The sequence below is a fragment of the Ruminococcus sp. MCC718 genome (genome assembly GCF_018783905.1).
GTDB lineage: Bacteria > Bacillota > Clostridia > Lachnospirales > Lachnospiraceae > Hominisplanchenecus > Hominisplanchenecus faecis.
The window spans coordinates 1-86,741 of sequence record NZ_WQNP01000021.1 but is presented as its reverse complement, the minus strand read 5'-3'; the positions used below and the strand labels follow the sequence as shown (position 1 = coordinate 86,741).

Annotated in this window: 82 protein-coding genes, 2 pseudogenes and 2 riboswitches; of the genes and pseudogenes, 10 read left to right on the top strand and 74 right to left on the bottom strand. The window is 41.0% G+C overall.

What is annotated here, in order from left to right; translation table 11 throughout:
- The first annotated feature begins 460 nt into the window (after positions 1 to 460).
- Together GPK60_RS15605 and GPK60_RS15600 are read left to right on the top strand one after the other, a co-directional pair.
- Positions 461 to 793 carry a hypothetical protein gene (locus GPK60_RS15605; protein ID WP_346727703.1) on the top strand — a complete coding sequence of 111 codons (333 nt, stop codon included), beginning with the start codon at positions 461 to 463 and terminating at the stop codon, positions 791 to 793.
- Between the two features lie 165 nt (positions 794 to 958).
- Entirely contained in the window at positions 959 to 1,351 is a 393-nt protein-coding gene (locus tag GPK60_RS15600) for a helix-turn-helix domain-containing protein (protein ID WP_346727702.1), read from the top strand.
- Between the two features lie 70 nt (positions 1,352 to 1,421).
- On the opposite strand, the gene GPK60_RS02810 is transcribed toward GPK60_RS15600, so the two are convergent.
- The gene (locus GPK60_RS02810; protein WP_215658804.1) at positions 1,422 to 1,805 is read right to left on the bottom strand and encodes a VOC family protein; all 384 of its coding nucleotides are present in this window, start codon (positions 1,803 to 1,805) and stop codon (positions 1,422 to 1,424) included.
- Positions 1,802 to 3,313, bottom strand: coding sequence for a class I SAM-dependent DNA methyltransferase (locus GPK60_RS02805; RefSeq protein ID WP_215658803.1), 1,512 nt, complete (start codon positions 3,311 to 3,313; stop codon positions 1,802 to 1,804). Before GPK60_RS02805 ends, GPK60_RS02810 begins: the two co-directional genes overlap by 4 nt.
- A 344-nt stretch (positions 3,314 to 3,657) precedes the next feature.
- Between GPK60_RS02805 and GPK60_RS02800 the strand changes: the two genes are divergently transcribed.
- Together GPK60_RS02800 and putP are read left to right on the top strand one after the other, a co-directional pair.
- Entirely contained in the window at positions 3,658 to 4,893 is a 1,236-nt protein-coding gene (locus GPK60_RS02800; protein ID WP_173896646.1) for an Nramp family divalent metal transporter, read from the top strand.
- Positions 4,894 to 5,117: 224 nt separating this feature from the next.
- Complete coding sequence (gene putP / locus GPK60_RS02795; protein ID WP_147632791.1) at positions 5,118 to 6,647, top strand: sodium/proline symporter PutP; 1,530 nt, start codon at positions 5,118 to 5,120, stop codon at positions 6,645 to 6,647.
- Positions 6,648 to 6,812: 165 nt separating this feature from the next.
- On the opposite strand, the gene asnB is transcribed toward putP, so the two are convergent.
- The 60 genes from asnB to GPK60_RS02495 form a co-directional block, all read right to left on the bottom strand.
- A complete protein-coding gene (asnB, locus tag GPK60_RS02790; RefSeq protein WP_147632790.1) occupies positions 6,813 to 8,351 on the bottom strand; it encodes an asparagine synthase (glutamine-hydrolyzing) in 1,539 nt (512 codons plus the stop codon).
- A 332-nt stretch (positions 8,352 to 8,683) separates the two neighbouring features.
- On the bottom strand, positions 8,684 to 12,379 hold the full coding sequence (locus tag GPK60_RS02785; protein WP_215658802.1) for a glycoside hydrolase family 3 N-terminal domain-containing protein: 3,696 nt from the start codon (positions 12,377 to 12,379) through the stop codon (positions 8,684 to 8,686).
- Positions 12,380 to 12,488: 109 nt separating this feature from the next.
- The gene (locus GPK60_RS02780) at positions 12,489 to 13,973 is read right to left on the bottom strand and encodes an ABC transporter substrate-binding protein (protein ID WP_215658801.1); all 1,485 of its coding nucleotides are present in this window, start codon (positions 13,971 to 13,973) and stop codon (positions 12,489 to 12,491) included.
- Positions 13,963 to 15,681 carry a histidine kinase gene (locus GPK60_RS02775; RefSeq protein WP_215658800.1) on the bottom strand — a complete coding sequence of 573 codons (1,719 nt, stop codon included), beginning with the start codon at positions 15,679 to 15,681 and terminating at the stop codon, positions 13,963 to 13,965. The genes GPK60_RS02780 and GPK60_RS02775 overlap by 11 nt, the downstream gene beginning before the upstream one ends.
- Positions 15,678 to 16,472: a helix-turn-helix domain-containing protein gene (locus GPK60_RS02770; RefSeq protein ID WP_215658799.1), complete on the bottom strand. Its 795-nt coding sequence runs from the start codon at positions 16,470 to 16,472 to the stop codon at positions 15,678 to 15,680. The genes GPK60_RS02775 and GPK60_RS02770 overlap by 4 nt, the downstream gene beginning before the upstream one ends.
- 157 nt (positions 16,473 to 16,629) lie before the next feature.
- Positions 16,630 to 16,923, bottom strand: coding sequence for a hypothetical protein (locus GPK60_RS02765; protein WP_215658798.1), 294 nt, complete (start codon positions 16,921 to 16,923; stop codon positions 16,630 to 16,632).
- 13 nt (positions 16,924 to 16,936) lie between these two features.
- Positions 16,937 to 18,313, bottom strand: a complete 1,377-nt coding sequence (locus GPK60_RS02760) for a putative sulfate exporter family transporter (RefSeq protein WP_215658797.1) — start codon at positions 18,311 to 18,313, stop codon at positions 16,937 to 16,939.
- Between the two features lie 165 nt (positions 18,314 to 18,478).
- Positions 18,479 to 19,618, bottom strand: coding sequence for a hypothetical protein (locus GPK60_RS02755; RefSeq protein WP_022118420.1), 1,140 nt, complete (start codon positions 19,616 to 19,618; stop codon positions 18,479 to 18,481).
- Positions 19,619 to 19,682: 64 nt separating this feature from the next.
- Entirely contained in the window at positions 19,683 to 21,209 is a 1,527-nt protein-coding gene (locus GPK60_RS02750) for a hypothetical protein (protein ID WP_215658796.1), read from the bottom strand.
- Between the two features lie 38 nt (positions 21,210 to 21,247).
- Positions 21,248 to 21,982: a hypothetical protein gene (locus tag GPK60_RS02745; protein ID WP_022118422.1), complete on the bottom strand. Its 735-nt coding sequence runs from the start codon at positions 21,980 to 21,982 to the stop codon at positions 21,248 to 21,250.
- A 17-nt stretch (positions 21,983 to 21,999) separates the two neighbouring features.
- Positions 22,000 to 22,683, bottom strand: a complete 684-nt coding sequence (locus tag GPK60_RS02740) for a TIGR00266 family protein (protein WP_022118423.1) — start codon at positions 22,681 to 22,683, stop codon at positions 22,000 to 22,002.
- Positions 22,684 to 22,957: 274 nt separating this feature from the next.
- Positions 22,958 to 24,496, bottom strand: a complete 1,539-nt coding sequence (locus GPK60_RS02735) for a helix-turn-helix transcriptional regulator (protein ID WP_215658795.1) — start codon at positions 24,494 to 24,496, stop codon at positions 22,958 to 22,960.
- A 99-nt stretch (positions 24,497 to 24,595) separates the two neighbouring features.
- Positions 24,596 to 25,960, bottom strand: a complete 1,365-nt coding sequence (locus GPK60_RS02730) for an extracellular solute-binding protein (RefSeq protein ID WP_022118425.1) — start codon at positions 25,958 to 25,960, stop codon at positions 24,596 to 24,598.
- Between the two features lie 30 nt (positions 25,961 to 25,990).
- Entirely contained in the window at positions 25,991 to 26,374 is a 384-nt protein-coding gene (locus GPK60_RS02725; protein ID WP_022118426.1) for a hypothetical protein, read from the bottom strand.
- Between the two features lie 161 nt (positions 26,375 to 26,535).
- Positions 26,536 to 27,159 (bottom strand): response regulator transcription factor, encoded by a 624-nt coding sequence (locus GPK60_RS02720; protein WP_022118427.1) that lies wholly within the window; start codon positions 27,157 to 27,159, stop codon positions 26,536 to 26,538.
- Positions 27,156 to 28,433 (bottom strand): hypothetical protein, encoded by a 1,278-nt coding sequence (locus tag GPK60_RS02715; RefSeq protein WP_215658794.1) that lies wholly within the window; start codon positions 28,431 to 28,433, stop codon positions 27,156 to 27,158. Before GPK60_RS02715 ends, GPK60_RS02720 begins: the two co-directional genes overlap by 4 nt.
- Entirely contained in the window at positions 28,430 to 30,097 is a 1,668-nt protein-coding gene (locus tag GPK60_RS02710; RefSeq protein ID WP_215658793.1) for a histidine kinase N-terminal 7TM domain-containing protein, read from the bottom strand. Before GPK60_RS02710 ends, GPK60_RS02715 begins: the two co-directional genes overlap by 4 nt.
- A gap of 62 nt (positions 30,098 to 30,159) precedes the next feature.
- On the bottom strand, positions 30,160 to 33,075 hold the full coding sequence (locus tag GPK60_RS02705) for a response regulator (RefSeq protein ID WP_215658792.1): 2,916 nt from the start codon (positions 33,073 to 33,075) through the stop codon (positions 30,160 to 30,162).
- Positions 33,065 to 33,934, bottom strand: coding sequence for a transporter substrate-binding domain-containing protein (locus GPK60_RS02700; protein ID WP_252191269.1), 870 nt, complete (start codon positions 33,932 to 33,934; stop codon positions 33,065 to 33,067). The genes GPK60_RS02705 and GPK60_RS02700 overlap by 11 nt, the downstream gene beginning before the upstream one ends.
- Positions 33,935 to 34,166: 232 nt before the next feature.
- Positions 34,167 to 34,820 (bottom strand): HAD family hydrolase, encoded by a 654-nt coding sequence (locus GPK60_RS02695; protein WP_215658791.1) that lies wholly within the window; start codon positions 34,818 to 34,820, stop codon positions 34,167 to 34,169.
- A 17-nt stretch (positions 34,821 to 34,837) separates the two neighbouring features.
- Positions 34,838 to 35,311, bottom strand: coding sequence for a 6,7-dimethyl-8-ribityllumazine synthase (ribE, locus tag GPK60_RS02690; RefSeq protein ID WP_147632772.1), 474 nt, complete (start codon positions 35,309 to 35,311; stop codon positions 34,838 to 34,840).
- 288 nt (positions 35,312 to 35,599) lie between these two features.
- Complete coding sequence (locus tag GPK60_RS02685; RefSeq protein ID WP_022118108.1) at positions 35,600 to 36,817, bottom strand: bifunctional 3,4-dihydroxy-2-butanone-4-phosphate synthase/GTP cyclohydrolase II; 1,218 nt, start codon at positions 36,815 to 36,817, stop codon at positions 35,600 to 35,602.
- 16 nt (positions 36,818 to 36,833) lie between these two features.
- The gene (ribE, locus tag GPK60_RS02680) at positions 36,834 to 37,487 is read right to left on the bottom strand and encodes a riboflavin synthase (protein ID WP_215658790.1); all 654 of its coding nucleotides are present in this window, start codon (positions 37,485 to 37,487) and stop codon (positions 36,834 to 36,836) included.
- Positions 37,469 to 38,596, bottom strand: coding sequence for a bifunctional diaminohydroxyphosphoribosylaminopyrimidine deaminase/5-amino-6-(5-phosphoribosylamino)uracil reductase RibD (ribD, locus tag GPK60_RS02675; protein WP_173865473.1), 1,128 nt, complete (start codon positions 38,594 to 38,596; stop codon positions 37,469 to 37,471). The genes ribE (GPK60_RS02680) and ribD overlap by 19 nt, the downstream gene beginning before the upstream one ends.
- Positions 38,597 to 39,021: 425 nt before the next feature.
- Positions 39,022 to 39,136, bottom strand: a riboswitch (FMN riboswitch).
- 64 nt (positions 39,137 to 39,200) lie between these two features.
- Positions 39,201 to 42,500, bottom strand: a complete 3,300-nt coding sequence (locus tag GPK60_RS02670) for a response regulator (protein WP_346727701.1) — start codon at positions 42,498 to 42,500, stop codon at positions 39,201 to 39,203.
- Positions 42,493 to 42,584: riboswitch (cyclic di-GMP riboswitch) on the bottom strand. It overlaps the preceding gene by 8 nt.
- Positions 42,585 to 42,776: 192 nt before the next feature.
- On the bottom strand, positions 42,777 to 43,967 hold the full coding sequence (locus tag GPK60_RS02665) for a site-specific integrase (protein ID WP_215651902.1): 1,191 nt from the start codon (positions 43,965 to 43,967) through the stop codon (positions 42,777 to 42,779).
- A gap of 78 nt (positions 43,968 to 44,045) precedes the next feature.
- The gene (locus GPK60_RS02660; protein ID WP_004613735.1) at positions 44,046 to 44,249 is read right to left on the bottom strand and encodes an excisionase; all 204 of its coding nucleotides are present in this window, start codon (positions 44,247 to 44,249) and stop codon (positions 44,046 to 44,048) included.
- 374 nt (positions 44,250 to 44,623) lie between these two features.
- Positions 44,624 to 44,872 (bottom strand): helix-turn-helix domain-containing protein, encoded by a 249-nt coding sequence (locus GPK60_RS02655; RefSeq protein WP_002323370.1) that lies wholly within the window; start codon positions 44,870 to 44,872, stop codon positions 44,624 to 44,626.
- Between the two features lie 6 nt (positions 44,873 to 44,878).
- Positions 44,879 to 45,295, bottom strand: coding sequence for a sigma-70 family RNA polymerase sigma factor (locus GPK60_RS02650; protein ID WP_015530205.1), 417 nt, complete (start codon positions 45,293 to 45,295; stop codon positions 44,879 to 44,881).
- Between the two features lie 399 nt (positions 45,296 to 45,694).
- Positions 45,695 to 46,465, bottom strand: coding sequence for an ABC transporter permease (locus GPK60_RS02645; RefSeq protein WP_008393110.1), 771 nt, complete (start codon positions 46,463 to 46,465; stop codon positions 45,695 to 45,697).
- The gene (locus tag GPK60_RS02640) at positions 46,462 to 47,361 is read right to left on the bottom strand and encodes an ABC transporter ATP-binding protein (RefSeq protein ID WP_044929915.1); all 900 of its coding nucleotides are present in this window, start codon (positions 47,359 to 47,361) and stop codon (positions 46,462 to 46,464) included. The genes GPK60_RS02645 and GPK60_RS02640 overlap by 4 nt, the downstream gene beginning before the upstream one ends.
- 1 nt (position 47,362) lies before the next feature.
- Positions 47,363 to 47,566 (bottom strand): PLD nuclease N-terminal domain-containing protein, encoded by a 204-nt coding sequence (locus GPK60_RS02635; protein WP_008393108.1) that lies wholly within the window; start codon positions 47,564 to 47,566, stop codon positions 47,363 to 47,365.
- Positions 47,559 to 48,293, bottom strand: a complete 735-nt coding sequence (locus GPK60_RS02630; protein WP_008393107.1) for a MerR family transcriptional regulator — start codon at positions 48,291 to 48,293, stop codon at positions 47,559 to 47,561. The genes GPK60_RS02635 and GPK60_RS02630 overlap by 8 nt, the downstream gene beginning before the upstream one ends.
- A 142-nt stretch (positions 48,294 to 48,435) precedes the next feature.
- The gene (locus GPK60_RS02625) at positions 48,436 to 48,660 is read right to left on the bottom strand and encodes a hypothetical protein (RefSeq protein WP_008393106.1); all 225 of its coding nucleotides are present in this window, start codon (positions 48,658 to 48,660) and stop codon (positions 48,436 to 48,438) included.
- Between the two features lie 144 nt (positions 48,661 to 48,804).
- Complete coding sequence (locus GPK60_RS02620) at positions 48,805 to 49,809, bottom strand: sensor histidine kinase (protein WP_055223653.1); 1,005 nt, start codon at positions 49,807 to 49,809, stop codon at positions 48,805 to 48,807.
- A complete protein-coding gene (locus tag GPK60_RS02615; protein WP_015530206.1) occupies positions 49,806 to 50,465 on the bottom strand; it encodes a DNA-binding response regulator in 660 nt (219 codons plus the stop codon). The genes GPK60_RS02620 and GPK60_RS02615 overlap by 4 nt, the downstream gene beginning before the upstream one ends.
- A 58-nt stretch (positions 50,466 to 50,523) precedes the next feature.
- Positions 50,524 to 52,491, bottom strand: a complete 1,968-nt coding sequence (locus GPK60_RS02610) for an ABC transporter permease (protein ID WP_215658789.1) — start codon at positions 52,489 to 52,491, stop codon at positions 50,524 to 50,526.
- Complete coding sequence (locus GPK60_RS02605) at positions 52,481 to 53,251, bottom strand: ABC transporter ATP-binding protein (RefSeq protein WP_003061398.1); 771 nt, start codon at positions 53,249 to 53,251, stop codon at positions 52,481 to 52,483. The genes GPK60_RS02610 and GPK60_RS02605 overlap by 11 nt, the downstream gene beginning before the upstream one ends.
- A 166-nt stretch (positions 53,252 to 53,417) precedes the next feature.
- Positions 53,418 to 53,648 (bottom strand): hypothetical protein, encoded by a 231-nt coding sequence (locus GPK60_RS02600; protein WP_021739838.1) that lies wholly within the window; start codon positions 53,646 to 53,648, stop codon positions 53,418 to 53,420.
- A gap of 31 nt (positions 53,649 to 53,679) precedes the next feature.
- Positions 53,680 to 54,105: a hypothetical protein gene (locus tag GPK60_RS02595; protein ID WP_008393101.1), complete on the bottom strand. Its 426-nt coding sequence runs from the start codon at positions 54,103 to 54,105 to the stop codon at positions 53,680 to 53,682.
- Between the two features lie 23 nt (positions 54,106 to 54,128).
- Positions 54,129 to 54,542, bottom strand: a complete 414-nt coding sequence (locus GPK60_RS02590; protein WP_008393100.1) for a hypothetical protein — start codon at positions 54,540 to 54,542, stop codon at positions 54,129 to 54,131.
- A complete protein-coding gene (locus GPK60_RS02585; protein WP_039930565.1) occupies positions 54,539 to 54,742 on the bottom strand; it encodes a helix-turn-helix transcriptional regulator in 204 nt (67 codons plus the stop codon). The genes GPK60_RS02590 and GPK60_RS02585 overlap by 4 nt, the downstream gene beginning before the upstream one ends.
- 100 nt (positions 54,743 to 54,842) lie before the next feature.
- Positions 54,843 to 55,754: a conjugal transfer protein gene (locus GPK60_RS02580; RefSeq protein WP_055282486.1), complete on the bottom strand. Its 912-nt coding sequence runs from the start codon at positions 55,752 to 55,754 to the stop codon at positions 54,843 to 54,845.
- A 15-nt stretch (positions 55,755 to 55,769) separates the two neighbouring features.
- Positions 55,770 to 56,777 carry a C40 family peptidase gene (locus GPK60_RS02575; protein WP_215658788.1) on the bottom strand — a complete coding sequence of 336 codons (1,008 nt, stop codon included), beginning with the start codon at positions 56,775 to 56,777 and terminating at the stop codon, positions 55,770 to 55,772.
- Positions 56,774 to 58,981 (bottom strand): MFS transporter, encoded by a 2,208-nt coding sequence (locus GPK60_RS02570; RefSeq protein ID WP_009321452.1) that lies wholly within the window; start codon positions 58,979 to 58,981, stop codon positions 56,774 to 56,776. Before GPK60_RS02570 ends, GPK60_RS02575 begins: the two co-directional genes overlap by 4 nt.
- Positions 58,981 to 61,431 (bottom strand): ATP-binding protein, encoded by a 2,451-nt coding sequence (locus tag GPK60_RS02565; RefSeq protein WP_055180185.1) that lies wholly within the window; start codon positions 61,429 to 61,431, stop codon positions 58,981 to 58,983. Before GPK60_RS02565 ends, GPK60_RS02570 begins: the two co-directional genes overlap by 1 nt.
- The gene (locus GPK60_RS02560) at positions 61,409 to 61,807 is read right to left on the bottom strand and encodes a conjugal transfer protein (protein ID WP_009243016.1); all 399 of its coding nucleotides are present in this window, start codon (positions 61,805 to 61,807) and stop codon (positions 61,409 to 61,411) included. The genes GPK60_RS02565 and GPK60_RS02560 overlap by 23 nt, the downstream gene beginning before the upstream one ends.
- 108 nt (positions 61,808 to 61,915) lie before the next feature.
- Entirely contained in the window at positions 61,916 to 62,419 is a 504-nt protein-coding gene (locus tag GPK60_RS02555) for an antirestriction protein ArdA (protein WP_009243015.1), read from the bottom strand.
- 16 nt (positions 62,420 to 62,435) lie between these two features.
- Positions 62,436 to 62,939, bottom strand: coding sequence for an antirestriction protein ArdA (locus tag GPK60_RS02550; protein WP_009321285.1), 504 nt, complete (start codon positions 62,937 to 62,939; stop codon positions 62,436 to 62,438).
- Positions 62,858 to 63,154, bottom strand: a complete 297-nt coding sequence (locus GPK60_RS02545) for a conjugal transfer protein (RefSeq protein ID WP_009243013.1) — start codon at positions 63,152 to 63,154, stop codon at positions 62,858 to 62,860. The genes GPK60_RS02550 and GPK60_RS02545 overlap by 82 nt, the downstream gene beginning before the upstream one ends.
- A gap of 90 nt (positions 63,155 to 63,244) precedes the next feature.
- Complete coding sequence (locus tag GPK60_RS02540; RefSeq protein ID WP_009243012.1) at positions 63,245 to 63,664, bottom strand: nuclear transport factor 2 family protein; 420 nt, start codon at positions 63,662 to 63,664, stop codon at positions 63,245 to 63,247.
- 67 nt (positions 63,665 to 63,731) lie between these two features.
- Positions 63,732 to 63,953, bottom strand: coding sequence for a hypothetical protein (locus GPK60_RS02535; RefSeq protein WP_002323342.1), 222 nt, complete (start codon positions 63,951 to 63,953; stop codon positions 63,732 to 63,734).
- Positions 63,954 to 64,088: a DUF3789 domain-containing protein gene (locus GPK60_RS02530; protein ID WP_009243011.1), complete on the bottom strand. Its 135-nt coding sequence runs from the start codon at positions 64,086 to 64,088 to the stop codon at positions 63,954 to 63,956.
- 11 nt (positions 64,089 to 64,099) lie between these two features.
- The gene (gene mobT / locus GPK60_RS02525) at positions 64,100 to 65,296 is read right to left on the bottom strand and encodes a MobT family relaxase (protein ID WP_055180183.1); all 1,197 of its coding nucleotides are present in this window, start codon (positions 65,294 to 65,296) and stop codon (positions 64,100 to 64,102) included.
- A gap of 183 nt (positions 65,297 to 65,479) precedes the next feature.
- Positions 65,480 to 66,874: an FtsK/SpoIIIE domain-containing protein gene (locus GPK60_RS02520; RefSeq protein WP_215658787.1), complete on the bottom strand. Its 1,395-nt coding sequence runs from the start codon at positions 66,872 to 66,874 to the stop codon at positions 65,480 to 65,482.
- A 68-nt stretch (positions 66,875 to 66,942) separates the two neighbouring features.
- On the bottom strand, positions 66,943 to 67,146 hold the full coding sequence (locus tag GPK60_RS02515; RefSeq protein WP_008787613.1) for a helix-turn-helix transcriptional regulator: 204 nt from the start codon (positions 67,144 to 67,146) through the stop codon (positions 66,943 to 66,945).
- 3 nt (positions 67,147 to 67,149) lie between these two features.
- The gene (locus GPK60_RS02510) at positions 67,150 to 67,791 is read right to left on the bottom strand and encodes a DUF3796 domain-containing protein (RefSeq protein WP_055062546.1); all 642 of its coding nucleotides are present in this window, start codon (positions 67,789 to 67,791) and stop codon (positions 67,150 to 67,152) included.
- 102 nt (positions 67,792 to 67,893) lie between these two features.
- Positions 67,894 to 68,277 (bottom strand): YdcP family protein, encoded by a 384-nt coding sequence (locus GPK60_RS02505; RefSeq protein WP_008787611.1) that lies wholly within the window; start codon positions 68,275 to 68,277, stop codon positions 67,894 to 67,896.
- Between the two features lie 15 nt (positions 68,278 to 68,292).
- Positions 68,293 to 68,619, bottom strand: a complete 327-nt coding sequence (locus GPK60_RS02500; protein ID WP_055062545.1) for a YdcP family protein — start codon at positions 68,617 to 68,619, stop codon at positions 68,293 to 68,295.
- A gap of 238 nt (positions 68,620 to 68,857) precedes the next feature.
- Entirely contained in the window at positions 68,858 to 71,902 is a 3,045-nt protein-coding gene (locus GPK60_RS02495) for an SrtB-anchored collagen-binding adhesin (protein ID WP_215658786.1), read from the bottom strand.
- Between the two features lie 612 nt (positions 71,903 to 72,514).
- On the opposite strand from GPK60_RS02495, the gene guaA reads away from it, so the two are divergent.
- The 5 genes from guaA (at position 72,515) to GPK60_RS02470 (ending at position 77,855) form a co-directional block, all read left to right on the top strand.
- Positions 72,515 to 74,092 carry a glutamine-hydrolyzing GMP synthase gene (gene guaA, locus GPK60_RS02490; protein ID WP_173865474.1) on the top strand — a complete coding sequence of 526 codons (1,578 nt, stop codon included), beginning with the start codon at positions 72,515 to 72,517 and terminating at the stop codon, positions 74,090 to 74,092.
- Positions 74,093 to 74,380: 288 nt separating this feature from the next.
- Positions 74,381 to 75,100: a response regulator transcription factor gene (locus GPK60_RS02485; RefSeq protein ID WP_008399859.1), complete on the top strand. Its 720-nt coding sequence runs from the start codon at positions 74,381 to 74,383 to the stop codon at positions 75,098 to 75,100.
- A gap of 51 nt (positions 75,101 to 75,151) precedes the next feature.
- Positions 75,152 to 76,105: an ABC transporter ATP-binding protein gene (locus tag GPK60_RS02480; RefSeq protein ID WP_173865491.1), complete on the top strand. Its 954-nt coding sequence runs from the start codon at positions 75,152 to 75,154 to the stop codon at positions 76,103 to 76,105.
- Between the two features lie 136 nt (positions 76,106 to 76,241).
- Positions 76,242 to 76,943 carry an ABC transporter permease gene (locus tag GPK60_RS02475; protein ID WP_252191267.1) on the top strand — a complete coding sequence of 234 codons (702 nt, stop codon included), beginning with the start codon at positions 76,242 to 76,244 and terminating at the stop codon, positions 76,941 to 76,943.
- Between the two features lie 57 nt (positions 76,944 to 77,000).
- A complete protein-coding gene (locus tag GPK60_RS02470; protein ID WP_346727700.1) occupies positions 77,001 to 77,855 on the top strand; it encodes a HAMP domain-containing sensor histidine kinase in 855 nt (284 codons plus the stop codon).
- Between the two features lie 455 nt (positions 77,856 to 78,310).
- Here the strand turns inward: GPK60_RS02470 and GPK60_RS02465 are convergent, their stop codons facing one another.
- The 8 genes and pseudogenes from GPK60_RS02465 to GPK60_RS02430 form a co-directional block, all read right to left on the bottom strand.
- Positions 78,311 to 79,219 (bottom strand): radical SAM mobile pair protein B, encoded by a 909-nt coding sequence (locus GPK60_RS02465; RefSeq protein ID WP_215658783.1) that lies wholly within the window; start codon positions 79,217 to 79,219, stop codon positions 78,311 to 78,313.
- Entirely contained in the window at positions 79,207 to 79,896 is a 690-nt protein-coding gene (locus tag GPK60_RS02460) for a radical SAM mobile pair protein A (RefSeq protein WP_215658782.1), read from the bottom strand. The genes GPK60_RS02465 and GPK60_RS02460 overlap by 13 nt, the downstream gene beginning before the upstream one ends.
- Positions 79,893 to 80,330: a radical SAM mobile pair system MarR family transcriptional regulator gene (locus GPK60_RS02455; RefSeq protein WP_147632765.1), complete on the bottom strand. Its 438-nt coding sequence runs from the start codon at positions 80,328 to 80,330 to the stop codon at positions 79,893 to 79,895. Before GPK60_RS02455 ends, GPK60_RS02460 begins: the two co-directional genes overlap by 4 nt.
- A 119-nt stretch (positions 80,331 to 80,449) precedes the next feature.
- Positions 80,450 to 80,827 carry an MmcQ/YjbR family DNA-binding protein gene (locus GPK60_RS02450; RefSeq protein ID WP_008707693.1) on the bottom strand — a complete coding sequence of 126 codons (378 nt, stop codon included), beginning with the start codon at positions 80,825 to 80,827 and terminating at the stop codon, positions 80,450 to 80,452.
- Positions 80,824 to 81,718 (bottom strand): annotated as a pseudogene (locus GPK60_RS02445) (radical SAM protein). Before GPK60_RS02445 ends, GPK60_RS02450 begins: the two are co-directional and overlap by 4 nt.
- A 79-nt stretch (positions 81,719 to 81,797) precedes the next feature.
- Positions 81,798 to 82,268, bottom strand: a complete 471-nt coding sequence (locus tag GPK60_RS02440; protein ID WP_008707691.1) for a GNAT family N-acetyltransferase — start codon at positions 82,266 to 82,268, stop codon at positions 81,798 to 81,800.
- On the bottom strand, positions 82,268 to 83,743 hold the full coding sequence (locus tag GPK60_RS02435) for an amino acid adenylation domain-containing protein (protein WP_118069890.1): 1,476 nt from the start codon (positions 83,741 to 83,743) through the stop codon (positions 82,268 to 82,270). The genes GPK60_RS02440 and GPK60_RS02435 overlap by 1 nt, the downstream gene beginning before the upstream one ends.
- Positions 83,744 to 83,763: 20 nt before the next feature.
- Entirely contained in the window at positions 83,764 to 84,438 is a 675-nt protein-coding gene (locus tag GPK60_RS02430) for an alpha/beta hydrolase-fold protein (protein ID WP_055058584.1), read from the bottom strand.
- Positions 84,439 to 84,567: 129 nt separating this feature from the next.
- Here GPK60_RS02430 and GPK60_RS02425 point away from each other — a divergent pair, with 129 nt between their 5' ends.
- A complete protein-coding gene (locus GPK60_RS02425) occupies positions 84,568 to 84,750 on the top strand; it encodes a hypothetical protein (RefSeq protein WP_008707686.1) in 183 nt (60 codons plus the stop codon).
- Positions 84,751 to 85,044: 294 nt separating this feature from the next.
- Here the strand turns inward: GPK60_RS02425 and GPK60_RS02420 are convergent, their stop codons facing one another.
- The 4 genes and pseudogenes from GPK60_RS02420 to GPK60_RS02405 all read right to left on the bottom strand — a co-directional run.
- Complete coding sequence (locus GPK60_RS02420; protein ID WP_215658781.1) at positions 85,045 to 85,785, bottom strand: alpha/beta hydrolase; 741 nt, start codon at positions 85,783 to 85,785, stop codon at positions 85,045 to 85,047.
- Positions 85,786 to 85,853: 68 nt separating this feature from the next.
- Entirely contained in the window at positions 85,854 to 86,171 is a 318-nt protein-coding gene (locus tag GPK60_RS02415) for a hypothetical protein (protein WP_147632763.1), read from the bottom strand.
- Positions 86,172 to 86,194: 23 nt separating this feature from the next.
- Positions 86,195 to 86,398, bottom strand: a pseudogene (locus GPK60_RS02410) (PfkB family carbohydrate kinase); the annotation flags it as partial.
- A 148-nt stretch (positions 86,399 to 86,546) separates the two neighbouring features.
- Positions 86,547 to 86,741 (bottom strand): zinc ribbon domain-containing protein (locus GPK60_RS02405; protein ID WP_215658780.1); only part of this gene is annotated, 195 nt, incomplete at its 5' end.

Genomic DNA, 86,741 nt, shown 5'->3' with positions numbered 1-86,741 from the left:
ATTTCCATAATTTTTCCATCTATAATCATCCCCATAACCCCACATTTACCTTGCAGTTTCATCTGCACTGCAAATATGAATTTTCTCGTCTTTTACCTTAAACAAAGGTATCTCTGTTTTACTGTTTCTTGTTTCCATGTGCATACTTTATTCCAGAATAACATTTTTCAATGCCTTGTGCAAGTCGTTTCCTTTGATTTGTTGCAGTTGCTTATTATTTATGTTGTCTTTTTAATATTTTTCATTTTCTATTGATTTAAAAAGAGTTATATGTTAGTATAGTGGCAAAGCATATTTTCTTAACGTTCTTGGCATCATGCCGTCTATTAATCTATTTCACATTTCGAAAATTCATGCTTTTCTTTCAAATTAATAAAAAGCAGGAGTTTCAAATGTTGACCGATTAGCAGACTGCATATCCACCGCACTTTTGTACACTCCTGCCAAGGGAGGTATTTCTATGGTGCAAAATGAAACACTAAAAGCAAACCGGATGTACAAAGACACTGTATTCCGTATGCTGTTCTCTGACAGAAAAAATTTATTGTCACTTTATAACGCAATCAGCGGTTCGCATTATGATGATCCGGATAAACTTGAGATTGTGACACTGGAAAATGCCATTTATATGGGTATGAAAAATGACCTGGCTTTTATCGTTGATACCGACTTATTTCTGTATGAACATCAGTCTACTTACAATCCAAATATGCCGCTGCGTGATTTATTCTATATTTCCAGTGAATACCAGAAACTAGTGGATCACAAATCTCTCTATTCTTCCGTATTATAGAAAATACCGGCTCCGCAATTCATCGTATTTTACAATGGTCTGGAAAAGAAAAAGGACTACTGGGTAAATCATCTATCGGAAGCTTTCGAAAACCAATCCGGTGATCCAAAGCTGGAACTGGAAGTTCTGACACTGAATATCAATAAGGGACACAATAAAGAACTGATGGAACAATGTCAAACTTTAAAAGAATATGCACAATATGTAAATTATGTACGCAGATACGCGAAGGATTTTGAACTGAATGAAGCAGTCAAACTGGCTGTCAATGAATGTATACATGACAACATTCTTTCCGACTTTCTTCGTGTAAACAAAGCAGAGGTGATCTCCATGAGTATATTTGAATATGATAAAGAACTGGAAGAACGCAAACTCCGTAAGGCGGAATATGAGGCTGGGGTAGCTGATGGTATCAAAACAGCTACCGAAAATATTAAAAGGGAAGATGCTCTTTCCTTAGTTGATCTTGGCTTGTCTGTTGAGCAAATTGCTACTGCTTTAAAAATTGATTTAAAAACCATTCAAAAATGGATTGAGCAAAACCCACAAAGTTAATTTTACACTCGTGGGATTTGCTCTGTTGATATTCTATATTTTAGCTGTGTGGAGCGTGAAAATCACTTTGCTACACAGTAATCTCGATCTGGTTGCCTTCGATTCCCACTACGCAACTCTCGTAATATCCGTCTCCGGTTATCCGTGGACCGCTGATGATTTCATAGCCATCTTCTTTTAATTTTGCCGTCAACTCATCTACTTTTTCTTTGCTTCCGACGCTGAATGCAATGTGAATATATCCGGTCTGTGTCAGGGCTTTCGGAGAATCCTGCATCTGCGGCTTATTCATAATTTCCAGTCTTGCCCCATCGTCAAAGGAAAGGAAGTAAGAGCGAAAGTCTGTTTTCGGATTGTGATAACCAGCGTTTGCTCTGGCATTCAGATAGATTTCAAAAAATGTTTTTGTTTTTTCGAGATCTTTTACATACATTGCGATATGTTCTATTTTCATGCCATCTCATCTCCTAACATTTTTTCAAGTTCTGCCATGCTCTCCTGTACTTCTTTTTCCAGTGCCCGTAAATTTGCCATAATCTCAGATGTTGGCGGATATTCTACCGGAATGTATTCTATTTCTTTGTATTTGTTGATGGAAAGGTCATAGGCATTGTCTACGATTTCCTGTTTTTCTACAAAAAATGACTGGTCAGTTCGTTTACGGTCATTTTCTGCTTCCAGATTTTTAAATCTTGCGATGATATCCGGAATATCGTTTTCTTTGACTTCAGAACGTTTGTCATCCAGGCTGCGTCCATCTGCTTTCATATCATAGAACCACACTTTGTCTGTTCCGCCATGCCCGGTTTTCGTAAAGACCAGGATCGCTGTAGAAACTCCGGCATATGGTTTGAACACACCGGACGGCATGGAAATCACTGCTTCCAGTCGCTGTTCTTCCACGATTGCTTTCCGGATATCTTTATGGGCTTTGGACGAACCGAAAAGTACGCCATCCGGTACAATGCAGGCACATCTTCCGCCTGTTTTCAACATTCTTACAAACAGTGTCAGGAAAAGGAGTTCTGTCTTTTTGGTTTTGCAGACTTTCAGAAGATCTGCCGATACAATATCATAATCCAGGCTTCCTTTGAATGGTGGATTTGCCAGGATCAGGCTGTATTTTTCTTTATCTTCGTTCTGGTCGGAAAGACTGTCTCGATATTCGATATTCGGATTGCTGACACCGTGTGTCATCATGTTCATTGCTCCGATACGCAGCATCGTTCTGTCCATATCGTAGCCGTGGAACATATGATTCATATAGTGTTCCTTGTTTTTTGCATTAAACAGAACTTCTGCTTTTTTCTTTTTTCGCAGATATTCACTGGACTCTACCAGAAATCCAGAGGTACCGCAGGCCGGGTCGCAGATCAGGTCATCGGCTTTTGGATCCATCATTTCTACCATCATTTTTATGATATGACGCGGTGTACGGAACTGTCCGTTTACACCGGCAGTTGCCAGTTTTGAAAGCAGATACTCGTAAATATCTCCCCGGACATCTTCACTTCTTAACTGCTCCATTTTTTCGTAGATTTCATCCATGGCACTTACGATCTTATCCAGCATGACCGGTGTCGGCACTTTAAAGATCGCATCTCCCATATATTTTGCATAGGCACTCTCTTTATCTCCATGAAGATTTTTGATAAACGTGAACACATTTTCCTGCATATTTGCATACATTTTCTGAGCCGGAAAATCGTGAAATACGCTCCACTTGAGCTGATTCCCCGGAACTTTTCTGTCTCCGATTGTTACGTTTTCTTCAAATATGCTTTTATATGGCAGACCAAGCATAATGCTTTCTTTCATATGTACGTTATCTGAATCATCCAGATCGCGGATAAACATAAGATAAGTCATCTGTTCGATCACATCGAGCGGATTTGTCAGTCCGCCTGTCCAGAAAATTTCCCATAAACCGTCTACTTTATTTTTTAATTCCCCTGTAACCATATTTTTTGTTTTCCTTCCTTTTCATTCTATATATTGTCAAGCGGATATTCGCAATCCGCTTTGCTACTTGCTCATAACATTTAAGGCTCCGTCCGGAAAATTTCATTTAAATTATCTACCTGATAATTATACGGTTTTCGTCTATTTTTCGCAACAAGCGAATATTCTTTTGACAAGCTTCCGTTTCTCTGCATATAATAAATGCACAGAGTTAGTTATAACTAACTTCATAAAACTACAGGTACTGCTATATGATACCTGCAACAAGATTCTGAGGGAATCTGCTCACTGTTCTGCAAAAATGGGCATATTCTTTTAAAGAAGTGGAAAAGGGGAAGTATTTTATGATACAGAAACACAAAAAGCAGCCACTAAATTTTCTTAAGTACATTGGTCCGGGACTTCTGGTCACGGTCGGTTTTATCGATCCCGGGAACTGGGCTTCGAACATTGCCGCCGGTTCTGGGTATGGCTATCAGCTTCTGTGGATGGTCACGCTCTCCACGATCATGCTGATCCTTCTGCAACATAATGCCGCCCATCTCGGCATTGTTACCGGACTTTGTCTTTCGGAGGCTGCCAGCACATACATCAACCGAATTCTCAAGAACATCATTCTGTCTACGGCAATGCTTGCTTCGATTGCCACAGCTATGGCGGAAATCCTGGGCGGTGCAATCGCTCTGCAGATGCTTTTTTCAATCCCGATCAAACCAGGCAGTCTGCTGATTCTCGTGATTGTTTTGTTCTGTACGTTTACCAATGCCTACCGGCGGATTGAAAAATTGATCATTCTTTTTGTCTCGCTGATCGGATTTTCATTTTTATTTGAGATCTGCATCGCAGGAATCGACTGGAAACAGGCTGCCATCGGCTGGGTAAAGCCTTCGTTTCCTGCCCATTCCATGCCGGTCATCATGAGTGTGCTCGGTGCGGTTGTGATGCCGCACAATCTGTTTCTGCATTCTGAAATCATTCAGAGCCGCCAGTGGTCTCTTGCGGATGATGCTGTAATTCAAAAGCAGCTGAAATATGAATTCCGTGACACGCTATTTTCCATGATCATTGGCTGGGCGATCAACAGTGCCATGATCCTGATGGCGGCAGCAAGTTTTTATCAGAATGGAAATGGAACGACTGTTGACGATCTTGCAGTCACCGGTTCTATGCTCGCTCCTCTGCTTGGGAATATGGCATCACTGGTCTTTGCAGTCGCTCTGCTGCTCTCCGGGATTTCTTCAAGCATCACAGCCGGAATGGCAGGCGGTACGATTTTTTCCGGTATTTTTAACAAGCCTTATGATACTTCCGGTAAAGAAACAAAACTGGGGATTCTGGTGACAATGGTTCCGGCTGCCGTGATCATTTTGTTTATTTCTTCGCCGTTCCAAGGACTCATCTATTCACAGATGCTGCTTGCCGTTCAACTCCCGATTACGATCTTCACACAGATCTGTCTGACTTCTTCTAAAAGGGTAATGGGCAGATATGCAAACAGCAGACGCCTGAATATCGTTCTGTGGATTACCGCTCTGACCGTAACTTTTTTAAATATCGGGCTTTTTATAACAGGTTTTTAGTATTTTATTATTGTAGCCTCGCCTAAATTATGTTAATATTTGGTTTATAGTGTCATTTTGAGTCGCTGACACTGCACTGTGTTAAAGTCTCAACTGACAAACAATCCGTACAAAGACTGCTTCGACTGCTCTTCCGTACGGAACGTTAATCATAAACCGGATGTTTCATTTTCCGCATATGTGAATGACAACATCAAACTGCAGAAACTTAGGGAGGATTTAAAATGGATGTAACACAGATTCTAATGTTGATCACAATCCTGGTCTACCTGGCTGCGATGGTAGGTATCGGTGCGGTTCTGGCAAAACAGAATCAGACCACAGATGACTTCTATCTCGGCGGACGTACACTGGGACCGCTCGTCACCGCCATGAGTGCCGAGGCCTCTGACATGAGCAGCTGGCTGCTGATGGGACTGCCTGGCGTTGCTTACCTGTCCGGTACGGCTGATGCAGCGTGGACTGCAATCGGACTGGCAATCGGAACTTATGTAAACTGGCTTGTTGTTGCCAAGAGACTTCGTAATTATACGCATGTCTGCGGAAATTCTACGACACTGCCTCTGTTCTTTTCCAACCGTTACAGAGATAACAAACGTATTCTTTCCGTAATCGCAGCACTGCTGATCATCATTTTCTTTGTACCTTATACGGCTTCCGGATTTGCAGCCTGCGGCAAGCTGTTTGCAAACCTGTTCGGAATGGATTATCTGCCGGCAATGCTGATCAGTGCGATCGTTATCGTAGCTTACACCACACTGGGCGGATTCCTCGCAGCAAGTACGACAGACTTTGTCCAGAGTATTGTTATGACGATCGCGATCGTTGTTGTATTTGGTTTTGGTATCAGCAAAGTCGGCAGTTTCAGTGCCGTTATGGACAATGCAAAATCCATGGCCGGATACTTCAGCCTGACGCACACGCACGATGTCGCTACCGGAACAGCTTCTCCTTACAGTCTGCTGCAGATTTTCTCTACACTGGCATGGGGACTTGGATATTTCGGTATGCCTCACGTACTGCTTCGTTTTATGGCGATCGGTGATGCAAACAAACTGAAACTCTCCAGAAGAGTTGCAACCGTCTGGGTTGTGATCTCCATGGCTGTTTCCGTATTTATCGGTGTGATTGGAAATGCTATGACAAAAGCCGGTGTCCTGCCGACTTTAAAAGATCCGGAAACCATCATTCTGGTTGTTGCAGATCTGATCTCCAAACATGGTGTTCTGGCAACGATCATTGCCGGACTGATCCTCGCCGGTATCCTGGCAGCTACCATGTCAACTGCGGACTCTCAGCTGCTCGCTGCTTCTTCCAGTGCTTCTCAGAACATTCTGAAAGAAGTATTTATGAAAGACATGAGCGAAAAGACCGGTATGCTGATCGCACGTATCACCGTTCTTGTTATCGCACTGATCGGTGTATTTATCGCACGTAACCCGGACAGTTCTGTTTTCCAGATCGTATCCTTTGCATGGGCAGGCTTTGGTGCTTCCTTTGGACCGCTTGTTCTGCTGGCACTGTTCTGGAAACGCTCCACATTCCAGGGTGCTCTCTGCGGAATGGTCAGCGGCGGCGTTATGGTATTTGTATGGAAATTTCTGATCCGTCCGATGGGCGGTGCACTTGGTATTTACGAACTGCTTCCTGCATTCCTTCTTGGTCTTGCAGTAAACGTAATCGTAAGTCTCCTGACACCGGCTCCTTCCAGAGAAGTTCAGGATGAGTTCGATAAAGTAGCTTCTATGAAGTAAAAGAATGTAAAAAATAAAATCCTGAAAACACAATAGGATGCCAGAGTCAAAAGACCTGTATTTCATGGAGTTTTTCCATTTAATACAGGTCTTTCTTTTTCTGATAAAACCAGCTTATCATTTCTGCTTTTACCAGAAGACAGGGGGAAAAATGCTATTTAAGGATTATCTTTTTACAAAATATTCTTCATACCATACCAGGAAGGTATAGATCGTCCATACTTTTCTCCAGTTATCGGAATTGCCTCCTACATAGTCATCGAAAATCTCGTTGATCGCATCTACATCAAAGAATTTCTCTGCGATCTCACTGTGGAACAGACGCTGTACATCCTGATTGTATCTTGCATCGGCCATCCAGATACGAATCGGCACAATGAATCCCAGTTTCTTACGGAATGCGATCTCTTCCGGGAGTACTTTTGCTGCTGCGGTACGGAATGCCACTTTGTTCTGCTCTTCGTTGACTTTAAAACGGGACGGCATTCTTGATGCAATATCAAAGATCCGGCGGTCTGTAAGCGGCATACGGATTTCCAGCCCTGCTGCGGTACTCATCTTATCTACATTCAGATAGATATCGCCTTCCAGCCAGATCTGAATATCAACATCGGACATTTTTGTAAGCGGATCAAGACCTTCCGTCTCTTTGTAGATTTCATGCGTAAGATTGATCGGAAGAACTTCCGGATTGTAGTGTTTGAGGATTTTCTTCTTTTCATCTTCCTTCATGATGTTTGTATTGCCGACATAAAATGTCTTCAGATTTTCACCGTAACGTTCTGCATTGCGGTACATATTGTAACCACCGAAGAATTCATCCGCACCTTCTCCGGAATAGCAGATCTTCGTGTGTTCTGCGGTTGCATTGCAGGCAATGGTAAATACGATCGCAGATGCATCTCCAAGCGGCTGTTCCATATTGTACATAACATATGGTACGATATCAAAATACTGCTGTGGTGTGATCTTGCAGACAGAATGTTCTCTTCCGAGAAGTTCCGCTGTCTTTTTTGCAAGACGTGACTCATCAAATCGTTCTTCATCATAACCGCAGGAATCGGACATCTTTGCATCTGACATTGCCAGTACATAGGAAGAATCCACCCCACTTGACAGGAAAGATTCTACGGTTTCGTCCTCTGTCTTTACTTCCGGCATGATGGATTTCAGCGTAGAATGGATCTCATCTGCCCAGTCTTCCAGAGATTTGCTCTCGTCCGGCTGAAACTTTGGAGTCCAGTATCTGTGAATTTCCACTTTTCCATCCTTCCAGATCAGATAACGTCCCGGCAGAAGCTTTTTCAGACCTTTGAAAAAGGTATCCTCACCGGCACCATAGGTCAGGCTCATATAGATCTGGAGCATCTCTTCATTCAGCTCTTTTTTAAATCCCGGCTGTCCGATGATGTCACGGATCATGGTGCCGTACAGAAGTTCACCGTCTTCTGTCTGGTAATAATAGAACGGTTTTGTTCCAAACTGATCTCTTAAGCAGAACAGCTTTTTCTCCTCTTCATCCCACAGGGCAAAAGCAAACATACCATAGATATGGTCTGCCATCTCGCCTCCCCATTTCTGGTATGCTTTTACCAGAATTTCCTGCTCTTTTTCTTCTCTTGGCAGTGCCGGATCAATCTCCAGCTCTGCACAGAGTTCCTTCCAGTTGCGAATATGTCCTCGATAAGTTTTTACAGTGATCATTTGTACTTCCTCTCTTCTATGATTCATTGAAATTTTCCTGTTTTCGACATTTTTTATCATAATTCTTTCACATTTTATCACACTGGATGGGTGGTTGTAAATTTTTATTTAATCAAATCAAGTAAGTCCCCTGCTTCAATTGCGAAAAGTAATAAGCAGTGGGTGAGGAGCACGCTCATTTTACTATCCGTTCTGACACCGCAATATTACTGTTCCAGAGTCATATCTTCTGGTATCATTATAACACGGCAAAGACCGCACCTCACGGATTTTTCCGTGAGGTGCGGCCTGATTTCCTGAAAATCCACGTAGGAAAGTTTATGGTTTTGTATTTATTTGACTTTTACTTTTTTTACATTGCTGTAACCGGTTTTAACTGTTTTTCCTGCAATCGTCTTAAGTGCTCTTACTTTTACATAGTAAGTTTTTTTGCTCTTGAATTTTTTGACTGATGCACTTGCTTTTTTCACCGTTACTGTTTTTGCCTTCTTAAAGTTTGACTTTGTTGAATAAGTGATCTGATATTTTTCAGCACCGTCAACTTTTCGAACTGTTACTTTCGCTGTTTTCTTTGCATTGCTCTTTACTGACTTCAGTTTCACTTTTACAGACTGGAATTTCAGTGTTTCCATCTGTGTTTCCAGTGCCTTCAGTTTTGTTTCTGCTGCTGCTTTATCTTTCGCATCTGCCTGTGCTTTTTCCAGCTGAGCTTTGATATCTTTGAGCTGCTCTTCTGTTTTTGTTTTATCCTTGACATCTGCTTTTGCCTGTTCCAGTTCTTTTTTCAGTGCTTCGTAATCTTTGTTCAGTTTCTCCAGCTCATAATAAGAACCTGCTTTTTCATAGAAATCTGTCTGGAAAATCTTTGTCTGAAGAATCACATTCAGCATATTGATCGCACTTCTCTGAAGATCACCAAGACGCATCAGAGCATTTCCATTCTCATCAACAATATTGGCATTTAATCCCTTATAAACCAGCTCGGTATTCGGACTTGTCACACCATAATTCGCAGCACCCGGCATTTCTGAATCATTTCCTGCATACATCAACTGTGCTCTTGCACACACATCAAAATCGGTGTAATCCAGTTTTCCTTTTGGTTCTGCAACCTTTTTAAAGGTATCCACCATCTTGCCATATTTCAGGCCGCGTCTTCCGGTAAAGTTATCCATTGGATTCCAGTCTGTCATTACAAAACCTCTGAATCCCCATTCGTTTCGAAGGATTTCCGTCAGAAGTCCATAATGCAGGAATGTCTGAACGCCATTGATGCTGTTGTAAGAAGACATAATATAATCCGGCTGTGCTTTCTCTACTGCAATCTGAAATCCTTTCAGATAGATTTCTCTGGCTGCTCTCTCAGACATAACAGAGTTGTTGTTAAAACGCTCAGATTCCTGATTATTAAATGCAAAATGTTTTAAGGTGACACCTACACCTGTCTTTGTTCCGTCTTCATAAGTCTGAACACCTTTTGTCTCAGCTGCTGCTGTTGTTCCGGATAACAGCGGATCTTCTGAATAATATTCAAAGTTACGTCCGCAGAGTGGATTTCTGTGAATATTCATGCCTGGTGCAAGCCAGGATGTTACACCATACTCCACCATTTCCGTTCCGACTGCATGTCCGACTTTTTCTACCAGATCTGTATCCCAGGTCTGGGCAATCATTGTACCAACCGGGATTGCTGTACAATACTGATAATATTTGATTGCCGTCTCACCATCTGCAACTTTATATTTTCCGTTGAATTCTTCCGTAAAATCTGTTGAAATTGGCAGTGCATTTATAGAATAGTAGTCCCCCATTGCATGATAGCTGAAATAAGTTTCATTTGGATCGAAAACATCATCTTTGGTCACGGGTACGATTTTGCCAACATTTGCACTTGCACTGTAAGATTCCGTCGGAAGACGAAGCCCTGCCGGGCCATCGTTAAAAGAAATATTCGGAATCAGTCTGCTTCGGAACAGGTTTGATGTCGTCTCGGAAGAGGTTCCTGATACATGGATCGAATTTTTCGCTGTAAGAACCTTCCCATTTCCAATCGTAGATGCCACATCTTTTGTATAATCAACACCTTTGCTATAAGAACCGCCTGTTACCAGGTCTGAAAGCTCCAGCGGTGTCATGGAAGCAACCAGCTGCTCCGCTGTGATATTGCCGACTGCAACATCCATTAAAGTTGCATCTGTCAGATCCACTTTATTTCCATTTTCATCGATATCTACATTTTTTATCGTTTCCGTTCCTCTTGCGGTTTTGATCGTCACATCGCCTTTTTCCAGATCTGCTCCGGCTTTGGATGCTTTTTCTTTCGCATAGGCAAGCGATGTTTTTTCCGCATTTTCTGTTACATTCTGATTTGTATAGTATGTGGTAACATCACCGTTGCTGTAGGTATGTGTCTTTGGCTCTGCAAAGTCAGCTGCCTTTAAAGACGTTTCTGTTTTAATACTGCTTAATCCTTCTGATGTAGCTGTAATGCCTTTTCCATATCCTTCTGTGGATGCATCCAGAAAACCTTCGACTTTTTTATTTCCATAATTTGGTGTGTACACATCATTTCCATTTGCATCTTTTTCAACCTTCAGCCCATTCAGAACACTACCCTCTTCATAAGTGCCTTTTTTCAGTTGTTCTTTTGTTGCCCCAAGCTGATTTTCTGTTTTTTCTGTTATCACATCCTGATCCAGACTGATCGTTGCAGCTTCTACTGTATTTCTGGAACTGTTTCCTATACGAATCACATACTTTCCATCTTCCAGTACATAGCACTGTCTGCTTTCATCATAACTTGCCATATCTTCTGTTGCAAAAGACATGGTAACAGTTTTTGCAGCTCCTTTTGCTACTTCGACTTTTTTATAAGCAGCCAGTTCCTGATATGCCTTGTCAAGAGATCCTTCCGGAGCAGAGAAATAAACTTCTACTACTTCACGTCCATCTATATTTCCCGTATTTTTCACATCTGCTGTTACCGTTATATTTTCTGCATCTGCTGTTACACTCTTTACATGAATGTCAAAATCCGTATACGACTCACCATATCCAAACGGATAGGCTACATCAATGCCAAATGTATCAAAATAGCGATATCCGACAAAAATATCATCTGTATAATATTCTTCTTTATTGTCACCACCGGTGGTGACCAGATTGCCGTTTTCATCCACTCCATTATGCAGTGCAAAATATGGAGAAGAAGCATAATCGGTATACTCAACTGCCCAGGTATCGGTCAGTTTACCGGATGGGTTTGCAGTTCCGTTCAAAACTTTAACAAGTGCATTTCCACCTTCCTGACCGGCCTGAGACATCAGAAGCAATGCATCCAGTCCTTCAATTTTATTTCTGTTTAAGTTGTCTGCTGCTGTACGCCCTGCTTTTCCATGGTAAAAGTTTGTGTCAATTACACCACCCACGTTCATAACAACGACTACTTTCTGATATGCAGAAGCTACGATCGCAAGATTTTTGGCCTCAGAATCACTCAGATAATAATCCCCTTTTTCTGCTTTGCGGTCTGCATTTTCTGCTGAAGTTCTTGAAATCACAAAAACTGCCGTATCGGACTGTGCTGCCGCTATATTCACTTCTGCGACATCATAAATATCTTCCTGACCGCCATTCGCAGCTGCATATGCCTTTCTTTCTGCAAGAAAATTCTGATTTACAACCTCATAACCTGCCTTGTTAAATGCGGTCAGAACAGACCAGTCTGAACCGCTTTTCAGATAAACATCTCCTGATCCGGTTCCGCCTTTAACAGTGTTATAGACACCTGTTCCATAAAGTGCTATTTTTCCTGTCTTTGCGATTGGCAGTACATCTTTTGCATTGTCTAAAAGTACCATACCCTGCGTAGCTGCATCTTCTGCTACTGCTGCATTCCTTGCTTCACGCTCTGTGCTTGATGTCGGATCTGTGCTGGCTGCTTTTAACGTTGCCGGCGATACACAGGATAAAATCATAGCTGCTGAAAGCACAAGTGCTGCTGCTGGTTTCATTTTTTCTCTTCTCATGGGGTTCCTCCTTCGTTTTCTGATATCTGAATTATATCAAAGTATCCGTCGACTTTTTATAACACCCATGCTGTATTTTTTGTACTTATCTGCAAAATTATAACGATCTTTATTTTCCCTTCCATCGATCAAACTGGCGTTGTTTTTCTGCGATGACCTCATCGATATGACAGGCATCCAGCTCCTGATTCATCGCTTCCAGTCCTTCCTGCGGATCTACCATTCCATTTTCCAGGATCACCCGGTATTTACTGTAGATTTCAACAATTTCCATGTATTCATCATAAACCGGCATAATGTCAAAATAAAATCCATAATCATTCCCATGAATGGATTCTTCATTGTATTTTTTCATATTATCCCAGAAATCCAGATCGTTCCCTTCCCAGACATAAGTAATAAACTGATTTGGGAATCTCCATGCTTCTCCGATAAACGGATTTGTATTTTTCCCTTCCGGAAATGTAATATGTCCGTCTGCCATCTTTACATAATGCACGCCTTCTACACCGTAAGCCAGCAAATTCATAAGTTCCGGATCCGTATACAGAAGATTCAGAAGCTCCATGGACTTTTCCTGTGATGCGGTATGTTTGGTGATTCCCCATCCAAAGCGTGCCGGTGCATTGGCCGGAACACTGTTCTCTCCAAACTGAACATATACAACATCCTGCCCCGTTGTCATCTTTTCCTGCCATTCTACTCCTGGTTTCCCACGAAATGCATAGGCAAACAGATTTCCTTTCATCATTTTTATATCTCCGTTTTCCGTGTCAGAAAGAAGATCTTTTTTAATATAACCGAGTTTTCTCCATTTGTAGATACGTTCAAGCTGGCGTTTATATTCTTCGGTTTCAAATACATTAACAAATGTATCTTCCTGCCCGTAATTTTTCAGCACGCCAATCTGTTCAAACACTTCACTGCCCAGATATTGATTGGTCATAATACTCGTTCCGCTGCAGTCCAGAATGGTAAGCTGCGGTTCTTTTCTGTGCACAAGTGCAAAAATCTGTTCCAGTTTTTCCATTGAAGTAATATCTTCTTTTTTGATTCCATATTTATCCAGGATATCTTTTCTCAGAATATAGCCATCCCATCCAACCGCAAAATCATGATTATTTGGCAAGCCATAAAGTTCTCCGTCAATCCTGCAGGCATCGCTCACATCTTTTCCAACTGCATCTAAAATCCCCTGCCCATAGTTTTGAAGCAGACGGTTTAACGGCACCCAGTTATCATTCATCAATAACTCCCGAAACAGTCCGCTGTAATAAAGTACAATATCCAGCTGCTGATTACTCGCCATCATATCTCGGATTTCTTTGACATAATCGTTTGACCGCACAACAAACTCTACATCTACATTCAGTTTTTCACGGATTTTCTCTTTCAGGGCTTCTTCCACAAGTTTCTGGTCTTCCGGATAATCTGCCGCATTTGTTTTATAGGCAATCACCAGTTTCGTTCTTTCTTCGCTCTTGGATTCGCTTTCTTTTACTGTTCTACCCTCGCTTTTATGACAGCCTGTAAAGAACAGACTAAACAGCAGAAATCCCAGAAAGAAGCATACTTTTTTCTTTTTATTTTTCATCTGTCTGCACCTCCGGATCTTTTTCAGACCACCACATTGTCCGGATTGGAAGATAAAGATCAATTCTGGCTCCGCCTTCTGGTTTGTTGGAAAATGCAATGTCCGCACAGTCACTATACAAAATGGAAAGTCTCTGGCATACATTGTAAATACCAATGTGTTCTCCTTCCGGGCTGATCAGTTTTTCATGTTTCTGCAATTTTTCTAAAATTTCCGGTTCAAATCCATCCCCGGAATCGGTAATCATTATATGCAGTTTCTCCTGTTCTTTGTGCAGATACACCAGAATCTCCAGCTGACGATCCGGATCTAACTGATGTTTGATCGCATTGTTTACAAAATCCAAGATCACTGCAGTTGGCACAAAAATCTGTCCGCATCCTTCTTCCTGCTCCACACAATATAAAAAACAGTCTCCATAACGCATTTTCTGCAGTTCAACGTAGTTATTCACCTGTTCCAGTTCCCGCTCAAGAGCTACCATTGTACTGTTCGCCAAGGCATATCGCATATGGCTGCTGACAAGAAATGTGGCTTCCTGTGCCTTCTCGATTTCTCCGACCATCGTAAGATTACGAATCAGATTCATACAGTTCGTAAAAAAATGTGGATTGATCTGTTCCTGTAAATACAAAAGTTCTGCCTGCTGTTTGTTCAGTTTTTCTTCATAAACATCAATTTTCAGCTTTTTAATTTCTTTTGTCATATTATCAAATGTATCATTTAATATCTGAAATTCGCTGAAAACATTTTCTTCGCTTAAATGTACTTCCAGATTTCCGGATTTCAGTTCATTCATCGCCTGCGTAAGCCGACTGATCGGAGTTTTAAAAAGATGGATCTGCATTTTTTCCACAAAAATACAAAGCCCCAGAATAATAATTGCTGCCAGAAGAATCGGATACTCGATATTGATCAGTGTATTGTCTGTCCGATGCAGAATCACAAGCAAACATTTTTCTGTATCTAACCGGGAAGTCAGTTTGCGATAACGCTGATTTTCCAACATAATATACATTTCCTCATTTGTCAGGACATCTCCCGGATCTGAATCGGAAAGTACTTTTTTATTTCCGTCAAGCAGATAAACTTTATCCTGATCTTTTACTGTAAAAGGTTTTATTTTATCCAGAATGGTATCAACATGAATCCAGCTCCCTACGTACACATTCTGTATTTCATACATTTTTACCAGACAATATTCGTCGCCGATTTTCTCTGCAAACCAACTGTTCTGATTCTCTTTTGCAAGAACCAGAAAACGCAGAACATAATCTTTGACACTTTCTTTTACAAGTTCGGAATAATCCGAATTTCCGGATAATTTTGTATCGCCTATATAAATATCATTTTCCATATCATAAAAAAATAATCCATCCATCATATTGTAGCTGTTCATAGATGAGTGAAGAAGCTCCTGAATATCTGATATGGCAAGATAACGGTCAATTTCTTTTTCCGGATTTTGCAGCCGGTTGATCAGATTTCGATTCAGACATTTTGTCAGAAGAAATGATTCTGTATTTTCCAGATCGTACATCAGCTCTTCTGTATTCATGTCAAGTGCCTGCAAGATCGTCTGATCAAACTGTTCACTTCGGATTCTGCTGATCCAGACCGTATAATAGATAATAACTGCACTGAACACCAGAAGTGTGACTGCCATGATGATTGTGATTCGATGAATCAATGAATTTTTCCATTTCATCTCTTTTTTTCTTTCTGTACCTTTCTGTATTCTTTCGGAGACATCCCAATGATGCGTTTAAAAGTTTTTGTAAAATAAGCAAGACTTGCATAGCCGCACTTTGCTGCAATATCTGAAACACTGCGGTTTGTTTTTTCCAGAAGCATCATGGCGTAATCTATTCTTTTTCTTGTAATATATTCAGAAAGAGACATCCCTGTCTCATCTTTAAAAACATGAGACAGATAATCCGGATGCAGATAAATCATTGCCGCCAGATCGGTACGTTTCAGTTCCTCATCCAGATGATCTGCAATATAATCTTTTACCTGATCGATCAGCTCTGTCATTTTTCCTTTTTCATCCAGCAGATCTTCCGGATTTACGTTCGGGATACCAGCACTGCTTTTCTGCTGTTCATAAGATTGCTGCTGTATCATTTTTTGATAGCCTTCGCGTGCATCCTGAAGAGTCTTTATCAGTTCTTCCTTGCGGACTGGTTTTAATAAATACTGCTTGACTTCTAATTCAACTGCTTTCTTTGCATAATCAAACACTGCATGACTGGTCAGAAAAATTACAATCAGCGGTATATCCTGCTCTTTTACCCATTCTGCCAGACGAATCCCACTGCCCTTTGGCATCTCAATATCTGTCAGCAAAATTGCAACGTTTTCTTTTTCCAGCACTGTAATCGCCTGATTCACACTGTATGCCTTAAAAATCTGTTCAATTCCAAGTGCCTTTGTATCGATCATTTTTTCGATCACGGTAACTTCCAGCATTTCATCATCCACAATCAAAAGATTCACCGTATTCCTCCTGCATCAATCGGCAATCTGAAAAATTGCCGTTTTTTTTATGATAACGACAAAATACCTCCAAGGCAACCTTTTTCTCTCAATCAATATCTGCGAATTGAAAAAGCCCGCCGCATACTCTGCGACAGGCTTTTCTTTCACCTTATTTTTACTTATCTTTTCTTTCAATCCATCCCCAGAGTTTATACATGAAGAATCCCCAGATCAGGAACAGTGCAATGAGCACCCACATGGAAACCGGTGATGTGTAGCAGGATCCATCTACATATTTTGCAAACTGTGGAATGTCCGCATAATAATATGCCCCTGCTCCAAAGTCCAGGCTGTCGATCAGTCCCAGACCATTTGCCATGATATAAACGGCTGCAATGACCGTCAGCACCAGAACGGTATAATTTACGACAGAAAACAGATTTTTCTTTTTTCCTGTTTTTTTCTTCATAGTCTGCATCTCCTTATAATGCCAGATTTGGCAACGGGAAGAATTTTCCGCTCAGCAGCAGATATACTGCCGCAAAAGTCAGAACAATGTTAAACAACTGTCCAACTACATAAAGTGTCAGTGGTTTTCCGCCTTGGAACTGTTCTTTGATCTCACGGAAATTTGTTTCCAGCCCGATGCTTGTAAATGCCAGAACAAATGCCCAGTTTTTATACTGATCCAGTACGCTGTTGATGGATGAAACGCTCTCTTTTCCGAATGCCGGAACTGCTATAAAAGATGCGATTAAGGAAGCGGCAAAAAATCCAAGGATAAATTTCGGAAGTCTGTACCAGATTTCGGATACCCCGATTTTTCTGCTGCTTTCTCCGTTATTTTCAACTTTTGTTGCAAAAAATACTGCAACTGCAAATGCGATAAATCCGATCAGGATATTCTGGATGGATTTTACAAGGACTGCAGCCGTCTGTGCTGTTTCACCAAGTGCAGTACCTGCTACGGTTACTGCTCCGGTTGAATCGACAGTACCACCGATCAGGGCACCGCCTATCAGCTCTCCAAGACCAGTTACACGGATCAGCACCGGCTCAAATACCATCATCAGTACTGTAAAAATGATTGATATAGATACAGTAAGTGAAAGGTCATTTTTCTTTGCTTTACTTGCTGCTCCGACTGCGATCGCTGCGGACGTTCCGCACACAGAGGTTGCGGTTGCCAGGGTAATGACAAACGGTTTATTGTCAATTTTTAAAACCCTGGTTCCGAACCACCACATGAAAAGAATGACAATCGGTGTTACGATCCATGCAATCCCCAGTCCGTAAAGTCCAAAATTAACAATATTGGAAAACAGTACGGAAAATCCCATGATCACCAGTCCGACTTTGATATAAAATTCTGTCTGGATCGCCGGCTTCAGCCATGCCGGTACTCCGATGGTGTTGGATACCAGAATTCCGATCAGGATTGCAAAAAATGCCCATTCCAAGTATCGGTTCAAGGTATATTCGGCACTGATAAATCTTACCAGAACTGCCAGAAGAAACAGTCCCAGAAATGCCGGAAGGTATTTTTTAACGGATAATCCCTTCAGGTGGTTTCCAACAGTAAACAGTACTCCAAGTACAGCCACTGTCAGAATCAGTTTTCCGAAAAATCCTGCGTTTACCTGTTCAAAAAAACTTGTTCCATGACCCCAGGTGCTGAATTTTGCAGCGTTAAAATCAAATGCTCCTGTGATCACGGCCACAGCACCGACTGCGATGATGATAAATCCGATCCATACTGCCAGCCAATCCTCTTTTTTCCAAAGATCACTCAGACTGGATGTCTCTGTTGTTACGATATTCTCTGATGTCGCAGCTTCTGCCTTTCTTTGACTACTCATAATGATCTCCTCCTTCAAACAACTTGGGATCATTATATTCGTTCTCTTACTTTTCTTCTATGGAATATATGTTTTATTTTTTCCATAGGAATTTTTACTGACATTTTTCCATAACTGTGACTTTCACATCAGATGACATATTTCCGGTAGATCTGTATACTATGCCTATTTGATCTTTAACTTCTTAGGCTTTGAGTCATAGCTGTAAGCTTTGTACTTGGCATTGTTGTAAGTCTTAACCTTGAAGCTTGCTGTTCTGCCCTTTAAGCTTACCGGTGCATCCCAATTAAAATTCGCTGTGAAGGTGTTCTTTTTTCCTTTAATTGTCTTATATGAGGAAATTCCCTGAACAGTTGTTGTCAACTGAATACCCTTGGCACCTTTTGGCTTCTTGCCAAGAGTTACGGTAACTGTGAACTTTGTCTTATATTTATATCTCCACTCGCTGTAATTGAAATACTTTGTTACCTTTACATTTGAAACTTTTATGGACTTGATTACCGGTTTTACTGCAGGTCCCATTTCAACATTTTTGAATACCGCCGGATTTCCCTCAACAGTTATACCGTCAGGTGCATCAAGAGCAGGATTATCTACTTTTAGTTTTCCATAGAACTTGAAAGTGTATTTCTTTTTAGGTTTCATTCCTTTTGCTTTAATGCACTTGCCATCATTCCAGCCATTTATAATTGTTGCAAAATTTTTGTTTACTCCAACTACTTCCAGACGAGAAGTTCTTCCGCTGTCTGCAGCACTTACATTTATTGAGTTGATATTGAATTTGTTAGGATACGTAGTAATCTTCATATCAACTGGACGAGCTGCGAAATCGCTGAGAAATGCAACTTCTATCATTTCATCTTTATCTGGAGTTTCTACATAAACTTTCAGCTTAAAGGTTCCTAGGTACAGGCCGCCTCCTGCACTTAATCCAATCATTCCGTATGAAACGTTCCCATTGGTCACCCACTTCTGTTTGATTTCTACTGGATATCTGTCTCTTAGGTGCGTGTAATCTACGAAAGCTTTACCACTTTTAATGATTTCGTTAGAGACACTAAATTCTTTATAGTTTGCACCATCTGGCAGCTCTATTCTGCAAAAAACGCTGTCGTCAACAACCTTCTTGCCGAAAACATCTGTTGTAAAGGATATCTTCACACCGTTGTCGTATGTCTTGGAATACTTATAATCTGCATCATTTTTGTTAACTGTCGCTGCACTTGCAACCACTGCTGTTGCAGCGATCATAATAGTTGTCACTGCCAGAATAAACATCAGTCTCAATATTCTACCCTTTTTCATCTTCTTTTCCTCCTTTTGAAAATCAACTGCACTAAAAAGTATAATTATAATCTTTCTGCTTTTTTCAGAATCCTGTCAGTCTGAAAAACATCAGTTCATTTGCTGATCCGTCCTCTCGCTGCTGTGTCAGCAGGATCAAAAGAGAGCCATCATCTAAAAGCTGCATATCTTCCAGCCATGGATAACTGACGCCAAATATATCATCTGTAGAAATGGCACCCACATGGGTTCCGTCTTTTGCCCAGAATTGTATTTTCCGCATATTTCCGTCTGCCGCTACAAAACCATTTTCTGTTTCTGCCATGCCCGTGATGGAACCAAGCCTGTCTGGAGAACCAATGTCTGCTCCGCCTAATTCCAAAAGCTGATTGCCTTCATAATCATAGACAATAATTTTTGTGCCTCCGTCTTCCGCAGCCATGGAACCGGCAACCATAATATGGTCATTTGTGATCTGGACGTCATCTATCATAGAAAATGGTCCCTTGCGTTCATCATCTTTATTTAATCCGGTCAGTATCCACGGTTCAGCTGTCAGGTTACCGCCCTGATTCACAATCTTCTGCGTATCGCTGTTCACCCAGAAACTGATTCCCCATTCTCCGGACGGATGCATATTCAAATCGCCGTCTATCGTTGTCTGAAGCACCTTTTTGCCGTCTTTTACACCAATCACATCCTGGATTCCCGGTGAAAGATACAGCATTCCGCTGTTGTCCCCGGAGAGATATTCACAATCTCTTTCCAGTTCCATTGAGGAAACAAATTCGAGTCCACTTTCTGAATACTTGTAAGTATCCAGCTTATTCTCCAGCAAATGGTATACCTGATCGTCATGTTTTACAAACTGGTGATCCATAATCTGCATGACACCCTGTGCTTCTTTAAATGGTATATATTCCGGAACGATCGTATAAAAACCTACCATCTGTTCTGTCAATACAGGCTCAACAGGCTCTCCCTCCCATGGCCACGGTGCGTCTTCATTTCCTTCATCTTTTAATTCCATCACAATGCCTTCCAGCAATTCTTTGACAGAATCACTTGCTACCTCTCCTTCTACTCTGATATCATAAGACGTACCTGACTGCTCATGGCGATACATATACGTGCACCTTCCGGAATCATTTTCCGGCATTACCGCATACTCTGCATTCCCTATTGATACAGTCTCTGCTTTTCCTTCCGCATATTCCTTTAAATCCACACCGAAGGCAATCAGACCCTTCCGGTATTTATATGCATCTTCTTTTGTTGCTTCTATATAAATGCTGTTCCCGGAATCATCTGCTGTTTCTCCGTCAAAAAATCTGACGTAAGAGTAATCATCATCTTCCTGCATTCTTTCTTTGTCGTACTTCCATTCTTCCGGATAATACACAGTAAATAAACCAAGTTTCAGACTTTCCCTGCCCTGGAAGTCCTGATCAGATTCTGTTTCTGTCTGCACGGTTGTTTCTGTCTGCATAGCTGTTTCTGTCTGCATAGCTGTTTCTTTTTTTTCTTCTCCAGGTTCTTTTTTCTCTCCACAGGCAGTTGTCAGCAGGACACTTGTCATGATACACAGCACAAACCACATTTTCTTTTTCATGGGCTCTTCCCTCCTTTCACCATTTATGTCTTTTTCATTTATTTACTGTCACTTTTCACACAATGAAATGTATAGTAATCTTCGTCATCGCTGTAATCTACTTTCAAAGTATCATCGTCATTGATCGTTACGGAAAGAGACGGATTTTCTGATTCGATCATACAGTAGCCCATTGCAACTGACCACGGGAATGTCCCAATCTCCTCGCCTTTATAAACAACTGCTACATTGCGGTCATCTTTGAAGTTAAGACGCAGTGCATCACTGATATTCTCTACGCCTTCCATAGATGTCTGCGGTCCGTCTCCTAAAAGTTCTTCCACACTTTCAGCAGCCCACTCACCTATGACCACTTTCTCTTCCTTTGTCAGATAGCGAGCCGGATCCATGGCATCCGTTCCTTCCTTTGCGAAAATCACTTTTACTCCCATTCCGAGCATATCGTCAAAAGAAATGTTGTTTTCTCCGATGGTTCCGACCATTTCTTCTCCTTCGATAGTTAAGCTAAACTTGTCATCTTTTGCAGACCATTTTCCATTTCCGGTAACTTCTCCTACTGAAAAAGAAACTTTTCCGCCATTTTTTACCTCAAATTCGAAAGCTCCCCCAAAGGTTTCATCCACACTGACAGACATTCCTATCATCTGGGCGGACACTGCTATCCATTTTCCTTCATACGGACTTGCCTCTCCTGCTGTTTTTCCACAGCCGGCCAGTGTTATCATACTAACAATAAATGCAAACAAAAATAATAAATTCCATTTTTTCTTCATAACTCTCGCTCCTTCCCTTACTTATTTTTTGTAAAAAACGGAGTCAGTAATTCTGCCACCTTACTGATCGGCATTGTCTGTAAGATCACTTTACCCGGTCCTCTGACAACAGTATTAAAAACGCCCTCTCCGCCGACCAGCATATTTTTCACTCCTTTTACTGCTACAACATCCATTGTGCAGGTTTCTTCCATTGCTGCCAAATACCCTGTACTGATCAGGATTTCCTGTCCGGCATCCAACTCATACTCCACGGCATGCCCGTCAATTTCTACAAATGCAGTTCCATTTCCACTCAGTTTCTGCATAATGAAACCTTCCCCGCCAAACATACCTTTTCCTAATTTTTTCTGGAAATGCATGGACAGTTCCACTCCTTCTTCTGAAGCAAGGAATGCACTCTTCTGCACGATCATAGAATGACCGTCTCTGATATCCAGTGCTTTGATCGCTCCCGGAAAACTTGATGCAAATGCAATCGTTCCGTCTGCACCTTCTGCGGTATATCTGTTTTGAAACATAGAATCACCTGACATCAGCCTGCCGAACATTTTTTTCATTCCGCCTCCGGAGATTGTCTCCATTTTCATATTCGGACTCATCCAGCTCATGCTTCCGCTTTCTGTGATCATGGATTCTCCTGCTGATAATTCACATACAACAACCGGTAAATTTCCTCCTAATATTTCATACTTTTTCATAGTAAATTTCTCCTTCCTTTTTTTGTTTTGTTTGCTTTTCTGGTTTCGTCTGGTTTTGCTTTCCGTTTTCCTGTAATGAAAGCATAACAGATCCAGAAAATAAATGATATGGTCGCCATTCGTATTTTTGGCCTGATTTTCCAAAATACGAATGATTAGTATACTATATGTTGTTTTCTTTGTTTTGTGAAAACTATATATAGATACCTCTCATTTTTCTTCAGAAACCTGAAATATATCCGGAAATAAAAAAAGAGCCTGTACGACTCTTTTTTTACTCTACCTGATTGTATGTCAGCTTATCCAGCTGATTGCATTTACGAAACAGGTCTATGTAAAGCATTAATTCTTCCCTGGCTGTTATTCCCAGTTTTCGGTTCATGTTTGTATTATGCTTTCTCGCAGTTCCAATACTGATATAAAGCAGCGAAGCTATTTCCTGGATCGTATATCCTTCAATATAATACTGAAGAACTTTTCTTTCTGCCGGAGTCAGCGTTTCCACACGCAAGGCAAATGCTTCAAGCATTTCTTCTATATTCGGAGGAATTCCACCATTTTCCAGTTTTTCTGTATTTCTTTTTGTCTGCATAAAATCAACCAGTGCATCCACTTCTGAGATTCCCGACAGATTCCCGTCTGTCAGCGTATCATCCTGCAGTGCTTTTAAACTCCGCAAAATCGGTTTTACAAAACGGTTTGACATAGTGATGGAAAGAAGCAACAGGAGAAAAAGAAAGATCAACGTACCGGTAATCCAGGCTCTTCTGTTTTCTGCTGTTAATTTTTCATAATTCGCTTCGGACATCAATGTCAGTACCGCCAGCGGCATTCCATTGCAGCTTTTGAGGTTAAGCAGTTCATGCCTGCCTATATACTTTCTGAAAGCAGCGGAATAAGTGTTATAATGCTTTCCATTCTTCACGGTCATCGTTCCGGTTGGTGAAAGATGAGTTTCTTTTGTGTCCCCGAACATTGCTTTATCCAGATAAATTTTCCCTTTTTCGTCCATTGGAGCCACTACTGTCACCATATTTCCATAGGATCCTTCTACCATAGGATAGGAAAGTCTGAAATATAGATTGCTCATCTCCATACCACACAGACCCCGCACTTTTCCGGTGCTGTCTAAAACCGGCACATATAAAAGCTGTACATCTTCCCATGTATCCTTCAGTTTGAGCCGATCGGTCCACAGACAGCTCTCTGCCAGCCGGTTTCCTTTAAATTTCATGATCTGTTCATAGCCTGACAATGCAGATGTATCAAACTCTAAATTCCAACGGTTATGGAGCTGTACCTGCTCTGCCCTTGCAATATAAGCATTTCCCCTGAAAAAAACCACGTGCTGTTTGCTTGTATTTACTGCCTTTAAATCAGACAGCCGCAGGTAGATTCCCATGCGTGATGTGTCTGCGTACTCCGTTTCCGTATTTACCGTTGCATTTAATATAACAAAAACTCCGCTGCAATACTTCACATCCAGTGCTGATCTCAGTGAAGAATACAAAGTTGCCTCCAAATCCATAATTAACTGAGGATTGTCATTTAAATCGGAGAATGCTTTTCCATTGGCTGTCAAGTATTGACTTAACTCTTTTGTGATTTCTTCTGATAGAGAAATGCTTCTCGCCATCATAATGTCGGTCTGCTCTGTCATGGCAGACACCGTATTTTTCTGCTGGGCAGACAACATTTCCCCTACTTTCAAATCCATTCCCGGAATGACTCCCAAAATACTCATCAACAGAACTGCTGCCGAAAAAAGGGTCAGAATCACTACACACCAGTAAACAATCAGTCTTTGCTGCATACAGATGCTTTGTTTCCTTATTCCTTTTATGATTTTCCATAAATTTTTTCTCTTTTTCCTCATACGCCCGTCGCCTCTTCTGATTCATCCGGTCAGACATTATTGTGTGTATGCCACTTTGAAATCCGCTAATGTCTCTTTGACAAGTTTATCTATATTTTCCGGTTTGTTTATGCACTGCTGACGCTTTACTGACAATACTTTCCTGACAAGTTCTTCAAACCTTGTTTCCAGATCCAGATAGGAATCCAGCTGCGGAGCCGTATAAAATGTATAATTCTCCTGCGTATCCAGAAAAGCCTGATAAAGCGAGACATACATCGGATCACTCAGCTCCTTGATCGCTTCCGGAAGGCAGGCATCAAAAGCCTCCTGCTTTACCGGCATATATCCAAGACTGGTTACAAATTCCACATTTTTCCGGGTTTCTGTCAGCCATTTAAGAAAGGTGATGCAGGCTTTTTCTTTGTCCGGTGTGGATTTTACAGTACAGATACCGGCACCCCGCTGCATGACCATCTTTTCCCCTGTGGAAAATACAGGACATGGCATGGCGACAATCTCTATTTTTTCTGATGTGTTATCTTCATAGGTAACTTCATCAGAATAGTACAGAACACTGGCAGAGGAAGCCACTGACACGATGGAATCTCCCGTGCGTAAAGGTTCTGTCGCATAACCGCTGCGAAGCCATACACCTCCGGACAGTGCCGCTTTTGCATAAGGCTCCCATGCCGTTTCAAATTCCGGTCCAAAAGCCAGATTTTCTCCTTTAAAGAAATTTTCGCCTAATGACTCTACGCCTACCTGAAAATAGTTAAAATGATAATCATGAACAAAAAAATTCTTTCCGTCATGCGGGATCTTTGGTGTCTTGTTATCTGTCCATTCAGCATATTGTTCTGACATCGCAAAGAGCCCTTCCCATGTTCTTAAATCTTCGATATCCGCCCCTGTTTCTTTTGCAAAACGGTCAAATGCCGTTTTATTGACAAACATAACTTCCGTTGATTTTGCTACCGGCAAAATAGAAAGTCTGTCGTGAATGACACCTTCTTCCAGAAAAGCAGGAATAAACTCGTCCAGTTCTTCTTTCGTAAAATAATCGCAGTAATCTACAAGAACGGTGTCATCCGGCATAGCCAAAACAGTTTTCGGATAGGAAACAAACATATCCGGCAGTTCGGAAGCTCCCGGATCTCCAAATGCAGATGCCAGTACATTTTCATGTATTGTATTCGTGTTCGTAACACTGCCAACCTGTACCCATATATTTTCCTCTTTTCCAATCGTTTCGTTAAACTGATCAATCAGATCATTTAAGGGTGATTCTGTCTGTCCGCCATATACATGCCACAATGTGACAGTGATCGGATCTTTCGTTTTTTTCTGCCCGCACCCTGTAAAGATCAGGACTGCGATCACTGCCAGAGACAGGCAGATCCTTTTCATAACAGATCTCATGTTTATCTTTTCTCCTTCCGGGACTGCAGCTTACAGACTGTCCAGAACTGCAGTCATATAGCTGGATGAAATGGTATTGTAAATGAAACAGTCGATCAGACCCGTTTTTTTACATTCTACTACTTTTTTTGCGGTCTCTGCATTTGCTTTCTCATCTACTGTAAAAATAAATTTACAGTTTGGAGCATACCTACGCACTTCCCGGCAGATTGCCAGACGTTCTTTTAATGACCACAATGCTTGACCTGTAATTTCCATCATCAGAATATGCGGCTGAATGACTCTGCATAATTCTGCTGTTTTATCCGGTGTGTCTGACATCTCAATAAAAAAATCAGAATCATAGGATTTGAGCACCTTTGCTATGGCATCCGAAAATAAATAATTCTGCATATCGATAACGACCTTTCTCACACTCTGTTCCCTCCCTGTTTTTTACACTCGTTTCACTTTTACATACTACTATGATATCTGTTTTTTGAGACTTAAGCACTACCCAGATGGGTAGTAAAATGTACTTTTGCAAAAAAATCCCATTGCCTCACTATCAGGAAAGCAATGGGATTTTTCATTTTTTAAAATCCGTTTATAATCAGATTTTTCTTTGTAACAGCTACCGCCAGTTTTGTTTTGGAATCAAAATTTGTTTTCTGCAGCATATTTTTAATATGCCATTTTACTGTCTCCGGTGATATGCACAAACTTTCTGCGATTTTTTTGTAGGATTCTCCTTCCACCACTAATCGCAGGACAGCCAGTTCCCCCTGTGTAAAATCACAACTTTTCGCCGTTCCGATCATCACCGTCGGCGGAGCGTCCGGATAGACACTCTCTCCTTTCATCGTGCGGTCCATAACCTCCAGCAGCTCTTCTTTTCCGGCATCTTTATACCAAAAACTTTCTACTCCTGCTTTATGTGCCCTCTCAATAAAACTGCACTCTGCTAAAGAAGTCACGATAATTATCTTTATCTGAGGCATCGTTTTTTTAATCTGCTCTGCTGCCACAAGACCGCTCTCATCATCCTCTGTACAGACATCCATCAGGACAAGTTCACACCTGCTCTGTCTGCACACAGTTTCTGCCATAGCTGCATTTGTGATGGAAGCTTCCAGAGAGTATCTCCCACTGGACTGAATATAATTTTCCATATCTTCCCTTGCCATACGCTGATCTTCCACGATAAGTACCCGTATCATCTCCACACCTCCCTTAAAAGCTTAACGGTTATCGAAAACCGTGGGGCTGCAGTGATCCTCATGCTGCCTCCACATTGCTCCACCCTTTTTCGTATACCGGATAGCCCTCCGCCTTCTTTGATGTTTTTTTCCGGTTTCTGTCCATTATCCGTGAGCACCATGACCCACTCCTGCTCTTCAATACTGAATTTCACATACAGTTCGCTTGCTCCTGCATGGCGGACACAATTGGAAAGTGCCTCTAAAAGTATGATATCCATCAGTTCAGATATATGAGATTCCCAGACTTTTTCTCCTGTATAAATGATTTTTACTCCCAGAACTTTCGCCCTTTCCTGCACCTGCCTGTGCAGCTGTTCTCCTTCAACAGACTCATTATCCTTATTCAGCAGGTCTAATGTCTGCTTCCATTGCGAGAGAAACATATCACGATCTTCTTCGGATTCCCGCATCAACATTCGCTGTGTTGCCAGCACGCTGTATCCCAGATTATCATGCACTCTCATTTTCATAGATAATGTCTCTTCTTCTCTGGTCAGAGTTACGACATTTTTGGAAAGTGCTTTCATAGCCACCGACATTTCCTGAAGCTTCTGATTTTCTTTTTTTAACAATGCCTTGCTCTGACATAATTCTGATACTTCTGAAGCAAGGAACTGAGAAAATCGATCTCCATCTGCCGTAATGATCCCTTTCTCTGAAAATTTCCATACGCTTCCGTCTGAAAAGCAGTATACTTTCAGATCAAAATCATAAAATACATGATCTTTAAGAGGCCGTCTCAGTGCTTCCCGCAATTCTGTGATGTTCTGGATATCCCTGCCTGCCAGATTCCGGCAAAGCTGATACATTTTCCGGTTCATCAGTTTCGGCATTCCGTTCCTGTCAAAAAATCCGATTCCGCTCGGCAAATTGTCCAGACTTTCCTGAATCGCATTTTCCCTCAGACAGTTTGTGCGACGTTTATAAATTCCAAATGCCTGTATTCCCGCAAATAAAAATCCGCAGATCCCCATAGCGATCAGGATTCCATACGGCATTTTTAAGAATACCATGAAATCCTCTTCTCCATAAACTCCCCGCCGCACGCATAACCCGGACGTTATCAGGAAAGCAGCTATAAGCAACAGGCTGTCCTGCAGCATCGCCTTTTTTTTTCTTTCCCCTGTTCCCTCACAGATGAGCAGAATCATATACAGCAATGTCAGAAAAATGAAACTCCAGACTGCCATGATCCGATATTCCGGCGGACAGCTTCCAAATGCTTTCATCATTCATCATGACCTCCTTTCAGTACCAGGGAAAGCAGCCATGCACCGTCAAAATCCTGCTCTGCATAAGCCTGGTATCGTCCGGCAACTTTTTGCAGATTTGTTTTACATTCCACACTCAAAGACATAAGAATCTCTTCATCCCTGCGTTTGAGATTCAGGGTGAATGCCGACAGATCTTCGAGTGATTCTTCAATGACTGCCTCAAGAAAATCATAAATCTGCATGGCATCCTCACTTCGGATTTCATCCAGAGAAGTGACAAAAGCTGCTTCCACATGATTCCATTCCAGACTCCTTATCGTTTCCCTGAAGCATAATTCCAGTTCTCTTATCGGAAACACTTCACTCTGCTCTGCAATGAGGATAAGATTGCTGCGTCTTTTTATATAGGCTCCGATCACAACAATTTTCCCTAATATTTTTTTCCTTTCCTTCTCATTTTCTTCCATGGCATATGCTTCCATGAATTTCGCCAAAAGCGTACTCTGTCTTGCTGTTTGTTTCTGTATTTTATCATACAGCTGATTCTGGACGGAAAGTTTTTCTACTTGTTTTTTTGTTCTCAGATTTTCTTCTTCAATCAGATTTGCATCTTTTAATTCTTCTTTACGGTCTTCCAGCTCTTTTAAAATTTCCTGTAGTTCTGAGAGATTTTCTTTCCATAAGACATAGCCTCCCCAGATTGGTTTCCCTGACAGCCGAATTCCATTTTCCGACATGACAGGTCTTTGGATTACCTGTTTTGCGATCTTTGGTGCAATATATTCAGAACCCTGAGACTGATAAATGCATTTTCCATTCTGGTCTGTGATCTGTGCCGAAATGGTAGATGCTGCAAATAACTGTGCATATCCTGTATTGGAGGGGATCAGTCCGGACTGGATGCAGCTTTCAATGATCAAAGCAAACAGAAGGCACAATGTGGCTGTCATATCTTTTGAAACTATTTTCCAGAAAGGCAGATCAAGATAATAAGCAATGCTGTAAGCCGCCGCCACTCCATAAGCGGCAAAAGGCAACCAGCCCATTTTTTTATTTTTAATTTTCCTGCATCTTAACAGAATGATCAAAAGTGCCGCCAGTGCACATCCAAGCTCCCATGCGATTACAATATAATACCCTCTTCCATATCCATAAACTCCTGTTTTATAAGAAGACACTTCTCCAAGTTTTCCCTTCGGAAAGGTAAAAACCAACTGGTGCATATCATTTGTTAATACAATTCCGATCAGAAAAAGTGCAGGAAGAAACAGTAGCCATCGTCTTTTTGGTAATTTATAGCCCTCCGGCTGCCGTATATAAAAGGCCAGATAAAGACTGACCGTAGGGATCAGCAGCATAGGTATATAGTAAAAATACCAGGCGTATCGCCAGGCTGTCGGCATCTCGTCCGATATTTCAAATTTGCACATCCGGATAAACATCCAGAAAATCATCATTGCTGCGATTGCAGTCAGGCAACGACGGATTTCTTTCTGGATAATCCTTTTCCGGAAAGAGATCGCCCACACCACATAAAGTCCTATATAAATAAAAGGTCTTAAAAGACGGCAGGCGGATTCCAGATAAGGATCTGCAACCGACACATAATGAAGCAGAACTGCAGTGCACACGCACAGTGCCACACTTCCGGCATATAATGTAAACTTCTTTTTCTCTGACACTGCTCCTGCTCCTTCCTGTTATGATTTACCATTATGTTCTTCACTGTTTCATAACTTCCCCCTTATTTTCTTCTGTCAAAGATCTGATCCAGTACCTCCATAATAGCATCAATGCTGATCGGTTTTGCGATATGGGCATTCATTCCGGCTTCAAGAGCTTTCTTTTTATCTTCCTCAAACGCATTTGCCGTCATGGCAATGATCGGAATATTGGCTTTTTTATTATTGTCAAGTGTGCGGATTTCTCTTGTTGCCATATAACCATCCATCTTCGGCATCTGAATATCCATCAAGATCGCATCATATCTGGATTCTTCTGCAGATCCCATTCTTTCCACAGCATCTGTTCCGTCTTCTACGGAATCCACAATAAGCCCTGCTTCCTCCATGATTGCAGCTGCGATCTCTCGGTTCAGTTCATTGTCCTCAACTAAAAGCACTCTTTTTCCGGCATGGTTATAATGTTTCTTTTCAACTGCTGCATCTTTTTCCGTCCCGACTGCCTGCTGCATCAGTGCTGCTCTGAGTTCGGACATAAACAGCGGTTTGGATACAAACGCAGTAACTCCTGCTTCTTTTGCTTCCTCCGCAATATCCGCCCAGTCATACGCAGTAAGAATGATGATCGGTGTGTCATTTCCGATCACTTTTCGTATCCTTCTGACTGTTTCAATACCATTCATATCCGGCATTTGCCAGTCGATAATATATGCTTTGAATTCTTTTTTTATCTCGCAGGCTTCTTTTGCACGCAGTACAGCTTCTTTACCGGAAGTAGTCCAGTCTGCCAGCATTTCTATATCACGCAGCATCTTGCAGACACTCATACAGGTATTGGCATCGTCATCCACAACCAGTGCTCTGGCTCCCTGCAGTTCCGGAACCGATTTGTATTTTACCGTTTCGCCGGTAATCTTACATTCGATAGAAACAATAAACTCAGAACCTTTTCCGACTTCACTGTTTACCGTGATGGTTCCTCCCATCATATTGACAATGTTTTTGGAGATTGCCATTCCAAGACCGGTTCCCTGGATCCCGCTCTTTGTAACTGTCTGTTCTCTCGCAAATGCATCAAAGATATGCTCCTGAAATTCTTCTGACATCCCTATGCCATTGTCTTTCACACTGAACGAATAACTTGCATATCCTTCTTTGCTGCATGGATTTTCACTGACCCGGATATTGATCATACCGCCGACTGACGTAAATTTTACTGCATTTCCAACGATGTTGAGAAGCACCTGATTCAGCCGAAGCTTATCAATGACAACATCCTCATGTACCACATTCTGCGTGTCTATATATAACTCCTGCTGTTTTGCCGCAATACTACCCTGAATAATAACCCTCAGATCATGAAAGACATCCGGAAGATGCACTTTGACTTCTTCCAGTTTGACATTACCGCTCTCGATCCGGCTCATATCCAGCACATCATTGATCAGACTTAAGAGATGACGGCTCGATATACTTATTTTCTTCAGATACTCCATCACCAGATCTTTATTATCAATATGCGTTGTTGCCAGAGCTGTAAATCCGATCACAGCATTCATTGGCGTGCGGACATCGTGTGAAATACTGTTCAGGAAATTTGTCTTCGCTTTGTTGGCATGTTCTGCTGCTGCCAGTGCATTTCTCAGCTCTCTCTCCTGCTCCAGTTCTTTCTCTTTTTCTTTCGTGATATCCCGGTTTGCCAGCAACACTGCCCTGATATTCCCGTCACTGTCAAAACGCTGCGGTACGATCACGGAAAGAAGCCATGTGCCCTTTTCCATCTGGCTTGTATAAGTCAGTGACTGCTGTCCCTTCAGTCGCTGTGCCACGGTGTCCATGTCAATAAATTCCAGAAAACCTTCCCGATACTCAGATGTCAGCATCTCATTTATATGATTTTGCTGAATCTTTTTGGATAAGATCTGATCTCCGGAAAGCATAGAAGTATCCCCGGAAGTCTTTATCATCTCTACTTTATCCTTTTCCAGATCAAACAGGACGATAGATGCGTACGCTGTACCGAGTGCATTGATGATCCTCATACGTTTCTGACTCTGTTTCAGCGTAACCTTTTCCAGATTACTCTTGATCAGCAAAAACAGCAGATATACAAGAATTGCCACAGCCGTGTACAATCCACAGACAACCGTCCGTGCCATAAATATCTGTGATGCCGGAAAGAATATATAGATCGCATATTCTTTCATTTTATCTTTATGGCCGTACCAGATCTTATGATCTAGTTTTATGCGGATGATCCTGCTTTCATTTCCTTCCGGCCTGCTGTTGTAATATTTCCGCATTTCCTGCATGGTCTTTCCAAGCAGTGTTTCCTGATTGGTACTGACAACCGTATCATCGAGGCATACCATGATCACACCATGCATATTGACCAGAAAATCTGAAAAAACAGATTCCAGTGTCATATCATCCAGTGTATTGCTGTTTTTTTCTGCATAGGCGATCACCAGACCTTCGGCATCCTGACGCGGCACAACTGCAAGATCATACTCCTCACGGTTCACCGTAATGCGTTCTGTGTAGGTTGCTTCCGGATGTTCCAGAACTTCTTTTACATAACCTTTGCCGATAATTTCGTTCCACAGATTTTCCGAATCCAGATTCTGCTGTCCCTGAAGCACTACATTCAGATTTTTATCAGATACAAAGACACCGCTCAGTCTCTGTTCCGTAATGTATTCATCCAGATCCTGCTGTCCGTATTTATTAATTTTACTCAGATTTGTGCCCAGTTCCTTTGTTTTATCCAACAGCCGCACCAGACTTTTTACCCTGTCATTTGCCGTATAATTATCATAATCCTGCAGTTTATTTTTGGCAACTAAAGTTGTCTTATCCAGTGTCTCACTCAGCTCTCTTCGGTCTAATCCCGTAAAGATTCCCCATACGATCATCCCGACCAGAATCAACACGATCAAAAGGATTCCGGATATTCCCGGGCGTTTTTTACTTTTCATCGGAACCTCCTCTTATCACAACTTTCTCCGCATCAAGTCCATATTTTTCTGCAATACTGCCAATCGTACCATCTTCACTCATTTCTTTTATCAGCCCGTTTATCTTCTGGGTAAGCTCCTCATGCGTCCCCTTTTGAAATGCAATGCCTATTTTTGAAATATAAGGACTTTCATCCAATAATCGATATTTGCCCTTTCCATTTATAATAAGTTCATTCAGCAAAGCTTCATGTCCTGCAATCGCATCGACATATCCTTTGCGAAGTGCTGCAAACATATCTTCCGTTGTCGCAAAGCAGTTCACCTGCTTTACTTCCGGCAATGCAGAGTCGATCGTATGAAAAAAGAGTTCAGCTGCTCTTGTCGTATCCTGTACTCCAACATTCTTCCCGAGAAGATCATCGAATGTCTGAATATCACTGTCAGAAGCAACTGCGATCACCTGACGGCTGTACAGATAAGGTCCCGCCCACTGATAATCGTTTTCCCGGTCATTCATAGAATAGCAGCTCCAGATACAGTCTATCGTACCGTCCGCAAGGCAGGTGTGTTTTTCACTCCACGTAATAAACTTAAAATCTGGTTCATACCCAAGTTCATGAAATACTTTCGATGCGATCTCAATGTCAACGCCGGTATAATTTCCGTCCATGTCAAGATAAGAATACGGCTCAAATTTATCAATGCCCACTGTTATCTTCTGCAGACTGCCATCCGACTCCTGCTCCTTCTGGTTACTGCAGCCACATACGATGCTTATCACAAAGACGAAAACTCCAAGTAACATCAGATTTTGCTGACGGCTGTGCAAAAATTTCCGATATTTTCGATTTCTGGCTGTTCTTTTTTCAAAATTCATGTAGTTACTCCCTTTTATCTGCACGGTTATATGATTTTTCCTGTAAAACTGTAATATTCCTATTATATAATATCTCCTTGATACGGTCAATTTAAAATCCTCTGTTTTTCTGATAAAAGGAAAAGGAATACTTTTGTTAGTTTTATCTAACTTCCTTTTGAAAAAAACCGCATGAAAACGAAATTCGTATCACACGGTTTCAACAAATATTTCTGACATTACCCAATCACACTTACACCAAATGGCATAATTCTGGTATATCCCCTACATGCTCTGCAAAATAATCTGCTCCGTCCAATTCTCCCTGATCACCATATCCATACAGACATCCGGCAAACAGACTGCCACAGGATCTGGCACACTCCAGATCCTGTTTTCTGTCTCCGATCACCAGATAAGGGCCTGGATATTCCCGGATAATATCCTGCACAATCTCCGTTTTTGGATGAAATCCATAGGATTCGCAGTCATAAAATCGCTCGAACCATCGTTTCATACCAAATTCTTCCCAGTGTGCCTTTCGATATGCCGTTTTACAGTTACTCAGGACTAGAAGATAATATCCCTGATTTTTCAGCGTCGTAAGCATCTTTTCTGCTCCCGGATACCACACGGCCTTATGTTTTCTGACCTGTTCGATCATCCGCTCGCCCACCATTTTGCTTGCCTGATCTTTATATTTCTGATCCAGTTCCGGCATAAAAGTGTCCCACATTTCTTTGCTGTTCAGTCCAAGCCATCCGGCAATCTTTGAAGATGCTATCTTTTGTTCTTCTGCGACTTTCTGTTCTGTCAGCCACTGATAAGTTTCTCGAAATGCCGGTTCATAAATTCCAAGTGTCTGGTGAATCGTCCCGTCATAATCAAATATGATCGTTTTTATCATCCTTTATTTCCTCATTCTTAAAGCTGTTTCATCAGATTGACCATCTCAATCGCAGACAATGCACAGTCATATCCTTTATTTCCTGCCTTGCTTCCTGCACGTGCAATAGCCTGCTCAATATTCTCAGTTGTGATTACTCCGAATAATACCGGAACTCCGGATGCAAGTCCAACCTGTGCGATTCCTTTGGCAGCTTCGCTGCACACCAGATCATAGTGTGATGTATCGCCGCGGATGACTGCTCCCACGCAGATCACTGCATCATACTTTCCGGACTGTGCCATCTTCTGTGCAGTCAGCGGAATTTCAAATGCTCCCGGTACCCATGCAGCAGTAATATTCTCTTCTTCGACTCCATGTCTTACCAGTCCGTCAACTGCACCTCCCAGTAATTTATTGACAATAATCTCATTAAATCTCGCCGCTACGATACCGACTTTCATTCCCTGCGGTGCTACTACTTTTCCTTCTACCAAATTGATCTGTCTCATGATTTTTCCTCCTGTTATTGTGAACTTAATATTTTTTTATAAATTGATGTGAGTGTCAAAAGTCCCCAACTATGATGCCTACGGATTGTTCCGTGCATCGCACTCCCACAATCCTCTCCGGTATTCGCATATCGTGGGATTATCATCCCACTTTTATGTCTACGCTCCGCTTCGGTCGGAGCAAAACGAACATCCACTGGATGTTCTGCTCCATATCGGGGCGGGTCCCAAGGTCTTTCATCCACCTATGAGCAAGCTCATGTGGATTTAGACCTTTTGACCCTGGCATCATAAATTGATCGCTTTGAAAATATGTCCCATCTTTTCCTGTTTTGTTCTCATATATTTCAGGTCATATTTCTGCGGCGGAATCTCCAGCGGTACTCTTTCATTGATCTTCAGTCCGAACCCGCCAAGTCCGTAGACCTTATCCGGATTGTTCGTCAGTAATCTCAAAGATTTTACACCAAGGTCTGATAAAATCTGTGCCCCGATCCAATACTCGCGAAGATCCGGTGCAAACCCTAATTTTACATTTGCTTCCACAGTATCGTATCCCTGCTGCTGAAGTGCATATGCTTTTATCTTATTGATCAGACCGATGCCTCTGCCTTCCTGCCGCATATAAAGAATGATTCCTCTGCCTTCTGCTTCTACCTGACGCATCGCAGTCTGAAGCTGAAGACCGCAGTCACATCGAAGTGATCCAAATGCATCTCCGGTCAGGCACTCCGAATGTACACGGCAGAGCACATCTTCACCATCTCCGATCTCACCTTTTACCAGTGCAAGATGATGTTCTCCTGTAATATCATTGATATATCCATGAATTTTAAAATCACCGTACTGTGTCGGGAGATCTGCAACCGCCTCTTCTTTTACGTGTTTTTCATGTACTCTCATATAATCCTGCAGATCACGGATTGTGATAAAGGTCAGATTGTGTTCTTTTGCCATTTCCCACAGCTGCGGTGTGCGCATCATGGTACCGTCTTCTTTCATGATCTCACAGCACACACCGCATTCTTTCAGTCCGGCCATTCTCATAAGATCCGTCGTTGCCTCTGTGTGACCGTTTCTTACCAGAACACCGCCTTTTCTGGCAATAAGAGGAAATACATGTCCCGGTCTTCTGAAATCTTCCGGTTTTGCCTCCTCGTCCACACATTTTCGGATCGTATAAGAACGCTCTGCTGCCGAGATACCGGTCGTTGTGTCTGCATGATCCACTGCCACCGTAAATGCAGTTCCGTGATTATCGGTATTTTCAGCAACCATCGGCGGAAAATTCAATTTTGCCGCAATTTCCGCACTCATTGGTGTGCAAATCAGTCCTTTCGCATAAGTTGCCATAAAATTAATATTTTCCTGCGTTGCAAATTCTGCCGCACAGATCAAATCTCCTTCATTTTCTCTGTCCGGATCATCGGTAACCAAAATGACTTTTCCTTCCCTTAAATCTCTCAGTGCTTCTTCAATGGTATTGTACTGATTGTTTTGTGACATAATAAATATCCTCCTCTTAAAATCCGAATTTCTCCAGAAATTCCATCGTAATTCCGGATTCTTTTTTCTCTTCTTCGTTTTTCTGAATGCCAAGCAGCCTTTCTACATATTTTCCGATCACATCATTTTCCAGATTAACCGGATCACCCGGCACTTTTTCCAAGAGTGCAGTTTCTTCTCCCGTATGCGGAATGACCGAAACCTGAAAACCCGTTTCATCTACTTTCGCTACCGTCAGGCTGATCCCATCGATACAAATGGAACCTTTTTCTACGATCAGATGCAAAATCTGCGGTGATGTTCCGATCGATACCCAGATAGCATTTTCTTCCCGGATCATGGAACGGATCACACCGGTTCCGTCAATATGGCCGCTTACGATATGTCCTCCGAATCTGCCATCGGCAGCTATCGCACGCTCCAGATTTACTTTGCTTCCGGCCCTGCTGCTTCCAAGACTGCTCCTTCGGATTGTCTCTGCCATTACATCTGCGGTAAATCCATCCGACTGAAGCGATGTAACGGTCAGGCATATGCCATTTACGGCAATACTGTCACCAATCTTTGTGCCTTCCAGTACTTTTTTCGCTTTCACTGCCAGAACTCCGGATTCTCCTGTCAGCTGTATATAGCGGATTGTTCCTTTCTCTTCTACGATTCCTGTAAACATGACTCCTCCTGTTCTTTTCCACACACCTGACATGTGATTCGGATATCCTCACCGATCTGGCAGATATCGGTACATTTCAGCTTTACTGCTTCTGAAGGGAAACGGACACCGATGCCTTCCACCGGTGTTTTGCTGTTCATACCGCCAAATAATTTCGGTGCTATAAAAGCCTGTACTTCCTGCACAATTCCAGCTCGCAGAGCACTGTCATTTAAGGTGCCTCCGCCTTCCAGAAGAATACTGTCAATGCCTTCTTCCCCGAGATATTTCATCAGTTTTTTAAGATCCACCTGATTGTTTTCATCCGGACAGCAGATCGTCTCAACTCCCATTTCATGTAATCTTTTTCTTTTCGCTTCTGTATTTTCCGAATCTGCATAAGCCACAATTGTCCGGTACTTTCCTGCACTTTTTACGATCTGACCATCCAGCGGAATCCGAAGCCCGCTGTCACACAGGATCCTGATTGGACTTTTCCAGCCTTCCACCCTTACATTTAACATTGGATCGTCCGCAAGCACCGTTCCGATGCCCGCCATGATCCCCATATACCGATGACGCATATGCTGTACTTCCGCTCTTGCTGCTTCTCCGGTGATCCATTTCGATGCACCTGTTTTCGTCGCAATTTTCCCATCCAGTGTCATGGCATATTTCATCACCACATAAGGTGTCTTCGTTGTAATATAATGAAAAAATACTGGATTGAGCCGATCACATTCTTCCCTCATAAAATCCTCAATGACTTCAATACCTGCTTCCCGCAGCATCTTTATACCTTTTCCTGACACTTTCGGATTCGGATCTCTGGAACCGATCACCACTCTCTTGATCTTCTGCTCAATGATCGCCTCTGTACATGGAGGAGTTTTGCCATAATGACAGCAAGGTTCCAGTGTGACATAAATGGTCGCACCTTCCGCAGATTCCGTAAGTGAAGCGATCGCATTACGTTCTGCATGAAGCTCTCCGCATTTTTTGTGATAGCCTTTTCCGATAATCCGCCCGTTTTTTACGATCACTGCCCCTACCATCGGATTCGGATTTGTCCAGCCCTCTCCTTGTTTCGCCAGTTGAATAGCCTGGAGCATATAATTCTGATCTGTCATTTATGTTCCTTCTTTCCAAATTTATTTCTTTTGTGGGATAGGATAGATTTCAAGTCGAACGCACGTGAGACTTGGTGCGTGATTCTGGTCAGCGAAAGCTGACATATTCTTCTCAGAATCACTGCACATTCTACACTTCGTTCCGGTCGGCACAAAACCATTGTCCACTGGACAATGTGTGCCCTCGCGGAGCGTTTATCTCAGTCGGAGATTGTACTCCCACTGAAACAAATTTGTTGCTCGCCATTTATAGAAGTGGGAGTCTTCTCCGACTAAGATAAAAAATCCCCTGCAGAATATCTACAGGGGGGGATTGGTTACCGTGATTGATAAATGGAACTCCGACTAAGATTAAAAAAGCTCTGAAATGGATTACCATCTCAGAGCATCGATACTACATTCATTTATCTGAAAATCAACTGTACTATCATCTTCTTCCATCCAGACTGTACTGTCGGCTCCGGAATCTCACCGGATCATGCCTCTCGGCTCGCGGGCTTTACCGCCGGTAGGGAATTGCACCCTGCCCTGAAGATATTTTTTTCTATCATAGTACTTTATTCACGATTTGTAAAGGGGAAATTTTAATGCTCCGATTATCCTGTTACAGCCAGCTTTCCAGAACATCATTCAGCTTATTCATATCCAGCGGTTTTGCGATATGTCCATTCATGCCTGTATTTTTTGCAAGCTGTACGTCTTCTGCAAAAGCATTGGCAGTCATAGCAACAATCGGCAGTTTTCCCTGTTTGCCCTTAAGGCTCCTGATTGCTGCAGTTGCCTCATAACCATTCATGACAGGCATTTGGATATCCATAAAAACAAGATCATACAATCCTTCCGGAGAAGCTTCCACTTTTTCAACTGCGATTTTTCCATTTTCTGCTGTTTCCACTTCTGCTCCTGTCATCTGCAAAATTTCAACACCAATTTCTCTGTTCAACTCATTATCCTCAACCAGCAGAATCCTTTTTCCTGTATAATCTGCTTCTGACAGTTTCTCCAGATAATTTCTCGCTGTATTTTCTTTTCTGCCTGAAGTAAACTGCCGCAGTGTAGCCGTCAGCCGGGAACGGAACAGCGGTTTTGCAATAAAAGCATCTATGCCCGCCGCCTTTGCTTCTTCTTCCATCTCGCTAAATTCATAAGATGTCAGTACAATGATGGTAATTTCTTTACCTATCCGCTTCCGGATCTGTCTGGCTGTTTCTATGCCATCCATATCCGGCATCTTCCAGTCTAAAATAACAGCAAAATAATCATTTTTTAGCTCATGACGTGCATAACAGCACTCAACGGCTTCCCTGCCGGAGAGAACCCATTCGCCTGTAATACCGATTTCTTTCAGTGTGGCAACTGTACTTTCACAGCAGGTTCTATCATCATCCACAACCAGAACAGGCAGATTCATCAGATTTATGTCCTGTTCTTTTTCTTTTTCCTGAAGCTCCAGATAAATCGTAACCGTAATTCTGGTTCCCTTGTGTAAGGTGCTGTCTACTTTAATATTACCATTCATCAGGTTCACAATATTTCTGCTGATCGCCATTCCCAGACCAGTTCCCTGAACTCTGGTTGTCCGGTGGTCATCCGCACGACTGAAAGGATCAAACATGATTTTCTGGAATTCCGGTGACATGCCGATCCCATTATCCTCAATCGTAAATTCATAGCATCCAAGTTCTGAAAATCCATTTGGCTTTTCCTCTATGGAAAAAATAATATTCCCACCATTCGGTGTATACTTGATCGCATTACTCATCAGATTCACAAATACCTGCTGGATTCTCAGGCTGTCACCACAGACACTTTCATGTTCAATGTGATTAATGTGTATATCTAAATTGTGTTTATGTTCATCAATCACCGGTTTTATGAGTGTTATAAGATTATCCACCAGATCTGGCAGATTGAAATCCTCCTGTGCCAGCGTCATTTTTCCGCTTTCAATACGTGCCATATCCAGCACTTCATTAATCAACCCCAGCAGATGACGGCTTGATTTTGTAATTTTGCTGAGACACTCAATGACTCTGTCCTGACTCTCAATATTTGCTCCTGCGATTGCCGTCAGACCCACAATGGCATTCATCGGCGTCCGGATATCATGGGACATATTGGAAAGGAATTCTGTTTTCGCACGATTTGCATTTTCTGCGGATCGGTAGGCCTCTTTCAGTGCCTGACGAGATTCAATCTCTGCTTTCTTCTCCTGTGTCACGTCCATGGATGCCAGCAATACTTTTATCAGTTTTCCATCCTTCCATTCCAGAGGAATATAAGAAGCAATTTTATAAGTCTTTTCATCCAGGCTGCAATACTCAAACTTATAAATATCATTTTCACTTTTCAGATTCTTCTGGATATTTTCCGGTGCTGTCAGGATATCCATAGGTTCCAATGGTTCCAGTGTCTTATACTTTTCAAGAACCTGCATCCGGAAATCATGATAAAATCCCAGAGGTTTATATATCATCTGTCCATTCAGATTGTAGAATTCATATCTGTCATTTTCCAGATCACAGACAACAAAGCGGTCAACCAGACGCACAATGCTCTGAATCAGCTGCTCCATGGAAGCATTATCCGCTGCCATCTGCAGATGCCGTGCACTCTCTACCTTTGCCTCTGTGATATCACGCAGAAAGATCATGGCATATTCTGAATCCTCTATTTCGCCACGTATGACCACATTGCGGACCCATCGTTCTTTTCCATTCAGAGTGATACGGCACTCTAAAGCCAATTCGGTTTCCAAACCCTTCAGCCTTTCTGCAATATAACCACGGTCGTAAAAAGAGGATACCGCCTTCTTATCTGTCTCCACAACATAGGAATCCACAAAATGCCGAATCAATTCATCCCACGTATGACTCTGTTCAAAGACGGTCATCAGGGACGGTTCAACCTTAAAAGTATCAAAAGTATTCGCTTCCAGATTCACATAATACTCGCACAAATCTGCTTTCGTAAAAGCCCGGTGGAAAGCAGCAGATTTTTGTGCCTGCATGATTTCTTTTTTCTCCGCATCAATGTTAATAAAAATCCCGGCAATCCTACTGGCAGAACCATCCAGACGGCGTATTACTTCTGCCGATGCCCGAAACCACTGGTATTGATTATCCTTCATTCTCATACGATACTCTACCTGGTATTTTATCTGGTTCGTCTTATCCTTAATTGCCGCCTGAAGCTGCACCATTACTCTTTCTTTATCCTGTGGATGCAGAAGATCTGACCAGGATTCCAGTTTATTCGGAAAGTCCAGAGTATCATGATAGCCGAGCATTTTTCGGAATTCATGACTCCAGTTTGCATTCACAATCTCACTGTTTTCGTCACAATCAAAATACCAGAAGCCGGAATAGATAGCCTCATTGAGCAGTGCCAAATTTACATGATCCCAGTTGACCTGTACGGACATAACCCAGATCTGTCTGCCCGCCTCATCTGTCGCATCCTCTTTACAAAGCCGTACATTATTCACTGTACCGTCTGCTGTAAGGATCTGTGCTTCCCCTGTTCCGTGAAGCTGCAAAAAACGGTCTCGCTCCAGTATATCTTCCTTGTCATAAAAAAAGTTTTTCAGTGAGCCTTTTGTCTGTTCCATGAAAGTATCGAATGTATGTCCTGTACTATGTAACAACAGATTGCTCACAGACAAAATAGACAGATTTTGGTCATAATATCCTGTCATTATACCTACCCCGCCATTATTTTCCAGTGTTTTCTGTACGGCCTGTGATATGGCTTGTGTCTGTTCCGTTACAGCTTCACCTAAAGAATAATATATTTTGTCTTCATAATTTTGCATTTTATAAAATCCTCTCTTCGCCTTTTTCATCCTGCTTTTATCTGTATACAGAGAACCTGTCCCTGCCAGTTTTTTCACCCATTTTGGCATACAAAAAGGACACCTGCCAAAATCTGCCGGTGCCCCCTTCTGGCTTTGCGTCCCTGCTTTTCAACAAGTTTGCCTTTAAATAATTTCCATTTTTTCAAAATAAAAACTTACTAAATTTCTGATTATCTTTTCATAAGTTGGTAAATGACGATATATCCCGTATTTTAGGGCTTTATCGGTATTTTCTTTTCGGAAGATACCTTGCATAAGCTGGCATTTACCAGCATGAAAATGCAACCAAAAGTAGTAAATGAGTAGTAAATATACGCTCCGATATTAACAAGCCAGTCTTTCCAGTTCTGCTTTTGCAGATTGAAATGTACCGTGTGCATAATAGCCAAGTGTCATGGTTATGTTGGCGTGTCCCATGAGATATTGCAGGGTGTTTGGGTTCATTCCTCTGTTTGCCATATTCGTACAATAAGTATGTCGGAATGAATGTGGTGTGATGTTCGGTAACTTGTCCGTGTGATATTTGTTATACTTCTTAATCAGCCCTCGCACCATACCCTCATAGTTTCCTGCAACCTTAGGCAAGCCCTCACGGTTTAAGAATAGAAAATTGCTGTAACCACCTACAATCAGCGGTTGTGCCTTTCCTCTGTTCTTTAGTATTCTTTGGATTGCTTGATAAGCCCGTTCTGTCAATGGAAGTTCCCGTTTTCCGTTTTTGGTTTTTGGCGTTTCAATATAGTAGCCGATTTCGCTGTCTTTCAATAACTGGTGGTCTATATTGAGTATTTTGTTCTGCATATCAATATGCGTCGTCAGTCCGCAAAATTCAGAAATACGAAGTCCCGTTTCCAACAGAAGCACAACCTCATCATAATACTTGCTGTAAATCTTATCCTTTTCCATAAAGGCAAGCAGGCGTTCTTCCTGCTCTGGTGTAAGGATAACTTTATGCTCTGTATCATCTTCCAGAACATCACTTAGTTTAAATTCAAATGGGTTCTTTCTGATACAGTCGTCTTGTATCGCCATGTAAAATGACGCTTTCAAGGAACGCTTATAGTTATCAATTGTTGTATAGGCATATCCTTTTTCACTCATTCTGATAGCCCATTCTTTAGCGTCCGACTGCTTAACAGTATTAATCGCCCTCATACCCAATGGGTCATTTTTCAGAGCGTTCATAAGATACTGTCGTCCCTTTTCGGTAGCCCTTTTGATGTTCTTTCTTTGGCTGTTCTTTTTCTCGTAAAGCTGGCAGACTGTCATTTTACCGCCGACTGTGTCGATACCGTCGTTAAGGTCTTTTTTTATCTGTGCTTCTTTTTCCCTCAATGAAATATCATCACGCTTTCCAGCAGGTGTCTTGTCTGTCGGTACAAGTTTCCAAGAATAGATAAATTGTGGCTTTCCGTATATATCGGTATATTTATAAACGTATCTTCCGTCTTTTCGCTGGCTCTCTCCATTACGCAAATTGCGATTTTTACTGTCTTTTCGTTTTACATTAGACATAGTGTAAAGCTCCTTTCCGTCATGGAATGAGCCGTGATACGCTATACTTTATTATACCATATCTACGGCTCAATGACATTAGATTTCGTCCAATGTATCTATGATTTTTTCAAATTGTTTTCGCTTAATCTGAATACGATTACCGTTCACGATAACCCAGCCAGCGTCAATATTTTCTTCGGCTAATTTACGCAATTTTTTTTCGCCAATGCGGAAGTATTTAGACGCTTCTTCAATCGTCAGTGTATATTTTTCCCAGATAGGCACATCAGTATTGTTCATAATCTATGCACCCCCTTTACTGTGTGTTGTTTTTTACAAGCAGACAGACGGCTTTGGAAAGCTCCATTAGTATCTCAACTATTCCCATTCTTGTGGGCAGAACCGCACCATGCGGACGTATCATTATTCTGTGAGGATAGGTCGTGGCAAAACGACTTTTCCAACAGTCGCTCTCGGATCACTGCGTGGGTCGCTCGCTTTCTTTTGAAAAGGTCGTGGCGTACAGTCCCCGTGGCTCGCTATCTCACAAACGTATCTGTCTGCTTTATTCAGTTGTCAAAGAGCTGTGGCGAAAGCGTGTTGCTTTCATGTAAAAACAGGTGCAGAGCAGGAAAGAGGGGATTGAACCAATCATGCTCTGCGGTTACTGCTTGTTATTCTTCTTCGATTTCTAAGGCAATATCAAACCCTAAAATCATTTTAATAAGTGCTTCTCTGATGAGTCCCTTTAACTCCATATCTACAACAATATAAACATTGCCGTATTCATCATAGAGTGGACGCAGACAGCACTTTGATATGTACGGGTCATAAAATGCCAGTATCTTTTCAATCGCTTTTTCGTCCCCGTCCATTGCCTGCGAAAGCAAATAGTAGGACGGCTTCTTCATTGTGTGTTTCATTTGCTATCATTTCTCCTTTAGTATTTTTTTCATAAGCTCTAGTGAATTGTGTCGGTTTTGAAAAACACCACTTCTTGAAATATTTTGTCTTTTTGCAATCTCGGTATCGCTCATTTCCAAAAAATAATACATCAGCAAATTTTCTCGATTACGCTCAGACAAATGTTTCAAGGCTTCTGCCAGTTCATCATCACAAATACGAATATCACTACCGCATACATTGAAAATCGTATAGTCCGTATCATAGTCGTCCCAGACAGCCAGACTTTCTACAACGATTTCTGGAAGTTCACAAAAAAGCGTTTCTTCCTTTTGTCGTCGCTTTAATTTCTTCTGATAGTCCTTAACAACATGTCGGACAACTTTCTTCAAACAACTTTCAAAACGGCATTGAACTGTTTTCTGGAAGTCAGACGGTTTCATCAATCGCACCCCCTTTCCGTTACGACGTGAAAAGTGGTTATCCCTCTTTCCGCACCATATAGGGAACGGCAGGTGTGATTTGCTAAGTTGAAACCGAAAAAATTTAAAAATTTTTTTAGGCATGAAAAAAGCCCGCACAAAACATATAGTTTTATACGAGCTATTAAAGCTATAAAATATTCAGTTTTTAATAAAAAGCTGTTAGGTAGTGTATGATTGTATAGAATTTCGCTTAAAATGTTCCATAATACAATCCCCCTTAAAGCACCTTAATAATGTTAGTGTAGTTTTGAAAGGAAACTGTTATAAAAATCAAATCACATATTTTTTCCACCTATGCCAATTAAAATAAATAATCATCAAAAAGTAATATAATAATATAACTTGAAAGTCTAAACATTATAACTGTTTTCTATTCATTACAGTAATACTTACAATCAAACAAATAACGACCAATAAAATAGTTATAAGGACTGCAATTCCATAATCTTCAATAGATTTAGTACCAATCAGCAAAGAAGCACTTTCCATTAGAGTAGTCGGAGTGTATTTCCAAGCTTTAGGAAAAAAGCTAATAAGATACACACCTAGAACACTGCCACCAGTCCCTAAAAGCACTCCCGTATAACTTTTAACAAGAACGGAAAATAAAACAATAAGACCTATTATCCATACCCCAAACAACCACCAATGTACCATAGCAGGCAGTAGTCCAACAGCAATACTGTTATCCCAAAAAAAGGCGTTATATCCATAAGTTACAGCAAAGCATAACAAATACCCAATCGTCCACATTGTAAACATCACAAAAAATTTTGCAAATACTACTTTATAGCGAGATAGTCCTTTAGTTAAAATAAGTATAAGAGTATTTGTTTCATATTCCTTTGTAAATATTCCGCTATACAGAAACACAAATACAATTAACGCAATAGGAATGTTTTTGAAAAACTGTGTCCACGACGTAAGAGCATTCACTGTAACTTCTGTAACCATCATTCCCTGTTCTGCCAAAGAATCAGAAAGCGTTTCTAACATCCACGGCGTAAGTTTTGCAATTGCTGGATTCATAATGCCAAAAATCAAAAACAGAATACAGAAAAATGTAAGTTCTCCACTTCTGATACATTCAAAAACTTCTTTTTTTAAAAAAGCAATAAACGATTTCACTTTGACACCACCTCCATAAATAGAGATTCTAGTGAGGGTTCAACACGCTCGATTTTAGAAATTAATATTTTATGTTCTGTAATAAATTCAAGCACTTCAAACATTTTAAATTGTTCGCCCAAGAATAAAAGAGTATCTTTTGCGGTTAATTGAGCGTCTGTGAATACACTAGAAAGATATTCAGCGTCGTCTGCTTTTATTGTTTCCACAATAAATTCGTGTGAAGAACACACATTTTTTAAATCGGCAACTGCTCCTTGCATAGCTATTTTTCCATTATTTAAAAAAGCAACATCTGTGCAGATTCGTTCAACATCAGATAAAATATGTGTTGAAAACAATACCGTTGTCTGTTTTTTGGAAGAAAGTAGAATATCAAGTATCTCCTTTCTTCCAATCGGGTCGAGTGCAGAAGTCGGTTCATCACAAATCAAAATTTTGGGGCGTCCAAGAAGTGCTTGTGCAATCCCAAGTCGTTGCTTCATTCCCCTTGAAAACCCTCTAATACGATGATTTTCTTTGGAAAGACCAACAAGAGTTAAAAGTTCATCACTTCTTTTTTCAATGTCGTTTTTTCCCATTTCCAAACTTTCTCCACATAATCTAAGATATTCTCTTGCTGTCATAAAGGAGTAAAACTCTGGAACATCAGGAAGATACCCAATATAACGATTAGTTGCAGTTTGTCCGTATTTTACCCTTTCACCAGATACAAATACTTCACCCCTGTCCGACTTTAGAAGCCCTAAGATTATTTTCATTGTTGTTGTCTTGCCAGCACCATTTTCCCCTACAAAACCAAAAACACTATGTTCGGGTACAGATAAATTTAACCCTGTCAAAACTTCTTTATCCCCAAAATGTTTCTTTAAGTTTGTGATACGAAGCATATCCACGTTAAGAATCCTCCTTCCCAAGCAAGAAATAAAGGATAGGTCCAATAAATTGCATACCAACAATCACAACAATAAGCCATAAAGTACGATTACCTCTTTTATAGCTCTTATGAGTTAGAATATGATAAAGTGTATACGCCAGCAGGGCTAATTCTGAGATTACTAACGGTACTAAAAACGGTAAAAATTCAGTAACATTATTCATTATTTTTTTCCTCCTCTCGATAGGTTTCAACACAAAAACCATGATATCCACAACTGGTACACGTCAGTTTTCTGAGCGTCATGGAATGATTTGAAAAAATAAACTCTTTCAGATGAGGTTTAAATATCTCATGACACTGTGGACAGATATATACTATCCTTTTTGATAAAAATCGTATTATAAAAATTGCATATGGAATCGCTACCAAGATATATCCCCAAAATAACCACTGTATTCCAGTAGTAATCCATAAAATAATACTAACCCACTGAATTATATTTAGGGGAATACCTGTTATCAACAGAACTGCGTGTAACTGCTTCATTTTCTTTTTGTTTTCCATTGCATAAGCTATATCTCCGATTGATTCAACAGAGAAATTTTCTATTCCTTTCAGTGCTTTCTTTATGCCCTCTAGCATAGCAAGTTGCTCTTGTCTTTCTTTTACTTCATTTTGAAGAAGTTGCTCTTGCTTTTCAAGCAAAACAGAAATAACACTGCTAGGATTACTTTCAGATAACAATTCTCCTATGCTTTTAATTGAAATACCTGCATCACGAAGAAAGCAAATGATTTTCAGTTTTTTATAATCATCTTCTGAATAAAGTCGTCTGCCACCTTCAGAAAGTTCACTAGGTATTAAGATACCACGTTCATCATAATACTGCACTGTTCTAACAGATACTCCACAAAGCTTTGCTATTTCTCCTGTCGTATATTTTGACATAGCCTTTTCCTCCTTTCTGTTTTCATTTTATGTCATTACGTAGCGTTACAAGCAATACGTTACGTGGGGTAATTTTTTAAACTTAATGTTCTATCACATAGTTTATACTGCAAATCCGCTTCGCAGGAAGCGGGATAAACATTTAAACCTTTGTCTTTTGGGTAATCTTATAAATATATTCTTCTGGCGTAGGACGTTTATTTCCAAAATACTTTTTGAAATTTGCCTGCACCTCTGGGTCTGTACTGTTCATAGCTTCGTCAATCGTTGCTTCAATATCAGCCCGAACATCAGCAAATGATACACTGCCAGCTTTTGCACCAGCTTTCAATGCTTTTTTTATATCACGTTTTTTTAGCCCTATCATGGTATCACTCCTAAATTCAATCGTCTATTACTGTAAAAAATAGTGTTCTATTAGGTGGAATTTGATTGCAAAGAATTGTACTTAAAGCTTTCCATAATGCAAGCCCACTTAAAGCACCGTATCAATGTTGGCATGGTTTTCAAATTACTCTGAAAAATTATGAACTGTTCCTTTTGGAAATGTAATGGTCAGTCTTGTATATTCTTTTTCCGTAGAAGCAATATCCAATTTCAAGCCCAACCTATCGCATAATTTTTTCGATAGATACAGTCCCATACCCGTTGCATTTGCTTTGTTTCTATTTGAACCCGTAAAACCTTTTTCAAATACACGGGATAAATCAGACGCTTTTATTCCACAACCATTATCTTCAATCACAAGCAATATATTTGTACCATTGTCTTGACTGTATATCGTCAGTTTATTTTCTTGCTTATCAAAATACTTAATCGCATTTTGCACGATTTGAGATAGAATGAATGTCAGCCATTTTTCATCAGTATAAATGACATTTTCTATGTCATGGATATTGATAATTGCTTTTCTTTCCATAAGCGAATGACGGAATTTCAGAATGACATTATGTATCACTTCGTCTAACTGCAACTGTTTTACAAAATAGTCCTTTTCCGTATTTTCGCTTCTTGCATAGTAGAGCATTTGTTCCACTAACTGAAATATTTTGTCTGTTTCTTTTTTTAATGTGTAATTTTTTGTATTGTCAAACGTCAAAGACAATGCTCCTATCGGTATTTTAATTTCATGGACGAAACTTTCCACATATTCTTGATAGTCCTGCTTTTCCTCTGTGATTTTGCCGATTTCATCATTCATAGATTTGCAGGCTTTTTTTAGTGCGTAGCAATAGGCTTTATTTTGAAATTCTTTTGGCTTTGGTAAAACGTCTGCAATATAATAGGTTTCTTCCAGTCCGTCTACTAAATCAATAATATGTTGTGAAACGTTACGTTTCTTCCGATACAAACACCATTGAAAAAGCCCTTGTATGCTGATGAACAGAATTACCAACGATACAACAAACAGCGTATCTACACCGTAGAAAATCAAGAGAAATGCTACTACGGCAAGAAAGAAAAGCTGAAACAATATCTCTGTTATTTTTTCTTCTAAGAATGTAAAAAAACTCACAGTTTCCAACCCTTTCCTCGTATATTTTCCAATAAATGAACAATACCGATTTCTTTCATTTTCTTTTTTAGACGGGTCATATTAACCAATAATACATTTTCGTCTATATAATATTTGTCATTCCACAGCTTTTCCAATAGTTCTTCTTTGCTAATAACTTTATCTTCGTTCATAAAGAAGTAGTACAAAATACGAAATTCATTTCTTGTCAGTTCAATGCTTTGCTCTTGATACTTCAAAATGGATAAATGTAAATCAAGGGTACAATCTTTTTTGACAAGCTCACGGAAATTATTCGGGTTTGACAACTGCAATGCACGCTTGATCTTCTCAAGAAGAATAAGCGTGTCATACGGCTTTGTTATGAAGTCAATCCCACCCACTTGAATACTTTTCAATTCGTCAGCATTTGTATCTCTGCTTGTTACAAAGATAATCGGTACTGGCATGACTTGTTTTATTTTCCTGCATACTTCATAGCCATTCTCATACGGCAGGTTAATATCAAGCAGAACCAGTTCTATGGAATATTGCTTTAATTCATCTGTCAGGTTTCCAAAGTCAGTCAATAAAACTGTTTCATATCCTTGTGTGTTCAATAATTTAGAAAGCTCCAAACGAGTGATTTCATCATCTTCGATAATTGCTATTCTCATTTCAACACCCCCTTGATTTATCATTATAATAATTTCACAGTAGGAGAGCTAGAAAAGTCTAACTCTCCTCGTTGATATTTCGTTTAAAACCAATATACGTTGCAATCCAGTAAATACTATAAATTAGGAAGAAGATAATTAAATTCAAGCCAAAGTAGATTAGATAAAGGTGTTTATCTCCCAAAATTTGTTGATACACATTATTCAATGACGACATCATCACAAAAGAACATAATATTGCTGATATTGCAGGGACACAAAATAATATCAATAATTGTTTTCTGATTGTCTTAAATAGCGACTTATCATTTATTCCTAATCTTCGCAAGGTCAAGTAGCGATATTTGTATTTAGTAGAGTCGCTCAATGATTGAACTGCCAAAATTGTCCCTACTGCGGAAATCAAAATAAATGCAATGTACATAAACAGACTGGCTACTATTGCAACCATTGCTTTTTGTTGTTCTATTTCTGCACCTCTTACATTTACTCTATACGATTCGTCATTTATTTCTCCATTTTTATCAACCTTTACTAATTGATGTTGCATATCTTCTTTTATCTTGTTTTCTAATTCTGCATCTGTTTCTTCTTTTGTATCTATAATCAAATGATTTTCTGATACTTCAAGTCCTTGAACATATTTATCTGGAAGTACAACAACAAATCTGCCAGTATTAGTTATAGAGTTCCAATAAGACTTAGTGTCATATCCTTTTAATTTCAAATTTTTATTTGCTACTGTTATAGTTTCAATGTCTTTGTTATCTTCAACCTCATATGCAAACTTGCTATTTGTAACTATATAGTATTCGTTATCATTTAAAGAAAGCAACGGCATCTTTCTTAATTCTAGTAACCTATTATAATCACTTAACTTCAAGACTGGGTCAAAATCATAATATTCTGATTGGAAAAAATTTTGTACCTGATGATTCGGCTCTTTATAAATGTCGTACTCAATGGTATTATCAATCGTATATTCTTCTTCAATTACTCGAATATATTCATCAAATACCTGCTTATCATCAAAGAGTTGTACATCATATGGTGCATTTAAATTCACGCTGATATCATACGAAGCTTTGTTGATACTAGAATAATTCAGAGCCAGCAGTGAAATTAAAATCAACATAGACAATGTACCAAATGTGAAGCTCATTGTTCTTGCTTTAGAAGCAAATGTTCTTGCTACAAACAGATTATCATTTTGATATTTCATTTTTTTATTCTTTAACAAAACAGTCAAGAACATATCTGCACAAGTTGTAGATATACCATAAATGCTGATAATCAACATGATTACGCTTACCATCAAATAGGTAAGTGTTTCTTGCTTATTAAAATTATCCATAGTACAACGTGAATTCCAGAGAAAAAGAGAAATCGCACCAAGAATAATACTTAAAACAAAAATGACATTTCTTTTTTTACTGTCACGGAACATTTTCTTTTCATTTTGTTTATCAAAGTAAAGAAAATCACGTATCGTCATTTTACTTATTCTTCTTAATAGATTAAGTAAAACCAAAACATAAATAGTTAAAAAATAAATTATCAATAGTCCAATAGAAACAAAATTCAAAGAAATAAAGAGAGTTTTTGGAATACCCAGTAAGTTTACAATTACTAACGACACAAACTGGCTGAATAAAAAGCCAATAGGAATAGCTAATACAAATGCTAAAATTCCCAACAGTATATTTTCAATTATAACTAAGTGGGCAATTTCTTTTTTCTTAATGCCAAGAAGCATATATGTTCCTAATTCTTTACTTCTTTTTTCAAACATAAATTTCGTTGTATAGTTGATCAAAAAGCATATCACAAAAATAATAAGGATATTTACAGCGAACAATGAATTCTTAAATGCATCCATACTGGAACATAACTTTACAATTTCATCAGAACTTGCCACCAAATTAAAAGCAAATATAAGAGAAAAGGATGCAGTAACGGTTATCAGATAAATCAAATAATCTTTAATATTTCTTTTTGTATTTCTATACGCTAACTTACCTAACATTTCCCACTTCACCTCCGAGCAAGGTTAATATATCCAGTATTTCATTGAAGAAATCTTTTCTGCTTTTTTCCCCTCTGAAAATTTCATTGAATATTTTACCGTCTTTCAAGAACAAAATACGTTCACAGAAAGACGCACTAAACGGGTCATGTGTTACCATTAAAATAGTAGCCTGCATTTTCTTGTTGATTTCAGACATTGTTTCCAGTAATAATCTGGAAGCTTTTGAGTCCAAAGCTCCCGTCGGTTCATCAGCTAAAATCAGTTTCGGTTCATTGATTAAGGCTCTAGCACAAGCACAACGCTGTTTTTGTCCGCCAGAAACTTCATAAGGAAATTTCGATAAAATATCACGAATACCCAATTTATCGGCGATAGCATGAACTCTTTTCTCAATATCAGTAGGGTTCTGTTTGTTGATAACCAATGATAAAGAAATGTTTTCTCCAATCGTTAAAGTATCTAAAAGGTTGAAATCTTGAAAAATGAACCCTAGATTTTCACGTCTGAAATCAGCAAAATCTTTATCCTTGATTTTGGTAATATCTTGATTATTGACTGTAATGTGTCCGCTGGTTACAGTATCAATCGTAGAGATACAGTTTAATAGGGTAGTCTTTCCAGAACCACTAGCTCCCATGATTGCGACAAATTCGCCCTTATCTACATACATAGAAATACCGTCTACTGCCTTTGTGATATTTCCAGAGTTACCCCCGTAGTATTTTTTTACTTGCTCTAAATTTAAAATGTGTTCCATTAAAAATCGCTCCTTTCTTCCTGCCACATTTATTTGTTTTGGAATACAATTAAATTATAGCAAGGGCAGTATTCAATTACACTTACAGTTTTGAAAGTAAACAGAGAGTAAAAGAGCCGTGATAATGCAGATCACAATTCTGTGAAGCATTTCCACGACCCTTTTATTATAATTTTACCTTTGTCTTTTTCGTAATGGTATAAATGTATTCCTCTGGTGTAGGGCGTTTATTTCCAAAATACTTTTTGAAATTTGCCTGCACTTCTGGGTCGGTGCTGTTCATAGCTTCATCAATCGTTGCTTCAATATCCGCCCGAACATCAGCCAATGATACACCGCCAGCTTTTGCTCCTGCTTTCAAGGCTTTTTTAATATCTCGTTTTTTAAGTCCTATCATAGTATTACCTCATCATAATTTAGCGAATGTTTTAAAAATGTTTTTCAAAATGTTTATACAGAACAATCCCTAAAAATGTTTGCAGTAGGAATAACCCAAAGATAACTCCTATAATCCAAGCTTCAATATGAAGTAACGCAAATACAAACGCAACAAACAAGTACACGAAGGTCATTATCTGATACACTAAAGAACCAGCTTTCATTCTTAAAAATACTTTTCTTTCATCAACATTATTGATGTGATTTTCTCTATTTATATTTTCCAATTTTTCTTTATTTTTTGGCATTTCATAATAACAAATTTTCAATAATTGAACACCAGAAGCAAAAGCTAAACCAAGCCCTATTGCATAAAAAAGTGTAGAGTAGTAGTCAGTATCAATAACGAAATATCCAAAACATATAAAGATTATGCCTATAATAATTTCAATGATAAATGGTAATTTTTTCTTCATTGTTAATTCCACCTTTCAAAAGACTACATTTTCTTATCTAAATAACGAGCTGTTATAACCCATGTGATTTGTCCGATAGCAATAACTCCTACTATCGAAAAAAATACAACTTTACTCATATATCCCATAAAGATAAGAGCAAATAATACAAGAACCAATAATGTAAGTGTTACTTTATAAGCATTCGCAAGAGAAGCATTAGTAATTGCGATATTTCTTTCATCATTTTCTAATATTTGCATTTCTTTTGTCGGCTTACTGAATATATCACACCCCATTAAAATCAATATTATTCCAATAAGTGTTGTACCATAGACAACCAAATCTGGACGAGGTACAGGTAATAGTTGATGTACTCCTAAACCATAAGTTAGTAAACCACCTAAAAGAACTATTACACCGACAAATAATTCTACTTTTTGTATCTTATGCTTCATTTACTTTCCTCCTCATAAATAAAAATTTCTTCAATGCTCATTTGAAAGTACCTTGCAATTTTAAAGGCTAACATAATAGAGGGATTGTAGCGTCCATTTTCTAAAGAGCCTATTGTTTGACGAGATACTTCAAGAGCAGTCGCTAAATCTTCTTGTTTAATACCTCTTTGTTTTCGTAATTCTTCTAAACGATTTTTCACAACATACCCCTTTCTTGAACGAATGGAAAGTTTACTTTCCTTTTCTAATCTTATGATACTCCTGCGAGCAAAGAATGTCAAGCAAACTTTCCATATTTTATTAACCTACAATCTTCCAGTTGCTATCCTTATGTAATACAAGCTCATACTGCGATACTTGCGTCGCTTTTGTCTGATTATCAAGGAACTTCACGGCAACCTTGACTTTTACATTGTCGCCGTCCTTTATAAAGATAGGGTTTACCAATTCAGAATAAAAGTAGTCCCTGCCGATAGGTTCAAGCACATTTCCCGATACATAGTAAGCAAGTTCTTTTTCTGTAGCTGTCGGGTAGAGCTTAAAGAATGTTTCCAAAAATGAGGTAGCGTCATTTACGGTATCAGCGTCCACGCTTGCGTCTGCTTCTGGTGTCTTTGGCTCATAGTCTGATTTTTCGATTGCTGGTGCAAGGGTAGGGTTCTGAACGATTACCATATCCCCGTCAGCGTCCACATGGACTTTCACGGTATAGGTTGCTTTAATTGCTGTTGTCTGTTCTCCCTCTTTTATCTGCTGATCTACTTCGTAGGTGGCAGAAAAAGTGTCCGTTCCCGACTGTTCGATATTCCACACAATCACATCTGTAACCGTGGAACTGGTCGGTATATCGGTTCTAATGGTATCCACATTCAAGTCCTGCAATTCCTTTGTCAGATAACCGTTGATTGCCTGCGTTCTTGCTTCAATCGCTTCTTTGCTGTTATTCCATGTGTAATAGGACTTCGCAAAGTTCTTCACGAAATTTTCTATCCCGTTGGTGTCCTGCAAGCGAAGTTCAATGATTTCTTTTTCATGGGTCGTGTGCTGGTCGATAGCCGTAAAATTCTTATACACCCCGAAGCTCACGCTTGCAATAAGTACCACCCACAACGCAATCACGGCTTTCTTATGTGTGCCTACCTTAACAGTACGCACCTTTTTTTCTTTTGGTTCTTTGATAGTTTCTGTCTGTTTCTTATTCTTCTTAAACATATTTTCAAGTCCTTTCTATTGTTTTACTCGTCCTGCACCGATTAAGTGCTGTTGCCAGTAACTACTACTTAGGTCTGCATATCCTATCGGGTTGCCTGCATGGTACATCTGTGTCGGCGAAACGAGAATACCAACGTGTGTTACATAACTTCCAGCATTATAGGTAGAATGAAAAAACACCAAGTCCCCAGCCTTTGCCTGCGAAAGTGGAAGATGTTGGGTAGCGTCATACTGTGCTTGTGCCGTTCTCGGTAAGGAGATACCAGCTTTTCCATAACACCATTGCGTCAGTCCCGAACAGTCAAAAGAAGTGTTGGGATTGCTACCGCCATACACATATTTCCAGCCTTGATATTTCAACGCTTCATTCATTACCTTTTGTGCCAGCTCTCCCGATACCTGCGAAACAGTTAAATACTGATTGACTAATTCCACATAGAACATATTTCCATAGCCATACCGCCAGCCCCCGTTCTTCGCAACAGCTATCGGGTTGGTGTAGGTTATTTTCTTTCCACCCGATTTCTCACGAGCGAAGCTCTCTGCAAGATTAAAAGTGTGTTTCTTTCCTTTTCCTGCCACATATCCCACATAGCCACCGCCATAGTTATAGGACTGTATCGCTACATTCAAATCGTCGATACCTTGATTTTTGCAGGAAGAAAGCAGGGACGCAAAATACTTACACCCCTGCTTGATTGAACTTTCTGTACCTAAAGAGTTAGGTGGTAAACCAAGACTTTCCGAACTCTGCATAACATCTTCTGCCGTACCGCCACTTTCTACTTGAATGATAGCAAGCAGTACATTGACATACTCGGAGATACCGTTTTCTCTGGCGTATTTTTCCACCATAGGCTGATGTTTCAAAACTTCTGCGGATAGGTTCATACCCGTAATGCCAGAAGAAAAGTTGCTGTTCTCGTCGTCGCTGTCCGCACTAATCAAGACACCAAAGAAAAGAACTACGGAAAAGAGGATAGGAAACAGACTGCCAATGATAGCGATATGTTTCAGTTTCATTTTTTCTTCTGTCCTTTCTTCGTTACAAGGTTACGAGTTTTCTCTGTGGTCTGCTGGTTCTTCTGGACGCTCTGCGTCTGCTGAACCTTTGTCCTGCGGTCTTTGGTGTAATTCTGGCGTGTTTCCTGCGATACTACTTTTTCTACATTCTGCCTATGTGCTGGCTGTGCCGACTGGGTCGCTTTTCTATCAGAAGCACCAGAAGATAACGGACGCTCTTTGATAACATTTGTCTTGACTGGCTCACTTGCTTTTGAAGTGGTCGCTGTGGCAGGACGTTTCACTTCCTGCGTTTTTTCCGCACTCGGTTTTGGAATGATTGAAGTTGTGGCTGGTCGCTCATGGGGACGGGTAGCTCCCGTTGTCGCTGATCCGTCCGTCTTTCGTGCCTGCCTTGCTTCTTGTGCCTTTTGAAGCTCCATACGTTTGTCAGCGATATTTTTCTTACGCTGTTCCTGCTTTTCCAATCGTCCCGACTGTCTGGACTGCTGTTCCTGCACCATGCCACGCTTGAAGTCGGACACGCTGGACTTTGCCTTTTCCTTTGCGGAATATACCGCATAAGCAGTCTGTGTCGGTATATCCTTGATATTCTCTTTGACAGCGTTTGCCTTATCTTTCACTTTATTTTTCGTATCTAAGACAGCACCCACCTTTGAGCCTGCACGCTGTCCCATGCTGGAAGTGATATTGCCCCGATTTTCTTTAGAAGCTGTATTTTTTCTTTCAGCCCTCTTGCCAGCAACGGCACTTCCAGCCACCGCACCAGCCACACCGCCCGAAATACCGCCAGCACTTACCGCCCTTGCAATACGGTGTTCCATACGCCTAGCTCTATGTCGCATAAACAGATACGGTCTGCGGAAAATTCTTCGTCCCATGCTTTGACTATCATTAGCGTTCAAAGAGAACATACTCATTAAATCGCCCAGCTTCATATAGATACCAGCAAAACATACTATCTGCAAGAACGCCACCATGAAGAACGGATAGTCCGTGGAAATGTTATAAAACATACTGGAAATGCTGAACGCCACCGTTACAATGAGCGTTATTCCTGCCCGTGTCATAATGGTATTAAACACCCTCACGATTGCCTGTTTTACCATGCTTTCATAGCTCGGTATCATGGAAAGTAGAAAACTGATAGGTAAAAACATTGCAAAGATAATAAAAAGTATCTGGCTGAACAACATCATGCCCGTAAGCAAGAATACAAATATCGTGATACCTAAGTTGAAGAACAAGAGGAAGAACACCATGCCTAAACGGTTCACGACCTGCGGTATCGTCAGATTGTTGTTGTCGTTATCTTCGATTTCTGTTTTCACGACTTCCTCTCTAGTTTTCCCATCCTCGTCCTCTGGGCTTGCCGATACAAGAGCTTCTACACGGTCTGCCCCGATTTCTTCTGCGTTGCTGTTCCCGAATTGCAAGAGTAACCACGGCTGTTCCACTTGAATAGAAAATAAGCTGTCCCGTATCAAGTCCACGCTATCCTTGCCCTCACTGTCAGAATTAGGGAGCATGATTTTCGTTCCCAAGTCTAAAGAAGCGGTACTGATGTCTGATGAAAATTCATTTATCTTCTTAATGTAGTCGGGAGCATAGGCAATAAATGAAGCGGACAGCACGAACACCACCACAAAGTTGATAACAGCGTGAAGTGCCTTGCTGGTTTCCCGTTTAATCAGTCCCGTATAAGCAACATAAAGTCCCACCACCAAGATAATGAGAAGCAGAAAGCCAACATAGAAGCCAGAGCTGGAAAAGCCGTTTGAAGTAACGCCTGCAAGGGTCTGTATGCTCTTTCCGATACTGTCTGCCATATCGTTAATAAAATCAAGTTTATAGGCTTCCTGCACCACATAGCCCGTTGCATTACTTAAATAAAGGCTTATCGTCCAGACAAAGTTGGTAATACAGTAAAGTCCATACTGCACCGATTTTCCGATACCGTCCAGCCAGTTCCACGGAAGCCACGACCAGCTATTATCTACATAAAAATCAAGCTGGTAATTCGACAACGGATATTTTGAATACAGATTTTCTGCGTTTATGGTATCGTCCACAAGCCCCGTTGCATGAGCTACCGTCCCCAGAAGTGAAAGCAGGATAAGGGAGAGTGCCACCACGAACAGAGCCATTTTGAGAAAGTGGAAAATCTTCTTTTTTGTGAACGCACCTTTTACCCTTTCTTTCATCACTCCACCTCATTTCTCTGTACGGGCGGTCTGGTATCAAAGGCGTGTAGCAGTTCTTCAAAGACGGGGTGTATCTGTACCACACCGACACGTCCGTATAAGTCCTGCAATAAGCATTGTCCGTTCTCCAAATCACGAAGCCGTTTCTGGTTGTTTTCGTCGTCCTTGTCGATACCGAAAAATTCTAAGGTCTGTTTTATCTCGTTGACGTCAGTAGAACGAAAGGCAAATTTCAAGCCGATATTGTTTTTCAGACTTTCCTTTGACACGTCGCCAGAAGATTGTGTAACGAAATAAACGCCTGCCTGCATAGCTCGCCCAGCACGAACCAGCTTATTTGATAAGGTTTCTCCTTGTGCCACATTTAAGAACGCCCACGCTTCGTCTAAATCGACAATCTTAAAAATGCTTCTGTCCGAATGGATAAAATCAAGGGCAAAGGTACTAATCACAATCAGCATAGACACAGACAACAATTCAATGGTCGTGTATTCTTCAAAAGTGGTATCTTTATCTGGCAGTACAAGGTCGGCTACTTGAATGATATTGAGCTGATTATCCAGACTGATAGCATTTTCTACCGTACCGTCTGAAAACAGCAGGTGTGCAAAGTCGTAGTCCGTGAAGCTGTCGATATGGTCTGCGATATTTCTTGATATGGGCGTATCTTCACGGCGTAGCTCGTCTATCACATGGAGCAAGCCCCGACTGTCGCTCTGGGTAACGGAGCGTACTGCCTTACGAAGTACTGGGAATTTTTCGCCGTCCCTTGAAGAAATACCCGTAAGGAATGTTAAGATGTCGATTGCCAGACTTTCAGCGTCTTTTACATTCTTCATAATCACAAACGGGTCAAGAAGCCCTGCATTGTCCTTATCGCTGGTAAGATTTACGATATTGATTTCATGTGCAATCTCTGGGAGCGTTTCTTTCCAGTTACCACGCTCACTTTTAGGGTCTAACAGAAGTGCTTGACCGCCAAACAGCACCGCATAATATACCAGAAGATTGTTACAGAACGATTTCCCACCGCCAAGCGAACCGACAAAAGCAGACGCTAAAGCGTTGGTAACTGTACCTTTTACACCTTGACTGGCAAGGGACGGTTGCAGGTACACATTTCTTCCCGTATCAACAGAATAGCCCATATAGATACCCGTAGTTTCTCCTAACTGCTGTGTCGCACCAAAGCCAAGCCCAGCTAAAAAATCTGATTTTACATACTGCACATAGTCATTGATATATCGCTTGCTGGCTGGTAAAAATTCAGAATGAAGCCCCAGCATATCCCCAGCAGGACGCACCAGCTTTACATTGAGGTCGTCGTAAAAGTCCTTGACTTCATCACAACGGCGTTTCAGCTCGTCAAGATCGGGTGCAGACACCCGTATGACGTAGCTTAACTTATACATACTTTCTTTTGTCTGGTCTAAATCAGTTTCCAGCTCGTCCACGCTGTCTAAAGCGTCCACCACATTTGAGCTGGTTTCACTTCCTGCTTGATAGGCGTGATTATCAAGGTCTTTCAGTTCCTTTTTCTTGTTGCGGACGGTCGTTAATGCTTTCCGATTTTCCACGATTTCTACATTCATAGAAGTATCAACGGGGAATGTGAATTGCTGTTGCTGGAAATAGAAGATTTCACTTGACGGAAAATCAAGCTCGCCTACAATCGCATTGACGGTAAAATAGGACACATAACTTTCCTTGTCCTCATGTTCCAATCTTAAATACCGCTGGCTTTCCTCAATCACACACCTTGTCGGACGGATAAGGTCGTAGTATTTTATCAGCGTTTCTTTGTTCAATTTCTTCTTTGGTAGCTGGTACTCATAATCTTCATAGGCAATACCGTCCCTGCCGTAAAGATGTTCCATGAGATACCCAAAATCATTGATTTCCAAGCGACGCACCTTAAAGCGACGGGAGATTTTATTTTCCAGTAACTTTTCCATTTTCATGTAACGGTTGATTTCATCATTCGGCATGGAAACAAAATCATTCATCAGCGTGTGGTTCACTTCATGGAGAAATTCCGTGAACGTCAGCCACGCCGATTTTTTGATGTTCTTCAGATTGAGCTGTTCTTCCGTAACCATGAGCTTAAAGCCAAGAAAAAAGCGGTAGTCCACTTGATTGTCCCCAATCATAGATACTAACGCTTCGGTCTGTTCGTCTATCTTCTGGCAGGCAACTTCCTTTAATTTTCCAGTTACCAGTTTCTTTGACTGTTCCTGCATACTGCGGATTGAGCTTTCTGTGGCAATCTGCAACGCATGAATTTTACCCTCACGGGACTGTGCGATAAGCTGTCGGAAACTGTCATGCACGATAAATTTCTGCTCTGCGGATAGAAAAGAATAGTTGTATGGTATCAGCTCATAGTAGGCGAACACCTCATTGTCCTTGTTCCAGACAAGGTTATTGTCAATATATTTTATCGGGAACATAGTTCACACTCCTTACTGCCGTGATTGTTTCATTCAATATCTGCTTATGCAGTTTTACGGCTTTTCCTGCATAAGTGATTTTTGGTCGCAGGGCATAGGTTATCTGTGATTTCAAAAAGCTGTACGGCTTCTTTCCGTCAAAGGTTTTCTGCGACATGAACCAAGTGAGAGCAACGGGAATACCAAAGTATTTGAGAAATGCTCCCTCAATCATGGAAAGTGGGGGAATATCCCCAAACAAAATGATGAGAAATTCCGTAATCACAAACCATGTAATCTGTGTAAAAGTAACGGGAAAGGGTAAGTTAAAGTCATTGATTGCATATAAGACTTTTTCCACGTTCCAGATACCCGTGTAGCTTTTAATCTTTTTCAAGTTCTTTCAGCTCCTTTCAAAATAGAAAAGGACAGCCATTTTCAGACTGTCCCTTAAAAGAGAAATACGCTGTCAGTAGCAACAATGCTTGTCGCTGATCTTCCAGCGTTAATATGGTATCTCGCACATACCTCGGCTTGTTTCAATAAAGCAACCGCCCATATCCAAATCTCGCCCGTAGGCTTCATAGTCAATGTAATTCTGTAAGCTGGGTGGAATGTCCCCAAGTGCCTGCAATTCGTCTATGTAGTAGTAGGCAACATCTGTCATGGTTTCACAGTCGGGATAATAGTAAATATCGTCCTTATGTTCCACGACTTCTTCCAGCGTCCCATAGTGGCTGATAAATTCGTCCAGACACTCTACGATATAGTCGGGAAGTTCCGCTATCATTTCATACATCTCATTGAGTTCTTCAATGGAAACATATTCCCCTATGCCAATGGGGAAGTTGTCGGTATCATGGATAGCGTATTCCTCATACTGTTCATTCAAGCCGATTTTTTCTTTTACATCTTCCTCGTCAATGGGAAATGTGAACCAAGCACCGACTAAATAGCCCTCGTTGTATTTGCCAAGATTAGCAATATAAACCGCCATATCATCAATCATAAGCACACCTCATTTCCTACTCTGGCAGTTCAAAGATACCGTGTTCTGTTACTAAAAATTTCCCGTGTTCCTGCAAGTGAGAAGCGTAGGCTTCAAAGTCAAAGTAATATTCTTGACAGTCCTCGGATAAATGCTTAAATGTCGGGTCGTTCATCAGCTTTTGCTTTGCAACATCTATCATGCTTTTGCAGTCGGGATAAATCGTAATCACGTTCCTGCAAATATAAAGTGCTTCTAAATTCTCAAACACCGTAAGTAGTGATACATATTCTTCCTGCATATCACTTGAAAGCTGGCGGTACATAAAATCTAATTCGTTGAGCTGGTACACGCTTGTATGTTCGTGGACTTCATCAGCATAAGGCAACACCTTTTCGATAATACGGTAATCCCCACTTTCTGCACCGATACCTAACTTTTCTTCAAACTCGGCAACATCTATCGGCAGTTCAAACCAGTATGATATTGTTTCTTCGCCAGTTGTTCCTTTCGTTTCCACCAGCACCCTTGTTTCCTGCATTGTTCCTCACGTCCTTTCTGTTGTTTCATCACATCTTGTAAGGTCTGGTACGACATACCAAACACATACTTTGAAAAATCTTCTAACTGTTTTTCTTCATAGTCGGCAGGGTTCAGTCGTTTCATTTCCTGCCACACCTTACGCTTGTAAGAGGGCAGGTCGGAAATGTATTCACAGCCGACTTTTGCCTGCATATCCTTAAAAATATCGTTCATGTCATCACTCCAATCTGATTTTAGGTAAGAAAAAAGCAGTCAATCCTAAGACTAACTGCTTTATGTATATGGATATAATTTGATTAAGTTTTAAAACCAGTTTGTTTTTTCATCTCTAAATTGAGGGTTATCGCTGTGTTGATATGGATTATAGTTATTCAGATTGCAACCATATTCTTTTAATGATTTGATTTTGTTATCTTCTGTCCATTCAATTAAGGAAATACCGTCAAATTCTTCAACGCTTCCCGTATTCATTTCATTTTTAAAATACCATTCTACGACAGTTTGATTTTCTTTATGAAAGAACTGTTTAATATCCCAAATAATGACTTTACCACGAGTATTCCATTCATTAAACCAATGTTTTACTGTTTTAAGATTTTCATATTTAGGACACCAGCTTTCCGTATAAACAACATCTTCTGTAAAAATTTTATCCATTCCTAAGTCTTGCTGTTTCAACCACATATCAAACCATAAACGAATAATTTTTTCTCTCTCATTCAAAATAGAACACCTCGATTACTTCTTTTTTCACATTATAGCACCCATACATCAGCCCCACAATAAAATTTTATGCACCGATAATCTTATTGAACAGCTCTAACAGTACATCTTTCACACCGCCAGCATTGAATACCAAGCCGACAGCAATCAAGGCAACTACCAAAAAGCCGATAAGTTTGGAAAACTCACGCTTGAACCCTAAGTAGATACCGATAACCACAATCGCCATAAGCACTAAGCTCTGTGCGTTTGATAAAAACCATTGATACAAATTTTGTCCGAAATTCATTTAATTGTCCTCGCTTTCTTTTAATTGTTTCATTTCATAGTCAGCTTCTTTGCCGACATTCAAAATACACATCAAGACTACACCGATACCCATTCCCATAGATACCAGCAGGAAATCTTTTAATAATACCCACATTTTTATCACTCCTAACTTTCTACTAAATCTTTTGCAGGGGTCGTCTGCTGTTTGATTATCATTTCATGCTTTTCTGTGAGCTTTGCCTGCTGTTCGATTGTTTCCATGTAATCTGTACCATTTCCCTTATCAATCTTTTTCAGCATTTTCAAGGTCGGTGCTACCTGCCGTTGTACCCAACGCAACGTGCGGTCTAAGGTGTACGGCTCTGGCTTTGTCGTCAGCTTCAAGCTCTGTCTGTTATCGCCGATAAACCAAGCCCAGCGGTCATTGAGTTTCCAGTCGCTTTTTCGTTTGTCGGGTTCTTCATCAACAAACCGCACATACTGGTTGATGATAGAAAAGGCGGTCTGCTCTGCGTCATAATACGTCAGCAAATCTCGTACTGCATAATAGGCACGTTCATTCCGTAGCCGTATCTCAAAACGGTTGATAATATCGGCTTCTTCCAGCGGTATCCCGAACTTGACGTACTGCTCATAGTCCTTTTCATAGATACAGAAATACACATCGGATTTCAGCGAACCAAGATAAAGGGTACGCCCCATATATTCTCTGTCGTCCTCTCTATGCTTGATAAGCTCGCCCGACAAGTAAAACTTGTAACTTCTGGACTTTCCGATATATTCCCGTTTCCTGCATTTTTCCGCAAGCTCTGGAATATCCAAAATGCCCATATGGTCGTTGATAGCAAGGTCGATACGCTTCATAACACCACCGTCTACGAGTGCGTCCATGAGAAAGTCATACCAGCTTCTTTCCTGTGCCAGCAAGTAACTTTCAAACTGTCGGCAACCTCGCCCCTTTAACTCTAAAAGGACACCCTTTTCTTCGTCAGCCGACGTATAGATAAAGATGTCCCCTAAAGAATAATGCTCCGTATAACTGTAATGTCCGTAATCTTCATGGAGCATATAGTTGATATTCAGTTTTAATATATCTTTGATGATGTGCTGTATATCCAGCGTGGGAAAACGGATTTTTACATAATCAAACAGCATGGTAAGCGGTGCTTCTGGATTGAACTTTGCCAGTTCCTTTTGCAGAGTATTAAGAAGTTCCTTTGACGGCTTCATTTTTCCGCTTTCTATCTTGTTGAGATATTCCCTTGTGATACCAGAAGCCAACGCCAGCCTGCCTTGTGAGATACCGTAAGCAATCCGTTTCTCCCGTAATTCTTTTATTCCTTGTTCTTCATTCAGAACCATACCCCCAATCTGTAAAGTGTGAAGTTTTTTAAGGCGACTTCACATCTGAATTTTGCAAGGAAACTATGCGATAAGCCTTATGTTTCCTATGTTTTTTGTCTATTGTCCATTTGCAAACGTACCCCTCTGTTAGATACCGAGGGGTTTTACCTGCTGGCGTGGCTAACGCCACACCAGCAACGGCTAGTCCGAGCCGTCGCCTTTCGCTTCGCACGTCGCCGTCCCGTCCTGCCTTGCTTGTGCAAGAAAACCGATTGTCTGCAAAAAATCATGTCCTTTCGGGACTAAAGGCGTGTAAAATTCACTTATGACGCTTGTTCCCACATCACAATAGCCACGCCCTTTGATACGCTTTTGGAAAAACTGCTTTTTCACATCTGAACCAAACAGCATACCGTAACCTAACTCGCTGATACGCCCCAATCCCACACGGAAATTGAAGTTATCTCTGATACCGTCCGAGAAATATTTTGCGTCTGGACGCTGGCAGGCAACGATAAGGAAATAACCTGCTTGTCGTCCTAACATGACGATTTTCTTTAACTGGCTAAGTAAGCCCACACTTTCTTTTGTCCCCAGCATTTCAAAAAACGCCACATATTCATCAAAGATAAGAAAGCAGGGTGGCAGTCCCAGATAGGCGTAATTTTCGCCCGTCTTATAGTTCGGGTGTCGTTTCATTTGCTCGCTTCGCTGTACCATGCCCTCATAAAAAGCATTGACACAGTCTACCATTTCTTCTTTGGTGTGATACACGTTTCCCATGACTGTTCCCAAGTCCGCAAGGTCGCTGTTCTTTGGGTCTAAAATGTAAAGGACAGCGTTTGTATGCAGTAAGGCTTCAATGAGCGTCAGCAGAAAATAGGTTTTACCGCCACCAGTCCCACCAGCGATAAGGGCGTGAGGGAGTGCGTCATATTCCCAGACAAGATTTTTCATCAGTCTAAGACAGCCGTTCTCTGCCCGTACTTCATCAATGGGAATGCGGTTCGCTATCATATCATAAAGCAGGGTATATTCAATATAGCCGTCATGCAGGGTCTTGTCAGTCAGCTCGCAATACAAGCCACTTTCCAGCTTATCCTCTAACCGTAAAAGCTGGTCTTGATATTTTCCCAGCGTGATTTCACAGCGGATATGAAGCAGTCCCTTTTCCATTTGATAATAAATCTTTGGAAACCAGACGATTTTTTCCCTTGATCTGCTTTGCAGGTCAGTAAAAAAACCGCTGTCTTGTACAGTATCGGCTTCATACCACTTATTTTCCAGTATCATTCTTGCCAGCTTTTGACGGTGCAGGAGCTTCTTGAAACTGTCGTAATAGAAGCGGTAATACAGAAAAGCGACCAATGCACAAACACCAGTCGCTATCAGTATAGTTATGAAGTTGTAAGGGGAGAGCGTCAAGCCGTTTTCTAACAAGCTGAAATGTTCCCAATCGGTACGCATGAGCTGTTTCATATTCAGTAGCAGGAGAACCGCCACGAATACAAACAGAAGCGTTCCTATGGAAAAGTGGTAAACAAGGTGCTTGTCGCTGGCTCTGATACGGTGTCCTTTATTCCAAATCTTACGCATAAAACAATCTCTCCTTTCTGTGTACGAAAAAAGCAGTCAATCCTAAGACTAACTGCTTTAAACTGTCTTTATTCAAAAATAAATATATCTTCTATCGGAGCTTTTACAGCTCTTGAAATATCTATTGCCAATTTAAGTGACGGATTATATTGTGCTTTTTCTAATCTCATAATAGTTTCACGACGAACACCTACAATGTCAGCGAGTTGTTCTTGTGTTAATTCTTGTGCTACACGATATTTTTTTAAATTACATACAAACTTTGCTTCCATAATTTATTCCCTTTTTTCATAACGATATAATAAATAGTTGCTAAGAAAAAGAACAAGAGCATAGATAAGTGAAACAGAAATCAGCATAAACATTGCACACCATTCAACATTACGGGAAAACATACCTATTGCCATAAGCCAGATAACTACAAATAATAGTTTAAAACCTATCTTGTAGGCTTCTAATTGTGCCTTACGTTTATTTTCTTGAAAAAGCTCATCTTCTAAGATATGAGAAAGTTTACCTTCAAAGAAAAAACTGAAAAAACCAAAAAATATGAAAAAAGTAAAAGGAAATATTTCTCCAAATTTATAGTATGTCCAAAATCCGCCAAACCCCAGAAAACCAAACATTCCACAAAATCCCCAGTAAGGAGAAATTGTTCTTGAATATCGTTTTTCCCTGCTGTTTTTTAAAAAGACATTTTTAAAGCAGATAATTATTATATAGATAGCATATAGTGCTATTAAAGCTCCAATTACTAACATAGGAATATCCTTGTAAGAAAATACATATTCCGACATATCCATATTTTTGACCCAGCGTCCATTATTGTATAATAGGGAGTAGATTGTACCAACAATAAGCAATAAAGCACACCCTACCCCCATAAAAATAATTTTTTTAATTTGTTTCTTTGACATATTTATCTCTCCTTTCAAATGAGATGTTTTTGTATCTTTATGAGATAAATATATCACTCCTCATTGTTTGTGTCAATCAAAATTAAGACAAATACATCACTTTTATTTCTTCGGCTGTCCCTGCGTTGTAGGGTTCTGTGGACTGCCTGCGTTCTGGTTGCCTTTATTCTTCAATACAATATCCTCTGCCTTTACATACCAGTCCACATCTGCACCCGTATAAGTCTTTCTTGATACCGTATCGGCTACGGGATTGACAAGCTCCACAACTGCATTGTACGGAAATTCCCTTAACGGTACTTCTGGCGGTACGGACACGGGGATAATTCCACCATGCAGACTGCACTTCAAATCATAGATACGCTTTTTAAGCTGGGTACTCGGTGTCCCGTCCTCATTCTGCAAGAACACATCACGCACCGCTGTAAATTTTAATTCTCCAAATGTTTTCTCTTTGTCAATAACAAACCCGTTTGATAATCTCATAAATTCTTCACTCCTTTACTTTTCTTCAACTGCTACAATATCATCAGCAACTAACACATAATCGGTATGTCCCATATCCCCGATTGCGTAACCTCTGCCGTATAACTTCGGATTGACAAGTTTTACTTTCTGCTCATACTTGAAATGCTTTTCGCCAGCCTGCACGGGAATTTCTACCACAACATTTTCGCCTTTTTGTACGTCAGAATAAAGGTTATAGCTTCGTCTGGTTAAGACCCTGCGGTTATTTTTATCTTTTTCAAAGACTGGCTCGCTTTCGCCTGCAAATTCAAGAGTTCCAAAAGACTGTGCCATATCTGGCACGACATATTTCATTTCCATATTGTTTTACCTCGTTTCTTTCTATTTTTTATAAGTTAATTGATTGTGATTTCTTATTCTGGCAGTTCGGGAAGTACCAGCAATCCCCCAGATAGTAAAGGGTAAAATCAATGCTTACGCACCCTTGACTATCCGTGTTCTTGCAGGTTGTAGGCAGACAAGCCAGAATAAGCAAAAGTCTGCCGTTTGACAGCTTCGGCGGAGAACGTGATTTTTCTTTCCTCATATCGTTACCGCCTTATGATTTCTTCATTTTACGTCGTTTGTAAAGATATGTTCCAGCCAGTCCACCAGCAGACGCAAGCAACATCACAACAAATGCCATTACATTTGTACTGTCGCCCGTTTTGGGACTGTCGCTAGGTCTGTTAGGCTTTTCTGGTGTCGGTGGTGTTTCGGGTTTCTCTGGTTCTTCTGGCTTTTCCTTAAAGGTAATTGTCTGTCCCTTATCCTCAATATCCTTATGCTCGGTAACTTTCTTCGGCTCGTCTGGATTGCTTAAATCGTATAATTCCTCAAAAGTTACAAGCTGTTTGCCGTCAAGAGAAGTAGCGTCAAAGGTAAAGGCAACTTCCACTTTCATAGTTTCGCTGTCGGCAGTAAACGTATAATCACTTTCCACACGTTTTCCATTGATAAGAAGTTCAGCATTTTCTTCTTTCAACATCTGCCAGCCCACAAGTTTGTACTGTGTACCGACTTCTAATCCCTCTAAGGTTACGGTATCAATGATTGTAACGTCTTTTCCTGCTTCAAGTTCTTTATTGCCGTCCTTATCGGTAGCAGTCGTATGAATTTTGATGATACGCTCTGTGATAAGTACGGTCTGCCCGTCGTCCTCAATGTCCTTGTGTTCTGCAACTTTCACGGGTTCGTCTGGATTGCTGAAATCATACAATTCTTCAAAGGTAACAAGGTTCTTGCCACCTAAAGCAGACGCATTGAATGTATAGGAAATTTCCACTTTCATTTCTTCCTCATCAGCGATAAAGGTATAATCGTTTTCTACACGTTTCCCGTCAATGATAAACTCGGCGTTTTCTTCCTTTAACATCTGCCAGCCTTTGAGCTGATATTTTGTGCCTTTTGTAAGTCCGTCCAATTTTACAATATCAACGATTGTAACCTCTTTTCCTGCAAGGATAGTCTTTTCGCCGTCCTTGCTGGTCGCTGTGGTATGGATAGAGATTTCTTTTTCGTATTCATCAGTCAGCGTTCCTAAATCAATCACAAGGTTATTTTTTGATACCACGATTTCAAAAGGTGGGATAAGTTCAAAGCCTTTGTTACTTTCAGAGCGTAATTCTTCAATGATATAAGTATCGTAAGGTAACGCACCTTTGCTGTCGTCTGGTTCAGAAGTTCCAAACCATACACCGTCCTCGCTGGTCTTGCCTGCGTTGGTATTGTGCTTATGAGAAGCCCAGTCAGCAGAAGTGGAGAATTGCCCGTTATCATCAGTTACCACTACATGATTTTCGCCCGTCGTCTTGCTTGTGATCCTAAAGGGAACATCAGCAAGACGCTTGTGTGTACCTGCACCGATTTTTACGCCCTCAATATCCCCACGCTTAATCTGATTATAGATAGAATGGGCTTCGTCGGTTAAGTCCACGATTTTTCCATTTTCTGTGATTGCAAAATCAATCGGTTTTGCACCGTCTGTCAAATATCCGTTTGGAGCTTCACTTTCAACGATACGGAATTTTCCATAAGGTAAGAGGTCAGAAGAAGTAGAAGCGACACCCTCAACATCTGTACGAATTGTTTTTACCACTTCATTTTTCTTGTATAGCTTGCCCTCAACCAAAACAGAATTATCATTTAAGGAAATGATGTCAAAGGCAGTATCTTTCAAAGTGGCACTTCCTTGTGGCTTTGTATCGCCCGTTTCTAAATCTCGTTTCTGAATTTTTACACCGCCACGGATAACCTTGTCTGATACGGAAAACTGGTTACTTCCAGATAGTACGGCAAGGTCGCCGTCCTCGGTAATCTGTGTTACATATAAGCCCTTAATCTGTTCGGACTTATCGCCAGCCTGCATATATGCACCCTCTAACAAGTATCCGTTTGGAGCTTTTGTTTCTTCAACGGTTAGCGTTCCAAGTGGAAGAACCGCCTTGCCGTCCTGCATATAGAAGCTGTCGCCAGATACCTTGTATGCGTCCGCTAATTTTGTGATGTAGTGGGTTGTTCCGTCGCTGTCTGTTTCAGCGATTGTCTTTGTAACCCATGTACGAGTAGCTTCGGCAGGGAGATTGTCTTTGTTATAGAAGCCAGCATAATACTTCCATGTAAATTCTGCACCTGCTAAAGAAGCGTTTCCCTGCGGATTGACTTTCTGTGTTTCCATATCAATCTTGAAAAGCTCAATCAAAGTGTCCGTTACTTTTGGTATATCTGATACTTTCAAGGTCGCTGTCTTTCCAGCTTCAACCTTTAAGGAATATACAGTTTTATCTACTTTATATCCTGCTGGTGCAGATAATTCCTTGATATAAACTGTGCCAGCCTTTACCTCTACAACATCTGTATTTCCGTTTTCATCAGTCGTAAGGGTGGCAAGCTGTTTCATGCAGTCCTTATCAGCAAAGACACCGTATGTTGCACCTGCAATAGAGTAATTCCCGTTACCGTCTGTAATGCCGGTATTACTGGAAGTCTTTTGAAGTGTAGCATTTCCGACATTCAGCTTCGCCCAGAATTGCCCTAATTCCTGTCCCTCGCCAGAGTAGATATAACCGCCACATTCATAGCGTCCTTTATTCTCTTTGACAAAGGCTTTTGCACCAGAGAAAACTTCGTCCTGCGTTGCCTTTGGAATTTCATCATAAGAAGCTCGCACATTATCACATTGCCAGCCAAGATGTACGCTCAATCTCTGCCAGACAACAAGCTGTCTTAAAAGGTAGGCGTGATTGTTGCTTATTCCGCTGTGGCTGTCTGTGTACTGTTTCACATATTCGATAGATAAGGCAACGTCGCTTATCTGGTCGGCACTCATACGGGTGCTTGCGTCAGCTCTGGTCTTGTAACCATTCTTAAAATTTGTGTTGATGTCGATACAGTAAGCGTCCTCGCCCTCAACGGTCAAATGTCCCTCATTAAAGGTAGAACCAATCGAACCGTCATTCATTACTTTTTCAACGATACCGACACGCTCTGTACTTTCCGTCCAGTATTGCTTACTTTCTGCATGAACGGGTGTAGTCGGCAAAGCAGTAACGACAGTTGCAAGAGCTAAGAAGCCCGTACACAATCGTTTCCATGTCTTTTTCATAACTCTAATGCTCCTTTCATTTTGGGTAAAAAAATAGCCGTCCAATAAGAACGGCTGGAAATAGAAAAGGAACGTCATTTTAGGCGTTCCATAGTCTATAAGTTATTCAATTTTTTCTTGTTTCAATACTGATGTGCTGTACCATATCTTTGCATATCTAGGAAAACTTGCGTATCAAGGCTCATTCGTTAGTAGTAAATAAGTAGTAAATTGATGTGTTTGTTTCCTTGAAAATGCTGATAGATACTGTGTTTTAGCGGATAATCAGATTTTTATTGTGTTTTTATACATAAAAATACCATGAAGTTTTTTACACGTCAATAATGTCGGATAAAAAATTTGTATTTTTTCATTTAACCCGTTGTGCTAACTATAAATGTGCAAGTTCGTGATTTTACATAAAAAGTTGCGGTTTCATTCTCCAGAACACAACATTCATGCTTCCAAAGCCCTGCATGGCATTGATATCTTTATGTTTATAAAAAATCTTCTGTGAAATTTTAAGTTCCTCAATTGTGCAAAAGAATAAACTTGTAAATAAAGAATATTTACATTATAATGAAAAGATATCAGCGATAAACATTCAACAGATTAAAAACAGGAGGAAGGACTTTGAAAGAAGAAGTAGTAATCGTATTGGACTTCGGTGGACAGTATAACCAGCTGGTTGCCCGACGCGTAAGAGAATGCAATGTCTATTGCGAGATTTATTCTTACAAAACCGATATTGAAAAAATCAAAGCGATGAATCCAAAGGGAATCATCCTGACAGGCGGGCCGAACAGCTGTTACGAGCCGGATTCTCCAACATACACCGATGAACTTTTCAAACTTGGCATTCCGGTGCTTGGACTGTGTTATGGTGCACAGCTGATGTCACACGTGCTTGGCGGAAAAGTAGAGCGTGCTGATGTCAGAGAATATGGAAAAACCGAAGTATTTATCGATAAAAAAGATTCAAAAATATTCCAGGGTGTGTCTGCACAGACTACATGCTGGATGAGCCACTTCGATTATATCTCAAAAGTTGCACCGGGATTTGAAATCTCTGCACACACCGCAGACTGTCCGGTAGCAGCAGCAGAAAACGAAGCAGAAAAACTCTATGCGATCCAGTTCCATCCGGAAGTACTCCACACTGCAGAAGGAACGAAGATGATCAACAACTTCGTCAAAAATGTATGCGGCTGCAAAGGCGACTGGAAAATGGATGCATTTGTAGAGAACACGATCAAAGAGATCCGCGAAAAAGTAGGAGACGGAAAAGTACTGCTTGCACTTTCAGGCGGCGTAGATTCTTCCGTTGCAGCAGGTCTTCTTTCCAGAGCCATCGGCAAACAGCTTACCTGTGTATTCGTAGATCACGGTCTGCTGCGTAAAGACGAAGGCGATGAAGTAGAAGGTGTATTTGGACCGAACGGTCAGTTTGATCTGAATTTCATCCGTGTGAATGCACAGGAAAGATATTACAAAAAACTGGCAGGTGTTACCGAGCCGGAAGCAAAACGTAAAATCATCGGTGAAGAATTTATCCGCATTTTTGAAGAAGAAGCAAAGAAAATCGGAGCTGTAGATTTCCTGGCACAGGGAACCATTTATCCGGACGTTGTAGAGAGCGGTCTCGGCGGAGAATCCGCAGTGATCAAATCCCATCACAATGTAGGCGGCCTTCCGGATTTCGTAGATTTCAAAGAAATCATCGAGCCGCTGCGTGACCTCTTCAAAGATGAAGTCCGCAAAGCTGGACTGGAACTCGGCATTCCGGAAAAACTGGTATTCCGTCAGCCATTCCCGGGTCCTGGTCTTGGAATCCGTATCATCGGTGAGGTAAATGCAGAAAAAGTCCGCATCGTCCAGGATGCCGATTACATTTACCGTGACGAAGTGGACAAAGCAGTTGCAGCTTACAAAGCAGAGCATGGAACAGCACCATCCTGGATGCCGAACCAGTATTTCGCAGCCCTGACTAACATGCGTTCCGTTGGTGTAATGGGTGACGAAAGAACGTATGACTATGCAGTTGCACTTCGTGCAGTTAATACCGTCGACTTTATGACCGCCGAAGCGGCAGAAATTCCATTTGCAGTACTGCAGAGCGTCATGAGCAGAATCATCAACGAAGTTCGCGGAGTCAACCGAGTATTTTATGATCTGACCAGCAAACCACCTGGAACTATCGAATTCGAATAACGGACTAAAATGCCGAAAGCCTGTATTTATGCGGGTTTTCGGCATTTGTTTTATCGAATGGCTCTAGTTTGGCTCTATTTGTGGGCGGGATAAGGGTTGCGAAAGCACTGATGGAAAAATGAAGGCATAATGGTAAGGAAAAAGTGATATATGCATCTTGGAAGCACAGGAATACTGAAAATTATAAGTTCAGCTGGAACAAAAAGTATGTTATATACTGGAGAATTCCGGGGATCTGTGGGGAGTAATTGCGGGAAAAAAGGGAAAAGCGTATAATGCAAGAAAATAATGTTTTCACAGTGTAAAATAGAGGAGAGAACTATCATGCAGAAAATACTGATTGTAGAAGATGATACAAATATCAATAATCTGCTTCAGGAAGCATTATCCAAAGCAGGCTATTCCTGTGAGCAGGCGTTTTCCGGAACTGAGGCAAAGCTGCTTTTGAATATGCAGGAGCATAGCTATGCACTGGTGTTGCTGGATTTGATGTTGCCGGGAATTACAGGAGAAGCAGTTCTGGAGGAAATACGGAAAAAGGGAAATCTTCCGGTTATTGTTTTGACTGCGAAAGATAGCTTGGATGAAAAGGTAAAGGTTTTAACTAGTGGGGCTGATGATTATATAACGAAACCTTTTGAAATCAGAGAGGTACTGGCAAGAATTCAGGTACAGCTTCGTCATACAGAAGAAAAGGAAATAAAAGAATCTAACCTTTCGTTCAGAGAGATGGTATTGAACAAAGCTACTTTTCAGGTCAGCATTGGTGGAAAAATACTTCCTAAGATAACAAGACAGGAGTTTGCGATTTTAGAATTACTGCTTAGAAATCCGAAGCAGGTTTTCAGTAAAGAGGACATTTTTGAATATGCGTGGGACGAACCATATATGGGTGAAACAAAAACTCTGGATGTACATATAAGCAATATTCGCAAAAAGATAAAAACAGTTACATCTGAGGAATATATTGAAACAGTCTGGGGAATCGGTTATCGTCTTCATCTATAATCTTTACTCTTTTTTTACTATTTATTTGCGTTTGATTAGGATTATTCCTTTATGATAAATGCAGATAAGAAAAAGGAGATGAAAAACTTGAGCGAAATGTTATTGGAAACAAGAAATTTGACTAAGCAATATGGACACCATAAAGCTGTGGACAGTGTCAATATGCATATTAAAAAAGGTGCTATTTATGGTTTTATCGGTCGGAATGGAGCTGGGAAGACAACTTGTCTGAAGATGATCAGTGGACTTTCCAAGCCAACTTGTGGAGAAATCGAGATGTTCGGATACAAGGGAAAGGATTTGCAAAAAGTTCGATCACGGATAGGATGTCTGATTGAGGCACCGGGACTTTATGGAAATATGACTGCATATGAAAATCTGAATATCAAATGCAAGCTGTTTGGAATAAAGAAAAAAAGTTATATTGAAGAAATATTGAGAATTATCGGTCTGGAGGATGTGGGAAAGAAAAAAACAAAACATTTTTCACTTGGAATGAAACAGCGTTTGGGAATTGGTCTTGCTTTGGTTGGAGACCCAGATTTATTAGTTCTTGATGAGCCAATCAATGGATTGGATCCACAGGGTATTGCAGAGATCCGGGATACGATTCAGAGACTTCAGAAAGAGAAGAATATGACAATATGCATTTCCAGTCATATTCTTGAGGAATTATCGAAGATTGCTACTGATTATGGAATTATTCATAATGGAAGTTTATTACAGGAAATTACAAGAGAAGAATTAATAAGAAGATGCAGTGAACGGATAGAGTTGACATTGGATCATCCGAAACAGGCGATTCCGGTGATGGATTCTATGGGATTTACCAACTATCAGGTAACAGATAAAGAGCATATTCATATTTTTGAACGATTGAATGAAAGTGCAGCGTTGAATATGGAACTTGCAAAGTCAGGAATTCCGGTAAAAGGGATTTCCATAACCAGTGAAGAACTGGAAACTTATTTTCTGAATCTGACGGGAGGTGCGGATCATGCTTAATATAATAAAAATGGATTTATACCGGATGCTTAAAACCAAAAGTATGTATGTAATCTGGATCGTACTGGCAGCAATATTATTGATTACAACATCTTTATGCAAGACAGATTATGAGCTTTCGACTGAAAAGGATGCCATGAAACAGGAGCAGGTTACTGAACCTACTGTGGATAATATTAATGTGGGAATGATGGTAACGCTGCCTACGGAGCCGGGAGAAAAGGTGACGGTATATGATATCTTTTTTGCCAATTCCCAAGGAAAATTGTATGCACTGCTTTTGGTGATTTTTACTGTTCTGTTTTCAACAGCGGATATCAGCAGCGGATATATTAAGAATATAGGAGGTCAGATTAGAAATAGAGGAACTCTGATTTTTTCCAGGGCAATTGCCTTGGCTGTCTTTACGGTACTGACAATGGCAGGTGCATTCTTATTTCAGGCAGCGGCGAATGGTATTTTTTTCGGGGAATTGGAATGGGGAAATACAAAGGCAATTTTATCTTATTTTGTGACTGAACTGGCTCTTCATTATGCACTTGTGCTGATTTGTATGGCGATTGCAATTATTTTGAAAAATAATGTAATCAGCATGGTCATTGCTGTCTGTCTTAGCATGAATGTAATGACCATTGTGTATGGGGTGATCAATAGTGTTATTCAAAAAATAGGAATTCAGAATTTCCAGATTTATAAGTATACGATAACAGGAAAATTATCACTGCTTCCTATGAATCCGAGTGGAAATGAGTGTTTGGCGGCATTTGGTGTGGCAATAGTGTTCATCGTTATGATGATATCAGTAAGCAGCGTTGTTTTTCAAAAGAGGGATATTTAACGGATGTATATCGTAATTGGGATATTAGCAGGAATTATTATCTTACAATTTATTATTATGTGGAAATACCAGCGGCAGGTGAAAGACATCTGCCGCCAATTGGCGTTTATGATGAAACATGACAGTAACATGTTGATTAACCATGAATTTGATGTGGGTGGAATAGGAAAGCTTTCTGACAAGTTGAATGAGCTTCTGGAACTGCGAAGAAAAGAGAAGCAGTATTATCAGGAGAAAGAAGCTCTGATTGCGGACACTTATACAAATCTTTCTCATGATATCCGCACACCACTGACATCTTTGGACGGATATTTCCAGCTAATGGAAGAATGTAAAAATATAGAGGATCAGAAACGTTATTTAAGCATTATCCACGAAAGAATTCATAGTCTGAATGAAATGTTGGAAGAACTTTTTATGTTTACAAAGTTAAAAAACGAATCTTACAGTTTTGAATTGACATTGTGCTGTATGAACCGGATTTTGAAAGAAACAGTTTTTTCATACTATGATGAATGGGTAAGAATGGAAATTCAGCCGGATATTCAGATTACGGAAGAACAGTTGTATATACATGGAAACAGGCAGGGACTCCGCCGTGTTATCCAGAATGTGATAAAAAATGGGCTGGATCATGGAGAAAAGAAGATTAGCATTGTGTTGGAACGTGATCAAAATCAGGCGGTGCTTAGAATCAGCAATCAGGTTACACATCCAGAACAGATTAATATAGATCAGGTATTTGAGCGATTTTATAAAGCAGATGTTGCCAGAAGTAAAACATCTACTGGATTGGGACTATCTATTGCAAAGGAGTTGGTTAGTCGGATGGATGGAGAGATTGAAGCAAAAATAGAAAAAAAAGAGTTTATTGTTGAAATGAACTTTCCGATTGTAACCGATGCTAAATAGTATTTTGCGATTATTCAAGAGTTCAAGTCGAACGCACGTGAGACTTGGCACGCGATTCTACACTTCGTTTTATTTCATAACGTATATTAAAGTATTAAAGAAACCTTACTGATTTTCAGAAGTCAAAAACTGAATATCGGTAAGGTTTTTCTTATTATGACAAACTAAGCTGGCAATAAAGCTTCCCAAGAGCGTTTGCTTGAATATAGCGTTGAGTTTGACTTCCAGTGGAACTGCTTATAGTCATGTATATATTTGCAAGCATCGGACTCATTACTGAGCCTTGTGCCGAACCTCCTGTTTCATATCTATGTAAGTTACTTGATATGTTCATGTTAACGAATCAACTTCTGAATTAGAAGATATTATCAAATTTATAAGTCACTATTTATTTTAATAGTATAACAGATGGAATAGGGACTACATTTATGCAATGTAACTTTTGTTCTTTCTGTTTAACGATTTCTTTTTCCTGTATTCTCTGTCCCTCGGATTTCCTCATGATAGAAATAATCTACAATCACCGGATGTCCCTGCACGACTCTGTCATAAGGCATTTCATTATCCACAAAGGGACAATCATACTTCTTAGCCATTTCCTCAGCTTTTACTTCAAGTGCTTCAAAGTAGCTGCGGTTATACTTGTTATAAATCTCATCATAAAGCGGTACAAGATCAGGATATTTTCCAGCGATATAATCCATAATTGTCTTTTTAAAACCGCCTCGAAGATTGAGATTTTCGAGCCAGAACAGATCGCACTGATCCTTTACCCGCTCAAAGATTGCTTCAAAATCCGTGATACCGGGGAATACCGGGGATACGAAACAGACTGTACGGATACCTGCTTCATATACCTGCTTCATAGCAGCGATACGGTGCTCAATGCTAGAAGCAGAGTCCATATCGTTCTTGAAATTTTCATCCAGTGTATTGATCGACCATGAAACGGTTACTCGTCCAAGCTTCTTCAACAGATCAATATCCCGTACCACAAGATCCGACTTTGTGCAGATCAGAATATCTGCGTCACTGCCGATCAGCTGCTCCAGAAGTTTTCTGGTATTCCCGAATTGCTCCTCCTGTGGATTGTAGCCATCTGTCACAGAACCGATGACCACCCGCTGTCCGGCATATTTCTTCGGATTTTTAATTTCCGGCCAATGCTTCACATCAAGGAAAGTGCCCCATTCCTCCTTGTGCCCGGTAAAGCGCTTCATAAAAGAAGCATAGCAATACTTGCAGGCATGTGTACAGCCCACATAGGGATTGACCGAGTAACCGCCTACCGGCAGACTAGACTTAGTCATGATGTTCTTTGTTTCCACCTCACGAATGAGGATTCCATTCATTACTTCTTCCATGATTTCTGTACCTCTAACACTTTATTAAATTCTTCCGGCATTTCCTGAATCATATTTTCATCCCCTATGATAGGGACAAGGTCTTCCTTCATAAACACCGGAATGCCGAGCTTATGTGCCTGGTCCGTCAGAGACCATGCCCATTCCGGCTCCGTATGAATCTTCCTGCTCTGAGCTCCGGTCATGGTGCCGACAACGATCCAATTGATTCCAGAAAGGTCAACTGTGCCGGGATCATCGAATAACGGCTCAAAGGTAACATGGTAATGTTTTGCTCTAACGTTTTTCCGAAGGGCGTCGATACGCCACCGTTCTGCTTTCCTCGTCACCGTAACGCCAAACCATGCGTTTTCCAGATTGGTATCAAAATCCAGCAAATCAGGTCGCTTGGTAAGGAACAGGAACTGATGCTGTGGATTTTCACGGATCTTTACAAATACCTCGTCTCTCCATTCCGGCTTCCATCCGGAGAGATCGCTCATGCCGGTAAGAAGAAAGTTCTGCGGACGTTTCTTTTCCATCATCTTAAGCTTACCCGGAAAGAATTCAGGGTCAGCGAAGTCATCAATCATATGCCAGCGTTTCACGTTGTTGCGGGCATAGCAATATGAACACCCCACTGTGCAGCCAATGACGATATTCATGTTCTGAATCTGATCTTTGATACAAATACTCATGACTTCTGCCACTCCTCAAGATTCTTTCTGATGCGGTCGAGGCATTCCTCAAACCAGGTAATTTCTTCCTCTGAAAAATCTTTGTAGTAAATACTGCCCATCTCATCAGATACAGAATCGTACTCACCCTTTAAGGCATGTGCTTTCTCAGTCAGAAACAGGAGTGTTTTCCTTTTGTCCGTTTCAGACTGAACACGGCTTATCAGCCCTTGATTTTCCATTCTTTCCAGCATCGTAGTAAGAGATGTTATCGCTAATCCGCATTTAGTCGAGAGTGACCTGATTGAGATACCATCCTCCTGCCACAGCACATAAAGAATACGCCCCTGGGCTCCATTAAACGCATCAATATTCTTTTCACTGAGAATCTTCTCGAAAATCCGGTCTCCAAGCTGTTTTATTTTGGTGACAAGAAATCCTCCATTCATTTTCATATAAAAACTCCTATATAGTATTTTGTCAAATAATACTATATAGGAGTTTTATTGTCAACAGTTTGTATGTCTAAGTAGAAGTAACTTTCGATTTTTTCAATTCTCCAAACGGGAATTTGTCAGTATCTCTTTTTGCATGTTTTGGGTATCGTTGCTTCATAACTCATATCAAGCAACATTTTGGTTTTGTCATCTGATACGCTGCCATCCAGTGCAACAGTAATCCAGCTATCCTTGCTCATGTGATACGCCGGGAAGAAGCCGGGTTCCTCTCGTAGTGTGCCAATCAGAATTGGGTCACATTTGAAATCGACCACTTTCAGCATTTCTTCGCCTTGCAGCCCCAGCTTGTTCTTTGGTACATCCATAATCAGAGCAAACCACTTCCGATTATTACAATGCCGGAACACCTCATAATTCGGATATTTGAGCCACGGATAATCTGTCTCAGCGTTATATGTCTCCATTATAAATGATTCTAATTCTGCACGTTTCATAACCTCACCTCTACAACTTCTAGCTTTCTGCATGTTACTATATAGTTTTGATGACCTGTTCTTCTGCATTTTGGCCGAGGGATAATCTCTTCGTGGAAAAAATAATTGACCACGATAGGCGGATCGTTGAACGGGCGTTTGATGGAATCATCATCCCGGACATACAGTAGCCCTTCCTCTTGGCAAAACTGCCGCATCTGCGCATCCAGCATTGACCAGTAGCTGCGTTCTTTTTTATTGTAAATGGTATCGTACAGCGGCAGCAGGTCTGGATGTTTTTCCGTTATATAGTCAAAAATCGTTTTCTTATAACCGCCCCGCAAGTTTAGGTTTTCCAGCCAGACCAAATTACATTGATTCTTCGCCCGGTGGATGATGGAGGGCAGGTCGGTGAGGCCGGGGAAAATCGGCGAGATAAAGCAGGTGGTGCGCACACCAGCATCATGGAATGCTTTCATAGCGGCCAGCCGCCGCTCAATGCTCACTGCATTGTCCATATCAGTGCGAAAATCTTCGTCCAGTGTGTTTGATCGACCAGGATACCCGCGCATTGGGGAATGTTTTAATGAGGTCAAGGTCACGCAGCACCAGGTCAGACTTGGTAGCAATACTGAGGCTACATCCGCTGCCCTGCATCTGCTCTAAAATGGCGCGGGTGCGGCAGGCGGTTTCCTCCAGCGGCTGATATGGGTCGGTCACGTAACAGAGAAACAGTTCTTTCCCTGCATACCGCTCCGGGTGTTTGATTTCCGGCCAAAATTTAACGTCTATGAACTCTCCCCAGGGCTCCGGGTGATTGGTAAAACGCTTCATAAAAGATGCGTAGCAATATTTGCAGCCGTGGCCACAGCCCACATAAGGATTGACCGAATAATAATCACTCACAGGCAAATTGGATTTTGTGAGGACGCTTTTTACTTCAACGTTTCAGATGATTGGCTCCATTGTATGTATGCTCCTTTGATTTTGCTTATTTTTCACGGGACAGTTTCATCATATCCTTCATATCGGCAAAACCGATTGTTTGATACAGCGGCCTGCCTTTGTCTGAGGTTTCAAGATATATTTTTGAAATATGCCGCTGACGAGCCTGCTCTACAAGCCACCTGACGATTCTGTTCCCTATGCCGTGTCCGCGAAACTGTGGCCGGGTATAAATGTTCATCAGGTAGGCACATTTCCCGTTTAGATTGTCCGGTGAGGGCATCTCATGATAGAGGCATATCCCGCCGCAGCCGACGATTTCCTCCCCTACGTAGGCAAAGCAGGCAATATGTCCGCCCTGCGGCAGTTCTGTTTGATAGTAGCGGCGATTTTCCGATTCCAGCTCTGTTACAGACCGCTCCGAGGGGATGGAGAATACCTCATGCAAGACTTCCATTCGCCATTGCATCAATACATTCAGGTCCTGGATCGTGGCCTGCCGGATCTGAATCTCCATTATAATGCCCCCGCTTTCATTACCACCGGCAGTTTCGACACATCCGGCTTACCGTTGACATTCAAAGGAATCTGTTTCATCTTCACAAAGAACTCTGGGATCATAAAGGAAGTCAGATTTTCAGACAGTTCTTTTTTTACTTCCGAGACTTTCAGCTTATTGTCGGAAGGCACCACATAGGCGGTCATATAGGACAGTCCATCCTCGTCTGTAAAAGCCCGGACAATAGCCTGCTGCACATCCTTGCACCGATAGAGCCGGGACTCCACCTCGGCAAGTTCCACCCGCTTGCCGTAAATCATGATCTGGTCGTCCTTGCGGTGCAGGAATGCAATGTTGCCATCCGGCAGGATATAGCCCAAATCGCCGCTGCGGTACATGGTGCTACCGTCCGGCTGCCGCTCAAAAGCGCTGTTTTCCTCGGCATGGTCGCCAATGTAGCCCAGAGATACACCGCCGCCATAAATGCAAATCTCACCCGTCTGCCCTTTGGCAACCTCGTTGCCAGACTGATCCAGAATCCTGATCTGCGCACCTAGTACAGGATGACCGATGGGATAGGTACCGTCCTCCAGCACAGTTCCACTATTACAACGGTAATAGGAGGCGCAGACCGTTGTCTCGGAGGGGCCGTAGGTGTTGTAAACCTCTGCTTTGTTCAGCAGGTGATCCACATAAACGCCCCGCAACACATCGCCGCCGCTGATAAGCAGCCGCAGAGAGGACGGAATGACAGACAGGTGGTTCATTTCTGCCAGCAGATACGGAAAGCCGCTGATCATAGTCACATGGTGACGTTCCACAAAAGCCATCAACGCATGGATGTCGGCCTTATCCTCGTCAGCGGGGATGGCCAGAGCGGCACCATTCAGCAGACTGGTGAACACTTCCTCCACAAAGATGTCAAAAGAACAGACGGAATATTGTAGCATGACATCACCGGGGCCGGGATGGAACTCGTTGGCAAAGGCACGGACATAATGGCAAACATTGCGGTTGGTGACACAGACACCTTTGGGCCGCCCGGTGGTACCTGACGTATACAGCACATAGGCGGGGCGTTCCGGGTCTTCGATGGCGTTGCGCTTCCAGGAGGGCGTCTCCACGCCGCAGATCTCACAATCTGTATAGCGGATGGGGAAACTGCTCAGTTTGGGCGCAAAGGCGTGTTCCGTCAGCACAAAATCCACCTGTGCCTCGGTCATCATGTCATGGATGCGCCCGGTGGGAAAATCCGGCTCGGCTGGGACATATCGGCCGCCGCATTTGAGTACCGCCAGAATCGAGGCAATCATCTCGGTTCGGTGACGCATGACGATGCCGATGCTGTGTACTTCCTGCGGAAAGCTGCACGTGATCATATCTACCATGTTGGACAGCTCTCCAAAAGTCATGGCGCGGTCGTTTTCAATGATAGCCGGGGCATTTTCATGTTCTTTAACTACTTTCTGAAAAAGCGAATAAATCGTATCCATCGTTTTATCTCCTTGTCGGTTTATCTATTTAATATCCAGTGAATGCCAGCCGCTGTGCGCTTGTTGCACGCCTGATAGTGGCTGCCACTGTTCAGTACGAAGGTGGTTTCGATGCCTTTCCCGTGGCACAGTGTTTCTATCTCCTGCGTATTCTGCTGTACAACGTTCAAAATCGGATTATCGGTGGAGCTCTCCTTGTCTCCGAGAGAAAAATACAGACAGTCAGGTTTGCGCTTCATCTCATGGGAGCACACATATTCCATGATGCCCTCAAACCAGAAGGAACCTGACATACTCGCTGCGCGGGCAAACACATCCGTTTGGTAGAGAGCGTAGAGGGCGAACAGCCCGGCCAGCGAGTAACCGGCGAGGCCCCGCCAGGCGGGCGCACCGGGAAGGAGCGCTTCCGCTTCCGGCATAATTTCATCCAGAAGCAGTTTCAGGTAATCATCCGCACCCCCGGTGCAGGGCGTATCGTGTTTAGAGATCGGCCCCATATACCACGGTGTCATGTCATGATCCCATTTCAGCTCACTGACCGCCACCAGACAGAAATCTGGGCAGCCGAGCGCCATCAGGTTTTTATACACACTGTTAACGGCATTGGAAAAGGTGTTGAGATAGATAACTGGGCTGCCCGGCTTTGCGCTTGGGTATATGTCCACTCTTTTTTGTTCTATGGTTAAAGAAGTCACTTTGTTGCCTCCTCTCTTGACGATTCATTGTATAAATATTGTACGGTATCCGAAAACGAAAGCAAGTACGCAGAAAGTTCGTACATAGTATCAAACTACTGACCAAGGCTATAAACAGGAGGAATCAAGATGGATCATATCATGACATATGAGGAATATCTGCGCGATGTCAAGAAGGGAATCGTCACCGATCTGGGCAACAGCCCGGTCACGCCGCTGCTTCTGATGCTTCAGGGAAAGTGGAAAACACAGATTACCATGACGATTTGGTTTGTGTTGCTTTCCGCTGGAATTAAAACGTCAGCCTTCTAGATATCAAAATTTCGAGGCTCAATCACACTCTCTATTTTCTCGCTGTCTACGCTTAGCAACTACCATTACTGGCAGTCACCCAAGACTCGCTACTGGCGGTTGGTTAGACCTTACCAGACAGGCATTCCACCTGCTAGACTACTCGCCCTTGTCTGGGCGCACAATTTCGATTGTTTTAATTCTTCTCAGTTCCACCTTCTTGCCCTTCGGACAAGAAGTATCCCTCGCTCAAAGAGCTCGGTCAATTCAAATCTTCTGTTGCTTTCAGTCTCTGCTGAAGACTGAAAGTTACCTTCACTTTACTATTTCTAATAGTTTTCTCACATAATCATCTGCGTGGTTTATTGAAAACTCTCCATGATACATATTAGGAAGAACTTGTATAAAACTATCCTGCAATTTTTCATGAATGATTTTAGCAGATTTTTTCATTGATTGCTTTTCTTTTTCTCCAACATAAATTTGAACGGTTGCTTCACACTCTCCAATGCCATCTTTTAGTGAATATACTGAGTTTTCCTGTAAAAAGGCAATCATATCACTCTTTCTAATAGCACAAGTATCTTTGTAATATTCATCAAACAAATTCGACTTTATTCGTAGTGATTTGAATTGCAATTTTGAAAACCACTTATACTTTATTAAGCCATAGCAACTTCCAAACGCCGGTTTAATCATAGAATATGTAAATTTTGAAGGTATCACAAGTACACTTTCCACTATTGCATACCTACATATATCTTTGCGCTGAGATAAAATTTCAAGCAAAATCTGCCCTCCAAGCGATAGTCCTCCCATCATTAAAACAGAACCCCCCAATTTGCTATTTACAAATTCTATAATATCCAAAGCATTATTCTCTATCGTCGTAAACTGCTTATCACATCCTGCATGACCATCTAATATAGGCAAAACCACATGATAATCTGTTTGAAGTCTTTCAGCAACCTCTTTGTAATTCCACCATGATAAACCGCCTCCGTGTAAGAGGATAATTACATCGCTGTTTTCTTTTCCATATTCTACATAATTCAACCTCTTTCACCTCGCTGTAAACTTCCGATTTTTCGTTCTCTGCGACTTCCCAATAAACGGGAATTTATTTACTTTTCTTCATATTTTTTAACGATACCTAAACTATAAACAGCCATAATTGCAATCGTTTCCACCATCACACCAATAACCGACCACAGAATGTATGGTGTATTTTGACCTTCTAACAGCGGAATGCCTAATATAATAAAAACGATTCCATAGATTATAAACAATCGTCCGGTCGCACGATTGTAACCTTTCACATCTTTTACTTTTATTGTTTCGGTATTAGCCCAGAATCCAACCAGATTCTTAGAAAACATATCTTTTATTCCTAGTCCAATTATAAACACTCCGAAAAGTGACCATATAATAAACCCTATCATATTGTTTCTCCTTACAAATCGAATTAAAAGCCACCATAATGAGACAATGTCTCTGTTGCAAATTCTGTACCAACTCTCATAGCCTCGTAAATATCACCAATTAACATATGAGAACACACAAAGCCTGCATGGTAGCTATCTCCGCAACCAGTAGTATCAACTATTTCTAAAGCTTCATCAGCCGGGACAAAATACTTTTCACCATTATAATATGTAACACTTCCTTTATCAGCTAAAGATGCATTAAATAGTCCTTTATAATTGGTGAACTACCCATTGTCTAAAGCCAATGGGCTTCCTGCTTCGCAGACCTCGCAACCTACTATCTCCACAGGCGTTAATTCGGACAGTCCCTGTCCTATATTGTTATTCCTTTTATGCTATTCGTCTTAATCCTTCTTCCAGTATATTCTTTGCTGCATTGATATCTCTGTCATGCGTTGTACCACAGACAGGACATACCCATTCCCTTACGGACAGGTTTTTTGTCTCTGTATTTTGGTATCCACAAACGGAACACAGCTGACTACTGGCATAGAATGTATCTATTTTGACATATTTCCTGCCATT

Coding starts and splice junctions, on each gene's coding strand:
- GPK60_RS15605 (WP_346727703.1), top strand. CDS start 461: ATGGTGCAAAATGAAACACTAAAAGCAAACCGGATGTACAAAGACACT.
- GPK60_RS15600 (WP_346727702.1), top strand. CDS start 959: ATGGAACAATGTCAAACTTTAAAAGAATATGCACAATATGTAAATTAT.
- GPK60_RS02810 (WP_215658804.1), bottom strand. CDS start 1,805: ATGAAAATAGAACATATCGCAATGTATGTAAAAGATCTCGAAAAAACA.
- GPK60_RS02805 (WP_215658803.1), bottom strand. CDS start 3,313: ATGGTTACAGGGGAATTAAAAAATAAAGTAGACGGTTTATGGGAAATT.
- GPK60_RS02800 (WP_173896646.1), top strand. CDS start 3,658: ATGATACAGAAACACAAAAAGCAGCCACTAAATTTTCTTAAGTACATT.
- putP (WP_147632791.1), top strand. CDS start 5,118: ATGGATGTAACACAGATTCTAATGTTGATCACAATCCTGGTCTACCTG.
- asnB (WP_147632790.1), bottom strand. CDS start 8,351: ATGATCACTGTAAAAACTTATCGAGGACATATTCGCAACTGGAAGGAA.
- GPK60_RS02785 (WP_215658802.1), bottom strand. CDS start 12,379: ATGAGAAGAGAAAAAATGAAACCAGCAGCAGCACTTGTGCTTTCAGCA.
- GPK60_RS02780 (WP_215658801.1), bottom strand. CDS start 13,973: ATGAAAAATAAAAAGAAAAAAGTATGCTTCTTTCTGGGATTTCTGCTG.
- GPK60_RS02775 (WP_215658800.1), bottom strand. CDS start 15,681: ATGAAATGGAAAAATTCATTGATTCATCGAATCACAATCATCATGGCA.
- GPK60_RS02765 (WP_215658798.1), bottom strand. CDS start 16,923: ATGAAGAAAAAAACAGGAAAAAAGAAAAATCTGTTTTCTGTCGTAAAT.
- GPK60_RS02760 (WP_215658797.1), bottom strand. CDS start 18,313: ATGAGTAGTCAAAGAAAGGCAGAAGCTGCGACATCAGAGAATATCGTA.
- GPK60_RS02755 (WP_022118420.1), bottom strand. CDS start 19,618: ATGAAAAAGGGTAGAATATTGAGACTGATGTTTATTCTGGCAGTGACA.
- GPK60_RS02750 (WP_215658796.1), bottom strand. CDS start 21,209: ATGAAAAAGAAAATGTGGTTTGTGCTGTGTATCATGACAAGTGTCCTG.
- GPK60_RS02745 (WP_022118422.1), bottom strand. CDS start 21,982: ATGAAGAAAAAATGGAATTTATTATTTTTGTTTGCATTTATTGTTAGT.
- GPK60_RS02740 (WP_022118423.1), bottom strand. CDS start 22,683: ATGAAAAAGTATGAAATATTAGGAGGAAATTTACCGGTTGTTGTATGT.
- GPK60_RS02735 (WP_215658795.1), bottom strand. CDS start 24,496: ATGCAGCAAAGACTGATTGTTTACTGGTGTGTAGTGATTCTGACCCTT.
- GPK60_RS02730 (WP_022118425.1), bottom strand. CDS start 25,960: ATGAGATCTGTTATGAAAAGGATCTGCCTGTCTCTGGCAGTGATCGCA.
- GPK60_RS02720 (WP_022118427.1), bottom strand. CDS start 27,159: ATGATACGGGTACTTATCGTGGAAGATCAGCGTATGGCAAGGGAAGAT.
- GPK60_RS02715 (WP_215658794.1), bottom strand. CDS start 28,433: ATGATGAAAGCATTTGGAAGCTGTCCGCCGGAATATCGGATCATGGCA.
- GPK60_RS02705 (WP_215658792.1), bottom strand. CDS start 33,075: ATGAAAAGTAAAAAACGCCCGGGAATATCCGGAATCCTTTTGATCGTG.
- GPK60_RS02700 (WP_252191269.1), bottom strand. CDS start 33,934: ATGAATTTTGAAAAAAGAACAGCCAGAAATCGAAAATATCGGAAATTT.
- GPK60_RS02695 (WP_215658791.1), bottom strand. CDS start 34,820: ATGATAAAAACGATCATATTTGATTATGACGGGACGATTCACCAGACA.
- ribE (WP_147632772.1), bottom strand. CDS start 35,311: ATGAGACAGATCAATTTGGTAGAAGGAAAAGTAGTAGCACCGCAGGGA.
- GPK60_RS02685 (WP_022118108.1), bottom strand. CDS start 36,817: ATGTCACAAAACAATCAGTACAATACCATTGAAGAAGCACTGAGAGAT.
- ribE (WP_215658790.1), bottom strand. CDS start 37,487: ATGTTTACAGGAATCGTAGAAGAGAAAGGAACAATCCGCTATATACAG.
- ribD (WP_173865473.1), bottom strand. CDS start 38,596: ATGACAGATCAGAATTATATGCTCCAGGCTATTCAACTGGCGAAACAA.
- GPK60_RS02670 (WP_346727701.1), bottom strand. CDS start 42,500: ATGCCAAAATGGGTGAAAAAACTGGCAGGGACAGGTTCTCTGTATACA.
- GPK60_RS02665 (WP_215651902.1), bottom strand. CDS start 43,967: ATGTCTAATGTAAAACGAAAAGACAGTAAAAATCGCAATTTGCGTAAT.
- GPK60_RS02660 (WP_004613735.1), bottom strand. CDS start 44,249: ATGAACAATACTGATGTGCCTATCTGGGAAAAATATACACTGACGATT.
- GPK60_RS02655 (WP_002323370.1), bottom strand. CDS start 44,872: ATGAAACACACAATGAAGAAGCCGTCCTACTATTTGCTTTCGCAGGCA.
- GPK60_RS02650 (WP_015530205.1), bottom strand. CDS start 45,295: ATGAAACCGTCTGACTTCCAGAAAACAGTTCAATGCCGTTTTGAAAGT.
- GPK60_RS02635 (WP_008393108.1), bottom strand. CDS start 47,566: ATGAATAATGTTACTGAATTTTTACCGTTTTTAGTACCGTTAGTAATC.
- GPK60_RS02630 (WP_008393107.1), bottom strand. CDS start 48,293: ATGTCAAAATATACGACAGGAGAAATAGCAAAGCTTTGTGGAGTATCT.
- GPK60_RS02625 (WP_008393106.1), bottom strand. CDS start 48,660: ATGATAGGGCTAAAAAAACGTGATATAAAAAAAGCATTGAAAGCTGGT.
- GPK60_RS02615 (WP_015530206.1), bottom strand. CDS start 50,465: ATGAGAATAGCAATTATCGAAGATGATGAAATCACTCGTTTGGAGCTT.
- GPK60_RS02610 (WP_215658789.1), bottom strand. CDS start 52,491: ATGTTAGGTAAGTTAGCGTATAGAAATACAAAAAGAAATATTAAAGAT.
- GPK60_RS02605 (WP_003061398.1), bottom strand. CDS start 53,251: ATGGAACACATTTTAAATTTAGAGCAAGTAAAAAAATACTACGGGGGT.
- GPK60_RS02600 (WP_021739838.1), bottom strand. CDS start 53,648: ATGATAGGACTTAAAAAACGAGATATTAAAAAAGCCTTGAAAGCAGGA.
- GPK60_RS02595 (WP_008393101.1), bottom strand. CDS start 54,105: ATGAAGAAAAAATTACCATTTATCATTGAAATTATTATAGGCATAATC.
- GPK60_RS02590 (WP_008393100.1), bottom strand. CDS start 54,542: ATGAAGCATAAGATACAAAAAGTAGAATTATTTGTCGGTGTAATAGTT.
- GPK60_RS02580 (WP_055282486.1), bottom strand. CDS start 55,754: ATGTTTAAGAAGAATAAGAAACAGACAGAAACTATCAAAGAACCAAAA.
- GPK60_RS02575 (WP_215658788.1), bottom strand. CDS start 56,777: ATGAAACTGAAACATATCGCTATCATTGGCAGTCTGTTTCCTATCCTC.
- GPK60_RS02570 (WP_009321452.1), bottom strand. CDS start 58,981: ATGAAAGAAAGGGTAAAAGGTGCGTTCACAAAAAAGAAGATTTTCCAC.
- GPK60_RS02565 (WP_055180185.1), bottom strand. CDS start 61,431: ATGTTCCCGATAAAATATATTGACAATAACCTTGTCTGGAACAAGGAC.
- GPK60_RS02555 (WP_009243015.1), bottom strand. CDS start 62,419: ATGATTGATGATATGGCGGTTTATATTGCTAATCTTGGCAAATACAAC.
- GPK60_RS02550 (WP_009321285.1), bottom strand. CDS start 62,939: ATGCAGGAAACAAGGGTGCTGGTGGAAACGAAAGGAACAACTGGCGAA.
- GPK60_RS02545 (WP_009243013.1), bottom strand. CDS start 63,154: ATGAACGATATTTTTAAGGATATGCAGGCAAAAGTCGGCTGTGAATAC.
- GPK60_RS02535 (WP_002323342.1), bottom strand. CDS start 63,953: ATGAATTTCGGACAAAATTTGTATCAATGGTTTTTATCAAACGCACAG.
- GPK60_RS02530 (WP_009243011.1), bottom strand. CDS start 64,088: ATGTGGGTATTATTAAAAGATTTCCTGCTGGTATCTATGGGAATGGGT.
- mobT (WP_055180183.1), bottom strand. CDS start 65,296: ATGGTTCTGAATGAAGAACAAGGAATAAAAGAATTACGGGAGAAACGG.
- GPK60_RS02520 (WP_215658787.1), bottom strand. CDS start 66,874: ATGCGTAAGATTTGGAATAAAGGACACCGTATCAGAGCCAGCGACAAG.
- GPK60_RS02515 (WP_008787613.1), bottom strand. CDS start 67,146: ATGGAAGCAAAGTTTGTATGTAATTTAAAAAAATATCGTGTAGCACAA.
- GPK60_RS02510 (WP_055062546.1), bottom strand. CDS start 67,791: ATGTCAAAGAAACAAATTAAAAAAATTATTTTTATGGGGGTAGGGTGT.
- GPK60_RS02505 (WP_008787611.1), bottom strand. CDS start 68,277: ATGAGATTATCAAACGGGTTTGTTATTGACAAAGAGAAAACATTTGGA.
- GPK60_RS02500 (WP_055062545.1), bottom strand. CDS start 68,619: ATGGAAATGAAATATGTCGTGCCAGATATGGCACAGTCTTTTGGAACT.
- GPK60_RS02495 (WP_215658786.1), bottom strand. CDS start 71,902: ATGAAAAAGACATGGAAACGATTGTGTACGGGCTTCTTAGCTCTTGCA.
- GPK60_RS02485 (WP_008399859.1), top strand. CDS start 74,381: ATGTTTTCACAGTGTAAAATAGAGGAGAGAACTATCATGCAGAAAATA.
- GPK60_RS02480 (WP_173865491.1), top strand. CDS start 75,152: ATGATAAATGCAGATAAGAAAAAGGAGATGAAAAACTTGAGCGAAATG.
- GPK60_RS02475 (WP_252191267.1), top strand. CDS start 76,242: ATGAAACAGGAGCAGGTTACTGAACCTACTGTGGATAATATTAATGTG.
- GPK60_RS02470 (WP_346727700.1), top strand. CDS start 77,001: ATGTGGAAATACCAGCGGCAGGTGAAAGACATCTGCCGCCAATTGGCG.
- GPK60_RS02465 (WP_215658783.1), bottom strand. CDS start 79,219: ATGGAAGAAGTAATGAATGGAATCCTCATTCGTGAGGTGGAAACAAAG.
- GPK60_RS02460 (WP_215658782.1), bottom strand. CDS start 79,896: ATGAGTATTTGTATCAAAGATCAGATTCAGAACATGAATATCGTCATT.
- GPK60_RS02455 (WP_147632765.1), bottom strand. CDS start 80,330: ATGAAAATGAATGGAGGATTTCTTGTCACCAAAATAAAACAGCTTGGA.
- GPK60_RS02450 (WP_008707693.1), bottom strand. CDS start 80,827: ATGAAACGTGCAGAATTAGAATCATTTATAATGGAGACATATAACGCT.
- GPK60_RS02440 (WP_008707691.1), bottom strand. CDS start 82,268: ATGGAGATTCAGATCCGGCAGGCCACGATCCAGGACCTGAATGTATTG.
- GPK60_RS02435 (WP_118069890.1), bottom strand. CDS start 83,743: ATGGATACGATTTATTCGCTTTTTCAGAAAGTAGTTAAAGAACATGAA.
- GPK60_RS02425 (WP_008707686.1), top strand. CDS start 84,568: ATGGATCATATCATGACATATGAGGAATATCTGCGCGATGTCAAGAAG.
- GPK60_RS02415 (WP_147632763.1), bottom strand. CDS start 86,171: ATGATAGGGTTTATTATATGGTCACTTTTCGGAGTGTTTATAATTGGA.